105 protein-coding genes, 2 tRNA genes and 3 pseudogenes (2 of these 110 only partly in view) are annotated in these 113137 nt (G+C 61.9%); 56 read left to right on the plus strand and 54 right to left on the minus strand.

From position 1 onward, the window contains the following. The 5 genes from J9893_RS03120 to proX all read left to right on the plus strand — a co-directional run. A protein-coding gene (locus J9893_RS03120) for a threonine/serine exporter family protein (protein WP_010675437.1) crosses the window boundary here: on the plus strand, nucleotides 1-41 show its end. Its footprint begins 427 nt before the window's first position; the window shows 41 of its 468 coding nt (coding positions 428-468); its start codon lies beyond the left edge, outside the window; the stop codon is at nucleotides 39-41. 23 nt (nucleotides 42-64) lie between these two features. Next, nucleotides 65-556 carry a type 3 dihydrofolate reductase gene (gene folA / locus J9893_RS03125; protein ID WP_139738054.1) on the plus strand — a complete coding sequence of 164 codons (492 nt, stop codon included), beginning with the start codon at nucleotides 65-67 and terminating at the stop codon, nucleotides 554-556. Nucleotides 557-1029: 473 nt separating this feature from the next. After that, nucleotides 1030-2226 (plus strand): glycine betaine/L-proline ABC transporter ATP-binding protein ProV, encoded by a 1197-nt coding sequence (gene proV / locus J9893_RS03130; protein WP_210600874.1) that lies wholly within the window; start codon nucleotides 1030-1032, stop codon nucleotides 2224-2226. Beyond that, complete coding sequence (gene proW / locus J9893_RS03135; protein ID WP_042014434.1) at nucleotides 2223-3371, plus strand: glycine betaine/L-proline ABC transporter permease ProW; 1149 nt, start codon at nucleotides 2223-2225, stop codon at nucleotides 3369-3371. Before proV ends, proW begins: the two co-directional genes overlap by 4 nt. After that, complete coding sequence (gene proX / locus J9893_RS03140) at nucleotides 3368-4369, plus strand: glycine betaine/L-proline ABC transporter substrate-binding protein ProX (protein WP_210600875.1); 1002 nt, start codon at nucleotides 3368-3370, stop codon at nucleotides 4367-4369. The genes proW and proX overlap by 4 nt, the downstream gene beginning before the upstream one ends. A gap of 98 nt (nucleotides 4370-4467) precedes the next feature. Here the strand turns inward: proX and J9893_RS03145 are convergent, their stop codons facing one another. From J9893_RS03145 to J9893_RS03155, 3 genes are read right to left on the minus strand one after another with little or no spacing between them, the layout of a single operon-like run. Next, nucleotides 4468-5274 (minus strand): phosphoadenylyl-sulfate reductase, encoded by an 807-nt coding sequence (locus J9893_RS03145; RefSeq protein WP_045525747.1) that lies wholly within the window; start codon nucleotides 5272-5274, stop codon nucleotides 4468-4470. Then, on the minus strand, nucleotides 5264-6976 hold the full coding sequence (gene cysI, locus J9893_RS03150) for an assimilatory sulfite reductase (NADPH) hemoprotein subunit (protein ID WP_143237144.1): 1713 nt from the start codon (nucleotides 6974-6976) through the stop codon (nucleotides 5264-5266). Before cysI ends, J9893_RS03145 begins: the two co-directional genes overlap by 11 nt. Further along, nucleotides 6976-8763, minus strand: a complete 1788-nt coding sequence (locus J9893_RS03155) for an assimilatory sulfite reductase (NADPH) flavoprotein subunit (protein WP_210600903.1) — start codon at nucleotides 8761-8763, stop codon at nucleotides 6976-6978. The genes cysI and J9893_RS03155 overlap by 1 nt, the downstream gene beginning before the upstream one ends. Before the next feature lie 198 nt (nucleotides 8764-8961). Between J9893_RS03155 and J9893_RS03160 the strand changes: the two genes are divergently transcribed. Then, entirely contained in the window at nucleotides 8962-9774 is an 813-nt protein-coding gene (locus J9893_RS03160) for a PhzF family phenazine biosynthesis protein (protein ID WP_210600876.1), read from the plus strand. A gap of 106 nt (nucleotides 9775-9880) precedes the next feature. On the opposite strand, the gene lysS is transcribed toward J9893_RS03160, so the two are convergent. Together lysS and prfB are read right to left on the minus strand one after the other, a co-directional pair. Beyond that, nucleotides 9881-11359, minus strand: coding sequence for a lysine--tRNA ligase (lysS, locus tag J9893_RS03165; RefSeq protein WP_223302609.1), 1479 nt, complete (start codon nucleotides 11357-11359; stop codon nucleotides 9881-9883). Between the two features lie 77 nt (nucleotides 11360-11436). Then, a protein-coding gene (gene prfB / locus J9893_RS03170; protein ID WP_102948437.1) for a peptide chain release factor 2 occupies nucleotides 11437-12535 on the minus strand; the annotation gives its coding sequence in 2 pieces (ribosomal slippage) (nucleotides 11437-12459 and nucleotides 12461-12535; 1098 coding nt in all). Nucleotides 12536-12787: 252 nt separating this feature from the next. On the opposite strand from prfB, the gene J9893_RS03175 reads away from it, so the two are divergent. After that, on the plus strand, nucleotides 12788-14659 hold the full coding sequence (locus J9893_RS03175; RefSeq protein ID WP_210600877.1) for a methyl-accepting chemotaxis protein: 1872 nt from the start codon (nucleotides 12788-12790) through the stop codon (nucleotides 14657-14659). Nucleotides 14660-14943: 284 nt separating this feature from the next. Here J9893_RS03175 and gltS read toward each other — a convergent pair whose 3' ends face one another. Beyond that, nucleotides 14944-16143 (minus strand): sodium/glutamate symporter, encoded by a 1200-nt coding sequence (gene gltS, locus J9893_RS03180; RefSeq protein WP_041215692.1) that lies wholly within the window; start codon nucleotides 16141-16143, stop codon nucleotides 14944-14946. A gap of 485 nt (nucleotides 16144-16628) precedes the next feature. Between gltS and ansA the strand changes: the two genes are divergently transcribed. Continuing rightward, nucleotides 16629-17636: an asparaginase gene (ansA, locus tag J9893_RS03185; RefSeq protein WP_210600878.1), complete on the plus strand. Its 1008-nt coding sequence runs from the start codon at nucleotides 16629-16631 to the stop codon at nucleotides 17634-17636. A gap of 227 nt (nucleotides 17637-17863) precedes the next feature. Here ansA and J9893_RS03190 read toward each other — a convergent pair whose 3' ends face one another. Further along, nucleotides 17864-18157 carry a DUF1315 family protein gene (locus J9893_RS03190; RefSeq protein ID WP_010675423.1) on the minus strand — a complete coding sequence of 98 codons (294 nt, stop codon included), beginning with the start codon at nucleotides 18155-18157 and terminating at the stop codon, nucleotides 17864-17866. A 60-nt stretch (nucleotides 18158-18217) separates the two neighbouring features. Continuing rightward, nucleotides 18218-19651, minus strand: a complete 1434-nt coding sequence (locus J9893_RS03195) for a glyceraldehyde-3-phosphate dehydrogenase (RefSeq protein WP_161469833.1) — start codon at nucleotides 19649-19651, stop codon at nucleotides 18218-18220. 211 nt (nucleotides 19652-19862) lie between these two features. On the opposite strand from J9893_RS03195, the gene J9893_RS03200 reads away from it, so the two are divergent. Next, the gene (locus J9893_RS03200; protein WP_042014444.1) at nucleotides 19863-20666 is read left to right on the plus strand and encodes a DUF2989 domain-containing protein; all 804 of its coding nucleotides are present in this window, start codon (nucleotides 19863-19865) and stop codon (nucleotides 20664-20666) included. Next, nucleotides 20663-21220, plus strand: a complete 558-nt coding sequence (locus tag J9893_RS03205) for an NUDIX domain-containing protein (RefSeq protein WP_048207040.1) — start codon at nucleotides 20663-20665, stop codon at nucleotides 21218-21220. The genes J9893_RS03200 and J9893_RS03205 overlap by 4 nt, the downstream gene beginning before the upstream one ends. Before the next feature lie 62 nt (nucleotides 21221-21282). Here the strand turns inward: J9893_RS03205 and sppA are convergent, their stop codons facing one another. After that, nucleotides 21283-23127, minus strand: a complete 1845-nt coding sequence (gene sppA, locus J9893_RS03210) for a signal peptide peptidase SppA (protein WP_045525758.1) — start codon at nucleotides 23125-23127, stop codon at nucleotides 21283-21285. A gap of 320 nt (nucleotides 23128-23447) precedes the next feature. On the opposite strand from sppA, the gene J9893_RS03215 reads away from it, so the two are divergent. The 3 genes from J9893_RS03215 to J9893_RS21895 all read left to right on the plus strand — a co-directional run bounded on the left by J9893_RS03215 (nucleotide 23448) and on the right by J9893_RS21895 (nucleotide 27749). Then, nucleotides 23448-25475, plus strand: a complete 2028-nt coding sequence (locus J9893_RS03215; protein ID WP_161469836.1) for an NADPH-dependent 2,4-dienoyl-CoA reductase — start codon at nucleotides 23448-23450, stop codon at nucleotides 25473-25475. A gap of 107 nt (nucleotides 25476-25582) precedes the next feature. Continuing rightward, nucleotides 25583-26131, plus strand: coding sequence for an NAD(P)H nitroreductase (locus J9893_RS03220; protein WP_010675416.1), 549 nt, complete (start codon nucleotides 25583-25585; stop codon nucleotides 26129-26131). Nucleotides 26132-26669: 538 nt separating this feature from the next. Beyond that, entirely contained in the window at nucleotides 26670-27749 is a 1080-nt protein-coding gene (locus J9893_RS21895; RefSeq protein ID WP_210600879.1) for a methyl-accepting chemotaxis protein, read from the plus strand. Between the two features lie 20 nt (nucleotides 27750-27769). On the opposite strand, the gene J9893_RS03230 is transcribed toward J9893_RS21895, so the two are convergent. The 3 genes from J9893_RS03230 to J9893_RS03240 all read right to left on the minus strand — a co-directional run bounded on the left by J9893_RS03230 (nucleotide 27770) and on the right by J9893_RS03240 (nucleotide 31224). Then, nucleotides 27770-28318: a sugar O-acetyltransferase gene (locus tag J9893_RS03230; protein WP_161469838.1), complete on the minus strand. Its 549-nt coding sequence runs from the start codon at nucleotides 28316-28318 to the stop codon at nucleotides 27770-27772. 479 nt (nucleotides 28319-28797) lie between these two features. After that, nucleotides 28798-29676: a 50S ribosomal protein L11 methyltransferase gene (gene prmA, locus J9893_RS03235; protein ID WP_128273909.1), complete on the minus strand. Its 879-nt coding sequence runs from the start codon at nucleotides 29674-29676 to the stop codon at nucleotides 28798-28800. 531 nt (nucleotides 29677-30207) lie between these two features. Next, nucleotides 30208-31224: a zinc-binding alcohol dehydrogenase family protein gene (locus J9893_RS03240; RefSeq protein ID WP_010675411.1), complete on the minus strand. Its 1017-nt coding sequence runs from the start codon at nucleotides 31222-31224 to the stop codon at nucleotides 30208-30210. Nucleotides 31225-31324: 100 nt separating this feature from the next. Between J9893_RS03240 and J9893_RS03245 the strand changes: the two genes are divergently transcribed. Continuing rightward, nucleotides 31325-32197 carry a LysR family transcriptional regulator gene (locus J9893_RS03245; RefSeq protein ID WP_185975510.1) on the plus strand — a complete coding sequence of 291 codons (873 nt, stop codon included), beginning with the start codon at nucleotides 31325-31327 and terminating at the stop codon, nucleotides 32195-32197. Here J9893_RS03245 and J9893_RS03250 read toward each other — a convergent pair whose 3' ends face one another. The 11 genes from J9893_RS03250 to J9893_RS03300 all read right to left on the minus strand — a co-directional run bounded on the left by J9893_RS03250 (nucleotide 32198) and on the right by J9893_RS03300 (nucleotide 43759). Beyond that, nucleotides 32198-33622, minus strand: coding sequence for a PTS transporter subunit EIIC (locus tag J9893_RS03250; RefSeq protein ID WP_143237153.1), 1425 nt, complete (start codon nucleotides 33620-33622; stop codon nucleotides 32198-32200). A gap of 87 nt (nucleotides 33623-33709) precedes the next feature. Continuing rightward, entirely contained in the window at nucleotides 33710-35167 is a 1458-nt protein-coding gene (panF, locus tag J9893_RS03255) for a sodium/pantothenate symporter (RefSeq protein WP_043153258.1), read from the minus strand. Continuing rightward, nucleotides 35157-35405 carry a YhdT family protein gene (locus J9893_RS03260; RefSeq protein ID WP_039040309.1) on the minus strand — a complete coding sequence of 83 codons (249 nt, stop codon included), beginning with the start codon at nucleotides 35403-35405 and terminating at the stop codon, nucleotides 35157-35159. Before J9893_RS03260 ends, panF begins: the two co-directional genes overlap by 11 nt. A gap of 268 nt (nucleotides 35406-35673) precedes the next feature. Next, on the minus strand, nucleotides 35674-37014 hold the full coding sequence (gene accC / locus J9893_RS03265; protein WP_143237154.1) for an acetyl-CoA carboxylase biotin carboxylase subunit: 1341 nt from the start codon (nucleotides 37012-37014) through the stop codon (nucleotides 35674-35676). A gap of 15 nt (nucleotides 37015-37029) precedes the next feature. Next, nucleotides 37030-37491 carry an acetyl-CoA carboxylase biotin carboxyl carrier protein gene (accB, locus tag J9893_RS03270; protein WP_010675405.1) on the minus strand — a complete coding sequence of 154 codons (462 nt, stop codon included), beginning with the start codon at nucleotides 37489-37491 and terminating at the stop codon, nucleotides 37030-37032. Nucleotides 37492-37527: 36 nt separating this feature from the next. Next, the gene (gene aroQ / locus J9893_RS03275) at nucleotides 37528-37977 is read right to left on the minus strand and encodes a type II 3-dehydroquinate dehydratase (RefSeq protein WP_039040307.1); all 450 of its coding nucleotides are present in this window, start codon (nucleotides 37975-37977) and stop codon (nucleotides 37528-37530) included. A 283-nt stretch (nucleotides 37978-38260) separates the two neighbouring features. Beyond that, nucleotides 38261-40207 (minus strand): acetate--CoA ligase, encoded by a 1947-nt coding sequence (gene acs, locus J9893_RS03280; RefSeq protein ID WP_039040306.1) that lies wholly within the window; start codon nucleotides 40205-40207, stop codon nucleotides 38261-38263. A gap of 175 nt (nucleotides 40208-40382) precedes the next feature. Beyond that, on the minus strand, nucleotides 40383-42170 hold the full coding sequence (locus J9893_RS03285; RefSeq protein WP_210600880.1) for a GGDEF and EAL domain-containing protein: 1788 nt from the start codon (nucleotides 42168-42170) through the stop codon (nucleotides 40383-40385). 106 nt (nucleotides 42171-42276) lie between these two features. After that, nucleotides 42277-42645: a hypothetical protein gene (locus J9893_RS03290; protein ID WP_143237155.1), complete on the minus strand. Its 369-nt coding sequence runs from the start codon at nucleotides 42643-42645 to the stop codon at nucleotides 42277-42279. Nucleotides 42646-42652: 7 nt separating this feature from the next. Further along, nucleotides 42653-43321 (minus strand): molecular chaperone TorD, encoded by a 669-nt coding sequence (gene torD, locus J9893_RS03295; RefSeq protein ID WP_039040303.1) that lies wholly within the window; start codon nucleotides 43319-43321, stop codon nucleotides 42653-42655. Nucleotides 43322-43471: 150 nt separating this feature from the next. Further along, nucleotides 43472-43759 carry a hypothetical protein gene (locus tag J9893_RS03300; RefSeq protein ID WP_143237156.1) on the minus strand — a complete coding sequence of 96 codons (288 nt, stop codon included), beginning with the start codon at nucleotides 43757-43759 and terminating at the stop codon, nucleotides 43472-43474. 341 nt (nucleotides 43760-44100) lie between these two features. Here J9893_RS03300 and glyA point away from each other — a divergent pair, with 341 nt between their 5' ends. The 14 genes from glyA to J9893_RS03370 all read left to right on the plus strand — a co-directional run bounded on the left by glyA (nucleotide 44101) and on the right by J9893_RS03370 (nucleotide 58340). Further along, on the plus strand, nucleotides 44101-45354 hold the full coding sequence (gene glyA / locus J9893_RS03305; protein WP_010675397.1) for a serine hydroxymethyltransferase: 1254 nt from the start codon (nucleotides 44101-44103) through the stop codon (nucleotides 45352-45354). Nucleotides 45355-45441: 87 nt separating this feature from the next. Next, nucleotides 45442-45876, plus strand: coding sequence for a hypothetical protein (locus J9893_RS03310; RefSeq protein WP_185975534.1), 435 nt, complete (start codon nucleotides 45442-45444; stop codon nucleotides 45874-45876). 134 nt (nucleotides 45877-46010) lie between these two features. Beyond that, the gene (nrdR, locus tag J9893_RS03315; RefSeq protein WP_010675395.1) at nucleotides 46011-46460 is read left to right on the plus strand and encodes a transcriptional regulator NrdR; all 450 of its coding nucleotides are present in this window, start codon (nucleotides 46011-46013) and stop codon (nucleotides 46458-46460) included. A 277-nt stretch (nucleotides 46461-46737) separates the two neighbouring features. Then, nucleotides 46738-47847 carry a bifunctional diaminohydroxyphosphoribosylaminopyrimidine deaminase/5-amino-6-(5-phosphoribosylamino)uracil reductase RibD gene (ribD, locus tag J9893_RS03320; RefSeq protein ID WP_143237158.1) on the plus strand — a complete coding sequence of 370 codons (1110 nt, stop codon included), beginning with the start codon at nucleotides 46738-46740 and terminating at the stop codon, nucleotides 47845-47847. Between the two features lie 55 nt (nucleotides 47848-47902). Further along, the gene (locus J9893_RS03325; RefSeq protein ID WP_041212973.1) at nucleotides 47903-48556 is read left to right on the plus strand and encodes a riboflavin synthase; all 654 of its coding nucleotides are present in this window, start codon (nucleotides 47903-47905) and stop codon (nucleotides 48554-48556) included. 137 nt (nucleotides 48557-48693) lie between these two features. Further along, nucleotides 48694-49803 carry a bifunctional 3,4-dihydroxy-2-butanone-4-phosphate synthase/GTP cyclohydrolase II gene (gene ribBA, locus J9893_RS03330; protein ID WP_143237159.1) on the plus strand — a complete coding sequence of 370 codons (1110 nt, stop codon included), beginning with the start codon at nucleotides 48694-48696 and terminating at the stop codon, nucleotides 49801-49803. A 133-nt stretch (nucleotides 49804-49936) separates the two neighbouring features. Beyond that, a complete protein-coding gene (gene ribE / locus J9893_RS03335; protein WP_010675391.1) occupies nucleotides 49937-50407 on the plus strand; it encodes a 6,7-dimethyl-8-ribityllumazine synthase in 471 nt (156 codons plus the stop codon). A gap of 14 nt (nucleotides 50408-50421) precedes the next feature. Beyond that, nucleotides 50422-50835, plus strand: a complete 414-nt coding sequence (gene nusB, locus J9893_RS03340; protein ID WP_210600881.1) for a transcription antitermination factor NusB — start codon at nucleotides 50422-50424, stop codon at nucleotides 50833-50835. 57 nt (nucleotides 50836-50892) lie between these two features. Next, complete coding sequence (thiL, locus tag J9893_RS03345) at nucleotides 50893-51852, plus strand: thiamine-phosphate kinase (protein WP_143237160.1); 960 nt, start codon at nucleotides 50893-50895, stop codon at nucleotides 51850-51852. Continuing rightward, the gene (locus J9893_RS03350; RefSeq protein WP_143237161.1) at nucleotides 51849-52337 is read left to right on the plus strand and encodes a phosphatidylglycerophosphatase A; all 489 of its coding nucleotides are present in this window, start codon (nucleotides 51849-51851) and stop codon (nucleotides 52335-52337) included. The genes thiL and J9893_RS03350 overlap by 4 nt, the downstream gene beginning before the upstream one ends. 646 nt (nucleotides 52338-52983) lie before the next feature. Continuing rightward, a complete protein-coding gene (locus J9893_RS03355) occupies nucleotides 52984-54708 on the plus strand; it encodes an ABC transporter ATP-binding protein (RefSeq protein WP_010675387.1) in 1725 nt (574 codons plus the stop codon). Nucleotides 54709-54766: 58 nt separating this feature from the next. Continuing rightward, nucleotides 54767-56323, plus strand: coding sequence for an ABC transporter substrate-binding protein (locus J9893_RS03360; RefSeq protein ID WP_010675386.1), 1557 nt, complete (start codon nucleotides 54767-54769; stop codon nucleotides 56321-56323). Between the two features lie 96 nt (nucleotides 56324-56419). Next, nucleotides 56420-57394, plus strand: coding sequence for an ABC transporter permease (locus J9893_RS03365; RefSeq protein ID WP_039040297.1), 975 nt, complete (start codon nucleotides 56420-56422; stop codon nucleotides 57392-57394). 4 nt (nucleotides 57395-57398) lie between these two features. Beyond that, nucleotides 57399-58340 carry an ABC transporter permease gene (locus J9893_RS03370; RefSeq protein ID WP_043153239.1) on the plus strand — a complete coding sequence of 314 codons (942 nt, stop codon included), beginning with the start codon at nucleotides 57399-57401 and terminating at the stop codon, nucleotides 58338-58340. Between the two features lie 221 nt (nucleotides 58341-58561). On the opposite strand, the gene dxs is transcribed toward J9893_RS03370, so the two are convergent. Genes dxs through xseB form a run of 3 tightly spaced genes read right to left on the minus strand, consistent with a single transcriptional unit; the run spans nucleotide 58562 to nucleotide 61591 of the window. Next, the gene (gene dxs, locus J9893_RS03375; RefSeq protein WP_143237162.1) at nucleotides 58562-60427 is read right to left on the minus strand and encodes a 1-deoxy-D-xylulose-5-phosphate synthase; all 1866 of its coding nucleotides are present in this window, start codon (nucleotides 60425-60427) and stop codon (nucleotides 58562-58564) included. Between the two features lie 21 nt (nucleotides 60428-60448). Further along, complete coding sequence (gene ispA, locus J9893_RS03380) at nucleotides 60449-61339, minus strand: (2E,6E)-farnesyl diphosphate synthase (RefSeq protein ID WP_143237163.1); 891 nt, start codon at nucleotides 61337-61339, stop codon at nucleotides 60449-60451. Then, nucleotides 61340-61591, minus strand: a complete 252-nt coding sequence (xseB, locus tag J9893_RS03385; protein ID WP_010675381.1) for an exodeoxyribonuclease VII small subunit — start codon at nucleotides 61589-61591, stop codon at nucleotides 61340-61342. Nucleotides 61592-61825: 234 nt separating this feature from the next. On the opposite strand from xseB, the gene pomA reads away from it, so the two are divergent. The 3 genes from pomA (at nucleotide 61826) to greA (ending at nucleotide 64110) form a co-directional block, all read left to right on the plus strand. Further along, on the plus strand, nucleotides 61826-62584 hold the full coding sequence (pomA, locus tag J9893_RS03390; protein WP_029314770.1) for a flagellar motor protein PomA: 759 nt from the start codon (nucleotides 61826-61828) through the stop codon (nucleotides 62582-62584). A 10-nt stretch (nucleotides 62585-62594) separates the two neighbouring features. Continuing rightward, nucleotides 62595-63488 carry a flagellar motor protein MotB gene (locus tag J9893_RS03395; protein ID WP_042878323.1) on the plus strand — a complete coding sequence of 298 codons (894 nt, stop codon included), beginning with the start codon at nucleotides 62595-62597 and terminating at the stop codon, nucleotides 63486-63488. A 145-nt stretch (nucleotides 63489-63633) separates the two neighbouring features. Then, the gene (gene greA, locus J9893_RS03400; RefSeq protein WP_010675378.1) at nucleotides 63634-64110 is read left to right on the plus strand and encodes a transcription elongation factor GreA; all 477 of its coding nucleotides are present in this window, start codon (nucleotides 63634-63636) and stop codon (nucleotides 64108-64110) included. Between the two features lie 47 nt (nucleotides 64111-64157). Here the strand turns inward: greA and J9893_RS03405 are convergent, their stop codons facing one another. Both J9893_RS03405 and yhbY read right to left on the minus strand, forming a co-directional pair. Next, entirely contained in the window at nucleotides 64158-64751 is a 594-nt protein-coding gene (locus J9893_RS03405) for a PilZ domain-containing protein (protein ID WP_143237164.1), read from the minus strand. Nucleotides 64752-64856: 105 nt separating this feature from the next. After that, a complete protein-coding gene (gene yhbY, locus J9893_RS03410; RefSeq protein ID WP_010675376.1) occupies nucleotides 64857-65153 on the minus strand; it encodes a ribosome assembly RNA-binding protein YhbY in 297 nt (98 codons plus the stop codon). Nucleotides 65154-65250: 97 nt separating this feature from the next. Here yhbY and rlmE point away from each other — a divergent pair, with 97 nt between their 5' ends. From rlmE to J9893_RS03490, 16 genes are all read left to right on the plus strand, one after another. Next, a complete protein-coding gene (gene rlmE / locus J9893_RS03415; RefSeq protein WP_010675375.1) occupies nucleotides 65251-65880 on the plus strand; it encodes a 23S rRNA (uridine(2552)-2'-O)-methyltransferase RlmE in 630 nt (209 codons plus the stop codon). A 45-nt stretch (nucleotides 65881-65925) separates the two neighbouring features. Further along, complete coding sequence (gene ftsH / locus J9893_RS03420; RefSeq protein WP_041212504.1) at nucleotides 65926-67878, plus strand: ATP-dependent zinc metalloprotease FtsH; 1953 nt, start codon at nucleotides 65926-65928, stop codon at nucleotides 67876-67878. Between the two features lie 84 nt (nucleotides 67879-67962). Beyond that, nucleotides 67963-68808 carry a dihydropteroate synthase gene (gene folP, locus J9893_RS03425; protein WP_128313236.1) on the plus strand — a complete coding sequence of 282 codons (846 nt, stop codon included), beginning with the start codon at nucleotides 67963-67965 and terminating at the stop codon, nucleotides 68806-68808. Nucleotides 68809-68826: 18 nt separating this feature from the next. Beyond that, nucleotides 68827-70161 (plus strand): phosphoglucosamine mutase, encoded by a 1335-nt coding sequence (gene glmM, locus J9893_RS03430; protein WP_201984951.1) that lies wholly within the window; start codon nucleotides 68827-68829, stop codon nucleotides 70159-70161. 131 nt (nucleotides 70162-70292) lie between these two features. Beyond that, a complete protein-coding gene (gene tpiA, locus J9893_RS03435) occupies nucleotides 70293-71057 on the plus strand; it encodes a triose-phosphate isomerase (protein WP_143237166.1) in 765 nt (254 codons plus the stop codon). After that, nucleotides 71058-71384 carry a preprotein translocase subunit SecG gene (gene secG, locus J9893_RS03440; protein WP_010633113.1) on the plus strand — a complete coding sequence of 109 codons (327 nt, stop codon included), beginning with the start codon at nucleotides 71058-71060 and terminating at the stop codon, nucleotides 71382-71384. A gap of 7 nt (nucleotides 71385-71391) precedes the next feature. After that, nucleotides 71392-71476 (plus strand) — tRNA-Leu (locus J9893_RS03445). A gap of 91 nt (nucleotides 71477-71567) precedes the next feature. After that, a tRNA-Met gene (locus J9893_RS03450) sits at nucleotides 71568-71644 on the plus strand. 166 nt (nucleotides 71645-71810) lie between these two features. Then, the gene (rimP, locus tag J9893_RS03455) at nucleotides 71811-72269 is read left to right on the plus strand and encodes a ribosome maturation factor RimP (RefSeq protein ID WP_010675370.1); all 459 of its coding nucleotides are present in this window, start codon (nucleotides 71811-71813) and stop codon (nucleotides 72267-72269) included. 14 nt (nucleotides 72270-72283) lie between these two features. After that, nucleotides 72284-73786 (plus strand): transcription termination factor NusA, encoded by a 1503-nt coding sequence (nusA, locus tag J9893_RS03460; protein ID WP_039040286.1) that lies wholly within the window; start codon nucleotides 72284-72286, stop codon nucleotides 73784-73786. Between the two features lie 20 nt (nucleotides 73787-73806). Further along, nucleotides 73807-76509 carry a translation initiation factor IF-2 gene (infB, locus tag J9893_RS03465; RefSeq protein WP_043153231.1) on the plus strand — a complete coding sequence of 901 codons (2703 nt, stop codon included), beginning with the start codon at nucleotides 73807-73809 and terminating at the stop codon, nucleotides 76507-76509. Between the two features lie 55 nt (nucleotides 76510-76564). Continuing rightward, a complete protein-coding gene (gene rbfA, locus J9893_RS03470) occupies nucleotides 76565-76999 on the plus strand; it encodes a 30S ribosome-binding factor RbfA (protein WP_010675366.1) in 435 nt (144 codons plus the stop codon). Between the two features lies 1 nt (nucleotide 77000). Next, nucleotides 77001-77951 (plus strand): tRNA pseudouridine(55) synthase TruB, encoded by a 951-nt coding sequence (truB, locus tag J9893_RS03475; RefSeq protein ID WP_010675365.1) that lies wholly within the window; start codon nucleotides 77001-77003, stop codon nucleotides 77949-77951. 135 nt (nucleotides 77952-78086) lie between these two features. Next, a complete protein-coding gene (gene rpsO, locus J9893_RS03480) occupies nucleotides 78087-78356 on the plus strand; it encodes a 30S ribosomal protein S15 (RefSeq protein ID WP_010675364.1) in 270 nt (89 codons plus the stop codon). Nucleotides 78357-78536: 180 nt separating this feature from the next. Then, the gene (gene pnp, locus J9893_RS03485) at nucleotides 78537-80675 is read left to right on the plus strand and encodes a polyribonucleotide nucleotidyltransferase (protein WP_029314766.1); all 2139 of its coding nucleotides are present in this window, start codon (nucleotides 78537-78539) and stop codon (nucleotides 80673-80675) included. A gap of 142 nt (nucleotides 80676-80817) precedes the next feature. After that, nucleotides 80818-82029: an MFS transporter gene (locus J9893_RS03490; protein WP_010675362.1), complete on the plus strand. Its 1212-nt coding sequence runs from the start codon at nucleotides 80818-80820 to the stop codon at nucleotides 82027-82029. A 3-nt stretch (nucleotides 82030-82032) separates the two neighbouring features. On the opposite strand, the gene J9893_RS03495 is transcribed toward J9893_RS03490, so the two are convergent. Then, nucleotides 82033-82386 carry a DsrE/DsrF/TusD sulfur relay family protein gene (locus J9893_RS03495; protein WP_010675361.1) on the minus strand — a complete coding sequence of 118 codons (354 nt, stop codon included), beginning with the start codon at nucleotides 82384-82386 and terminating at the stop codon, nucleotides 82033-82035. A 160-nt stretch (nucleotides 82387-82546) separates the two neighbouring features. Between J9893_RS03495 and J9893_RS03500 the strand changes: the two genes are divergently transcribed. Beyond that, entirely contained in the window at nucleotides 82547-82939 is a 393-nt protein-coding gene (locus J9893_RS03500) for a DUF1090 domain-containing protein (protein WP_029314765.1), read from the plus strand. Nucleotides 82940-83132: 193 nt separating this feature from the next. Here the strand turns inward: J9893_RS03500 and J9893_RS21565 are convergent. The 3 genes and pseudogenes from J9893_RS21565 to yegQ form a co-directional block, all read right to left on the minus strand. Next, nucleotides 83133-83216, minus strand: a pseudogene (locus J9893_RS21565) (ferredoxin); the annotation flags it as partial. Between the two features lie 33 nt (nucleotides 83217-83249). Next, complete coding sequence (locus J9893_RS03505) at nucleotides 83250-83498, minus strand: YfhL family 4Fe-4S dicluster ferredoxin (protein WP_041212510.1); 249 nt, start codon at nucleotides 83496-83498, stop codon at nucleotides 83250-83252. Between the two features lies 1 nt (nucleotide 83499). Further along, on the minus strand, nucleotides 83500-84864 hold the full coding sequence (yegQ, locus tag J9893_RS03510) for a tRNA 5-hydroxyuridine modification protein YegQ (protein ID WP_010675357.1): 1365 nt from the start codon (nucleotides 84862-84864) through the stop codon (nucleotides 83500-83502). A gap of 443 nt (nucleotides 84865-85307) precedes the next feature. Between yegQ and J9893_RS03515 the strand changes: the two genes are divergently transcribed. Then, on the plus strand, nucleotides 85308-86234 hold the full coding sequence (locus tag J9893_RS03515; protein WP_041212511.1) for a L,D-transpeptidase family protein: 927 nt from the start codon (nucleotides 85308-85310) through the stop codon (nucleotides 86232-86234). Nucleotides 86235-86306: 72 nt separating this feature from the next. Here the strand turns inward: J9893_RS03515 and J9893_RS03520 are convergent, their stop codons facing one another. The 6 genes and pseudogenes from J9893_RS03520 to fldB form a co-directional block, all read right to left on the minus strand. Beyond that, the gene (locus tag J9893_RS03520) at nucleotides 86307-86612 is read right to left on the minus strand and encodes a hypothetical protein (RefSeq protein WP_041212512.1); all 306 of its coding nucleotides are present in this window, start codon (nucleotides 86610-86612) and stop codon (nucleotides 86307-86309) included. 224 nt (nucleotides 86613-86836) lie between these two features. Further along, nucleotides 86837-87214 carry a VOC family protein gene (locus tag J9893_RS03525; protein WP_041212513.1) on the minus strand — a complete coding sequence of 126 codons (378 nt, stop codon included), beginning with the start codon at nucleotides 87212-87214 and terminating at the stop codon, nucleotides 86837-86839. A 141-nt stretch (nucleotides 87215-87355) separates the two neighbouring features. Continuing rightward, on the minus strand, nucleotides 87356-88696 hold the full coding sequence (locus J9893_RS03530; protein ID WP_210600882.1) for a metallopeptidase TldD-related protein: 1341 nt from the start codon (nucleotides 88694-88696) through the stop codon (nucleotides 87356-87358). Further along, nucleotides 88696-90096 carry a TldD/PmbA family protein gene (locus J9893_RS03535; protein ID WP_210600883.1) on the minus strand — a complete coding sequence of 467 codons (1401 nt, stop codon included), beginning with the start codon at nucleotides 90094-90096 and terminating at the stop codon, nucleotides 88696-88698. The genes J9893_RS03530 and J9893_RS03535 overlap by 1 nt, the downstream gene beginning before the upstream one ends. Before the next feature lie 402 nt (nucleotides 90097-90498). Then, nucleotides 90499-90587: pseudogene (locus J9893_RS21570) on the minus strand (flavodoxin FldB); the annotation flags it as partial. Between the two features lie 128 nt (nucleotides 90588-90715). Next, nucleotides 90716-91234 (minus strand): flavodoxin FldB, encoded by a 519-nt coding sequence (gene fldB, locus J9893_RS03540; RefSeq protein ID WP_041212516.1) that lies wholly within the window; start codon nucleotides 91232-91234, stop codon nucleotides 90716-90718. Between the two features lie 183 nt (nucleotides 91235-91417). Here fldB and xerD point away from each other — a divergent pair, with 183 nt between their 5' ends. Further along, the gene (gene xerD / locus J9893_RS03545) at nucleotides 91418-92317 is read left to right on the plus strand and encodes a site-specific tyrosine recombinase XerD (protein ID WP_042014490.1); all 900 of its coding nucleotides are present in this window, start codon (nucleotides 91418-91420) and stop codon (nucleotides 92315-92317) included. 72 nt (nucleotides 92318-92389) lie between these two features. Here the strand turns inward: xerD and mscL are convergent, their stop codons facing one another. Further along, nucleotides 92390-92800: a large-conductance mechanosensitive channel protein MscL gene (gene mscL / locus J9893_RS03550; RefSeq protein WP_010673746.1), complete on the minus strand. Its 411-nt coding sequence runs from the start codon at nucleotides 92798-92800 to the stop codon at nucleotides 92390-92392. Between the two features lie 259 nt (nucleotides 92801-93059). Between mscL and J9893_RS03555 the strand changes: the two genes are divergently transcribed. From J9893_RS03555 to nqrE, 6 genes and pseudogenes are all read left to right on the plus strand, one after another. Next, nucleotides 93060-93764 (plus strand): disulfide isomerase DsbC N-terminal domain-containing protein, encoded by a 705-nt coding sequence (locus J9893_RS03555; RefSeq protein ID WP_039041117.1) that lies wholly within the window; start codon nucleotides 93060-93062, stop codon nucleotides 93762-93764. Next, the gene (gene recJ, locus J9893_RS03560) at nucleotides 93730-95460 is read left to right on the plus strand and encodes a single-stranded-DNA-specific exonuclease RecJ (RefSeq protein WP_143237175.1); all 1731 of its coding nucleotides are present in this window, start codon (nucleotides 93730-93732) and stop codon (nucleotides 95458-95460) included. Before J9893_RS03555 ends, recJ begins: the two co-directional genes overlap by 35 nt. 150 nt (nucleotides 95461-95610) lie before the next feature. After that, nucleotides 95611-96792: a MerR family transcriptional regulator gene (locus J9893_RS03565; protein ID WP_143237176.1), complete on the plus strand. Its 1182-nt coding sequence runs from the start codon at nucleotides 95611-95613 to the stop codon at nucleotides 96790-96792. A gap of 40 nt (nucleotides 96793-96832) precedes the next feature. Next, nucleotides 96833-97335, plus strand: a pseudogene (locus tag J9893_RS03570) (N-acetyltransferase). A gap of 305 nt (nucleotides 97336-97640) precedes the next feature. After that, nucleotides 97641-97934 carry a hypothetical protein gene (locus tag J9893_RS03575; protein ID WP_010673751.1) on the plus strand — a complete coding sequence of 98 codons (294 nt, stop codon included), beginning with the start codon at nucleotides 97641-97643 and terminating at the stop codon, nucleotides 97932-97934. Nucleotides 97935-98137: 203 nt separating this feature from the next. Next, nucleotides 98138-98737, plus strand: a complete 600-nt coding sequence (nqrE, locus tag J9893_RS03580) for an NADH:ubiquinone reductase (Na(+)-transporting) subunit E (protein WP_010673752.1) — start codon at nucleotides 98138-98140, stop codon at nucleotides 98735-98737. Between the two features lie 33 nt (nucleotides 98738-98770). Here nqrE and J9893_RS03585 read toward each other — a convergent pair whose 3' ends face one another. The 15 genes from J9893_RS03585 to leuS form a co-directional block, all read right to left on the minus strand. Continuing rightward, nucleotides 98771-99259 (minus strand): GNAT family N-acetyltransferase, encoded by a 489-nt coding sequence (locus J9893_RS03585; protein WP_143237177.1) that lies wholly within the window; start codon nucleotides 99257-99259, stop codon nucleotides 98771-98773. Nucleotides 99260-99403: 144 nt separating this feature from the next. After that, nucleotides 99404-100369 (minus strand): lipoyl synthase, encoded by a 966-nt coding sequence (lipA, locus tag J9893_RS03590; protein ID WP_039041111.1) that lies wholly within the window; start codon nucleotides 100367-100369, stop codon nucleotides 99404-99406. Between the two features lie 85 nt (nucleotides 100370-100454). Beyond that, nucleotides 100455-101147: a lipoyl(octanoyl) transferase LipB gene (lipB, locus tag J9893_RS03595; RefSeq protein ID WP_143237178.1), complete on the minus strand. Its 693-nt coding sequence runs from the start codon at nucleotides 101145-101147 to the stop codon at nucleotides 100455-100457. A 94-nt stretch (nucleotides 101148-101241) separates the two neighbouring features. Further along, entirely contained in the window at nucleotides 101242-101505 is a 264-nt protein-coding gene (gene ybeD, locus J9893_RS03600) for a DUF493 family protein YbeD (RefSeq protein ID WP_042078900.1), read from the minus strand. A gap of 277 nt (nucleotides 101506-101782) precedes the next feature. Next, a complete protein-coding gene (locus J9893_RS03605) occupies nucleotides 101783-103012 on the minus strand; it encodes a D-alanyl-D-alanine carboxypeptidase family protein (RefSeq protein ID WP_039041110.1) in 1230 nt (409 codons plus the stop codon). 165 nt (nucleotides 103013-103177) lie between these two features. After that, nucleotides 103178-104107 (minus strand): septal ring lytic transglycosylase RlpA family protein, encoded by a 930-nt coding sequence (locus J9893_RS03610; protein WP_143237179.1) that lies wholly within the window; start codon nucleotides 104105-104107, stop codon nucleotides 103178-103180. Then, on the minus strand, nucleotides 104049-105047 hold the full coding sequence (gene mltB / locus J9893_RS03615; protein ID WP_010673759.1) for a lytic murein transglycosylase B: 999 nt from the start codon (nucleotides 105045-105047) through the stop codon (nucleotides 104049-104051). The genes J9893_RS03610 and mltB overlap by 59 nt, the downstream gene beginning before the upstream one ends. Then, nucleotides 105047-106150, minus strand: coding sequence for a rod shape-determining protein RodA (gene rodA, locus J9893_RS03620; RefSeq protein WP_010673760.1), 1104 nt, complete (start codon nucleotides 106148-106150; stop codon nucleotides 105047-105049). The genes mltB and rodA overlap by 1 nt, the downstream gene beginning before the upstream one ends. Further along, a complete protein-coding gene (gene mrdA / locus J9893_RS03625) occupies nucleotides 106147-108060 on the minus strand; it encodes a penicillin-binding protein 2 (RefSeq protein WP_010673761.1) in 1914 nt (637 codons plus the stop codon). The genes rodA and mrdA overlap by 4 nt, the downstream gene beginning before the upstream one ends. A 64-nt stretch (nucleotides 108061-108124) precedes the next feature. Further along, entirely contained in the window at nucleotides 108125-108592 is a 468-nt protein-coding gene (rlmH, locus tag J9893_RS03630) for a 23S rRNA (pseudouridine(1915)-N(3))-methyltransferase RlmH (RefSeq protein WP_005298242.1), read from the minus strand. Between the two features lie 21 nt (nucleotides 108593-108613). After that, a complete protein-coding gene (gene rsfS, locus J9893_RS03635; RefSeq protein ID WP_010673762.1) occupies nucleotides 108614-108955 on the minus strand; it encodes a ribosome silencing factor in 342 nt (113 codons plus the stop codon). A gap of 212 nt (nucleotides 108956-109167) precedes the next feature. Next, nucleotides 109168-109821 (minus strand): nicotinate-nucleotide adenylyltransferase, encoded by a 654-nt coding sequence (gene nadD / locus J9893_RS03640; protein ID WP_113977482.1) that lies wholly within the window; start codon nucleotides 109819-109821, stop codon nucleotides 109168-109170. Further along, on the minus strand, nucleotides 109815-110849 hold the full coding sequence (gene holA, locus J9893_RS03645; RefSeq protein ID WP_113977484.1) for a DNA polymerase III subunit delta: 1035 nt from the start codon (nucleotides 110847-110849) through the stop codon (nucleotides 109815-109817). Before holA ends, nadD begins: the two co-directional genes overlap by 7 nt. Nucleotides 110850-110876: 27 nt before the next feature. Then, complete coding sequence (gene lptE / locus J9893_RS03650) at nucleotides 110877-111359, minus strand: LPS assembly lipoprotein LptE (RefSeq protein WP_010673765.1); 483 nt, start codon at nucleotides 111357-111359, stop codon at nucleotides 110877-110879. Nucleotides 111360-111471: 112 nt separating this feature from the next. Beyond that, on the minus strand, nucleotides 111472-113137 hold the 3' portion of the coding sequence (gene leuS, locus J9893_RS03655) for a leucine--tRNA ligase (protein ID WP_113977485.1). Its footprint extends 911 nt past the window's final position; 1666 of the gene's 2577 nt are visible here — the last part of the coding sequence; the start codon falls outside the window, past its right edge; its stop codon occupies nucleotides 111472-111474.

The raw sequence follows: 113137 nt of genomic DNA on the forward strand, positions 1-113137 counted from the left end.
TCCCCTCTCTGGTCGTGTACCGTAACCGCCCCATTATCTGACGACGGTGCGAGAGGTTGACCCCATGATGATTTCCATGATTGCCGCCATGGCCCACGATCGGGTGATAGGGCTGGACAACCAGATGCCCTGGCACCTGCCGGCGGATCTGGCCCACTTCAAGCGGGTCACTCTGGGCAAGCCGGTGCTGATGGGGCGCAAGACCTTTGAATCCATCGGACGACCGCTGCCCGGGCGCCGCAATCTGGTGATCAGCCGCAACCCCGACTACCGGGCCGACGGCGTGGAGGTTATCGACTCGGTGGAGGCCGCACTGGCCCTGCTGGCGGATAGTGACGTCGCGGAGCTGATGGTGATCGGGGGGGGGCATCTCTACGGCCAGCTGCTGCCACGGGCCGACAGGCTCTATCTGACCCGCATCGATCTGGCGGTGGAGGGGGATACCCGCTTCCCGGCCTTTGACGAGGGCGACTGGTCCTGCATCGAGCGCGAGTCCCATCAGCCTGACGAGAAGAATCCCCACCCCTACTGTTTCGAGACCTGGCAGCGGCGCTGAGCCCTCTGATGCCATGAAGAGCCCCTTGCGACAGCCGGGGGCTTTTTTGTGCCCTGTTACTGCAAAGAGAAGGGGGCTGAACCGGCATGGCTGAAGGTGCCTGAAGCAATATCCGGAATGCGTGACATCAAAATCATTAGTTGTGTAATTAATAAGCCATTTATCGCCCCGATGGGCGCCGTCGTCCCCACCCTCTCTTTTCGCCTGCTGCTAACGCCCTTTAATCATTAATGAAATGTGCTGAAAGTGCATCATTACTGTGGCGACCCTGTCTGTTATAGGCGTTTTTATCGTGATTTAATGGTTTTTTATGAATAAAAATAACTAATAAAAATCAATGAGTTAAATTCAAGTTCTCTAGATTGGCTTCAATTGGTTCTTTTGTTTGGGTGTGAGATTGCTTAGTGTTGAAAGTAATTGGCTCACGTTCGACGGTTTGCCAGGCAAGGCGTCGGCCAAGAAAAAAGGACAATATGACAGTCAAACTCGAGGTCAAATCCCTCTACAAAATCTTCGGCGATCAGCCGGATAAAGCGTTCAAACTGCTGGCGAAAGGGCATGATCGCGCCAGTATCCTGAAAAAGACCGGACAGACCCTGGGGGTCCAGGATGTCAATCTGGCCATCAACGAAGGGGAGATCTTCGTGGTGATGGGCCTCTCCGGTTCGGGCAAATCCACCCTGGTGCGTCTTTTCAACCGGCTGATCGAGCCGACCCGCGGCCAGGTGCTGATCGATGGCGAGGACATCGCCGCCATCTCGGAGCGCGAACTGCGCCGGGTGCGCCGCAAGAAGATCAGCATGGTATTCCAGTCCTTCGCCCTGATGCCGCACCTGAGTGTGCTGGAAAATACCGCCTTCGGGCTGGAGCTGGCCGGTGTACCGCTGGCGGAGCGCCAGCAGAGCGCCCGTCAGGCGCTCCATCAGGTGGGGCTGGGACAGTGGATAGAGGCTTATCCGGATGCCCTCTCCGGCGGCATGAAGCAGCGGGTCGGGCTGGCCCGGGCCCTTGCCAATGACCCCGACATCCTGCTGATGGACGAAGCTTTCTCCGCGCTGGATCCCCTGATCCGCACCGAGATGCAGGATGAGCTGCTCAAGCTGCAGGCCAGCCAGCAGCGCACCATCGTCTTCATCTCCCACGATCTGGACGAGGCGATGCGCATCGGCGATCGCATCGCCATCATGCAGGATGGCCAGCTGGTGCAGGTGGGCACCCCGGACGAGATCCTGAACCAGCCCGCCAACGACTATGTGCGCGCCTTCTTTCGCGGTGTGGATCTGGCCCATGTGTTCAGCGCCCGCGATGTGGCCAGCCGCAAGCAGGTGCCCCTCATCAAGAAACACACCACCGACGGGCCGGGCAACGCCCTGCGCCAGCTCAAGGAGCTTGAGCGGGAGTTCGGGTACGTGGTGGATCGCAGCCGCCGCTTCCTCGGGGTCGTCTCGGTGGAGTCGCTCGGTCAGGCGGTCAGGGCCAAAGGCAGCCTGGAGCAGGCGCTGCTGGGGGACATTCAGCCCATTCTGGCGGACACCGCCCTCAATGAACTGATCAGCCAGGTGGCGGCCGCCCCCTGTCAGGTGCCCGTGGTCGAGGAGGATGGCACTTACCTCGGCCTCATCTCCAAGGCCAATCTGCTCAATACCCTGGACAGGAGTACCCCGGCATGAAGCTGATGAATCCCCATTTCTTGCTGAGCGGGCTGCTGGCCCTGGTGCTGCTGGCGAGCCCTTCCCTGCGGGCCGATGAGGTGGCGGCAGACCCCTGGAGCGCGCCTGCGTCCACCGAGGTGTCCGATCCCTGGGGCAGTACCGACACCCAGGCCACCGACTGGCAGAACCAGATCGAAGCCGCCGACACCACAACCGCCATCGACTGGCTGGATCCTTTCCAGCAGGCGCTGGTGCCGCTGGATACCTGGGTGGAAGGGGGCATCGGTTGGCTGGTGGAGAACCTGCGGCCGCTGTTCCAGCTGATCCGCGCACCGGTGGAGCTGACCCTGAACGCCATGACCCATCTGCTGCAGACGGTGCCCTCCACCCTGATGATGGGGCTCCTGGCCCTGCTTGCCTGGCAACTGGTGAACGGCCGCATGGCGCTCGGCACGCTCGTATCTCTTGTGGGGATCGGGCTCATCGGGGCCTGGTCCGATGCCATGGTGACCCTGTCCCTGGTGCTGACCTCGCTGTTCTTCTGCGTGCTGCTGGGGTTGCCCACCGGCATCCTGCTGGCCCGCAGCGAGCGGCTCTCCACCTGGACCCGGCCGCTGCTGGATGCCATGCAGACCACCCCGGCATTCGTCTACCTCATCCCCATCGTGATGCTGTTTGGCATCGGCAACGTGCCCGGGGTGGTGGTGACCGTCATCTTCGCCCTGCCGCCCATGATCCGGCTCACCATGCTGGGCATTCGCCAGGTGCCCACGGATCTGGTGGAGGCGGCCCACTCGTTCGGTGCCAGCCCCTCCCAGTTGCTGTTCAAGGTACAGCTGCCACTCGCCATGCCCACCATCATGGCCGGGGTCAACCAGACCCTGATGCTGGCGCTCTCCATGGTGGTGATCGCCTCCATGATCGCGGTGGGGGGCCTCGGCCAGATGGTGCTGCGCGGCATCGGCCGGCTCGACATGGGGCTCGCCTCCATCGGCGGCCTCGGCATCGTGCTGCTGGCCATCGTGCTCGACCGCCTCACCCAGGCGATGGGGCAACCGGATCGCACCCGTACCGGCCGCTGGTATCAGCACGGCCCCGCCGCCCTGCTGCTGCGCCTGGCCGGTCGTGACAAGAAAATCGATTACAAAGGAGTAAACGCATGAGACAGACCACCAAAGGATTGACCCTGGGCACATTGCTGCTGAGTACCCAACTGCTGAGCCCGCTCGCCATGGCCAGCGCCGAGTTGCCGGGGGAGGGGGTTCGCGTTCAGCCCCTGCAGAGCTCCTTGCCGGAAGAGGCCTTCCAGAGCCTGCTGGTGAGCAAGCTGATGGCGCGTCTGGGTTACGATGTCCAGCCCGCCCAGGAGGTGGACTACAACGTGGCTTATGCCTCGGTGGCCCAGGGAGACGGCACCTTCCTCGCGTTCAACTGGGTGCCGCTGCAGGACAACAAGTACGAGCAGGCGGGGGGCGACAAGGTGTTCTTCCGTGAGGGCACCTATGTGGCCGGTGCCGCCCAGGGGTACCTCATCGACAAGAAGACCGCGACTCAATACGGCATCACCAACCTGGGCCAGCTCAAGGATCCCGAGGTGGCGGCGCTGTTTGACGGGGATGGCGACGGCAAGGCCGACCTCATCGGTTGCAACCCCGGCTGGGGCTGCGAGGGGGCGATCAACCATCACCTCGACGCCTTTGGTCTGACCCCCACGGTGGCGCACAAGCAGGGCAACTACGCGGCGCTGATCGCCGATACCCTGGCTCGCTACCAGGCCGGCAAGCCGGTGCTCTATTACACCTGGACCCCCTACTGGCTCAGCAGTGAACTGGTGCCGGGCAAGGATGTGGTGTGGCTGGAAGTTCCCGCCGATGCCCCGGATGCGGCCAAGACCCGTTTGCCGAACGGCAAGAACTACGGCTTTGCGGTGAACACCATGCACATTGTTGCCAACAAGCGGTTTGCCGAAGCCAATCCGGCCGCCGCCAGGCTCTTCTCCATCGTCAAGCTGCCGCTCAATGACATCAACGTGCAGAACGGCCTGATGAACAAGGGGCAGAACAAGCCGGCGGACGTGGAACGTCATGCCGATGCCTGGCTCAAGGGCCACGAGGCGCTGGTGAACGACTGGCTGAATCAGGCGCGCGCCGCCGCCATGTAATGAAGGGCGGTACATCACCCTTTTGCGCAAAGAAAAACGCCCGGCAGTTGCCGGGCGTTTTTTTGTGGGCGGGCGCAGCACATGGCCGGGCCGGGGGATCAGATGCCGGAGCCGTCGCTCTCGCCACCTTCCTCATGCAGGCCGCACTCGCGCTTGAGGCCGAAGAAGCGGGTCTGCTCCTCGCTCATGCCGGGCTCCCACTTGGCGGTGGTGTGCACGTCGCCGACCGAGAGGTAGCCCTGCTCCCACAAGGGGTGGTAGGGGAGGTCGAACTCCTTGAAGTAGTAGAAGACGTCCTTGTTGCTCCAGTCGATCACCGGCAGGAACTTGAAGCGACCGCGCTGAATGGCCAGCACCGGCAGCTTGCCCCGGCTGCCGGACTGCTCACGGCGCAGGCCCGAGAACCAGGTGCGGGCACCCAGCTCGTTCAGGGCGCGGTCCATGGGCTCCACCTTGTTGAGCTGGTTGTAGCGGGTGATCCCCTCCACCCCCTGCTCCCACAGGAGGCCGAAGCGGGCCTCCTGCCAGGCCGGACTGAGCTCGGCCCGGTAGATCTTGAGGTTGAGCGCGAGACGCTCGGTCAGCTCGTCGATGAAACGGTAGGTCTCGGGGAAGAGGTAACCGGTGTCGGTCAGCACCACGGGCACGTCGGCCCGCTCGCGGCTCACCAGGTGCAGCATGAGCGCCGCCTGGATGCCGAAACTCGATGACAGCACATGCTCCCCCGGCAGGTTGGCCAGGGCCCAGCGCACCCGCTCGGGGGCGCTCATGGCGTCCAGCGCCCGGTTGAGGGGGGCCAGCGCCTCGACCTGCTCCTCCCGGCCCAGGGCCAGGAGGGCGTCGAGGTCGAGCCGGCCGTCGGCGGTGCGCGCCAGCCGGGCTGTATCAGTCTGTTCAGGCTGCATAGAAGTCCCTCGCGGAGTCGATAACCGGGGCGATGATCCCGGCGCGAATGACAAAATCGCCGAAGCACTCACCCGGGTTGCGATCCTTGGCCCAGCGGCCGATCAGGGCGTCCAGTTCGGCCAGGATCTGCGGCTCGGTGATGTTCTCCAGGTGCAGGCGCGGGATGCGGGTCCCCTCGAGGTTGCCCCCCAGGTGCAGGTTGTAGCGACCCGGCGCCTTGCCCACCAGACCCACTTCCGCCAGCATGGCGCGGCCGCAGCCGTTGGGGCAGCCGGTGACCCGGAAGATGATGGCGTCATCCGCCAGGCCGTGCTTGGCCAGCAGCCCCTCGATGTCGGTGACGAAGGCAGGCAGCATGCGCTCGGCCTCGGCCATCGCCAGGGGGCAGGTGGGCAGGGCCACACAGGCCATGGACTGCTTGCGCTGCTCGCTCACGCCGTCATCCAGCAGACCGTACTGGCGCGCCAGGGCTTCGATGCGTGCCTTCTCGCCGGCAGGCACGCCCGCGATGATGAGGTTCTGGTTGGCGGTGAGGCGGAAGTCCCCCTGATGCACCTTGGCGATCTCCAGCATGCCGGTCTTGAGGGGCTTGCCCGGGAAGTCCAGCAGGCGGCCGTTCTCGATAAACAGGGTCAGGTGGTGCTTGCCGTCGATCCCCTCCACCCAGCCGAAGCGATCGCCACGGCTGGTGAATTCATAGGGGTGAACCGGCCCGAACTGGATGCCGGCGCGGTTCTCCACCTCGGCCTTGAAGGCCTCGACCCCCACCCGTTCAAGGGTGTACTTGGTCTTGGCGTTCTTGCGGTTGACCCGGTTGCCCCAGTCGCGCTGGGTGCTGACCACGGCGGCCGCCACCTCCAGCACGTGGGAGAGCGGAATGAAGCCAAAGTCGCTCGCCTTGCGCGGGTAGGTGGTGGTGTCGCCGTGGGTCATGGCCAGACCGCCCCCCACCAGCACGTTGAAGCCCACCAGCTTGCCGTGTTCGGCAATGGCCACGAAGTTGAGATCGTTGGCGTGGATGTCCACATCGTTGTGGGGCGGGATGACCACGGTCGTTTTGAATTTGCGCGGCAGGTAGTTGGAGCCCAGGATCGGCTCCTCGTCACCCCCCAGCTTCTCGCCATCCAGCCAGATCTCCACGTAGGCGCGGGTCTTGGGCAGCAGGTGCTCGGAGATCTTCTTGGCCCACTCGTAGGCCTCCTGGTGCAACTCGGACTCCACCGGGTTGCTCGTGCAGAGCACGTTGCGGTTCACGTCCCCCGCGGTGGCGATGGAGTCGATACCGGTGCTGTTGAGGGTCTGGTGCATCAGCTTGATGTCGCGCTTCAGTACCCCGTGGAACTGGAAGGTCTGGCGGGTGGTCAGGCGGATGCTGCCGTACATGCTGTGTTCTTCGGCGAACTTGTCGATCACCTGCCACTGGGCCGGGGTGATGATGCCGCCGGGCAGGCGTGCGCGCAGCATGACGTTGTGCAGGGGCTCCAGCTTCTGGGCGGCGCGCTCCGGGCGGATGTCGCGGTCATCCTGCTGATACATGCCGTGGAAGCGGATCAGCTGGAAGTTGTCGCCGTTGAAGCCGCCGGTGAGCGGGTCCTGCAGATCTTCGGCGATGGTGCCGCGCAGGAAGTTGCTCTCGCGCTTGAGGCGTTCGTTGTCAGCCAGCGGCCCTTCGACCGGTCCCGGAATAAGTTGTTTGCTCATCAATAGACATCCCTTTGATAACGTTTGGCACGACGCAATTCGCTCAGATACTCTTCTGCTTCCTCACGGCTCTTGTGGCCGTGTTCCGCAATCACTTCCAGCAGGGCTTCCTGCACATCCTTCGCCATGTGGTTGGCGTCGCCACACACATAGAAGTGAGCGCCTGCTTCCAGCCACTGGTAGAGCTCAAGCCCTGCCTCGCGCAGGCGGTCCTGCACATAAATCTTGTTGGCCTGATCCCGGCTGAAGGCCAGGGAGATTTTGGACAGCAGTCCCGATTTCACATAACGCTGCCACTCCACCTGATAGAGGAAGTCCTGAGTGAAGTGGGGGTTGCCGAAGAAGAGCCAGTTCTTGCCCTCTGCCCCCTGTGCTTCCCGCTCCTGCAGGAAGGCGCGGAACGGGGCAATGCCGGTGCCCGGCCCCACCATGATGACGGGGGTGTCGGGATTGGCGGGCAGGCGGAAGTTGTCGTTGTGCTCCACGAACACCCGGACCTCGGCATCTTCCGGCAGACGGTCCGCCAGATAGGAGGAGGCGCCGCCGCTTCGCACTGTGCCATCTTCTTGGCGGTAGCGCACCACGCCGACGGTCAGGTGCACCTCTTCTTCCACCTCGCTCTGGGCGGAGGCGATGGAGTAGAGGCGGGGGGTGAGGGGGCGCAGCAGTGCGATCAGTTGATCGGCACTCAAGGAAGCCGGGAAGCGTTTCAGTACGTCCACCACCTGGGCGCTGGCCACCAGGGCGTTGACCTGGGCCTTGTCACCGGCCAGATCTTTGAGCGCCGCGTTGTTCGTGATCTCGGCGAGGCCAGTGATCAGGCCCCCGTGCAGCCGGGTCAGTTCGTAGTGACGGGTCAGCGCCTCGCGCAGGCTGCCATGGGGGGTGGCCTCGTCACCGGTCAGACCGGTCAGGGCCAGCACTTCCCCCACGAGATCGGCGTCGTTGTCGAACCAGATGCCGAGCGCATCCCCCGGTTGATAGGTGATGCCGGACTCTTCCAGGTTGATCTCGATGTGACGGATGTCCTTGGTGGAGTCGCGGCCGGTGATCTTCTGGTTCACCGAGAGTCTGGCCGGGAAGGGGTTCTCCTTGTTGTACTGGCTGTGGCCGACGGCGGCCTGCACCGAGCCCGCCACGCTGGCGGTCGCGGCGCCGGCTGAGAGGGTGGCGGCGACCGCCGCAACGGCCTGCTCGCCCCAGGCCTTGGCGGCATCCTGATAATCCACATCGAGGCTAGCTAGCTCATGGATGCGCTCGGCCCCCGCTTTGGCGAGGAAACCATCGAAATCCTTGCCGGTCTGGCAGAAGAACTCATAGGAGCTGTCACCCAGCCCCAGCACGGCAAACTTGAGCCCTTCCAGCTTGCCGACCTTGCCCTTTTTGAGCTGCTCGAACAGATCGACGGCGCTCTCGGGGGGCTCCCCCTCCCCGTAAGTGCTCACTACCACCAGCAGGTGGCTCTCTTTCTTGAGCTGCTTGGGTTTGTAGTCCGCCATGGAGGTGAGGGTCACCGGCAGGCCGCGGGCCTCGGCCTGGGCCTTGATGGCGCTGGCCACGCCCTTGGCATTCCCGGTCTGGGAGCCGTAGAGAATGGTCAGGCTGCCGCCGGGAGCCGCGACTTCTGCACCTGCGCTCGCCACGGGCTGGACGCCCGCCTGGGAGAGGCCGTAGAGATAACCGCTGACCCAGGCCAGTTGCTGGGTATTGAGGGTGGTGAGAACTTGGTTGAGCTGGCGCTGCTGTTCGTCAGAGAGCGGGCTCAGGGTGGGGGCTGTCAATGGCATCACACATGTCTTCCATGGTCTGATTTTTGGTCAGGGTAAGGGGTGTAATGAATAACAACAAAGAATAAAAATATCTTCTTTATGCGATTTATGAATTTATAAAGCCAAAATCCATCTCAGCCCCGGGGCGCCCGTGATATAAAAATGGCCTTGCCGAGCCCCCTGTCCCGGGGATCTCTCATGCCCCAAGGAGCAACCATGTCCCGTCTCTATCATGTCAACGCCTTCAGCCATCACCCCTTCGCAGGCAACCCCGCCGTGGTGGTGCTGGGGGAAGCGCGGCCCGACGCCGAGCTGCAGGCCATGGCGGCGGAGTTCAACCTCTCTGAGAGCGCCTTTCTGACCCAACTGGGGGAGGGGCATTACGGGTTGCGCTGGTTCACCACGCAAGTGGAGGTGGACTTGTGCGGCCATGGCACCCTGGCGGCGGCCCATGTGCTGTGGCAGACGGGGAAGGTGTCAGGGGATCTCCCCATCCGCTTCGCGACCCGCAGCGGTGAGTTGGTGGCCCGGCGGGAAGGGGAGTGGATCTGGCTCGACTTTCCGCGTATCTCTCTGGCTCCTCTTGAGCTGGATCCTGCCTATGGGGCTGCCCTCGGCTGCCAGCCGCTGCAAACCCTGGCGGCCGGGGCCAAGTTCCTGCTTGAGCTCGCCAGCGAGGAAGAGGTCCGCGCGCTCACCCCCGATTTTCACGCCCTGCGGGCGCTGCCGGGCCGGGGGATCATGGTGACGGCACTATCGAGCCGGGGAGAGGACGACTTCGTCTCCCGCTATTTCGCCCCCTGGGTCGGAGTAGACGAGGATCCGGTGACCGGCTCCAACCACTGCGCCCTGGTGCCCTTCTGGGCCGAGCGGCTCGGCAAGCAGCAGCTGCGGGCCCGCCAGATCTCGGCCCGGGGCGGGGATCTCAGGCTGGAATTGCAGGAGGAACGGGTGCTGATGGCGGGCCGGGCACTGACCCTGTGGCAGGGGGAGTGGCTGCTGCCGCCTGGCGTACCAGCGGACCGATGACCGCTCGTCACGGTGTGACTTCTGCATAAAAAAACGCCCCGCAATTGCGGGGCGTTTTGATTGCCATGGACGGCAGCGTTTTGCTGCGACCCTGTTTCTGCGGCGCTTACTTTTGTGGACGCAAGGCCGGGAACAGGATGACGTCGCGGATGGTGTGGCTGTTGGTGAACAGCATCACCAGACGGTCGATACCGATACCTTGACCGGCGGTCGGCGGCAGACCGTGTTCCAGTGCGGTCACGAAGTCGGCGTCGTAGAACATGGCTTCGTCATCGCCTGCGGCTTTCTGGTCAACCTGGGCCTGGAAGCGCTCGGCCTGATCTTCTGCATCGTTCAGCTCGGAGAAGCCGTTGGCCAGCTCGCGGCCGCCGATGAAGAATTCGAAGCGGTCGGTGACGTCCGGGTTCTGGTCGTTGCGACGGGCCAGCGGGGAGACGGCGGCCGGGTACTCGGTGATGAAGGTCGGTTGCAGCAGCATGTGTTCCACGGTCTCTTCGAAGATCGCGGTGATCACGTGGCCCAGCTCCCAGCTCTTCATCAGCTCGATCTTCAGACCCTTGGCGACGGCGGTGGCCTTCTCAAGAGTGGCCAGATCGTCACGGGTCACACCCGGGTTGTACTTCAGGATGGAGTCGACCATGGAGAGGCGCTGGAACGGCTGACCGAAATCGATGGTCAGGCCCTCTTCGCCCTCTTTGGCGTAACGGATCCTGGTATCGCCCAGGATGTCCTGTGCCAAGGTGCGCAGCATCTCTTCGGTGAGATCCATCAGATCGATGTAATCGGCGTAGGCCATATAGAACTCGAGCATGGTGAACTCGGGGTTATGGCGAACGGAGATGCCTTCGTTGCGGAAGTTGCGGTTGATTTCGTAGACACGTTCGAAACCACCGACCACCAGACGCTTCAGGTAGAGTTCCGGAGCGATACGCAGGTACATGTCGATGTCCAGCGCATTGTGGTGGGTGATGAAGGGACGTGCGGAAGCGCCACCCGGGATGACTTGCATCATGGGGGTTTCCACTTCCATGAAGCGCTTGTCGTTCAGGAACTTGCGAATGCCAGCCACCACCTTGGTGCGGGTCACGAAGGTCTTGCGGGACTCTTCGTTGGCGATCAGGTCCAGGTAACGCTGGCGGCAGCGGGCTTCCTGGTCGGTCAGACCCTTGTGCTTCTCGGGCAGCGGGCGCAGGGCCTTGGTCAGCAGGCGGATGGTGGAGACGTGTACGGAGAGCTCACCGGCGTTGGTGCGGAACAGGGTACCCTCGACACCGACGATGTCACCCAGATCCCACTTCTTGAACTGCTCGTTGTAGAAGCCTTCCGGCAGATCGTCACGGGTCACGTAGATCTGGATCTTGCCAGCCATGTCCTGCAGGGTCGCGAAAGACGCCTTGCCCATGATCCGGCGGGTCATGATGCGACCGGCAATCTTCACCTGTTTACCCAGGGCGACCAGTTCGTCATTGCTCTTGTCGCCGAATTCGGCGTGCAGATCGCCGGAGAGGCTGTCACGACGGAAATCGTTGGGGAAGGGGTTGCCCTGGGCGCGCAAGGCGGCCAGCTTGGAGCGACGCTCAAGCATCTCGTTGTTCAGTTCGAGAGTCTGGTCGACTTCCGGGGTGGTGATTTGTTCAGACATGGTGATTCCTGCTGCTCTGTTTACAGGCCTGATTTCAGGCTGGCTTCGATAAACTTGTCCAAGTCGCCGTCGAGTACCGATTGGGTATTGCGGGTTTCGACGCCGGTGCGCAGATCCTTGATACGGGAATCATCCAGTACGTAGGAGCGGATCTGGCTGCCCCAGCCGATGTCGGACTTGGTCTCTTCGAGGGCTTGCTTCTCAGCGTTCTGCTTTTGAATTTCCAGCTCGTAGAGCTTGGCCTTCAACTGCTTCATACACTGATCTTTGTTCTTGTGCTGGGAACGGTCGTTCTGGCACTGCACCACCACGCCGGTCGGCACGTGGGTGATACGCACCGCGGACTCGGTCCGGTTGACGTGCTGACCACCCGCACCGGAGGCGCGGTAGACGTCGATGCGAAGATCAGCCGGGTTGATCTCGATCTCGATGTCATCGTCGATCTCGGGGTAGACGAACACGGAGCAGAACGAGGTGTGACGACGGCCGCCGGAATCGAACGGCGACTTGCGTACCAGACGGTGCACGCCGGTCTCGGTGCGCAGCCAGCCGAAGGCATACTCGCCGGTGAACTTGATGGTGGCGGACTTGATGCCGGCCACGTCGCCTTCGGAGCATTCGATGAGCTCGGGCTTGTAGCCGTGGGCATCACCCCAGCGCAGGTACATGCGCAGCACCATGTTGGCCCAGTCCTGGGCCTCGGTGCCACCGGAACCGGACTGGATGTCGATGTAGCAGTCGGAACCGTCATGCTGACCGGAGAACATGCGACGGAACTCGAGATCCACCAGCTTGGCCTCCAGTTCGTCCGCTTCGACAACGGCTTCGTTGAAGGTCTCTTCGTCTTCGCCTTCGACGGCCAGGCTGACCAGCATCTCGACGTCATCGACGCCCTGGGTCAGGGTATCGATGGTGCTGACGACGTTCTCCAGGGAGACGCGCTCCTTGCCCAGCGCCTGTGCGCGCTCGGGTTCGTTCCAGACATCCGGCTGTTCCAGCTCGGCATTGACCTCTTCTAGACGCTCTTTCTTGGCGTCATAGTCAAAGGTACCCCCTAAGCAGCTCGGTCCTCTCAGACAGCTCCTTAAGCTTGTTTAATACAGGATTGACTTCAAACATCGTGAAAACTCTCGGGGTCGATGTGATTTAAAAACGGGATATTCTAGCCAATTGCAGAAGGAATAAACAGGGTTGGCTGGCCCCGCTCTTTTTCCTGCTCCAATTTTCCGCAGCATTTTTAAAATTTCCGCGTAAAATATCGTCACTCACGCCATTCTCCGCTTCAGTTTTGCGCGGATTGGCCACTAACAACACACAGTGCCACGCACTCCCGATTGATCCTGTTCCCGACTCCCACAAGAAGAAAACACGATGAAAAACCTATCACTCAAGCTGAAGATACTGTTGTCTGTGGTCATCGCCTTGTCACTGGTGATCCTGCTGCTCTCCTGGCAGAGCTACAGCAGCCAGAAGTCCATGCTGCTGCAAGACAGTCAGGAACAGGTGCAACGCCTTGGCAGCCAGCAGGCCGCCAGCGTCAGCGACTGGCTCGCGGCCCGTCGTGACGTCATCCAGGCCCTTGGCAACAAGGCCGGTGCCGAGCCCCTCAACGCCCTGCAACAGGCCCAGGTGTCCGGCCGTTTCCAGCTCACCTATTTTGGTGAGGGCAGCGGCAAGATGAACGACTCCGACCCCTCCATCAACCGCGACGGTTACGATCCCCGCTCCCGTGGCTGGTATCAGGAAGCCATGGCCAAGGGCGGCATGATCGTCACCAAACCCTACCTCGACGTGGCCTACAACATTCTGGTGGTGACCCTGGCCCAGCCTGCCCAGGGCGGCGTGGTGGGGGGGGATCTCTCCATTGCCTCCCTGGTGGATGACATCACCAAGATGAAGCTGCCGGCGGACGGCTTCGCCATCCTGATGCACAAGGATGGCACCGTCATCGCCTACAAGGATGCGGCCAAGGCGATGAAGCCGGCCAGCGAGATCGACAACGATCTGACCAATGCCCTGATCGAGCAGAGCAAGGCGAGCAACAGCCTGGTGCCTGCTTTCTTCGACAACGAGGGGCGTGACAAGCTGCTGTGGGCGACGGACATTCCGGACACCGATTGGGAGCTGGTGCTGGTACTGGACAAGAGCACCCTGGAGGCGCCGCTCTCCTCCCTGCTGATAACCCAGCTCGGCCTGGCCCTGCTGGTGCTGGTGGGCAGCATCCTGGCCATCTCCTGGCTGGTCAGCCTGCTGCTCGGCCCCCTCACCAAGGTGTCCCAGGCCCTGGCCCGCATCGCAGACGGTAACGGCGATCTGACCCAGCGCATCAAGATCGACGCCAATGACGAAGTGGGCCAGCTCGCCGGCAGCTTCAATCGCTTCGTAGGCAGCCAGCATCAGCTCATCGCCAACATCCGTCAGCTTGCCAACGAGCTGAACGCCGATGCCGAACGCAGTCTGGTGACCAACCAGGCCGCGGTGGAAGAGCTGCAGCGCCAGCAACAGGAGGTGACCATGGTCGCCACCGCCGTCACCGAGATGGCGAGTGCCACCATGGAGATCGCGGGCAACGCCGAGAACACCGCTGCGGCCGCCCAGCAATCCGCCCAGAGCAGTGAACAGGGCAAGATCCTGGTGAACCAGACTCGCCAGTCCATCAACAACCTGGCCGAGGAAGTGGGGCAGGCGACCGGCGTCATCGGTGAGCTGAGCCGTCACGCTCAGGCCATCTCCGGCATCCTCTCCACCATCCAGGGCATTGCCGAGCAGACCAACCTGCTGGCGCTGAACGCGGCCATCGAAGCGGCCCGTGCCGGCGAACAGGGTCGCGGTTTCGCCGTGGTGGCGGACGAGGTGCGGGTGTTGTCGCGCCGTACCCAGGATTCCACTCAGGAGATCCAGTCCACCATCGAAACCCTGCAACAGACCACGGCCCGCGCGGTGAGCCTGATGCAGACCAGCCAGGGGTTGGCGGACAACAGCGTGAAGGATGCCGACGCTGCCGCTGCGGCTCTGGAGGAGATCACCCAGGCCGTCAGCCTCATCTCCGACATGGCGGGCCAGATCGCCACCGCCGCCGAGGAGCAGACCCAGGTGACCGGTGAAATCACCCAGAACACCACTGCCATCAAGGATGTGAGCGACGAGATCACCGCTTCCGCCATGCGCGACCTGGATCAGGCGCACAACCTCAAGGGGCGTGCCACCAACCTGAACCAGCAGGTGTCGACCTTTATTTTGTAAGGAAGGTCAGGCCGCAATCTGAACCAGCAGGTGTCGACCTTTATTTTGTAAGGAAGGTCAGGCCACAATTTGAACCAGCAGGTATCGACCATCTTCCTGTAAGTTCTGACACGCGGCGATCAAGGCCGCCATGACAAAGCCCCGCACTCTGCCGAGTGCGGGGCTTTTTGTTTAGATGTTTCCCAGCGGGCACCCATGAAGGATGGGATTCAGTGCTGCTGGCGAGCAGAAATGACAGAGCCCACCGCAAGGTGGGCTCTGTCATACGGGGCCTGCGTCCGGGATCACAGGAAGGGCAGGGCCAGGAACAGCTTGATCACCACGGCGTTGATGATGTCGATGAAGAAGGCACCGACCATGGGCACCACCAGGAAGGCCAGGTGGGAGGGGCCAAAGCGCTGGGTGATGGCCTGCATGTTGGCAATGGCAGTGGGGGTGGCGCCGAGGCCGAAGCCGCAGTGACCCGCCGCCAGCACGGCCGCATCATAGTTGCGCCCCATGACCCGGAAGGTGACGAAGATGGCGTAGAGCGCCATCGCTACCGTCTGCACGGCCAGCAGTATGAAGATGGGCAGGGCCAGGCTTGCCAGCTCCCACAGCTTGAGGCTCATCAGCGCCATGGCGAGGAAGAGCGACAGGCTGACGTTGCCAAGCAGGGAGACCTCGCGGTCGCTCACTTCGTGCCAGTTGAGCAGGGTGAGCAGGTTGCGCAGCAGCACGCCGACGAACAGCACGCAGACGAAGATCGGCAACTCGAAGACGCCGCCCTTGAGGTAGAGGGCCAGCATTTCGCCCCCTTTCAGGCTGATGGCGATGAGTGCCAGGGTCTCGATCAGGCTGAAGGTGGTGAGCGGGCGCTCCATGTCCGGCATCTCGAAGCCCTGGGGGGCGCCGTCACGGTTGTGCTCCTCACCGGGCACCTGCACCTTCTTCACCAGATAACGGGCCACCGGGCCGCCGATGAGGCCCCCCAGCACCAGGCCGAAGGTGGCACAGGCAATCGCCAGCTCGGCGGCGGATTGCACGCCGTATTTCTCGGTGAAGATGGAGCCCCAGGCCGCCCCGGTGCCGTGGCCGCCGGAGAGGGTGATGGAGCCGGCCAGCAGCCCCATGTGGGGATCCAGCCCCAGCAGGGTGGCCAGACCCACCCCCAGGGTGTTCTGCACCAGCAGCAGGCCGGTGACCACCAGCAGGAAGGTGGCCACCGCCTTGCCGCCGCGCTTGAGGCTGCCCAGATCGGCGGAGAGGCCGATGGAGGCGAAGAAGGTCAGCATCAGGGCCGTCTGCAGGCTGGTATCAAATTGCAGTTCGATCTGCAGGGTGGAACGCAGCACCAGCAGCACCAGGGCAACCACCAGGCCACCGGCCACGGGTTTGGGGATGTTGAAAGTGCGCAGGGGTCCTATCTTGTTGACCAGCAGGCGGCCAAGCAGCAGCACCAGGGTCGCGGCGACCAGGGTGGCGTAGGCATCAAGTTGTAGCATTCAGTGCTCCCATGTTGATCGGCTGTGTCTTTGGCGAGAAAGACTCACGGATCCAGCCGGGATGAAACAGAGTGGCGAACGCGCCAGTGACAGAGGGGCCGCAGCCCCGTCCCTCTGCAAAAGAGGGGGTCGACACGAGCCCGTGTTCGTCGGGCGTCCAGATGAGATTTGTGAAAAACCCGCCGGATACTAGCAAAAAACACCAAGTACATCCACATATGTCACATTAATGATTAAAACATGGTGTTAACATGGCATTTAAAACTGCCTCGCCGAGTGTGCTCCGGATCGCAACAATGCTGCTGCGGCTGTCATTTGCAGCGGCACTCTTTATAATTCGCCCGGTTCCGCCCCCACGGGAGGACACAGACCCTCAAGAGGTCTGCTGATGACCGATATTGAGCCCGCACCATCTGAAGGACGGGGGCTGTATCGGTTGAGCCCTGTTTGATTTGCCGGTTTCCAGTCCAGAGAGAGGAGAGGGTGTGAAGAAGTCCATCTACATTGCCTACACAGGCGGCACCATAGGGATGCAGCGTTCCGACCACGGTTATGTACCGATGGCGGGCTTCATGAAGGACTGTCTGGCACGGATGCCCGAGTTCCATCGACCGGAAATGCCCGATTACCATATCCACGAATATGCCCCCCTCATCGACTCTTCCGACATGACGCCGGCAGACTGGCAGCGCATCGCCGAGGATATCAAGGGCAACTACGACAAGTACGACGGTTTCGTCATTCTGCACGGCACCGACACCATGTCGTTCACCGCGTCTGCGCTCTCCTTCATGCTCGAAGATCTGCACAAGCCGGTCATCATCACCGGCTCCCAGATCCCCCTGGCCGAGCTGCGCTCGGACGGTCAGCAGAACCTGCTCAACGCCCTCTATATCGCGGCCAACTACCCGATCCACGAGGTGACGCTCTTCTTCAACAACCAGCTCTATCGCGGCAACCGCAGCAAGAAGGTGCATGCCGACGGCTTCCACGCCTTCGACTCGCCCAACTACCCGCCCCTGCTCAATGCCGGTATCGCCATCTCCCTGGAGGCAGGTGAGCTGGGAGTGCCGTGCGATCGCCCCCTGGTGCTGCACGACATCACCCCCCAGCCCATCGGGGTGGTGACCCTCTACCCGGGGATCTCGGCTGAGGTGATAGCGAACATCCTGCAACAGCCGGTGCGTGCGCTGATCCTGCTCTCCTTCGGGGTGGGCAATGCGCCCCAGAACCCGGCCATGCTGGCGCTGCTCTCAGAGGCATCTGCCCGGGGCGTCATCATCGTCAACCTGAGCCAGTGCCTGCACGGCAAGGTCAACATGGGGGGCTATGCCACCGGCAACGCCCTCTCCCGTGCGGGAGTCATCTCGGGCTTTGACATGACCGCCGAGGCGGCGCTCACCAAGCTGCACTTCCTGCTGAGCCAGGATCTGCCGGCGCCGCGCATCCGCGAGCTGATGCAGCAGTCCCTGCGGGGTGAACTGACCCCCTGACTTTCCCTCCCACCCTAACCCTCTCCCAGCGGGAGAGGGGATAGATCGAGGTGGCGAGGTTTGCCATGAAGATCGCCGGCAGGTGGCCCGCTGATTGCTCGCAGGTGCGTGCCAGCTCCCTTCTCCCCTGGTGGGAGAAGGGCCGGGGATGAGGGGGAAAAAAGAGGGGAGCCATAATGGCTCCCCTCTTTCATTTCGTTACCGCGATAGGTGACGTGCGGCCTGCCTCAGTGGCTAAGGTCGACCCGTACTATCTCTTCCTCATCGCGATACTGGCGCTTGAGCTCGCTCTTGCTCTTCATCACGATCTCGCCGTCACGGCCGATGTTCATGTGCTCGGGGTTCTCAAGGTGCATCGCCTGCCAGGCCATCACGGCCTGCAGGGAAGTGGCCTTCTGCTCCTCGGTGAGGGGCTTGCCATCCGGCCATTTGCCGAGCTCGACCGCAGTCTTGAGCCGCTCGTACACCTCTTTGGGCATCTGCGCTATCGCTTGTTGAAACGTCACTTGCTGAGACGACATCCGGCCTCTCCTTGAAAATTGAGCCATGAACGCGGGTTCAGGCGGGCAGATCCTGTCGGACTATGCCGGTAGATCCTGGCGGACTACGCCAGCCATCTGCTCCATCACCCGTACTACCTGACAACTGTACCCGAACTCGTTGTCATACCACACGTAGAGCACGCAGTGATCCCCCTCGGCGATGGTGGCCTGGGAGTCGACGATGCCCGCAAAACGGGAGCCCACCATGTCGGAGGAGACCAGCTCGGTGCTGGCGCTGAAGTCGATCTGGCGATGCAGGGCCGAGCTCAGCGCCATCTGCTGCAGATAGGCGTTGAGGCTCTCCCGATCGGTGGTCTGTTCCAGCGACAGGTTGATGATGGCCAGGGACACGTTGGGTGTGGGCACCCGGATGGCGTTGCCGGTCAACTTGCCCTTGAGCTCCGGCAGCGCCTTGGCCACCGCCTTGGCGGCACCGGTGCTGGTCATCACCATGTTGAGGGCTGCGCTGCGACCGCGGCGCTCGCCTTTGTGATAGTTGTCGATGAGGTTCTGATCGTTGGTATAGGAGTGGACCGTCTCCACGTGGCCGTGGCGGATGCCGTACTTGTCCTGCATCACCTTGAGCACCGGGGTGATGGCGTTGGTGGTGCAAGAGGCGGCGGAGACTATCTTGTCATCCGGGCCTATCACCTCGTGGTTGACCCCGAACACCACGTTCTTCATCTCCCCCTTGCCGGGGGCGGTCAGCAGCACCCGGGCGGCGCCGCGGGCCTTGAGGTGCTCGGACAGCCCCGCCTCGTCACGCCAGACGCCGGTGTTGTCAACGATCAGCGCATTGTCGATGCCGTAGGCGGTGTAGTCGATGTCGGCCGGGCTGTTCGCATAGATCACCTGGATGAAGGTGCCGTTGGCGATGATGGCACTGCGTTCTGCATCCACCTCGATGGAGCCGTTGAAGGGGCCGTGCACCGAATCGCGGCGCAGCAGGCTGGCACGCTTCTCCAGATCCCCGTCGCGACCGCCGCGCACCACGATGGCGCGCAGGCGCAGGGAGTTGGCGGCGCCGGTGCGCTCGATGAGCAGACGGGCCAGCAGGCGGCCGATGCGGCCGAAGCCGTAGAGCACCACGTCGGTCGGGGCGGGCACGGCACTGCGGTTCAGGGCCGGTGCCAGCTTGGCGCGCAGATAGTCCTCGATGCCGGCTTCATCCTGGTGATCCTGCCAGTAGCCCACGGCCAGTTTGCCGAGATCGACTTCGGCGGCGGTGGGGTTCAGGGCGACGATGGCGCGCAGGAGAGGGAAGCTTTGCTGGATGGGCAGCGGGGTGCCCTGGTGGCGGCGAACGACCCGGTGGGCCTTGAGGATATCGATGGTGGAGGCGTTTTGCAGCGGGCGTCCGTAGAGGGTGATCTCTATCCCTTGCTGTCGGTAGAGGCGACCTATCAAGGGTTGCATGGCTTCGGCGAGCTCCTGGCTCTCCTGCCACGCCTGCAAGTAGTGCTCGTGGGTCATTAACCAGATCCTTTTATTTCACGTTGTTGAAGCAAGTTGCCTGGGCAAATTGAAATTCGTCGAAGGCAGATCAGTGTAGGGCTGATGGTTTCGTTATATTATTCTGCAATCGCGGCCTTATACGGCGCGCGCATTGTAATGGATATGTAGCCTGTTTGCTAGTTGGCGGTGGCCGGTGCGGGTTGCGATTGTTATCAACCAGATGTGAACCATGACCCTATTCTCACAGCGTCCGTTACTGCTTTCCCTCGCTTGTTGCCTGACGTTGACGGCCTGCGACGACGACAGGATCCACAACATCTGCTCCCAATATCCCGCCCTGTGCGCGGACCTGGTGGACGACGGCTGGTGTCGCTATGAGCGCAGCGACGTCATTCGCGGTCGTTACTATCTCCAGGAAGAGGGGACGGACAGGCGCAAGTACGATCTGATGCGCGGCCTGGAGCGTTATCTGCAGTGCGCCGAGCACTCCACCAACATCGAGTACAAGCGGGCCAGGGAGCAGAAGAGCCCCAGAGTGGAAGGGATGCTGGCCGCCGGCCGTCAACTGGAGCAACTGGATGCGCAGACCCGGGGTTCCCAGGATCCCTACCTGCTGCTCTGGCACTGGACCAACAACACCAGTCCCGAGGCCCGCGCCAGCTTCCTCGCGCAGGAGGGGACGCCGAGCCTCGAGGAGCCCGAGCTGCAACTGGCGCTCGGCGGCATTTATGCCAAGAGCGAGCCCGAGAAGGCCATCAGGCTGATGCACCATGCGCTCTCCCTCTATCGGGAGGGGGACAAGGTCAACAGCCGGATCCTCACCGCCCTCAGCACCCTCTACATGGGGCAGAAGCGATTTGATCAGGCCTATCTGTGGGGCAAGGTGAGCGAGTCATTCCAGGAGAGCCCCGAGGTCTCCGCCACCCGGCTCGGCATTTACCATGCCATCGGCAAGGAGGAGCAGGAGACGCTGGACGACCAGGCGGCCACCATCGTCGACGCACTCAGGCAGGGGAGCTACCGCACACCATGAATCCGACCCTGTCAGAAGCCCGGGAGTGGGCCCATCCCTTCGATATCCGTCTCGTCCACGGCCAGATCCGCGGCGAGGACAGGGTGCTTGAACGGGCCACGGTGAGGGCCGTGGTGATGCGTGGTGATCGACTGCTGCTGGTGCACTCCCGCGTCAACGGGGATCTCATGTTCCCCGGTGGCGGCATCGAGCACGGGGAGGCGCACGATGCGGCCCTGGCCCGGGAGCTGCGGGAAGAGTGTGGCGCCGAGCTGGTGGCCGTGGGCCCCCTGCTGGGAGAGACCCGGGAGTATCGTGCCGCGCGCGAGCCGGATTACGATGCCTACTGCATTCGATCGTCCTATTACCTCTGCCGGGTCGGGGAGGACTGGAGTGCACCGCGCCCCCAGCCCTACGAGATCCGCCTCGGCTTCACGCCGGGCTGGTTCCCCCTGGCCGAGGCCCTGCAGACCAACAAGACCCAGCTGGCGGGTCCCTGTCCCCAGTGGACGGCGCGAGAGACCCGGGTGCTGGCTGAGTTGCACCGCTGGCAAGCGTCCGGCTTGCTGACCTGACAAGGCCGCTTGCCCCATAAAAAAACCGCCTGTCGGCGGTTTTTTTATGGCTGTCCCCGGCGTCAGGGGAGACAGACCGGGCAGAAGGCGTAGGTGCCCTGGGGATCGTTGAAGCGGGTCAGCGGGTCCAGAGTGCGGTTCATCTCCAGCAGCGCCTTGCCAAGCCCGGCGGGCAGCCAGCTTTGCAGGTGCGGGGCCAGCGCCTGGGCGCTGCTGTCAAACAGCTCGCGCAGGAACTTGTCCCTGGCCGACTCTTCCGGTGCGATGGGGGTGACCTGCCAACTTTTGAGGTTGGCGAGATCGGCGGCCGCCTTGAGGGCGTCATCCAGATTGCCGAACTCGTCCACCAGCCCCAGTGCCTTGGCATCCTGCCCGGTCCAGACCCGGCCTTCGGCGGCTTTTTCCGCCTCTTCCGGGCTAAGGCCCCGGCCCTTGCCCACCAGGCCGACAAAGCGCTGATAGGTGTCTTCCACGCTCAGTTGAATGGCTTCACCCACGTGATCCGGCAGGGCACGGGTCAGCCCGACCCCCACGAAGTCGGTGGTGCCGACGCCGTCGGTGTGTACCCCGTACTGGGAGAGCGCCTTGTCGATGGTGGCGAACATGCCGAACACCCCGATGGAGCCGGTGAGGGTGGTGGGGGAGGCGAAGATCTTGTCCGCATCGGCGGAGATCCAGTAGCCACCGGAGGCGGCGTAGCTGCCCATGGATATGACCACCGGCTTGCCCGCCTGTTTCAGGGCCAGCAATTCGGCGCGGATCTGCTCGGCCGCAAAGGCGCTGCCGCCGGGGCTGTCCACTCGCAGCACCACGGCTTTCACCTGATCGTCACGGCGGGCCTCGGCCAGCAGATCGGCAAGGCTGTCGCCGCCGATGGTGCCGGCAGGCTGGACGCCATCCATGATGGCGCCGCTGGCAGTGATGAGGCCTACCTCATCCTTGCCGCTCTGGGGGTACTGCTCCGGGATGGCGGCCAGATACTCTTTCAGGCCCACGCCCTTCCAGCCGTGATCATCGGCCTCGCCCACTTCCTTGATCACCGCCTGGGTCATTTCGTCGCGGGTGGCGAGCTGATCCACCAGACCGTTGTCGAGGGCGTAGCTGGCCGCATTGCCACCGGCCTTGCGCAGCAGTTCGAGGAAGTGATCCTTGTTCGGTGCGACGGCATCCGGTTCGATCTCCCGCTGCTCCGCCACGTCGGCCACATAGGATTGCCACAGCTGATCCAGCCAGCGCTGGTTCGCCTCCTTGCTCTCGGGGGACATCTCGTCCCGGGTGTAGGGCTCGACGAAGGACTTGTAGGTGCCGACCTTGAAGACGTGTGGGGTGATGTTGAGCTTCTCCAGTGCCGACTTGAAGTAGGTCTGGTAGACACCCAGCCCCTCGATCAGCACGGCACCACTCTGGTTGAGCAGCACGTGGTCGGCGTGGGCGGCGAGCAGATAGGCCCCCTGGCTGTAGTAGTCCGCCATGGCGATGACCGGCTTGCCGCTCTCCTTGAAGGCGTCGATGGCGGCCGTCACCTCCTGCAGTTTGGAGAGGCTGGCCCCTTGCAGACCCTGGGGCTTGATCACCAGCGCCTTGATGCGATCGTCATTCCCCGCGCTCTTGATGGCCCACAGCAGATCGGAGAGGACGATTTCGCTTGGCTGCTCGTCCCCCTTGTCCATCTGCCTGAGCAGTTGCACCGTGGGATCGGTCTGGGTGCGCTGTTCTACCAGCACACCGGAGAGATTGAGGGTGAGCGCCCCCTCGATGGGGGTGCTTGGGGTCTCGCTCTGGCTGACGCTGAAGACGATGACCAGCACGACGAGAAGAAACAGCAGGTTGACCAGCATCAAGCGGGTAAAGTTGAGCAGGCGCCAGAGGCTGCGAAAGAGCCATCCCAGACCTTTGAAAATAGACATAGCTGCGTTGTCGCCCTGTTAATGGGTTGAGAGCAGCCATTATTAACCAGTTGCGCAGCCAATTGCCATTTCCCCTTGAGTCGACTGCCCCCCGCCACTTCGGAACACGGCTGTTCGCTGAAAAAATGTCCAAACATTTGTTTGAAAAAGAGTTTTCGATTCTTTACTCTAGCTCCAGTTTGATAACAAAAAATTAACTGAAAGGCCCGATGAGCCGGCCCCACCTCCACCTACCCCTTCTTTTTACTGCCCGTCACCCGAGGCAGCCAGGAAGGCTGGAGCATGACCCCGTGCACATCGACCTCGACAAGGAGTGCATCATGAGCCGTTATCCCACGCTGCTGACCCCCCTCGATCTGGGTTTTACCCAGTTGCGCAACCGCGTACTGATGGGGTCCATGCACACCGGCCTCGAGGAGGAAAAGGGGGGCTTTGACAAGCTGGCCGCCTTCTATGGTGAGCGGGCCCGTGGCGGGGTCGGTCTCATCGTGACCGGCGGCATCGCCCCCAATTTGCGGGGGCGGCTGGTGCCCCACGGCTCCCAGCTGAGCTTTCCCTGGCAGGTAGCCAAACACCGCAAGGTGACCGAGGCAGTGCACCGGGAAGGGGGCAAGATAGCGCTGCAGATCCTTCATGCGGGCCGCTACGCCTACCATCCGTTCAGCCTGGCGCCGAGCGCCCTCAAGGCTCCCATCTCCCCGTTCAAGCCGCGGACCATGAGCGAGCGGCAGATCCGCGGCACCATTCGCGACTTCGCCGCCACTGCGGCGCTGGCCAAGGCGGCCGGTTATGACGGGGTCGAGGTGATGGGCTCGGAAGGCTATCTCATCAACCAGTTCATCTGCGAGCGCACCAACAAGCGCACCGATGGCTGGGGCGGCAGCAGCGAAAACCGCATGCGCTTCCCGGTGGAGATTGTCCGCGCCATCCGTGAGCGGGTGGGCACGGATTTCATCATCATCTTCCGCCTCTCCATGCTGGATCTGGTGGAGCAGGGCTCCTCCCTTGAGGAAGTGATCGCCCTTGGCCGGGCACTGGAGCAGGTGGGGGTGACCCTCATCAACACCGGTATCGGCTGGCACGAGGCGCGCATTCCCACCATCGCCACCAGCGTGCCGCGCGGTGCCTTCAGCTGGGTGACCGCCGAGCTGAAAAAGCACCTCAAGGTGCCCCTCATCACCACCAACCGCATCAACACCCCTGAGGTGGCGGAGCGCATCCTGGCGGGGGGGGAGGCGGACATGGTCTCCATGGCGCGACCCTTCCTGGCGGACCCCGAATTCGTCATCAAGGCGGCTGAAGACAGGGCGGACGAGATCAACACCTGCATCGCCTGCAACCAGGCCTGCCTCGACCACGTGTTCAAGCAAAAGCGTGCCTCCTGCCTGGTCAATCCCCGTGCCTGCTTCGAGACCGAGTTGACGTTTGGCCGGGTGCCCCAGCCCAAGAAGCTGGCGGTGGTGGGGGCGGGTCCTGCCGGGCTGGCGTTTGCCTGCTATGCCGCCGAGCGGGGCCATCAGGTGAGCCTGTTCGATCAGGCGAGCGAAATCGGCGGCCAGTTCAACTTTGCCAAGCAGATCCCGGGCAAGGAGGAGTTTCACGAGACCCTGCGCTACTTCGCCAAACGGCTGGAGAAATGTGGCGTCGAGCTCTATCTGGGCCAGCGCCAGAGTGCCGAGAGCCTGCTGGGCGGCGGTTTTGACGAGGTGATCCTCGCCACCGGCATCCGCCCGCGCACTCCCAACATTCCGGGCATCGAGCATGCCAAGGTGATGAGCTACCTCGATGTCTTGCGGGATCACAAGCCGGTGGGCGAGAAGGTGGCGGTGATCGGCGCCGGCGGCATCGGCTTTGACGTGGCCGAATACCTGGTGGAGAAGAGAGGAGCGCCGGATGCTGAAAGCCATCGCGATCACTGGCTCAAGGAGTGGGGCATCGACAAGCAGCTCGGCGAGCGCGGCGGCCTGACTACCCCCGAAATCGATGCCCCCGAGCGCCAGATCTGGTTGCTCCAGCGCAAGGAGAGCAAGGTGGGCGACGGCCTTGGCAAGACCACCGGCTGGATCCATCGCACCGTGCTCAAGAATCGCAAGGTGCAGATGCTCTCCGGCGTCCAGTACCTGCGTATCGACGATGCCGGGCTTCACATCCAGGTGGGCGACCAGCAGCAGTGCCTGCCGGTGGATCAGGTGATCATCTGTGCCGGACAGGAGCCCCTCAAGGAGTTGCAGGCCGGTCTGCAGGCCGCTGGCAAGCCTGTGCACATCATCGGCGGTGCCGACGTGGCCGCCGAGCTGGATGCCAAACGCGCCATCCGGCAAGGGGCGGAGCTGGCTGCCGTCATCTAGCCTCCCGGCCCTTTCGTATCCTGACAAACCCCTGAACCTCAGGGGTTTTCTTCATCCGGTGCTGTGCTAAGGTAGCGCCATCATCGCCTTTGACAAGGAACTGCCCCATGGATGCCCTCCATCTGTTACTCAATCGCCACTCCTGTGGTCGTCTGGCCGAGCCTGCCCCGAGTGGCGAAGTGCTCGACAATATCCTCAAGGCCGGGCTGCGGGCGCCGGATCACGGCACTCTGACCCCCTGGCAGTTCATCCTGTTTGAAGGGGAGGGGCGTGAGCGTCTGGGGACATTGCTGGCCGATGCCGCCCATGCCCGTGGCGAGGATGCGGACAGTGTCGAGAAGTGCCGCGCCGCGCCACTGCGTGCTCCCCTGGTGATCGCGGTGGCGACCCGTTATCAGGCGCACCCCAAGGTACCGAAACTGGAGCAGGAGCTCTCTGCCGGTTGTGCCCTGATGGCGATGCAGATGGCGGCCCAGGCCCAGGGCTTCAACGGCATCTGGCGCTCCGGCTGGTTCATCTTCGACGAGCAGATCCATGGTGCACTGGGGCTGGCACCGGAGGATCAACTGGTGGGCTTCCTCTACCTTGGCACCCCCATGCTGGAGGCCCGAAAGCTGCGCGAGTTGCCCATTCAGGACTTCGTGCGCAGCTTCTGAAGCACAGAACGCCAAAAGCCCTGATTATTCAGGGCTTTTTTGTTTTCTGACAAAGCCCTCAGGCTGTACTGATAAATGCGCACTTGCCAAGAGGGGAGAAGGGGGTTGGCCGGACATTTTTTGAATTGTGAGAGATTCTTCTCACTCCTGGTTTATTACGCTATGTAAAACGTTTGCGCCACGTTATTATCCCACTGCCAGTTTAGAAGGTGACCCCTTCTAATTTTCTGCGATGAGAGTCGCAATTCCGTAGCACCTTTTTAGAGCCCAACGTCTTGATGACATTGGGCTTCATTTTTTGCGGGATCGGCACGTCAGCGTTCTTTCTCCTCTGCCTCTTCTCTACCTCACCCGGCCTCTTTTCGGCGATCTTTTGCACAGTCATTGATGTGGCCTCGATTGGAATCAGGATCAGGGTCAAATATCCTGCATTTGCAGGTGAAATCCGGCCCGGGATCCGCCAGCATCGGCAGAGACAAGAGAGCCAGAGGCTTCCCTTTGACGTCGACTGCCCGCACCTTTGCCATCCGGAGGCCATATGTGGTTCAACCGCAAGCTTGAAAAAGAGAATCAACAGCTCAGGGAGGCGATGCTTCTCAAAGAGCAGCAGCACCAGAGCGAGCTGGCCGAATTGCGTGCCACCATCGGTGAATACGAGCACATGCAGCGCACCAGCCGGGAGCGTGGCGATCTCTTCAATCAGGTGATCTCCTGCCAGAACCAGGGAGGCGAGATGCTGCAGAGCGTGCGGGAAGCGCTGGCTGGCAGTGCCGAGCACCTGATGGCGGAAAAGGGAGCGCTCTGCGAGCTGGATCAGCTCTTTGCCCAGACCCGGGGCGCCATCACCCGTCTTTCCAATCGTGCCCATGCCATCACGGATGAGGCGGCTCGCAGCCTCGCAGCCGTCCATCAGCTCGATGCCAGCACATCCGCCATCAACCAGTTCGTGACCGCCATCCAGGGCATTTCGGATCAGACCAACCTGCTGGCACTCAATGCGGCCATCGAGGCGGCCAGGGCCGGTGAAGCTGGTCGAGGATTCGCCGTGGTCGCCGATGAGGTGCGTCAGCTGGCGAGCAAGGCTCATGAAGCCAGCAGCCAGATCGAGGTGCTGGTCAGGCAGATAGTGGCACAGGCGCAGGAGATCAAGTCCATCATCGATGACAACCAGGCCAGTGCCGCCGAGGTGGCGACCTCCTCCTCCCAGATCGATGTGGTGGTGACCCAGGTGCTGGCACAATCAGGCCGGATGCAGCAGGTGATCCACAGTGCGGCCTCCACCTCCTTCCTCAATACCACCAAGCTGGATCACGCCGTCTGGAAGAACACCATCTATCGGCTCATCGATCAGCAGCATTTTCACGAGCCGGTGAGCGACCACGCTCAGTGTAGGCTGGGCAAATGGTATTTAGAGGGGCAGGGTGCCGAGCTCTTCGCCCACAAGCCGGGCTTTCGTGAACTGGACGGGCCCCACAAGCGGGTCCACGAGAGCGGCAAGGCCGCCCTGCACGCGCGCGAGCAGGGCGATATCAAAGGGATGGTCGAGCAGCTCAAGACCATGGAAAACGCCAGCATGCAGGTGGTGCACTGTATCGACCGCTTGCTGGAAAGCGCCTGAGCGAGCCTCGGGCCTTCCGCTCAACTTTTGACTGGCAGCAGCCGTGCCGGGTTGCCTGCCACCCTGGCACCGGCCGGTACATCTCTGGTCACGACCGAGCCCGCACCCACGACAGCTTCCCGCCCTATGGTGACGCCGGGAAGCAGGATGGCGCCGCCGCCAATCCAGACCCTGTCTTCGATGGTGACCGGCAGCGCCGTCTCAACCCCCTGAATACGCTCATCGGCGTCCAGCGCATGGGCGGCGGTGTAGATCTGCACGTTCGGCCCAATCATCACCTCGGCACCGATGTGAATGGGGGCATTGTCCAGCAGGGTGGCCCCCATGTTGATGTAGCTACCCTTGCCAAGGTGGATGTGGCGGCCATAGGTGCAGTAGAGGGGCGGGCAGATGAAGGCACCCTGTGCCAGCTCGCCGACGATCTGCTGCAGCAGCGCCAGCTGTTCATCCTCCTCGTCGCTGCGATTGAAGCGGCGGTACAGGCGGGCCGTCTCCCGGCGCAACAGATCCAGCTCTGGCGCCATGCAGTTGTAGGGCTGGCTGGCGATCATCTTCTCGTATTCGGTCATGACTGGGCCTCGATGGGGTGGAGGAAGAGAGGATAAGCCATCGGGGGGCAGAGAAGCGTGAGGCTCTCCCCAGAGTGGGCAGAAGGAGAATGGGCGTCCGGAAACGACAAGGGCACCCTGGGGTGCCCTTGTCGTTCAGCGACCTAAGTGTTGCCGCTGTGGCCTGTTGCTTGTCAGCCGAGTGTGCGGCTGATGGGTTGGCAACTGCCGTGGCTTGTTGTTTATCAGCCGAGTGTGCGGCTGATGGGTTGGCAGCCACCGTGGCTTGTTGTTTATCAGCCGAGTTTGCGGCTGATGGGTTGGCAACTGCCGTGGCTTGTTGCTTATCAGCCGAGTTTACGGCCGATGGGTTGGCAACTGCCGTGGCTTGTTGTTTATCAGCCGAGTGTGCGGCTGATGGGTTGGCAACTGCCGTGGCTTGTTGTTTATCAGCCGAGTGTGCGGCTGATGGGTTGGCAACTGCCGTGGCTTGTTGTTTATCAGCCCAGTTTGCGGCCGGAGAGGCGGCACCACTCCTCTTTCACGGCGGTCGGGTCCATCTCGAACCACTGGCCATAGATGGTCTCCAGCTCTGGCGCCTGGCTTTCCAGCACGCCGGAGAGGGCCATCAGGCTGCCCGCCTTGCCGTGGCCGGCGATAAGCGGCGCCAGTTCCCGCAGCGGGCCGGCCAGGATGTTGGCGACCACCACGTCCGCTTCGACGTCTTGAGGCTGATCCGCCGGCAGGTAGAGTTCGATCTGGTCGGCAACGCCATTTCGCTCGGCGTTGTCACGGCTGGCCTGGATGGCCTGAGGATCGATGTCGATGCCGATGACCCGGGCGGCCCCCAGTTTCAGGGCGGCGATGCCGAGGATGCCTGAGCCGCAACCAAAGTCGACCACGGTTTTGCCGGCCAGATCCAGCCCGTCCAGCCACTGCAGGCAGAGTGCCGTGGTGGGGTGGGTACCGGTGCCAAAGGCCAGGCCCGGGTCCAGCATGACGTTGACCGCATCGGGGTTCGGCACGTCGCGCCAGCTCGGGCAGATCCAGAGCCGCTCGCCGAACTGCATGGGGTGGAAGTGATCCATCCACTCGCGCACCCAGTCCTTGTCTTCCAGCAGCTCCACCTTGTAGCCCACGTCTTCACCGAAGATCTGCTGGAAGAAGGCGATGGTGGGAGCCGGATCGGTTTCGGCGTCGAACAGTCCCATTACTTCGGTCTCGCCCCAGAGCGGGGTTTCACCGGGCATGGGCTCATAGACGGGCACATCCTTGGCATCCATAAAGGTCACCGCCTGGGCCCCACGCCCCAGCAGCATGTTGCTCACCTTGTCTGCGGTCTTGGCAGTGGCGTTGATTCGAATTTGTATCCAGGGCATGGCGTCGGCTCTTCATAAATGTGAAACCGCGGGATTCTATCATCATGGGCCCGTGCTGTCGTGGTTTGACCATGGCCTCATGGGGAAGGGAGGTAACTCTGCCAAGTTGGCACGGTTAATGTATTCCTTCATGGGTGACGGGAAGCAACTTGTTCCCGCTGAATGCTTTGCTCTATGAAGTTCCGTCATCTTTTTTCAGCCACCTTCGGGTGGCTTTTTTTATGCCGGTGCGCTGAAAAGCGGTTAATTGGGAGGGAAAAGCAGAGATTGGCACGTTATCTGCAAAGTTATAGATGTCCTGCATAAGGATATGTGTGTGATTGTTACCCCAACGTTCAGGTTTTTTGGGCCATCCCGACGGGATGGCCTCTTTTTTATGGTTTTTTCGGGGGAGATACCCCGTCAGGGACAAAGGTTACCTGCGGGGCTGTGCACTCTTGGGGCTTGTCACTGGTGATTTCACCCCATGATGGTGCATTTATTTACCTACAAGGGAATAGTCAGGATGACGATCCCCGCTCTGGCGGCGCCTCAGCGATGGAAGCCGCTCATGTCGATCACCAGCTTGCCCACCATGCGACCCGCTTCCAGCTCGGCATGAGCCCGGGCCAGGGTGAGGGGCGTCAGTTCGGGCACCACCTTGCTGAGGGTGGTCTTGAGCACCCCTTCATCGATCAGGGCCGCGACCCGGCCGAGCAGGTTGTGCTGCTCGATCATGTCCGGGGTCTGGAACAGGGAGCGGGTAAACATGAACTCCTGGCTGAAGGTGACGCTCTTGGGTTTGAGCAGACCCAGATCCCAGGGGTCACTGGACTCGGCGATGGTGCAGATATGACCAAACGGACGGATGAGGCTGGCCATGGTGTTCCAGTGCTGCTCGGTGGCGTTGGTGCAGAAGATGGCATCCACCTCGCTGATGCCGAGTGCCTTGAGCTCCGCCTGCAGATGGTGATGGCTCACCACCTGGTGGGCCCCCATGTCCAGGCACCATTCCCGGGTTTCGGGGCGCGATGCGGTGGCGATCACCTCCATGCCGGTGAGCTGGCGGGCGAGCTGGATGGCGATGGAACCAACTCCGCCGGCGCCCCCGATGATCAGCAGTCGCCCGGTGCTTTCGCGGGTGAGGCTCATGCGCTCGAACAGGGTTTCCCAGGCGGTGATGGCGGTGAGCGGCAGGGCGGCGGCTTCCAGATCGGTCAGGGTGACTGGGGCGATGGCGGCGATGCGCTCGTCCACCAGTTGCAGGGCGCTGTTGCTGCCCGGGCGGCTGATGTCGCCGGCATACCAGACCCTGTCACCGGCCTTGAACAGGGTGACGTCGCTACCGACGGCGATCACCTCGCCCACGGCGTCCCAGCCCAGTACGCGGGGGCTGCTTTCGACCTTGTCCTTGGGGGCGCGTACCTTGGTGTCGACCGGATTGATGGAGGTGGCGTTGACCCGTACCAGCAGATCCCGCGGGCCCGGTGTCGGATCGGGCAGATCGCTCTCGATGAAGCAGTGGGGGTGGTTGCTTGGCAGATAGTGAGTCAGGGCGATGGCTTTCATGGCTTTTCCTTTCAAATAGCAGTGTTCGGGATTGCCACTCACTCTAGTCTGGGTGATTATCAAGATTAAGATGGGTAATTGGTAAAGACTGTTTGAATATATGAACAATGTCGAACTGGAGTTGATGGGGCTGTTCGCCACCGTGGTGGAGCAGGGGAGCTTCACCGGGGCGGCCGAGGTGCTCGGCATGCCCAAGTCCTCGGTGAGCCAGAAGATCTCGCGCCTCGAATCCCGGCTCGGGGTGAGGTTGCTGCAACGCACCACCCGCAGGCTCAGCCTGACGCCCCAGGGGGAGGTCTATGTGGCCCATTGTCAGGAGCTGCTGGCACTGGCGCGCAACGCCAATCTGGCGATGGCGCGGTTGCGCGCGGCTCCTGGAGGGCGGGTGCGGATCACTGCTCCCGAAGCCACGGGAACCTTGCTGCTTGGCCGGATACTGGCCGAGTTTCGCGCCCTCTACCCCGAGGTGGTGCTGGAGCTGACCCTTTGCGATGAACAGCTGGATCTGGTGGGGGAAGGTTACGATCTGGCGCTGCGGGCAGCGCCGCTGAAAGATTCCAGCCTCATCTGCCGGCGCATCGGCCAGGTGGCGCGCCATCTGGTGGCATCTCCCGGTTACCTGGCGGCCAACGGGACGCCGCTCCAGCTCTCGGAGCTGGCCGGACACGCCTGCCTGGTACATGGCTCCTTGCCGGTGTGGCCATTGCAGGAAGGGGGCTGGCGCCCTCGCGGGGCCTGCCAGAGCAACAGCCTGCTGGCGCTGCGGGAGCTGGCACTCCATGACGGGGGGATTGCCCTGCTGCCGGCCCATGTCTGCGGCGACGATCTGGCGGCGGGGCGACTGCTCAAGGTGCTGCCGGATCTCCTAGTTCCGGTGAACCCCTTCTATCTCATCTACCCGAGCCGGGAACACCTGGCACCCGCCCTTCGCAGCCTGATGGACTTCGTGGCCGAACGTCTTCCCTTCGCCTGATCACTGGTGCTGGCCAAGGGGAGCCTGAGCCGGTTCGAGACCGAGCGGGACCGACTGGCGTTCCGCCAGCATGCGGATCTGCCCTTCGATGAGGCCGGCATGGGGGCCGAGCACCAGCACCAGCTGATATTCGTTGAGCACGACCCAGGAGAGGCAGCCCAGTCTGGCCAGGCAGGATTGATCCACCAGGGCCATGTCGCGAACCCGCAGGCTGAGGCGGGTCAGGCAGACGCTCATGGCCTGCAGGTTGTCCATGCCCCCCAGCATCTTGAGGTACTGGATAGCCAGCATCTGGGGATCGGTGGGGGCCACGGTCGCGAGCCGGGAGAGATCCTCGGCGATGGGTTTGCCCGGCAGACTGAGGGGGGCGTGTTCCAGCAGCCGGGAGAAGAGCAGGGCATAGACGACGAAGAAGAGGATGCCCAGGGGGATGAGCCAGAAGCTGTGCAGACCGGCGTGGTAGCTCAGCACCAGATCCAGCAATCCGGCAGAAAAGTAGCTGCCCACCTGGATGTCGAGCCCGCTGCAGATGGCCAGCGACAGCCCGGTCAGCAGGGCATGGGCCAGAAACAGCCAGGGAGCGGTGAAGGCAAACAGGAACTCGATGGGCTCCGTGATGCCCACCAGTGCCGAGGTGAGCGCCAGGGTGAGCAGCAGCCCTCCCTGGGGCAGTTGTTGCATCCGCTGGCGATGGATCCAGATGGCAAAACAGGCACCGGGCAGGCCGAACATGATGACCGGATAGAGCCCGGCCACATAGCCTTCATGCAGCGGCTGGGCGGTCGAGAGGGCTTGCAGGTTGCTCTCCCCGAGCCCGATGAGGCTGCCCAGCACCTGGTGCAGGCCGAGGGGGATCAGCAGCCGGTTCAGCACGCCATAGCAGAAGGCGCCAAATGGCGTGGTGAGCAGATCGGAGGCGAGCAGGGTGAGCCCCTGTTCCAGCAGCGGCCAGAGGATGGAGAGGGGGAGCACCAGCAGCAGGCAGGCCAGCGCCGAGAGCAACATGCCCGGCAGATCTTCCTGCAGGGGGCGCAACCAGCCCGGCAGCCGCAGAGTGCGGGCCCGGGAGCAGACCATGGCGGTGACGAGCCCGGCCAGCAGGCCGCAGATCATGTCCGCATGCAGCCCGGGCACCAGGGTGCCCAGCGCCGAGCTCAGCAGCAGGAAGTTGACCGCACCGGCGAGCGCCTGGGCTCCTTGCCCCTGGCGACTCAACCCGAAGGCGATGGCCACCGCATAGATGAGCGGCATCTGGCTGAAGAGGGCGCGACCGGCGAGGGAGAGCACGGCGAGATCCAGCACGTCCGGTTGGCCGAGCCGGTGGAGCAGGGCGGCCAGGGGCAGGATGGAGACGGGCAGCAACAGGGCATAGCCGAGGCGCTGCAAGGACTGGGTCAGGATCTTTCTGGCGTTCTGGACTGGCATGGGGGCACGGTATTTGTGACGTGGCGCACATTTTACCCGTGAGCCCCCATTTGGGAATAGGCGAGCCTTCCTTTATTGATCCTTTTCTTAATTTTGATCAAACAATCGACGGACACGCTGATCCGGGGCAGGAGTGAGCAGGCTGACAAGAACAAAGGCCGCCAGGCCAAGGGCCAGGCTCGGGACGATGGCGTGCAGACCGGCCAGCTTGATCCCCCACTGGCTCAAGGTACCGTAACAGAGGATGCCGCAGACCATGCTGGCCAGGGCTCCCGGGCCGTTGGCCCTGGACCAGTAGAGGCCGAGCACCAGGGGCCAGAGGAAGACCGCCTGCAGGCCGCCGAAGGCGAGCAGGTTGAGCCAGATGATCATCTCGGGGGGCTGGAGCGCCGCCAGCAGCACCAGGGTACCCAGGATCAGGGTGCAGAGCAGGGAGAGGCGCGGCACCCGGACCTCCAGCTTCTCCTGCCTGGGGTTGAGGTAATTGAGGTAGAGATCTTTCACCAGGGTGGCGGAGGCCTGGATCAGCTGGGAGTCGATAGTAGACATGATGGCCGCCATGGGGGCCGCCAGGAAGACCCCGGCCAGCCAGGGGGGGAGCACCTCCATCATCAGGGAGGGCATGATCTTGTCCGGGCTGTCCATGCCGGGCAGGATGGCGCGGCCCAGTGCCCCGGCCAGGTGCATGCCGAACATCAGCAGGGCGCAGACGATGGTGCCGATGAGGATGCCCCGGTGCAGCGCCTTGCTGTCCCGGTAGCCAAAGCAGCGCAGCGCCGAGTGGGGCAAGCCCACCACCCCGATGCAGACCAGCACCCAGAAGCTCAGCATGAAGGGCTGGGTCAGCATGTCGCCGGCCCCCTGGGGGCTCACCAGCTTGGGATCTATCTCCTTGAGCTGGTGGACAAGATTCGGCAACCCGTCACCGGCGATGAGGATGCCCGCCAGCAGGGCGCCAGTGCCGATGAGCATGACGATGCCCTGCAGGGCATCCGTCATCACCACGGCGCGAAAGCCGCCGATCACCGTGTAGAGCAGCACGCAACTGGCAAACAGGAAGAGCCCCTGCTGATAGCTGAGGCCGGTCGCCGTTTCCAGCAGGCGGGCGCCGCCGATGAACTGCACCACCATGGTGGCGATGAAGGCGAGGATGATGGTGACCGAACCCAGCACGACCACCGCCCTGCTCTGGTAGCGGGCCCACAGCATGTCGTTGATGGTCACCGCGTTGACCCGGCGGGCGATGATGGCGAACTTCTTGCCAAGCACCCCCAGGGTGAGCCAGACGGTGGGCAGCTGGATCATCGCCAGTAGCACCCAGCCGAGGCCGACCTTGTAGGCGGCACCCGGCCCGCCGATGAAGGACGATGCAGAGGTATAAGTGGCCACCAGGGTCATGGCGAGCACCAGCCCCCCCATGCTGCGGTTGCCGATGAAGTACTCCTGCATGAAGTTGCCGCCGGTCCGGTGGCGACTGGCCCAGAAACCGACCCCCAGTACCAGCACCAGGTAGATGCAGAGCGGCAGCATCAGCTCAAGATTCATGGGGTGGTACCTCGCTATCCAGGGGAATATCGACGAACAGGCGATCCACCATGAGGGCGCAGAGGCCGATGAACAGCAGGGGCATCAGGATGCAACTGAGCAGGAACCAGAGGGGCAGGTCCCACAGCTCGAGATCCTCGGGGATGAAATAAGCCGAGCCATACCAGGCGACAAAATAGAGCAGGGTCAGCAGCAGGCAGAAGGCTGCTTCCCGACGGGCGAGTGCGAAACGGTTCACTGTGGCCTCCGACGAGTGAGCGGGGCGCAAGAATAACAAAAAAGGGCCATGTCGCCATGGCCCTTTTTTACGTTGGCGATCCGGGTGGATCGCGCAATTTCCCGATGAAAGGGGTCTTTGCAGACCCGACTTCTTGTGCAGGTGGTGGCTGCTCGTGCTGCCACCGTGCTCAATGGGTCGGGCCTCAAGCCATTACAGACCCGACTTCTTGTGCAGGTGGTGGCTGTTCTGTGCTGCCACCGTGCTCAATGGGTCGGGCCTCAAGCCATTACAGACCCAACTTCTTGTGCAGGTAGTGGATGTTGGTGCCACCGTGCTGGAAGTTTTCGTCCTTCATGATCTCTTTTTGCAGGGCGATGTTGGTCTTGATCCCTTCCACCACCAGCTCGTCGAGGGAGTGACGCATGCGGGCGATGGCCACGTCACGGTTCTCCCCATAGCAGATCAGCTTGCCGATCATGGAGTCGTAGTAGGGGGGGACCTTGTAACCTGCATAGATGTGGGATTCCCAGCGCACGCCCAGGCCGCCCGGCGCGTGGAAGCGCTGGATGAGACCGGGAGAGGGCAGGAAGGTGGCCGGATCTTCGGCATTGATCCGGCACTCGATGGCGTGGCCACGGATGCGGATGTCCTGTTGGGTGATCGACAGGGGCTGACCGGCGGCAATGCGCAGCTGCTCCTTGATGAGGTCGACGCCGGTGACCATCTCGGTGACCGGATGCTCCACCTGGATACGGGTGTTCATCTCGATGAAATAGAACTCGCCGTTCTCGTACAGGAACTCGAAGGTACCCGCACCGCGGTAGCCGATCTCGAGACAGGCGCGCACGCAGCGCTCACCGATGAACTTGCGCATCTCGTCGGTGATGCCGGGGGCCGGCGCCTCTTCCACGACCTTCTGGTGACGGCGCTGCATGGAGCAGTCCCGCTCACCCAGATAGAGGGCGGTACCCTGACCGTCAGCCAGCACCTGGATCTCGATGTGGCGCGGGTTCTCCAGGTACTTCTCCATGTAGACCATGTCGTTCTTGAAGAACTGGCCCGCTTCGGATTTGGTCAGCGCGATGGCGGAGGCCAGTTCGGGCTCGTTGCGCACCACGCGCATGCCGCGACCACCACCGCCACCGGCGGCCTTGATGATCACCGGATACCCGATCCGCTTGGCGATGGCGGCGTTGCGCTTGGCATCGTTGTCCACCGGGCCGTCGGAGCCGGGTACGCAGGGCACGCCCGCCTTCTTCATCGCCTCGATGGCGGAGACCTTGTCACCCATCAGGCGAATGGTCTCGGCGCGCGGGCCGATGAAGATGAAGCCGGATTTCTCGACCACTTCGGCGAAGTCGGCATTCTCGGAGAGGAAGCCGTAGCCCGGGTGGATGGCGACGGCACCGGTCACCTCGGCGGCGGCGATGATGGCCGGCACATTGAGGTAGGACTCACCGCTGGCAGGTTTGCCGATGCAGATGGTTTCGTCCGCCAGGAGCACATGCTTGAGCTCCCGATCGGCAGTGGAGTGAACGGCCACTGTCTTGATCCCGAGCTCTTTGCAGGCGCGCAGGATCCGCAGGGCAATTTCACCGCGGTTGGCGATGACTACTTTGTCCAACATGGGTGGCATTTTCCCTTATTCGATGATGAACAGCGGCTCGTCAAACTCGACGGCCTGACCATTTTCAACCAGGATCGCTTTGATCACGCCGGCCTTGTCAGACTCGATTTGGTTCATCATTTTCATGGCTTCGACGATGCACAGGGTGTCGCCGACATTGACGTGCTGACCGACTTCCACGAACGGCTTGGCTTCCGGGCTGGAGGAGCGGTAGAAGGAGCCCACCATGGGGGAGCGCATCAGATGACCGCTCGGGGCGGCATCGGCAGCAGGTGCAGCGGCTGCTGCCGGAGCAGCGGCAACCGGTGCGGCAACCTGAGCTGCGGCCTGGGGCATGATCATCTGCGGGGCAACGCTAACCTGGCCGGAGAAATTACGGCTGATGCGAACGGACTCTTCCCCTTCGGAGATTTCCAGCTCGGCGATGCCGGACTCTTCAACCAGTTCAATCAGCTTCTTGATTTTGCGGATATCCATTAGCATTCTCTTTCTTCTTTATCTGATCAGTGATTATCAAGCCGCGCGCAACTGATGCACGGCCGCGGTTAAAGCGAATTGGTAACCATCGGCACCCAACCCGCAGATCACCCCCTTGGCGACATCAGACAGATAGGAGTGATGACGGAAGGGCTCCCTGGCATGAACGTTTGACAGGTGAACCTCGATAAAGGGGATGGCCACACCCAGCAGGGCATCGCGCAGGGCAACGCTGGTATGGGTGAAGGCGGCGGGATTGATGATGATGAAATCCACCTGGCCCATGGCCTGATGGATGCGGCCGATCAGCTCGTGCTCGGCATTGGATTGCAGATGTTCCAGGGTGACACCGAGTTCGCTGGCGCTGCGCGTCAGATCGGCGACGATCTCATCGAGCGTCTTGCTGCCGTAGATTCCCGGTTCCCGCTTGCCCAGCAGATTCAGATTGGGGCCGTTAAGCAGGAGGATTCGGTGATGTTGCGACATATTGAGTACATCCTCGATGATTATGCTGCTATCTATCAGCTATCTTTGGACTACCAAAAATCTAGCCAATTTTTGCACAAATCGGTGTGCCCTGACACACAGATTTCGCAATTATATTGATTTCGTGAAAATTAGCAGCATTTTACTGGTCTAATCTCTACATCTGGCTGTTTATTGGCCTGGTTTGCCCGCAAGCCCTGCCTGCCACCGAACTCTGCCCTGTCCGGATCCCGAAGACAACAAAGCCGGCACGTGGCCGGCTCTGTTGACGTGGGGAAGAGACTCACGCCGCTTCCGACTTCTCGCGGATCAGCTTGTCCACGACCCCCGGATCCGCCAGGGTGGAGATATCCCCCAGGCTGTCGGTTTCGCCGGTGGCGATCTTGCGCAAGATACGCCGCATGATCTTGCCGGATCGGGTCTTGGGCAGCCCCTCGGCCCAGTGGATCACGTCCGGGGTCGCGATGGCGCCAATCTCCTTGCGCACCCACTCCTTCACTTCCTTGTGCAGCTCGCGGCTCGGCTCTTCCCCGGCGATCAGGGTGACATAGGCGTAGATGCCCTGTCCCTTGATCTCGTGGGGAACGCCCACCACCGCCGCTTCGGCGATTTTCGGATGGGCCACCAGAGCGGACTCGATTTCGGCGGTACCCATGCGGTGGCCGGAGACGTTGAGTACATCATCCACCCGGCCGGTGATCCAGTAGTAGCCGTCCTCGTCGCGACGGGCACCGTCGCCGGTGAAGTAGCGACCCGGGAAGGTGGAGAAGTAGGTCTGCTCGAAGCGCTCGTGATCGCCGAACACGGTACGCATCTGGCCGGGCCAGGAGTCGGTGATCACCAGGTTGCCCTCGGTGGCGCCTTCCAGCGGCTCACCCAGGTTGTCCACCAGAGCAGGCTGTACTCCGAAGAAGGGACGAGTGGCCGAGCCGGGCTTGAGCGCGGTGACGCCGGGCAGCGGAGTGATGAGGATGCCGCCGGTCTCGGTCTGCCACCAGGTGTCGACGATGGGGCAGCGCTCGTCGCCGATGGTGCGGTAGTACCACTCCCAGGCTTCCGGGTTGATGGGTTCACCCACCGACCCCATGATGCGCAGGCTGGTGCGGGAAGTGCCTTCGACAGCCTCCTTGCCCTTGGCCATCAGTGCGCGAATGGCGGTGGGGGCGGTATAGAGGATGGTGACCTGGTGTTTGTCCACCACCTGACTCATGCGGTTGGTGGCCGGGTAATTGGGCACCCCTTCGAACATGACGGTGGTGGCGCCGTTGGCCAGTGGCCCGTAGACCAGATAGGAGTGACCGGTGACCCAGCCCACGTCGGCGGTACACCAGTAGATGTCCTCTTCGTGGTAGTCGAACACGTATTTGAAGGTGAGGGCGGCATAGACCAGATAGCCGCCCGTGGTGTGCAGCACACCCTTGGGCTTGCCGGTGGAGCCGGAGGTGTAGAGCACGAACAGGGGATCTTCGGCGCCCATGGCTTCGGGCGGACAATCCGGGCTGGCGGCGTTGACCGCATCATGCCACCAGATGTCTCTGTGCTCGTGCCAGGCCACGTTGCCACCGGTGCGCTTGAGGACGATCACCTTGCTGACCTTGGTATCCGGGTGGGTAAGGGCCTCATCCACGTTCTTCTTGAGGGGGATGGGGCGACCGCCTCGCAACCCCTCATCGGCGGTGATGACGACGGAGGCGCCGGAGTCGATGATGCGGCCCGAGAGCGCCTCCGGCGAGAAGCCGCCGAAGACGATGCTGTGCACGGCCCCGATGCGGGTACAGGCCAGCATGGCGATGGCCGCCTCCGGCACCATGGGCATATAAAGGCAGACCATGTGGCCACGCTTGACCCCCTGGGCTTTGAGCACGTTGGCAAACTTGCACACTTCGGCGTGCAGTTCGCGATAGGTGATCTTGCGATCTTCAGCCGGGTTGTCCCCTTCCCAGATGATGGCGACCTTGTCGCCGCGCTCGCTCAGATGGCGATCCAGGCAGTTGGCCGAGACGTTGAGCAGGCCATCCTCATACCACTTGATGGAGACGTGGCCCGGATCGTAGGAGGTGTTCTTGACGCGGGTGTAGGGGGTCATCCAGTCGAGGATCTTGCCCTGCTCCCCCCAGAAGGCGTCCGGATCCTGCACCGACGCCTGATACATGGCTTCATAACCTTCCTTGTCCAGCAGGGCGCCGTTGCCGATGTGGGCCTTGACCGGGTAGACCTTGCTCTCGCTCATCTCTCACTCCTGTGAATACATTTTCTTAATGATTGAGTAACAACCTATACCTTTGGTTCCCGAGGGCAATTAGACTTTTGGATAGCGACGAAGATAGCGGGCGGGAAGCCATGATGATGAAGCAGAAGGGAGCCATGGGCTCCCTTCTTTGCTTGCGTGGTGGCGCGGCCAAGGCTCAATGGCGGAGGGGGAGCAGGGGAGGCAGGCTGGGTTCTGGCAGGGGATGGCTGAACAGGTTGCCCTGTCCCTCTTCGCAACGCAGGGATTGCAGGAACTTGCGCTGGGGCTGGGTTTCTATCCCTTCCGCCGTGACGGCCATGCCGAGGGAGCTGGCCAGCTGGACTATGGTCCGGCACAGCTTGCGGCTGTGCTTGTCGTCGGGCAACGCCTGGACGAAGGCCCTGTCTATCTTGATGCGATCGATGGGCAGGCTCCTGAGCAGGCTCAGGGAGGAGAAACCGGTGCCGAAGTCGTCGATGGCGATCTGTACCCCCAGCGCCTTGAGGCGGGTGAAGAGCCGCAGACTGTGATCCACGCTCTGGATGATGCTCTCGGTCACCTCGATCTCCAGCCGTTCGGCAGGAAAACCGGTCTCGGCCAGAATGGCTGTCACCCGCTCCACGTAGTCGTGGGAGCGCATCTCCCTGACCGACACATTGGCCGAGAGCCGGGGCACGGCGAGCCCTTCTGCCAGCCACTGCTGACCTTGCCGGCAGGCGGTGCGCATCACCCATTCGCCCAGTGGTTCGATGAGACCGCACTCCTCTGCCACCGGAATGAAACGGTCCGGGGATATCATGCCAAGGCTGGGATGCTGCCAGCGGATCAGGGCCTCCAGGCCGCTGAGATGACCATCCGCCAGATCCGTCATGGGTTGGTAGAGCAGGCGAAACTCTTGCTGCTCAATGGCCTTGAGCAGTCCCTGCTCCAGCAGCATCCGCTCCCTGGTCTGTGCCGTCATGTCGGGGGAGTGGAACAGATAGCCGTTGCGGCCATGGCGCTTGGCTTCATGCATGGCGTTGTCCGCCGCGCTGATAAGGCTGTCCGGGGTCTGGCCATGCTCCGGATAGAGGGAGACGCCGATGCTGGCGGAGAGCCTCACCCGCTCCTGGGCGATGTCGGCGGGATCGTGCAGCCTGCGTTGCAACCCCTCGATGAGACCCAGCAGATCCTGGGTGTCTCTGATGGCGGGCAGCAACACCAGAAATTCGTCTGCCCCCAGGCGGATGGCGATGTCTCCGGGGCGCAGGCAGTGGCGAATGCGGTCTGCCGACAGCTTGAGCAGCAGATCGCCGGCACTTTGCCCCAGGTTGTCGTTGATGAGCTTGAAGCCGTCGAGATCGATGAACAGCAGCGCCAGGACGTGGCGGTTCACCCTGGCCGTCTCTATCTCCAGGGTGAGGCGCTCTTGCAGCAGATGGCGATTGCCGAGATCGGTGAGGGGATCGTAATAGGAGAGGTGCTGCAAGCGGGCTTCGGCCTGATAGAGACGCAGTGCATGAAGGTGGGTCATCTCCTGCAGGCCGGGTGACACGGGCGCGTCGAGGTGGGGGCCTGTCTGTGCGGACTCCCTCATCACGAGGACGATGCCGCTGAAGGTGCCGTCCTCATCCAGCACGGAGCTGACGCTCACTTGCCAGCGTGCCGGGGAGGCCGCGCGGGAGAGACCGACCATTTCCACCTCAAATGTGCATCGGGGGGGACCTTGCCGCAGTTGCTGAAACAGCGGGAGCAGCTGGGGAGTCTGGGCAGGGACAATGTCGAACAGCGTCTTGCCCGGGTGCTCTGCCCGTGCGAGGCCGGTCAGTTCGGCAAAGCGTCCGTTGACGTCGCGACACCTGAATTCGTGATCGAAGACCCCAATCCCGACGGGCGCCTGGGCGAACAGCTGTTGCAACTCGTGGGGAGAGAGCGGGCCTGACAAATGCCGTGTCGGAACCGATTCGGGTAGCACTTTTTCCATGGAGGCTCCTGAATTGATTGCTTTGTCATTTGGACGACTGTGTCAGTATGGCAGGAAGTGTCAGGAGAGAAAGAAAGTGTGAGAAGGGTGTGAAATCAACGAGATGTCAGCCTTTCTGGCGGCCAAACGCCTGGATCCCGCGAACGAACACCAGCCAGCCCACCAGATGAAACGGCAACGCCATGGCGTAGAGCACCAGCCAGTGGCTCTCGGTGCCGCTGCTGTTGATGAAATCTGTCCAGGCGGCGAGCAGGGCCAGCATGCCCGCTATCTGGAAGCGGCGACGCAGCACCACTTCCACCCCGAGATTGGCGAGGTAGAGGGTCAGCAGGATGCCGGCAAAGCCGGTGAGCTGGGCGGTGCCATAGAGCGCGCGGTCCGGGTTGAACAGCAGCGTCACGAGGGGAGTGAGACCCTGATCCCGCGGGATCAGGGCAAGCAGCCAGCATGCGATAAGAAGCAGGGCTGTCTTCATGCCGGGCTCAGTCGGCGGACGGTGCCGGTTTGACCAGGGAGAGGTAGTTGGCGTCCATCTTGAGGAACACCCCCAGCAGGCGGGCACTGGCACCGTAGAAGCCAAACGTGTCGGCGGCCCTGCAGGCCTGCTCGAAGCGCTCGAACCAGCCCAGCAGGTGACCGTGCAGCAGGGACTCCTGCTCGCCAAGCCACGCCTCGCGCTGGTCGGCGGTGGTCGACTCGGCGGCGCGGATGATGAGGCTGCCCATCAGATCCAGCTCGATGGCCAGATGATCGGCAGGCTCATTGTACTTGTCGCTGACGTTGATGCCGAGGCGATCGAGGCGTGCCTGCATCTCGGTCATGGGGGCCTGCATCAGCTGCTTGCCTTCGCCCCGGTAGAGGGATTCGTAGGGCAGGGCACCCTGCCCGGGAGCGCTCAGGAACAGGCCGGCGAAGTCGGCGGCCAGGGCCGTCTGGCGCTCGGGGCGCACCAGCAGGCGGGCGATGGCATCGTTGAGCTCGGCCACGGCTTCGCGCATGGGGTCGAGAGTAGAGAGGCTCTTCAAGAAGCTGCGCACGTCATAGGTGTCGTATTCAGCGATCTGTGCATCACTGAGTTCGGCAGCAAACAGGGTGGAAAACCACCAGTAAAGCTCGGCCCGGCGTTCGCTGGTCGCCATGAATTCCTGCATTTTTCCTCCGTGGATGACAATCGGGAGCCTTGATGGCCCCCGATTCTAACGACTTTAAAAATAAAGGAAACTCATGGGGCCTTTTGACCGGATAGCGCCAGGAGAGGGGGTCGCATTCGCGGGATCACCGTGGGCGACGAGGAGGCCGACCTACTCCTCGACGCGATAGAGCACCTGCTTGCAACGGGGGCAGATGTGCTGGCGGCGGTAATCCATCTGGTGCACCAGGCCGACTTCCCGCTGCTGATGATGACCGCAATGGATGCAGAAAATGAGATCCCCGTCGGCGGTGCCGGGGTGGGCCGCCAGGTACTGCTCCCGGGTGGGAAGTGTCTCCCAGTTGGCGGTGCAGGCACCCTTGCGGCTGGCGGTGTAGTAGACCCAGTAGAAGAGAGCGAAGACCGCGACAATCACGAACAGCATCAGATGATCCATCATGGCGTTTCCCCTTGTGTTCCGGGATGGCAGGAAGCGACACCCGCTCGTGCAGATGTCCCATGGCCTAAAGATGTTATCTGTTAGTAAATGCTATATCCATGATCTGGCTCTGGTTTTCATCGCCTTGCCCGGGAAGCGGGGACGATGGCTGGAGCCGGATTGCTGGTGTGGGGAGGCCGGGGGGATGAGCGAAGCCAGGGGGCGGGATTCGAAATTTGCGACGTATTTTACATTTTATAAACAATTTTTTGGGTGGTTGGACTGTCTCTTTGATCCAGCTCACGTTACAATGCGCGGGCCCACTTCACCTATCGCGCAAACGATTTTCAGGAGATAAACGGATGTTGAAACGTGACATGACCATCGCCGGCTATGATCCAGAGCTGTGGCAGGCCATCACAGACGAGACCCGTCGTCAGGAAGAGCACATCGAGCTGATTGCGTCCGAGAACTACACCAGCCCCCGCGTCATGGAAGCCCAGGGCTCCCAGTTGACCAACAAGTACGCCGAAGGCTACCCGGCCAAGCGTTACTACGGCGGTTGCGAGTATGTGGATGTGGTTGAAACCCTGGCCATCGAGCGCGCCAAAGAGCTGTTCGGTGCCACCTACGCCAACGTGCAGCCGCACTCCGGCTCCCAGGCCAACAGCGCCGTCTACATGGCCCTGCTGCAACCGGGCGACACCGTGCTCGGCATGAACCTGGCCCACGGCGGTCACCTGACCCACGGCTCCCCCGTCAACTTCTCCGGCAAGCTGTACAACATCATCCCCTACGGCATCGACGAGTCCGGCAAGATCGACTACGACGAGATGGAGCGCCTGGCCGTTGAGCACAAGCCGAAGATGATGATCGGCGGCTTCTCCGCCTACTCCGGCATCGTCGACTGGGCCCGCATGCGCGAAATCGCCGACAAGATCGGTGCTTACCTGTTCGTGGACATGGCCCACGTGGCCGGTCTGATTGCCGCCGGCGTCTACCCGAACCCGGTGCCCCATGCTCACGTGGTCACCTCCACCACTCACAAGACCCTGGCCGGTCCGCGCGGTGGTCTGATCCTCTCCGCCGCCGACGACGAAGATCTGTACAAGAAGCTGAACTCCGCCGTCTTCCCAGGTGGTCAGGGCGGCCCGCTGATGCACGTCATCGCCGGCAAGGCCGTGGCCTTCAAGGAAGCGCTGGAGCCCGAGTTCAAGACCTACCAGGCCCAGGTCGTGAAGAACGCCAAGGCCATGGCGGCGACCTTTATCGAGCGCGGCTACAAGATCGTCTCCGGCGGTACCGACAACCATCTGATGCTGGTTGACCTGATCGGTCGCGAGCTGACCGGCAAAGATGCCGACGCAGCCCTCGGCAAGGCCAACATCACCGTCAACAAGAACTCCGTACCGAACGACCCGCGTTCTCCGTTCGTGACCTCCGGCGTGCGTATCGGCACCCCGGCCATCACCCGCCGCGGCTTCAAGGAAGCCGAGTCCATCCAGTTGGCCAACTGGATCTGCGACGTGCTGGACAGCCACGACAACGAAGAAGTGCTGGCGACCGTGCGCGAGAAGGTGCTGGACATCTGCCGCCGCTTCCCGGTCTACGCATAATCAGCCTGACCTTCAGGTTGAAGACCAATGCCACCCTCGGGTGGCATTGTTTTTTGCAGCGTCTGGCAAGATGAGACAGAGGTGACCATGTGCAATGACATGGAAGAGGACGCGCTGGAGGCGTCACTGCGGCAGACGGTTCGCGCCCAGTACCACTTTCGCACCAGCGAACAGGGGCTGCTGGCCTGGGATGTGCGCCGCTTGATTCGGCTGAGCCGCAACCTGCCGGTGCAGGCGGTGGCACTCGGCGAGATTGCCGAGCTTGACCGCGACCATTGGTACGGCCATGGCGACGCCACGCCCACGGTGCGCAGCGTGGTGGCGCATTGCCAGCTCATGATGGCGGCGGATCTCGCCTATCCCATCCTGCTGGACAGCGCCGGTCGGGTGATGGATGGCATGCACCGGGTAGGCAAGGCGCTGATGCTGGGCCACAGCCATATCGAGGCGCGTCGTTTTGCTGTGGATCCTGAGCCCGATTACCTGGATTGCGACCCCGAGGCGTTGCCCTATGACGACTGAGTCCTGCCCGAAGGCCTGGCAGGTTGTCCCTTGTTTTCATGGGCTTTTACCGGCTCTGGATGGCCGTGTTACACTGGCCGGCCTAGCGCCAGCCCCCGGGGCCTGCGCCCATTTTCATCCACGCCGGAGGTCAGATGCATTGCCCTTTCTGTAGTGCCGTTGATACCAAGGTGATCGATTCCCGTCTGGTGGCCGAGGGCCATCAGGTGCGCCGCCGTCGCGAATGCCTGCTCTGTCACGAGCGTTTTACCACCTTCGAAATGGCCGAACTGGTCATGCCCCGCGTCATCAAGTCCAACGGCTCCCGCGAGCCCTTCAACGAAGACAAGCTGCGGGCCGGCATTCTGCGGGCGCTGGAGAAGCGGCCGGTGAGCATGGAGGCCATCGAGAAGGCGGTCAACCACATCAAGTCCCGCCTGCGGGCCACCGGCGAGCGTGAAGTCGCCTCCCAATTGGTGGGCAATCTGGTGATGGATGAGCTCAAGAGCCTGGACAAGGTGGCCTACATCCGCTTTGCCTCCGTCTACCGCAGCTTTGAAGACATTCGCGAATTCGGGGAAGAGATCGCCAAGCTGGAGAAGTAACGCCGGCCTGTCGCTCCCTATGTGAATAAGAGAGGGCCTGCCGTTGCGGCAGCGCCAGTTGTTACACCAGTGAGACATCCAGATAGCGCATCGTTGCACTGGTGAAAAAGTATGAGGGCGTGCGGCCGCATCCTGCGATGTGTGTGCCCGTCGCCATGGCGTCAGATGCCATGGCCGATCTGCCCGAGAAGGCGTGCGGCAAGCGCGTACACCCTATTTTCTTGTCCCATCGGATGGCCGTGCCACGGGGGACAGGTTGCTGGACACAGGAGCCCGGATGTTTAGTCAAGACGATTACCAATGGATGAGCCGGGCCCTCGAACTGGCCCGGCGCGGCCGTTACACCACGGCTCCCAACCCCTGCGTGGGCGCCGTGCTGGTGAAGGCCGGCGTTGTGGTGGGGGGGGGCTGGCACAAGCGGGCCGGTGAGCCCCATGCCGAGGTCTATGCTCTGCACGCGGCAGGGGAAGAGGCCCGCGGTGCCACCGCCTATGTGACCCTGGAGCCCTGCTCCCATCATGGTCGCACGCCCCCCTGCGCCGAGGCGCTCATCAAGGCCGGGGTGACCCGGGTGGTCGCCGCCATGGTGGATCCCAATCCCCAGGTGGGCGGGCGTGGCCTGCGGATGCTCTCCGAGGCGGGGATCAAGACCGATTTCGGCCTGCTGGCCGCGGAAGCCGAGGCCCTCAACCCCGGTTTCTTCAAGCGGATGCGCACCGCGTTTCCGCTGGTGACGGTCAAGCTGGGGGCGAGCCTGGATGGTCGCACCGCCATGGCGAGTGGCGAGAGCCAGTGGATCACCTCTCCGGAGGCGCGCCGGGACGTGCAGCGGCTGCGGGCACGTCACGATGCGGTCCTCTCCAGCGCCGAAACCGTGCTGGCGGATGGTGCCTCCCTCACCGTGCGCTGGGACGAGCTGCCCCCCTCGGTCAAGGCGGGCTATCCCAAAGAGACCCTGCGCCAGCCGCTGCGGGTCATCGTGGATTCGCAAAACCGGCTCACCCCGGATCTGCCCCTGTTCCAGAGCGAGAGCCCGGTACTGCTGGCCCGCCACAAGGCATCCGGTGAGTGGCCCGCCTGGGTGCAGCAGCTGGAGGTGCCGCTGCTGGATGGCAAGCTGGATCTGGTCAGCCTCTTCATGCTGCTGGCCAAACAGAACGTCAACTCGGTACTGGTGGAGGCGGGGCCACGGCTGTGCGGCGCCCTGCTGGAGAAGGGGCTGGTGGACGAGCTGGTGCTCTATCAGGCGCCCAAACTGATGGGGGATGAGGGGCGCGGCCTGTTCCATCTGCCGGGGCTGACCCGGCTGTTCCAGGCCCCCAAACTCAACCTCAAGGATGTGCGCATGCTTGGCCAGGATATTCGCATCACTGCGAAAATAGCCTGATTTTTCAATGTTCACGGGGGCATCCGTCGCCCCCGTCATCAGCAAGGTGATCTGCATGTTTACCGGAATTATCGAAGCGGTGGGAACCCTGGCCGAGCTGCGTCGCCAGGGGGAGGACATGGCCCTCACCGTGCACGCGCCGACCCTGGACTTCAGTGACGTCAAGCTGGGCGACTCCATCGCCACCAACGGCGTCTGCCTCACCGTGGTGGCGCTCGGGGATCACAGCTATACCGCCGACGTCTCCTTGGAGACCCTCTCCCGCACCGGTTTTTCTGCCGCCAAGGTGGGGGATCCGGTCAACCTCGAGAAGGCGTTGATGCCCACTTCCCGCCTCGGCGGCCACCTGGTCTCCGGCCACGTGGACGGCATCGGCGAGGTGAAGAGCAAATCGTCCAGCGGCCGCGCCATCGAATACTGGATCAAGGCGCCGGGGGAGCTCTCCCGCTACATCGCCGAGAAGGGCTCCATTGCAGTGGATGGCATCAGCCTCACCGTCAATGCGGTTCAGGGGGATCTGTTCCGGCTGACCATAGTGCCCCACACCGCCCAGGAGACCACCATCGCCCGCTGGAAACCCGGCTACCGGGTCAACCTCGAGGTGGACCAGATAGCCCGCTATCTGGAACGGCTGATGACGGGCAAGCGCGAGCAGAGCAGTGCCTCTACCCTGACCCTGGAGAAGCTGGCCCAGTCCGGATTCTTGTGAGCCGTTTTGACGGGAAAACGCGGTTCTGTGATCCCGCGCGGATTGAAACGGGGCCGCGTGCCCCCATCTAGAGCACAATACGCAGTATCAAGTCGAGCCGACTGGCTCAATCCCCAAGCATGTTGATGGAGTAGCCCATGGCGCTGAGCACGACCCAGGAAATCATTGCCGATATCAAGGCTGGCAAGATGGTGATCCTGATGGATGACGAAGACAGGGAGAACGAAGGGGACCTGATCATGGCCGCCTCCTGTGTCCGCCCGGAAGACATCAACTTCATGGCGCGCTACGGTCGAGGCCTCATCTGCCTGACCCTGACCCGGGATCGCTGCAAGCAGCTGGCGCTGCCGCTGATGGTTGATCGCAACAATGCCCAGTTCTCCACCGCCTTCACCGTCTCCATCGAGGCGGCGGAAGGGGTGACCACCGGCATCTCCGCCGCCGACCGCGCCGTCACCGTGCAGGCCGCGGTGGCGCCCCATGCCAAGGCCGCCGATCTGGTGCAGCCCGGCCACATCTTCCCGCTGATGGCGCAGGATGGCGGTGTGCTGACCCGCGCCGGCCACACCGAAGCGGGCTGTGATCTGGCCCGGCTGGCCGGCTTCGAGCCAGCCTCCGTCATCGTCGAGATTCTCAACGAAGACGGCACCATGGCCCGACGCCCGGATCTCGAGATCTTCGCCGAGGAGCACGGCATCAAGCTCGGCACCATCGCCGACCTTATCGAATACCGCAACCAGCACGAGACCACGGTAGAGAAGGTGGCCGAGTGCAAGTTGCCCACCGAATACGGCGAGTTCGACCTCGTCACCTTCCGCGACACCATCGACAACCAGGTGCACTTCGCCCTGAAGAAAGGGGACGTGAAGGCCGACCAGCCGACCCTGGTACGGGTGCACCTGCACGACGTGCTGAGCGATCTGCTGCTCACCGACCGCCACAGCGCTCGCAGCTGGCCGCTGCCCAAATCCATGGCCCGCATCGCCGACGAGGGCGGGGTGCTGGTGATCCTGGGGGTGGAAGCCCATGGCGCCGAGCTGCTGGCCAGGGTCAAGGGTTTTGAAGCCGCCGACAAGGGGCTGGCACCGGAAGGGGCCAAGTGGCAGGGCACCTCGCGCCGGGTCGGCGTCGGCTCCCAGATCCTCAAGGCGCTGGGGGTCGGCAAGATGCGCCTGTTGAGCTCCCCCAAGAAGTACCATGCCCTCGGTGGCTTTGGTCTGGAAGTGGTGGAGTACGTCGGCGAGTAAGCGCTGCGTATGGTTGAATTCATCACCATGGCCGCCCGTTGCGGCCATGGTTTTTTGTCGCGGCTCTGTTGTGCTAGAATGCGTGCACTTTTGAGCCCGGCCCCTAATTGATTGCACAGAGACAGGATTTCCAATGAAGATTATCGAAGGAAATATCGCCGCTCCCGAGGCGCGTGTTGCTATTGTCGTTGCCCGTTTCAACAGCTTCATCAATGACAGCCTGGTGAACGGCGCGCTGGACGTGCTGAAGCGTCAAGGTCAGGTCCAGGAGAGCAATCTGACCCTGGTGCGCGTACCGGGGGCCGTCGAAATTCCCCTGGCGGCCAAGAAGCTGGCCAAGAGCGGTCAATACGACGCCATCGTCGCACTCGGCACCGTCATCCGCGGCGGTACCTACCACTTCGAACTGGTAGCGAGCGAGAACGGCAAGGGTCTGGCCCAGGTAATGATGGAATACGACATTCCCGTTGCCTTCGGCGTGCTGACCACCGAAAACATTGAACAAGCCATCGAACGCGCCGGTACCAAGGCGGGTAACAAGGGTGCAGAGGCTGCACTGAGCGCGCTCGAAATGATCAACGTCCTGAAACAACTGGACGTGTAACGAGGAGAAATGCATTGAAACCGTCCGAGCGCCGTAAGGCCCGCCATTGCGCCACCCAGGCCATCTACCAGTGGCAGATGACCCAGGCCAACGTGGGCGACATCGAAGAGCAGTTCAAGATCGATCAGGACACCAAGGGTGTGGACCTGAACTATTTCCGCGATATGCTGTTCGGGGTTGCGGTCCACTGCAACGAGCTGGACAAGGTGTTCGCGCCTTTCCTCTCCCGTCCGCTGGAAGAAGTGGACATGGTGGACAAGGCGATCCTGCGTCTGGCGACCTACGAGCTGACCCGTCGTGAAGATGTGCCGCCGCGCGTGGTGATCAACGAAGCGATCGAGCTGGCCAAAGCCTTCGCCGCCGATGACAGCCACAAGTTTGTCAACGGCGTCCTGGACAAGGTGATCAAGACGCTGCCCAAGCGCTGATCCTGCTGTCCGTCAGCAATTAAGAGAGGAGCCAGCTTATTGCTGGCTTTTTACTGTATGGGTGAATTTGAGCTGATTGAGAAGTACTTCAAGGTCCCCCACGCCCGCAAGGACGTGGTGATGGGCCCTGGAGATGACTGTGCCCTGCTGACCCTGCCCCCCGACGCCCAGTTGGCGGTGAGCACGGACACCCTGGTGAGCGGCGTGCACTTCTTCCCCGACATGGATCCGGTGGATCTGGGCTACAAGGCGCTGGCGGTCAATCTCTCCGATCTGGCCGCCATGGGTGCCGAGCCGCGCTGGGTCTCCCTGGCCCTGACCCTGCCCGCCATCAACGAGCGCTGGGTCGCCGGTTTCGCCGAAGGGTTCCTCGAGCTAGCCGAGTACTACAACGTGGCGCTGGTGGGGGGAGACATGACCCGCGGGCCCCTCTCCATCACCGTCTCGGTGAAAGGATCGGTCCCGGCAGGTCGCGCCCTGATGCGCAGCGGCGCCAAGGCCGGTGACGGGGTCTACGTGACCGGTACCCTGGGGGATGCCGCCCTGGCGCTCTCCCACCTGCTGGGCAAGCGCACCCTCAACGAGAACCAGCTGGCGGCCGTGCTGCCGCGCCTCGACCATCCCCATCCCCGCATCCTGGCCGGTCAGGCCCTGCGCGGGCTGGCCAGCAGCTCCCTGGATCTCTCCGACGGCCTGGCCTCGGATCTCGGCCACATCCTCAAGGCGTCCGGCGTGCGGGCCCAGATCGATCTCAATCTGCTGCCCCTCTCCCCCGTGTTGCAGGATGCGGTGCCGGCCATGGATGCCTGGCAGCTGGCCCTGGCCGGGGGCGACGACTACGAGCTCTGCTTCACCGTGCCCCAGGAGCATCACGGCGCCCTGGACACGGCGCTGGCCAATTGTGGCGTGAAGTTCACCCGCATCGGTCGCATCCTGGCCGGGGAGCCTGGCATCGACTACCTGCAGGACGAACAACCCGTCGAACTGCACCTCAAGGGCTGGGATCACTTCGCATGATGTCTTTCAAGATAAAGCCCGAGCTGACGCGGCTGAACCTTAAAAACCCGCTCCACTTTCTGGCGGTGGGGTTTGGCTCCGGCCTCTCCCCCAAGGCGCCGGGCACCATGGGGACCCTGGCAGCCATCCCGCTCTATCTGGTGGTGAGCGGGCTGCCGACCTCCTGGTTCATCGCCCTGCTGGTGGTGGGTTTCGTGGCGGGCATCCGCATCTGCCAGAGCGCCACCGACGCCATCGGGATGCCGGATCACGGGGCTATCGTCTGGGACGAGGTCATCGGATTCGGGGTCACCATGATTGCGGCCCCGGCCGGCTGGGAGTGGGTGCTGGCGGGCTTCGTGCTGTTTCGCCTGTTCGACGTGCTCAAGCCCTGGCCCATCTCCTGGTTCGATCGCCGCATTCACGGCGGGCTTGGCATCATGCTGGACGATCTCATCGCCGGCCTGTTCGCCCTGGCCTGCATGCAACTGCTTGCCCACTGGTGAGGGGAGGCGGCTCCCGAACGCCCTCTCGCTGTTTTTTCACTCATCTCCTCTTGCAAAGAGGTCGGATATACCGCACACGCAGGCCCTGAGGGGCCTGCGTTTTTTTGTATGCAATCCCTCCCGGCTTGCCGTGCCGGCGGGCCTGTGGCCCAGGTTGATCCTTCTGCATTGTCCCTATTTAGCTCTGCCTATTTTTCCTTACTCCGGATATGCTGCCGTCAAAAAATCATTTCACATAAATATTCACTACTCATTCGAAGCTCGCCAGCATAACGCTGATAGTGAATAAGATGGTTTGTTGCTATTTTGTTGAAACATAATTGGTTGATGGTCTCGCATTGCCAGCGTAATCTCTGGTAATGTGACTTTTATCGACATTTTAACCCCAGGGTGTCGGCATTCTCTGGGCAAAGTATTGCGAAATTGTATAACTGGATCATTTACACCCGCGGGCAAACCGACTAACTTACTCGCGGGTTATTCCAAAAAAATGCAAAAAACCCGCCCGGATCGCTGGTTTGGCTGCCTCATGGATTGAGCGTTAATTACACAACAACGGCTCTCGAGCAGTACCAAGGCACAACCAGCATCTGCGGCTGATTTACGGACGAATTATTTGGGACGGATGTCCCCCGCAGAGGTAACCATGTCCTTGCTTGAAGTCAAAAACTTGCGGATCGAGTACCCCTCCCGCTACGGGGTGCTTGCCGCGGTCAAGGATCTCTCTTTTTCTGTTGAAAAGGGCGAGATCGTCGGCGTCGTCGGTGAGTCCGGCGCTGGCAAATCCACTATCGGCAACGCCGTCATCGATCTGTTGAGCCCGCCCGGTCGCATCGCCCGTGGTGACATCTACCTCAACGGCGAGCTCATCTCCGGCAAGAGCCAGAATGAGATGCGGGCCATTCGCGGCTCGCGCATCGGTTTCATCTTCCAGGATCCCATGACCTCCCTCAACCCGCTGTTCACCGTGGAGCAGCAGCTGGTGGAGACCATCCTCGCCAACACCGACCTGTCCCGCGAGGCGGCCTTTGCCAAGGCCCTCGAGCTGATGGGGGCGGTGGGGATCCCGAACCCGGACGTGCGCATCAAGCAGTATCCTCACCAGTTCTCCGGTGGCATGCGCCAGCGGGTGGTGATCGCCATCGCCCTCTCCGGGGATCCCGAGCTCATCATCGCCGATGAGCCGACCACGGCGCTGGACGTCTCCATCCAGGATCAGATCCTCCAGCTCATCCGCAACCTGTGCAAAGAGCGCCAGGTAGGCTGTATGCTGGTGACCCATGACATGGGGGTGGTCTCCAACGTCACCGACAAGGTGGCGGTGATGTACCGCGGCGATCTGGTGGAGTTCGGCACCACGGAACAGGTGCTGGGCCGCCCCAATCACCCTTATACCCGCAGCCTCATCTCGGCGGTTCCCCGCTCGGATGTGAAGCTGGTGCGCTTCCCCCTGGTCTCCTATATCGAGGATGCCGGTGCGGCGGATACCAGCATCGATCTCAAGACCCACTGGCTCGGCCAGAGTCAGGACGAGCGCACCTATGAAGGCGCACTGCTGCGGGTGGAGAATGTGGATCTGAAGTTCGTCACCAAGGATTCCATCTTCCCGAGCCGCCGCCAGTACGTGCGCGCCTGCAACAACATCAGCTTCGAGATCTTCGAGGGTGAGACTTTCGGTCTGGTGGGGGAGTCGGGCTCCGGCAAATCCACCATCGCCCGTGCCATCACCGGGCTCTATCCGCCCGATACTGGCAAGATTGTCTTCGAGGGGATCGATCTCACCGCCCTGAAAGGGGAGCACGAGCGTCGCCCCCTGCGCCGCCAGATGCAGATGGTGTTCCAGAACCCGTACTCTTCGATGAACCCGCGCATGAAGGTGCGTGACATCATCGCCGAGCCGATCCGCTTCCACCGCCTCGCCGAGAGCGAGCGGCAGATAGAGCAGATCGTCGGGGACCTGCTGGATCACGTGGGCCTGGGCCGCGGCGCCGGGGTCAAGTATCCCCACGAGTTCTCCGGTGGCCAGCGCCAGCGCATCTCCATTGCCCGCGCCCTGGCGACTCGCCCGCGCTTCCTCATCTGCGACGAGCCCACCTCGGCGCTGGATGTCTCGGTGCAGGCCCAGATCCTCAACCTGCTCAAAGACTTGCAACAGGAGCTTGGGCTCACCATGCTGTTCATCAGTCACGATCTGCCGGTCATCCGCCAGATGTGCGACCGCATCGGTGTGATGCAGCACGGTCATCTGGTGGAAGTGGCCGAGACCGAGAAACTGTTCACCAATGCCGAGCATGAGTACAGCCGCAAGCTGATCTCCCTCATGCCGGAATTCAAGGGAATGTCCCGCGAGGGGCTGGAAATCGCAAGCTAGGAAAGCACCGGTTCGCCGGTTTGTCTGTCAATAAAAAGCCAAAAGCATGGAGAAAGACATGAAGAAAGGATTATCCAAGATCGCCATGGCGCTGTTCGCCGCTGGTCTCGCGTTCAACGTTTCTGCTGCCGACATCAAGGTCGCCGTCGCGTCCGACGCCACCTCTCTGGACCCGCAGGAGCAGCTCTCCGGTCAGACCCTGGAGATGTCTCACCTGGTGTTCGACCCCCTGATGCGTTACACCCAGGATCTGCAGTTCGAGCCGCGTCTGGCCGAGAAGTATGAGCGCATCGACGACAAGACCGTCCGTTTCCACCTGCGCAAGGGTGTGAAGTTCCACTCCGGCAACGACTTCACCGCCGATGACGTGGTATGGACCGTCAACCGTCTGAAGGCCTCCCCGGACTTCAAGGCGATCTTCGACCCCATCGCCGAAGCCAAGAAGGTGGATGATTTCACCGTGGATCTCGTCACCGCCAAGCCGTTCCCGCTGGTGCTGCAGACCGTCACCTACATCTTCCCGATGGACTCCAAGTTCTATAGCGGCAAGACCGAGGCGGGCAAGGACAAGGCCGAGATCGTGAAGAACGGTGACTCCTTCGCCTCCACCAATGTCTCCGGTACCGGTCCGTTCAGCGTCAAGTTCCGCGAGCAGGGCGTGAAGCTGGAATACGTGCGCAACGCCAACTACTGGGACAAGGCCTCCAAGGGCAACGTCGAGAACCTGACCGTAGTACCGATCAAGGAAGACGCCACCCGTGTTGCAGCCCTGCTGGGCGGCGACGTGGACATGATCTACCCGGTTGCCCCGAACGATCTGGAGCGCGTGAAGAACGGCAAGGATTCCCAGCTGGTCACCCTGTCCGGTACCCGTGCCATCATCATCGAGCTGAACCAGAACACCAACCCGGCGCTGAAAGACAAGCGCGTGCGTCAGGCGATCAACTACGCCATCAACCAGGTGGGCATCGTCGACAAGATCAACAAAGGCTTCGGTACCCCGGCCGGCCAGCTGAGCCCGAAAGGCTACGCAGGCTACAACGAGGCCCTCAAACCCCAGTATGATCTGGCCAAGGCCAAGGAGCTGATGAAGGAAGCCGGTTACGAGAAGGGCTTCAAGATGAGCTTTATCTCCCCGGCTGCCCGCTACGTCAACGACGTCAAGATTGCCCAGGCCGTCTCCGCCATGCTGTCCAAGATCAACATCAAGGTGGATCTGAAGACCATGCCGGTGGCCCAGTACTGGCCGGAGTTTGACAAGTGCGCCGCTGACATGCAGCTGATCGGCTGGCACTCCGACACCGAAGACAGTGCGAACTTCTTCGAGTTCCTGACCTTCACCAAGGATGCCAAGACCGGCATGGGTCAGTACAACTGCGGCGGTTATGCCAACGCGGAAGCTGACAAGATGGTGATGGAAGCCAACACCGAGACCGATCCTGCCAAGCGTGCCGCCATCCTGCAGAAGGTGGAAGCCATGCTGATCGACGACGCTGCCTATGTGCCGCTGCACTGGGAAGACCTGGCCTACGGTGCCAAGAAGAACGTCGACATCAAGCCGGTGGTCAACGTGATGAACTTCCCTTATCTGGGTGACCTGGTGGTCAACAAGTAAGCGAAGCGTTTAAGGAAGGACCCGGCGGGGCACCCATGGTTGCCCCGCCATTAACAGAAGCCTGTGCCAAGACACAGGCCACGTAGAAGGACAAGCATGTTTACATTCCTGCTGAAACGGTTCTATCAGGCCGTGATAGTGATGTTCGTCATCAGCCTGGTCGCCTTCTCCATCCAGGACAACCTGGGGGATCCGCTGCGCGAGCTGGTGGGACAATCCGTCTCCGAGTCCGTGCGCCAGGAGCTGCGCGACAAGATGGGACTCAATGATCCCTTCCTCGTGAAATACAGCCGCTTCTTGAAGAACGCGGTACACGGGGATCTGGGCACTTCCTATTTCTTCAAGCGACCAGCCCTCGAGGTTATCCTCGACAAGCTGGTGGCTACCCTTGAGCTGGTGTTTGCCGCCGCGCTCATCATCGTCGTGGTCTCCATTCCGCTGGGGGTTTATTCGGCGATAAGACCGCGCAGCATCCTCACCAAGGTCATCATGGCGGTGAGCAGCATCGGCATATCGATCCCGGTCTTCCTGACCGCCATCATGCTGATGTACCTCTTCTCCATCCAGCTGGGCTGGCTGCCGGCCTATGGCCGTGGCGAGACCTACAACCTGCTGGGCTGGGAGTCGGGCTTCTTCACCTGGGACGGTATCCTGCACCTGGTGCTGCCTGCGGTCTCCCTCTCCTCCATCATGCTGCCGCTGTTCATCCGGCTGGTGCGCTCGGAGATGCTGGAGCAGCTCTCCTCCGAGTACGTCAAGTTTGCCCGTGCCAAGGGGCTGGACAACAACAAGGTCTACTACCAGCACGCCCTGAAGAACACCATGCTGCCGGTCATCACGGTGGGCGGTGTGCAGATCGGGACCATGGTGGCCTACACCATCCTGACCGAGAGCGTGTTCCAGTGGCCGGGGACCGGCTTCCTCTTCCTTGAGGCGATCCACCGGGTCGATACGCCGCTGATCACCGCCTACGTCATCTTCGTCGGCCTCATTTTCGTGGTGACCAATACCCTGGTCGACCTGCTCTACGGGTTGATCAACCCGACCGTCAACCTGACCGCCAAGGGGTAAGCACATGAGTAACGCAGTGACTGCGAGCCCGAGTCGTTGGGCACGCTTCAAAAATTCCGACATCGTCTACTACTTCCTGCGGGACAAGGTAGCCATGTTCAGCTTTGCGGTGTTTGTGGTCTTCGTGCTGGCGGCTCTGCTGGCACCCTGGATCGCACCGCACAACGTCTATGACCAGACCAGCTTCGATCTGATGGATGCGGAGCTGCCCCCCTCCTGGCTGGAAGGGGGCGAGGCCCGCTTCTGGCTCGGGACCGACAACCAGGGACGCGACATCTGGAGCACCATCCTTTATGGCGCCCGCATCTCGCTGACCATTGGTCTGTTCGCGGTGGGGCTGCAGCTGGTGCTCGGTATCGTCATCGGTCTGATGGCCGGTTACTTTGGTGGTCGCATCGACAACCTGCTGATGCGCTTTGCCGATGTGCAGCTGTCGTTCTCCACCATGATGGTGGCGATCATCATCTCCGCCATCTTCCAGGCGACCTTTGGCTCCGAGTTCTACTCGAAGTTCGCCATCCTGATGCTGGTGGTGATCATCGGTATCGCCGAGTGGCCCCAGTATGCCCGGACGGTGCGCGCCTCCGTGCTAGCGGAGAAGAAGAAGGAGTATGTGGAAGCGGCTCAGGTGATGGGGTTCCGCGCCCCGCGCATCATGTTCCGCCACATTCTGCCGAACTGCCTGTCCCCCATCCTGGTCATCTCCACCGTGCAGGTGGCGAACGCCATCATGAGCGAGGCGGCCCTCTCCTTCCTGGGTCTGGGGATGCCCGTTGATCAACCGTCCCTGGGGTCGCTCATCAGCGTGGGCTTCAACTACATCTTCTCCGGATCCTGGTGGATCACCGCCTTCCCGGGCCTCTGCCTGGTGGTGCTGGTGCTGGTGATCAACCTGCTGGGTGACTGGCTGCGGGATGTGTTCAACCCGAAGATCTACAAGGGCTGATAAACCTCTCCACGAACTGGCTGCGAGGCCGTGATCAAGGTTCATGTGCTGCTCGCTTATGTGGAACCAAGGAGTGCTCACGTATGTCTCGGTTCCTGAGCGGCTTGTAACCTTGTTGACGGCCTTCTCGCGACAGTATGTGAACAGGGTTGGTCCGGCACAGTGAATAACAAAAAAGGGCGCCATCAGGCGCCCTTTTTTATTGCTTGCGATAACCCTTGTCAGGCCTGCAGCCAGCTCTCGATGCGGGTCTGAATGCCCACACTGTCCAGCCCCAGCAGGGCGTAGATCTCATCCTGGGTGCCCTGCTCGATGAAGCGATCCGGCAGGCCGAGGTTGAGCACCGGTTTGCACTGCTTGCTGCCCATCAGCAGTTCGTTCACCGCAGAGCCTGCACCGCCCATGATGGCGTTGTCCTCGAGGGTGACGAACTGATCGTGGGAGGCGGCCAGGGAGAGCACCAGCGCCTCGTCCATGGGTTTGACGAAGCGCATGTCCACCAGGGTGGCATCCAGCGCCTCGGCGGCTGCTCTGGCCTGTTGCAGCAGGGTGCCGAACGCCAGGATGGCGGTCCCCTTGCCCTCGCGAACGACACGTCCTTTGCCGAGGGGCAGGGCCTGCATCTCGCTCTCGGCCTGGATACCGGTGCCGCTGCCACGGGGGTAGCGCACCGCCGCTGGCCCGTTGCACAGATAGCCGGTGTAGAGCATCTGGCGGCACTCGTTCTCGTCGGACGGGGTCATCACCACCATGTTGGGCACGGTGCGCAGGAAGCTGATGTCGAACGCCCCCTGATGGGTCGGGCCGTCGGCCCCCACCAGACCGGCCCGGTCGATGGCGAAGAGCACCGGCAGGTTCTGCAGCGCCACGTCGTGGATAAGCTGGTCATAGGCCCGCTGCAGGAAGCTCGAATAGATGGCGACCACGGGTTTCTGGTCGGCGATGGCGAGACCGGCGGCGAAGGTGACCGCATGTTGCTCGGCGATGGCCACGTCGAAGTAGCGATCCGGATATTGCTGGCTGAATTTCACTAGACCGGAGCCTTCGCGCATGGCGGGGGTGATACCGACCACGCGCTCGTCCTTGGCGGCGATATCGCACAGCCACTGACCGAAGATGGCGGAGAAGGTGGGTTTGCCACCGGCGCTCTTGGGCAGGGCACAGTCATCCGGGTTGAATTTGGGGACGGCGTGATAGCCGATGGGATCTTTTTCCGCCGGCTCGTAGCCCTTGCCCTTCTTGGTCTTGACGTGCAGCAGCTGGGGACCCTTGAGATTGCGCATGTTGCGCAGGGTTTCGACCAGGGCGTGAATGTCGTGACCGTCGATGGGGCCGATGTAGTTGAAGCCGAACTCCTCGAACAGGGTGCCCGGTACCACCATGCCCTTGAGGTGCTCCTCGGCCCGCTTGGCGAGCTCCTTGACCGGCGGCAGCCCCGCCAGCACCTTCTTGCCCCCCTCGCGAATGGTGGTGTAGAGCTTGCCGGACATCAGCCTGGCGAGGTGATTGTTCAGGGCCCCCACGTTCTCGGAGATGGACATCTCGTTGTCGTTGAGCACCACCAGCATGTCCTTGTGGACATCGCCGGCGTGATTGAGGGCCTCGAAGGCCATGCCGGCGGTGATGGCGCCATCACCGATGACCGCGACCACCTTGCGGCCAAGCCCTTCGCTCTCGGCCGCCACCGCCATCCCGAGCGCCGCCCCGATGGAGGTACTGGAGTGGCCCACGCTGAGCACGTCGTACTCGCTCTCTTCCCGCCAGGGGAAGGGGTGCAGGCCATCTTTCTGGCGAATGGTGTGAATGCGCTCCCGTCGTCCGGTCAGGATCTTGTGGGGATAGGCCTGGTGGCCCACGTCCCACACCAGCCGATCGAAGGGGGTGTTGTAGACATAGTGCAGGGCAACCGTCAGCTCGACAGTGCCAAGGCCGGAGGCGAAGTGGCCGCTGGAGCGGCTCACCGAGCGCAGCAGATACTCGCGCAGCTCGTTGCACACCACGGGCAGCCGCTCGAAGGGGAGGGATCGCAAATCGACCGGCGTGTCCGCGAGGGCCAGGTTGGGGAAATCGCTAATATCAACGCTCATATTGTTACTGTTATCCAGCGTTTAGTGGGTTCGCTCGATGATGTAATCGGCAAACGCTTCCAGAATGTCGGTATTGTAGGGCAAGGATTGCAGGGCTGTTAAGGCCTTGTCATGCAGTTCGCGAGCCAGCTCACGGGCATTGTCGAGTCCAAGCAGGGCCGGATAGGTACTCTTTTCCAGCGCCAGATCCGAGCCTTGCGGCTTGCCCAGGGTGGTAGTATCGCCCGTGATGTCGAGGATGTCGTCCTGCACCTGGAAGGCGAGTCCGATGGCGGCGGCATAGGTTTGCAGGGCGGTGAGGGTGGCGGGTTCCACGTCAGCCTTGCACAGGGCGCCGAGGGTCACGGCGCACTCGATGAGGGCCCCGGTCTTGTGGCGGTGCACCTGCTCCAGCTCGGCGAGGCTGATCCGGCGCCCTTCGGCGTCCAGATCCAGCGCCTGACCGCCGCACATGCCGAGATAGCCGGACGCGCGGGCCAGGGCACTCAGCATCCGCACCCGGTTGGCCATCAATGTATCGGGCATGGGGTGGTCGGCCAGAATGGAAAACGCCAGGGTCTGCAGGGCATCGCCCGCTAGGACGGCTGTGCCTTCATCGAAGGCCTTGTGTACGGTGGGCTGACCACGACGCAGATCGTCGTCGTCCATGGCGGGCAGGTCGTCGTGCAGGAGGGAGTATGCGTGAATGCACTCCACGGCGGCGGCGGGGCCATCCAGCAGTTCGCTCTTGACGCCCAGCATCTCGCCGACGGCATAGACCAGGAAGGGGCGCACCCGTTTTCCACCGAGCAGCAGGCCGTATTTCATCGCGTCCCGCAGACGTGGCGCCATGGCGGGCAGGGCGTCAAGCTGTGCCGAGAGGCAGTCGTCGATGCGGCGCCGATGCAGGCGGGAGAAATCGTCCAGGGTCACTCACTCCTCTCCTTGTTCTGCTCGAAAGGGGACCGCTTGCTCGCTGCCATCGGCCTGGGTCAGGAGGATCTGGATCTTCTGTTCGGCCTGTTCCAGCTTCTGCTGGCCGGCACGCACCAGATGGATGCCCTGTTCGAATTGTTTGAGTGCCTCCTCGAGGGGGAGCGAGCCCTGTTCGAGTTGATGCACTATGGTTTCCAGCTCTTCCAGGGTGGCATCAAAACTCAGACGGTCGATTTTTTTACTGGCCATGTCCATCCTCGGGGATTGAAAAAAACGGCTCATCTTAACATCGACCGGCCACAGGGGGGAGGCAGAAAAACGCGGCGTCCTCAAACTATCCTGACCCTGGCCGATAAGAACGGGTATGCAACCACGCATTGCCGATCGGCGATTGCGGTGTACCGGGCTTGCTGCCGGGGACGCAATAGCAGAAAATTCAACGCAATATAATGAGACGGCACGTTCGGCGACAGGAGTAGGGATGTGGATTTAGGGAGTCTGATAGGCTTAGTGCTGGGGTTCGGGGTCGTGGTGTACGGCATGTTGCTGGGCGGCCCCATGAGCATGTATGTGGACATGCCATCGGTCTACATCACCATACTGGGGTCCGTGTTCATCTGCATGATGAAATTCAACCTCGGCCAGTTTCTGATGGCCTTCAAGGTCGCGGGCAAGGCCTTCATGTACAAGGGGGACAAGCTCGACGATCTCATCACCAAGGCGGTGGAACTGGCGGATGCGGCCCGCAAGGGGGGCTTTCTGGCCCTGGAGGCGGCGGAGATCCCCAATACCTTCATGAAGAAGGGCATCGACATGCTGGTGGACGGTCATGATGCCGACGTAGTGCGTGCGGTGATGGAGAAGGACATCGAACTGACGTCCGAGCGTCACGCCACAGCCATCAAGGTGTTCCGCTCCCTGGGGGATCTCGGCCCGGCCATGGGCATGATCGGTACCCTGGTGGGGTTGGTGGCCATGCTGGCCAACATGAGCGACCCCAAATCCATCGGGCCGGCCATGGCGGTGGCCTTGCTGACGACCCTGTATGGCGCCATCGAGGCCAACATGATTGCCATCCCCATCGCTGACAAGCTGGAACTGCGCAGTGGCGAGGAACAGTTGAGCCGCACCCTGATCCTCGACGCCATCATGGGGATCCAGGATGGACAGAACCCGAGGGTGATCCAGGCCATGTTGCAGAACTACCTGAATCAGTCCAAACGCAACAACGGGACCGAATAGGAGCGCACAGATGGCAAAGTGCAAGTGCCCGCCTCCCGGATTGCCCGGTTACATGGGAACCTTCGCGGATCTCATGTCTCTGCTGATGTGCTTCTTCGTGCTTTTGCTCTCCTTTGCCGAGATGGATGTGCAGAAGTTCAAGCAGATCGCCGGCTCCATGGAGAAGGCGTTCGGGGTACAGAACATCCTGGAGGTCAAGGATATCCCCAAGGGAACCTCGGTCATCGCCCAGGAGTTTCGTCCTGGTCGCCCCGAGCCGACGCCTATTGACACCATCATGCAGCAGACCATCGACATGACCCAGACCGAGCTGGATTTCCAGCCTGGGGATGCGGACAAGGCGGGTGGACATGACAAGACCGAAGGCCAGCAGAGCGGTGGCGATACCGCCCAGGAAGCCCAGAAGGCGCAGGAACAGTCCAACACTCTAGCCAAGGCTCTGGCGGAGCAGATGCAGGCCCAAATCCAGGATGGGGCCATCGAGATAGAGGCGCTGGGTCAGCAGATCATCATTCGCATTCGCGAGAAAGCGGCGTTCCCGGCGGGATCCGCCTTCCTGCAACCCCAGTTCTGGCCGGTGATCCGCAAGGTGGCTGCGCTGCTCAAGGATGTGCCGGGGGAGATCACCGTCTCCGGCCACACCGACAATGTGGCCACCGAGGACGAGTTGTTCCAGTCCAACTGGGAGCTTTCATCCCAGCGGGCGGTGGCGGTTGCCCACCAGATGATCAAGGTGCCCGGTTTTGACGGCAATCGTCTGGTGGTGCAAGGGATGGCGGATTCCCAGCCGCTGGTGCCCAACAACAGCCCAGAGAATCGGCGCATGAACCGACGTGTCGAGATCGCCATCATGCAGGGCAAACCGACGGTGTCGGCCCCGCTTGGCGTCTCGGAATCCAAGTAACGCTGGCCCAAAGCAGGATCCCGCTCGCAGGGGCTGACATGGATTTTGTGGCGGCTTCATATTAAGATGCCCCATCCGAACCGACAGCTGCGGCTCTCTTTTGATTGCCGCAGCTTCTCTTTATAAAGCAACCCAGGTTTCGACTATGAATCATACTCCGATGACTGTTCGCGGCGCTGAAAAGCTGCGTCAAGAGCTCGATTATCTCAAGACCGAGCTGCGTCCCCAGATTATCGAAGCGATTGCTGATGCCCGTGAACATGGCGATCTGAAAGAAAATGCCGAATACCATGCCGCCCGCGAGCAGCAGGGTTTCTGTGAAGGCCGCATTCAGGAAATCGAAGGCAAGCTCTCCAATGCCCAGATTATCGATGTCACCAAGATTGCCAACAATGGCCGTGTCATCTTCGGCGCAACCGTGACCCTGCTCAAAAGTGAAACGGAAGAGGAAGTGGTCTACCGCATCGTGGGAGACGACGAGGCGGACATCAAGCAGAACATGATTTCCGTGAACTCCCCCATTGCCCGCGCCCTGATCGGCAAGGAAGTGGATGACGTTGCCATCGTCAAGACGCCGGGTGGCGATGTGGAGTACGAGATCCTGGAAGTTGCCTATCTCTGATTGAACGTCGGGGAAAGAGACAGGGGAGCCGGGCTCCCCTGTTGTCTTTAGTCACCCTGATAGGCCTGGACGAAGGCGTCCTGGTGGCGCTGGAAGAGCCAGTCCCGCAATTGTTCCTGATCCTCCTTGCCCAGCCGGAACTGGACGGCCCAGTCATGGCGATGTGGATTGGCATCCACGTGCCTGACGAGGGTGCCTGTCATGGCCAAGGGAGGGAGATCCTCGATGCGAAGGTATCCGCCAAGTGGATCTCCCTTGGCAAAGGCGTCCGGCAAGCCGGCCACGATGAGACCTCCAAGGGAGAGGCTGTATACCTCGTACTCCGCGTCTTCGGTGCAAAGCACGGCCTTTTCGTCGAGTCGCCAGGCGCGCAGATGGGGCGAACCCAGCTCGGTAATGGTCGGCGCGGCGATGCGCAGCTCGGCGTGGCCCTCCTCTGCCTGGGTGCAGTGGAGCGGGAAACGCAATTGGTAGCCGGCGATGCGGGCTTCGAGTGTCAGGGGCTTGGCTCGCGGCAACAGGCTTTGGAGAGGAAGGGGCAGGGTGCCGCGCAGGTATTGGCTGGTGGCAATGTCTTCATCGTTTCCCAGGTCCCGCAGCATGGCCAGTTCTTCATCGGTGAGGAGCTGATGCTTGTCCATAGTGGGTGTCCACGGCTATTCATCGCAGGTTAAGGGCCTGGCAACTATTTTGGCAAGCGACTTGGGAAGAAGGGAAATGAAGGAAAGAGCGAATGCTCTTTCCTGTTACTTGCGCGGCAACTGGATCTTGGGCTCTTTGGCCTGACGGTAGATGGTCAGTACATGGCCCATGCTCTGTACCTTGATGGCGCCGGTCTCGCGAACGATGGCATCCATCACCAGCTGTTTCATCTCACGATCTTCAGACGCAACCTTAACCTTGATCAGCTCGTGGTGGTTCAGCGCCAGATCGATCTCGGCCAGCACCCCTTCGGTCAGACCGTGTTGTCCCAGCAGGACGACCGGCTTCAGACTGTGGGCCAGGCCCTTGAGATACTGTTTCTGTTTATTGTTGAGAATCATGGCAATTTCTTCATAAGTCAGGGTTGAAAGGGGCGTATTCTACCCCCACTTAGCCCTTAATACTAATAACCCTTGTGGTTTTTTAAAGTCGACAATCATGACCCAGAAAAAACGTTCCCCCAGTTCAACCCGCTGGTTAAAAGAACATTTCGACGACCAATACGTCAAGAAAGCCCAGAAGTTGGGACTGCGCTCTCGCGCCGTTTTCAAGATCGATGAGATCCAGGGCAAAGACCGGCTGCTCAAGCCGGGGATGACGGTAGTGGACCTGGGGGCTGCTCCCGGTGGCTGGTCCCAATTTGCCATCGACCAGGTTGGTGACAAGGGGCGCGTCATTGCGTGCGATATTTTGCCGATGGATTCCATTGCCGGTGTCGATTTCCTGCAAGGGGACTTTCGGGAGGAAACTGTACTCGGCGCCTTGCTGGAGCGAGTCGGCCCCGACAAGGTGGACGTCGTCATGTCCGACATGGCGCCCAACATGAGCGGCACCCAGCAGGTGGATCAGGCCCGTGCCATGTACCTGGTGGAACTGGCGCTGGACATGTGCAATCAGGTCCTGAGCAGTAATGGCAGTTTTGTAGTCAAGGTGTTCCAGGGGGAGGGGTTTGATGCCTATCTCAATGAAATACGTAGACTTTTCTCTGTCGTCAAGATTCGAAAACCAGACTCGTCCCGTGCCCGTTCACGAGAAGTCTACATTGTGGCTACCGGTTTTAAACTGTAGTACCCTAACCCTCATCGTTAACTGTCAGTCTGCGAGGTCATTGATTTGAGTGACATGGCGAAAAACCTAATCCTGTGGCTGGTCATCGCCGTCGTGCTGATGTCGGTGTTCAATAGCTTCAGCCCCAGCGATACCACCAGTCGCCAGCTGGACTATTCCAGCTTCGTGAAAGAAGTGACCCAGGAGCAGATCCGTGAAGTGCGGATGGATGGCAAGGTCATCAATGGCGTCAAGCGCACCGGTGAACGTTTCACCACCATCATTCCTGCGCCGGATCCCCAACTGCTCAACGACATGCTCAACCATAACGTCAAGGTGATGGGTGAGAAGCCGGAAGAACCGTCCCTGATCACGTCCATCTTCATCTCCTGGTTCCCGATGCTGTTGCTGATCGGTGTCTGGGTCTTCTTCATGCGTCAGATGCAGGGCGGTGGCGGCAAGGGCGCCATGTCGTTCGGCAAGAGCAAGGCTCGCCTGATGAGCGAAGATCAGATCAAGACTACCTTTGCCGACGTAGCAGGTTGTGACGAGGCAAAGGAAGAGGTCAAGGAGCTGGTCGACTATCTGCGTGACCCGACCAAATTCCAGAAGCTGGGTGGCAAGATCCCGACCGGCGTCCTGCTGGTAGGTCCTCCCGGTACCGGTAAGACCCTGCTGGCCAAAGCCATTGCAGGCGAGGCCAAGGTGCCGTTCTTTACCATTTCAGGTTCGGATTTCGTGGAAATGTTCGTGGGTGTCGGTGCCTCCCGGGTGCGTGACATGTTCGAACAGGCCAAGAAATCCTCCCCCTGCATCATCTTCATTGATGAGATCGATGCGGTCGGTCGCCAGCGTGGCGCCGGTCTGGGTGGTGGTCACGACGAACGTGAGCAGACCCTGAACCAGATGCTGGTTGAAATGGATGGTTTTGAAGGTAATGAGGGCATCATCGTCATCGCCGCCACCAACCGTCCCGACGTACTGGATCCTGCGCTGCTGCGTCCAGGTCGTTTCGACCGCCAGGTCGTGGTCGGCTTGCCGGATGTTCGCGGTCGTGAGCAGATCCTGAAAGTGCACATGCGCAAGGTACCGCTGGCGGATGACGTCAATCCGGCGCTGATTGCCCGTGGTACCCCTGGTTTCTCCGGTGCCGATCTGGCCAACCTGGTGAACGAGGCTGCCCTCTTCTCTGCTCGCGAGAGCCGCCGAGTGGTCTCCATGCTGGAGTTCGAAAAGGCGAAGGACAAGATCATGATGGGGGCGGAACGTCGCTCCATGGTGATGAAAGAGTCCGAGAAGGAGATGACGGCCTATCACGAAGCGGGTCACGCCATCATTGGTCGCGTGGTGCCGGATCATGACCCTGTCTACAAGGTCTCCATCATTCCGCGCGGCCGTGCGCTGGGTGTGACCATGTACTTGCCGGAGCAGGACCGCTGGAGCCACTCCAAGCAGCATCTGGAGTCCATGATCTCCAGCCTGTATGGCGGTCGTCTGGCGGAAGAGTTGATCTACGGTGCCGAGAAGGTATCGACCGGTGCATCCAACGACATCGAACGTGCCACCGACATCGCTCGCAAGATGGTCACCCAGTGGGGCATGTCCGAGCGTCTCGGCCCCATGCTTTACGCAGAAGAGGATGGTGAAGTCTTCCTCGGCCGCAGCATGGCCAAGGCCAAGCACATGTCTGACGATACCGCCCGCATCATCGATGCAGAGGTCAAGCAGGTCATCGATCGCAACTACGATCGTGCCAAGCAGATCCTGCTGGACAACATGGATGTGCTGCACACCATGAAAGATGCATTGATGAAGTACGAGACCATCGATGCCAAGCAGATCGATGATCTGATGGCGCGTCGCGAGGTCCGTGCTCCCAGCAACTGGCATGATGAGCATGGTGACACCCCGCAAGGTGGTGCCAGCGTGAACAACGGGCCGGAGGCCAAGGCGCCGGCTGAAGAGGGCAGTGCACCTCTGAGTGACATCGACAAGGCGAACGATGTCCCGGCCAAATAAGTTACTATGATACAAACCCCGGGCTTGCCCGGGGTTTTTCTTTGCACGAAGAGTTTGCCGCTCTTGTTGGAGGTAGTTAAAGCAATGCAGTTAATCAGCAAGGGACGTTCCCTTTCTCTCGACCGTCCCCATGTCATGGGCATTCTCAATGTGACGCCGGACTCCTTTTCAGATGGTGGCCGCTTCAAGCAGATCGATCTGGCGTTGGGTCATGCCCGCGACATGGTGGCCGATGGGGCCACCCTTATCGATATAGGCGGCGAGTCGACCCGCCCGGGCGCCCCCGACGTGAGCGAGCAGGAGGAGCTGGACAGGGTCATCCCCGTGGTGGAGCGCATGGTCTCCGAGCTGGATGTGATGATCTCCCTCGATACCTCCAAGGCGATTGTCATGCGGGAGGGTTGTGCTGCAGGTGGTCACCTCATCAATGATGTCCGCGCTCTGCAAGAGCCGGGAGCGCTGGGCGCGGCGGCCGAGGCTGGCGTACCGGTATGCCTCATGCACATGCAGGGGCAGCCCCGTACCATGCAGGTGGAGCCGCACTATGACGATTTGCTGGGGGAGGTGAGAGCCTTCTTTGACGAGCGGATTGCCGCTTGTCTGGGGGCTGGTATCCCGCGTGAGCATCTGGTACTGGATCCAGGCTATGGCTTTGGCAAGACGCTGGCGCACAACTATCAGCTGCTGGCACAGCAGGCGTCACTGCTCGATTACCAACTTCCGCTCTTGGTGGGCATGTCACGAAAGTCTATGATAGGCAACCTGCTTGACCGCCCGGTAGCCGAGCGGTTGGCTGGTAGTCTGGCCTGTGCCCTGATCGGGTTGCAACATGGCGCCAGGATCATCCGGGTGCACGACGTGCGGGCCACCATGGATGTCTTGCGTACAGGCTGGATGACCATGACGGGACAAGATTTCATATCCAAATAGAAAAACGAGAAACAGACAATGACCAGAAAGTACTTCGGCACCGACGGCGTGCGCGGCAAGGTGGGTGAATACCCGATCACCCCGGATTTCGTCATGAAACTCGGCTGGGCCGCCGGCAAGGTGCTCTCCAAGAAAGGGACCAAGAAGGTGCTGATCGGCAAGGATACCCGTATCTCCGGTTATATGCTGGAGTCGGCACTGGAGGCGGGGCTCTCCGCCGCCGGTCTCAAAGCCATACTGATGGGACCCATGCCCACCCCGGCGGTTGCCTACCTGACTCGCACCTTCCGTGCCGAAGCCGGCATCGTCATCAGTGCATCCCACAACCCCTATTACGACAACGGCATCAAGTTCTTCTCCGCCGACGGCACCAAGCTGCCCGATGATGTCGAGCTGGCCATCGAAGCCGAGCTCGACAACGAACTCAAGTGCGTGGAGTCCGCGGAGCTTGGCAAGGCGCAGCGCATCGATGATGCGGCTGGTCGCTACATCGAATTCTGCAAGAGCACCTTCCCCTCCAATCTGAGCCTGGAAGGGCTGAAAATGGTGGTGGATTGCGGTCATGGTGCCACCTACCACATCGCCCCTTCCGTCTTCCGCGAGCTGGGTGCCGAAGTCATCGCCATCGGCTGCAGCCCGGATGGGCTCAACATCAATGACGGCGTCGGTTCCACCGCACCGGAGGCGCTGGCCGCCAAGGTCCAGGAATGCAAGGCAGATCTCGGCGTCGCCTTCGACGGTGATGGCGACCGTCTGGTGATGGTGGACAGCACTGGTTACATCATCGACGGGGATGAGATCCTCTACATCATCGCCCGGGATGCCCTGCGCCATGGCCGCCTCAAGGGGGGTGTGGTGGGCACCCTGATGGCTAACATGGGGTTGGAGCTGGCACTTCAGACCCTGGGCATCCCCTTTGCCCGTGCCAAGGTGGGTGACCGCTACGTGCTTGAGATGATGAACGAGAAGGGCTGGCGCATCGGGGGCGAAAACTCCGGTCACATCATCTGCCTGGATCAGACCACCACGGGGGATGGTATCGTCGCCGCTCTGCAGGTGCTGACGGCCATGCGCAGTGCCGAGATGCCGCTGGCCACACTGCGTTCGGGCATGAGCAAGTTCCCGCAAGTGCTGGTCAATGTGCGCTTCGCCGAAGGCAAGGATCCGCTCACATCGGACGCCGTTCAGCAGGAAGTGGCGACAGTGGAGCAGGAACTGGCCGGCCGTGGCCGGGTGCTGCTGCGCAAATCCGGCACCGAGCCCCTGATCCGGGTCATGGTCGAAGGTGAACACGAACAGCAGGTGCGCGATATGGCAGAGCGCATCGCCAAACAGGTCGAATCGGCGTTTTAATGAACAACCAAGGCGGCTTTTTAGTCGCCTTGGTTGTATCTTGTTCAAACGATTCGAAAATTTGAAAATAGCACTTGTCAGCTGAGCATCCTCTGGATATTATCAGCCCCGCTTTCGCAAGGGAGTTGCCGATGGGACATCGCAAGCCGTTTGTAGCAGCCAACTGGAAGTTACACGGTAGTAGGTCGCAGTTAGAGCAGTTTACGAGTCAGTGCACAGAACGCATTGATGAAGACGTAGATGTGGTCTTGTGTCCATCCCATGTGCATCTCGGTTTCACGGCCGAACTGCTCGGTGAGCAGGGAAGAGTGAAGCTGGGGGCTCAGAACGTGAGTCAGCACAGACAGGGCGCTTATACGGGTGAAATCTCGTGTGAGATGCTGGTCGAGGCAGGTTGCCGATATGTACTTGTTGGCCACTCCGAGCGCAGGCGTCTCTTTGGTGAGACCAGTTTTATCGTCGCAGAGAAGTTTGCGGCAGTCAGAGCAGCAGGTCTGATACCCATACTTTGTTTGGGTGAGTCAGGAGCAGCGAGGCAGGCAAGAAGAACCTTCGAGGTGATTGCCGAGGAACTGGACATCGTCATAGAGAAAAATGGCGCGATGGCTTTGGATAATGCTATCATCGCCTACGAGCCAATCTGGGCTGTAGGTACAGGTAAATGCGCCACACCCGAGCAGGCACAAGAGGTTCATTCCTTTATTCGCGGTCGCTTGGCGGAGGATACTCCGGTAATAGGTGAGAAAGTCAGAATCATCTATGGTGGGAGCGTGACACCGGCCAATGCACAAGATTTGTTTGCGCAGCCCGATATTGATGGCGGTCTGATAGGCAGGGCAAGTCTTGATGGCGAGGCGTTTTTAGGAATAGTTGAAGCGGCAAAGGGTGCAAGTTAAATGTACGAGATTCTTTTGGTCGTTTATCTGCTGGTATCGCTGGCTCTGATTGGTCTGGTGATGATTCAGCAAGGTAAAGGGGCTGATATGGGCGCCTCATTCGGCGCAGGGGCATCGAACACAGTGTTCGGCTCCGGTGGTTCAGGCAGCTTCCTGACCCGCACAACAGCGATTTTGGCTACTCTGTTTTTCTTGATTAGTCTGGTTCTGGGTTCCATGTCCAGCAACAAGGTCAAGCAGGGTAGTGAATGGGAAAATCTGCAACAGACTCAACAAGTTGAGCAGAGCAAAGCGCCAGTGAAGAAAGATACTGACGTTCCCGAATAAGAGTTTTGCCGTGGTGGTGGAATTGGTAGACACGCTATCTTGAGGGGGTAGTGCTCTAGGGTGTGCGGGTTCGAGTCCCGCCCACGGCACCAATTAAGCAGTGAACCCGGGTAACCGGGATGTTATAGCCGCTGAGTCTTGTCTCACGAGAGTGAAGTGGCTATAATCTCGCACGATTTAGGACGCGGGGTGGAGCAGCATGGTAGCTCGTCGGGCTCATAACCCGAAGGTCGTCGGTTCAAATCCGGCCCCCGCAACCAAATTTCACGCATTTCCTACGCTCAGGAAGGCGGTCGCTGCGAGGCGACAATCAGGGTAAAGCGCCAAGCCCCGATTTGACATCGGGGCTTTTTTTTATGTGCAATTTACTCTGAATCTATTTCTATCTGGGCTATATGCCCTTTTTTCGTTTTTCGGAGGGTGACTTTGGCTACGTTGGAACAACGTTTGACCGATCTGCTCGAGGCTCCGGTCGTTGCCTTGGGTTTTGAACTGTGGGGTATCGAGTTTATCCGTGCGGGTAAGCACTCGACCTTGCGCGTTTTCATCGACTCGGAGCAAGGCGTGACGGTGGAAGACTGTGCCGAGGTGAGCCGCCAGGTCGGCGCCATCATGGATGTCGAAGATCCCATCACCGAGGAGTACTACCTTGAGGTGTCTTCCCCGGGTCTGGATCGTCCACTGTTCAAGGTCGCCCAGTTCGAAAAATACGTTGGCCAGGAGGCGGCGGTAACGCTTCGGATGGCAACAAACAACCGCCGCAAGTTCAAAGGCGTAATCAAAGCCGTGCAGGGGGACATGATCACTCTGACGGTAGATGGTAAGGACGAGGTGTTGGCTTTCACCAATATCCAAAAAGCGAACATAGTGCCGAACTTTGGTTAACGAGGCTATCGGATATGAATAAAGAGATTTTGCTGGTCGTTGACGCTGTGTCCAACGAGAAGGCTGTCCCCCGCGAGAAGATTTTCCAGGCTCTGGAGACTGCGCTGGCGACTGCGACCAAGAAAAAATACGAAGGCGAGATTGAAGTGCGTGTCGAGATCGATCGCAAGACCGGTGACTACGACACCTATCGCCGTTGGGTCGTGGTGGCCGATCAGGCTTCCATGGAGAACCCGTACGGGGAAATCACCCTCGAAGCCGCTCAGATCGAGCAGCCGGATATCCAGATCGGCGACTATGTTGAAGACCAGATTGACTCTGTGACCTTCGACCGTATCACCACCCAGACCGCCAAGCAGGTCATCGTGCAGAAAGTGCGCGAGGCTGAGCGTTCCCAAGTCGTTGACCAGTTCAAGGACAAGGAAGGCACCATCATCAGCGGCGTGGTCAAGAAGAGCAACCGCGACAACGTGATCCTGGATCTGGGCAGCAATGCCGAAGCCGTGATCTTCCGTGACGACATGCTGCCCCGTGAGACCTTCCGTCCCGGCGACCGTATCCGTGGCCTGCTCTACGCCGTGCGTCCGGAAGCCCGTGGTTCCCAGCTGTTCGTCAGCCGCTCCAGCCCGGACTTCCTGAAAGAGCTGTTCCGCATCGAAGTGCCGGAAATCGGCGAAGAGATGATCGAAATCATGGGCGCCGCCCGTGATCCGGGTTCCCGCGCCAAGATCGCGGTGAAGACCAACGATCGTCGTATTGACCCGATCGGTGCCTGTATCGGCATGCGTGGTGCCCGCGTTCAGGCCGTCTCCGCCGAGCTGAGCGGTGAGCGTGCCGACATCGTGCTGTACGATGACAACCCGGCCCAATACGTGATCAACGCCATGGCGCCAGCCGATGTGGCCTCCATCATTGTCGATGAAGACAACCACACCATGGACATCGCCGTGGAAGCAGCCAACCTGGCCCAGGCCATCGGCCGCAACGGTCAGAACGTACGTCTGGCCTCCCAGCTGACCGGTTGGGAACTGAACGTGATGACCGTCGAGGACATGCGTGCCAAGCACCAGGCCGAGAACGACCGCATCCTGACGCTGTTCACCAGCACCCTCGACATCGACGACGATTTCGCCGGCCTGCTGATGGAAGAGGGCTTCTCCACCCTGGAAGAGATCGCCTTCGTCCCGGTCAACGAGCTGCTGGCCATCGACGGTCTGGATGAAGACATGGTCGAAGAGCTGCGCAAGCGTGCCAAGGATGCCCTGACCACCAAGGCCTTGGCCAAAGAAGAATCCTTTGAAGGCGTCGAGCCTTCCGAAGAACTGCTCAATCTCTCCGGCCTCGGTCGTGAAATGGCCTATGCCCTGGCCGCTCGCGGCGTCGGCACCCTGGAAGATTTGGCAGAGCAAGGTATCGATGACCTTGCCGACATCGAAGAGTTGACCGCCGAGAAGGCAGGTGAGCTCATTATGGCTGCTCGCAATATCTGTTGGTTCGGAGAAGAGCAGTCTGAATAAGGTCAAACGGAGGAAAATGAATGGCAGAAGTATCAGTTAAGCAACTTGCCACTGACATCGACACGCCGGTTGATCGTCTTCTCCAGCAGTTTGTCGATGCCGGCATCGTGAAGAGCAAGGCCGACGACATGGTCAGCGAGTCTGAGAAACAGACTCTGCTGGCACATCTGAAGAAACAGCATGGAGGTGACGAGGTCACCGCACCTGCTCGCATGACCTTGCAGCGCAAGACCAAGAGCACTCTGAGTGTTCAGGGGACTGGTGGCAAGAACAAGGAAGTGCAGGTAGAAGTGCGCAAGTCTCGCACCTATGTAAGACGCTCGGCGCTGGAAGATGAACAGCGCCAGGCGGAAGCCGAGGAAACAGCGCGTTTGGAAGCAGAAGAAAAAGCTCGTCGCGAGGCCGAAGAGAAGGCCCGCCTCGACGCTGAAGAGAAGGCTCGCCGTGAGGCTGAGCAGGCTCGTCGTGAAGCTGAGGAAAAGGCGCGGATCGAGGCACAACAGAAGGCTCGACAGGCTCAACAGCCCGCCAAAGCAGCCGGTAGCACAGCTCAGCAAGAGGCAGAAAAGATGGCCAAGCGCGAAGCAGAAGAACTGAAGCGCCAACAGGAACAGACAGCTTTGCAAAAAGCTGAAGAACTCGCCGCGAAGAAAGCCGAAGAGGCTCGCATCATGGCGGAACAGAATGCGGCCCGCTGGGCTGAAGAAGAAGCGGCTCGCGCCAAAGAGAGCAGCGATTACCATCTGACCACCAACAAGCACGCGCAAGCGGCCGAAGATGAGTTGGATCGTAAGGAAGAGACCAGCCGTCGCACGGCTGCCGCTGCCAAGGCGCCGAAGAAAGTCGGCCGTCGCGAAGACGACCGCAATGACCGCAACTCCCGCGATCCCCGTGCCCGCAAAGGCAAGCGTGGCAAGATGGCCATGCCGAACGCCATGAAACACGGCTTCAACAAGCCGGCTGCCGTGGTCAACCGTGACGTCGTCATCGGCGAGACCATCACAGTGGCGGAGCTTGCCAACAAGATGGCCGTCAAGGGCGTTGAAGTCATCAAGGTGATGATGAAGATGGGTGCCATGGCTACCATCAACCAGGTGATCGACCAGGAGACCGCTCAGCTGGTCGCCGAGGAGATGGGTCACAAGGTAGTGCTGCGTCGTGAGAACGAGCTGGAAGAGGCGGTACTGTCCGATCGTGACGAAACCTCCGAAGCCAAGCCGCGCGCGCCGGTCGTGACCATCATGGGTCACGTCGATCACGGCAAGACCTCGCTGCTGGACTATATCCGTAAAGCCAAGGTCGCCGCAGGCGAAGCCGGTGGCATTACCCAGCACATCGGTGCGTACCACGTACAGACCGACAGCGGGATGATCACCTTCCTGGATACCCCGGGTCACGCGGCGTTTACCTCCATGCGTGCTCGCGGTGCCAAGGCGACCGACATCGTTGTTCTGGTTGTTGCAGCTGACGACGGCGTGATGCCGCAAACCATCGAAGCTATCCAGCACGCCAAGGCGGCCGGTGTGCCGCTGGTTGTTGCGGTGAACAAGATCGACAAGCCTGAAGCGGATCCGGATCGCGTCAAGACCGAGCTGGCCCGTTACAACGTCATGTCCGAAGACTGGGGTGGCGATTGCCAGTTCGTGCACGTCTCCGCCAAGTCTGGCGAAGGCATCGACGACCTGCTGGAAGCCATCCTGATCCAGGCCGAAGTCCTGGAGCTGAAAGCCGTGGTTGACGGCATGGCCAACGGCGTCGTGATCGAATCCTTCCTGGATAAAGGTCGTGGTCCGGTTGCCACCGTGCTGGTACAGGAAGGTACTCTGCGTCAGGGCGACATCGTGCTGTGCGGTCTCGAATACGGCCGGGTGCGCGCCATGCGTGACGAACTGGGTCGCGAGATCAAAGAAGCAGGTCCCTCTCTGCCAGTGGAAATTCTGGGTCTGTCCGGCGTTCCCTCTGCCGGTGACGAAGCCACGGTCGTGCGTGACGAGAAGAAAGCCCGTGAAGTGGCGCTCTACCGTCAGGGCAAGTTCCGCGAAGTCAAGCTGGCTCGCCAGCAGAAGGCCAAGCTGGAAAACATGTTCGCCAACATGACCGAGGGCGAAGTGTCCGAAGTGAACGTGGTGATCAAGGCCGATGTACAAGGCTCTGTGGAAGCGATCTGCGATGCGCTGGTCAAACTCTCCACCGACGAAGTGAAGGTGAAGATCGTGGGTTCCGGCGTAGGTGGCATCACCGAAACCGACGCGACCCTGGCCGCGGCTTCCAGCGCCATTCTGGTGGGCTTCAACGTCCGTGCCGACGCTTCTGCGCGCAAGGTCATCGAATCCGAGAGCCTGGATCTGCGTTACTACTCCGTCATCTATGACCTGATCGACGAAGTGAAGCAGGCCATGAGCGGCAAGCTGGCTCCTGAGTATCGTCAGGAGATCATCGGTCTGGCTGAAGTGCGTAGCGTCTTCAAGTCGCCGAAGTTCGGCGCTGTTGCCGGCTGTATGGTTACCGAAGGTGTGGTCAAGCGTTCCAACCGCATTCGCGTTCTGCGTGACAACGTGGTTATCTATGAAGGCGAGCTGGAATCCCTGCGCCGCTTCAAGGATGACGTCAACGAAGTTCGCAACGGCTACGAGTGTGGTATCGCGGTCAAGAACTACAACGACGTGCGCGAAGGCGACCAGATCGAGGTGTACGAGACTGTTGAAATTCAACGGACTCTGTAAGCCGAGCGTTAGACAAAATAGGGGGCCGCGGCCCCCTTTTATCGCAGGATAGAATATGGCCAGAGAATTCAGCCGGACCCGTCGGGTCGGACAGCAGATCCAGCGTGAAATCGCGCTGATCCTGCAGCGCGAGGTGAAAGACCCGCGCATCGGCATGGTGACCGTCTCCGACGTGGAGGTCTCCAAGGACCTCAACTATGCCAAGGTTTATGTCACCTTCTTGCAACTGGAGAATGACGCCGAACGCATCAAGGAAGGGCTCAAGGGCCTGACCGAGGCTGCCGGTTACATCCGCAGCCTGCTGGGCAGCGCCATGCGTCTGCGGGTGGTGCCCGAGCTGCGTTTCTACTACGACCAGACCCTGGTCGAGGGGATGCGCCTCTCCAACCTGGTGACCAACACTGTGCGTGAAGACAAGCGTCGCATGACTGAAGCCGGTCGTGACGAAGAGCAATCCGCACCGGATGACACGACTGAGGATAACGCCTGAGATGTCTCGTAGACGTCGTTTCAAAGGCCGTGACGTACACGGCATCCTGCTGCTGGACAAACCGACCGGCCTGACTTCCAACGATGTGTTGCAGAAGGTCAAGCGGATCTACAACGCCGCCAAGGCTGGCCATACCGGCGCCCTGGACCCCCTGGCCACCGGCATGTTGCCGATCTGCCTCGGGGAGGCCACCAAGTTCTCCCAGTATCTGCTGGAAGCGGACAAGCGCTATGAGGTGACCGCCAAGCTGGGCGAGCGCACCAATACCAGCGACTCCGACGGCGAGGTGGTCTCCACCCGTCCGGTGAACGTGGCCGTGGGTACCCTGATCGAGGCGCTTGACCAGTTCCGCGGCCCCATCATGCAGGTGCCGTCCATGTACTCCGCCCTCAAGCACAACGGCCGCCCGCTCTACGAATATGCCCGTGAAGGGATCGAGATCGAGCGGGAAGCCCGTCCCATCACCATCTTCGAACTCAAACTGCTCGGCTTCGAGGGGGACGAGGTGAAGCTGGAAGTGCATTGCAGCAAGGGTACCTATATCCGCTCCCTGGTGGACGATCTGGGGGAAGTGCTGGGCTGTGGCGCTCACGTCACCCAGCTGCGTCGCACCCAGGTGGCGAGCTACCCCTACGAGCGGATGCTGACCCTGGAGCAGCTCGAGTGTATCTTCGAGCAGGCCAAGGCCGAAAGCATTCCGCCACGGGAGCAGCTGGATCCCCTGCTGCTGCCGATGGACACCGCCGTGGCCTCTCTGCCCGAGGTAAACATGCTGGTCGCCGTGGCCGCCTATGTGAACCAGGGTCAGGCCGTGCAGGTGGCAGGTAGCCCCCAAAGCGGCCAGGTCCGCATGACGGTTGGCCCGGAGCGCGAATTCATCGGGGTTGGCGAGATCGATGACGAGGGGCGCGTGGCACCCAAGCGTCTGGTTCGCTACCACGACGAGGAGTGATCCTCAGGCGGTATCGGTCTGTCACGCGTCTTTCCCGTTGCGAAAAGGGGCGGGGACGATTATGATACCGCCCTCATTTCACGGCTGAATTAGAGATTGGCTGTGAACCTTTAAACACTCTACTGGAGTAATACCATGTCTCTAAATGCTGAGATCAAAGCTCAAATCGTTGCCGACAACGCTCGTGGCGCCAACGACACCGGTTCCCCCGAAGTGCAAGTTGCCCTGCTGACTGCCCAGATCAACCATCTGCAAGGTCACTTCAAGGAGCACGCCAAGGATCACCACGGTCGTCGCGGTCTGCTGCGCATGGTTTCCCAGCGTCGTAAGCTGCTGGACTACCTGAAGCGTAAAGACGTTCAGCGTTACGCTGCTCTGATCGCCAAGCTGGGTCTGCGTCGTTAATCGACCATCAGATTTCGCAAAAAAGGGGAACCGCGAGGTTCCCCTTTTTTATTGCCCGTTTCAAACAGGATGCAGGCCGTTGCCTGCCTCACAGAATTGACGTCCGCGCTTACCTTTTGATGCGAATCAAGTATACTTGCACGCGAATTTAAAGCGCCAAATTGTTAAAAGGAAATTCACGTGAATCCTATTGTAAAGTCATTCCAGTACGGTCAACACACCGTCACACTGGAAACCGGTGTGATGGCCCGTCAAGCCACTGCGGCCGTCATGGTCAGCATGGACGATACCTGTGTCTTCGTGACCGTCGTTGGCAAGAAAGAGGCCGATCACGGCCGTGATTTCTTCCCGCTGACCGTCAACTATCAGGAGCGTACCTATGCTGCTGGTCGTATCCCGGGTGGTTTCTTCCGTCGTGAAGGCCGTCCGAGCGAGGGTGAGACCCTCATCTCCCGTCTGATCGACCGTCCCATCCGTCCGCTGTTCCCGGAAGGCTTCCTCAATGAGGTTCAGGTGGTTGCCACCGTCATGTCCGTGAACCCGGCCGTTTCTCCCGACATCGTTGCCATGATCGGTGCCTCCGCAGCTCTGGCCATCTCCGGCATCCCGTTCGGCGGCCCGATCGGTGCAGCCCGCGTGGGTTACATGAACGGCCAGTACGTGCTGAACCCGACCACCACCGAACTGCCCCAGAGCGATCTGGATCTGGTGGTTGCCGGTACTGCCAATGCGGTGCTGATGGTGGAATCCGAAGCGGCCATCCTCTCCGAGGAGGTGATGCTGGGCGCCGTGGTCTACGGTCACGAGCAGATGCAGACCGTGATCAACGCCATCAATGAATTCGCTGCCGACGTCGGTACCAAGCCCTGGGACTGGACCCCGCCTGCCGTCAACGAAGCGTTGAAAGCCAAAGTTGCCGAACTGGCCACAGCTGAGCTGGGTGAAGCCTACCGCATCACCGAGAAGGCTGTTCGCTACGAAACCATCGCTGCCATCAAGGGTCGCGTGGTCGAGCAAGTCATCGCATCCGGCGTGGAAGAAGATGCCAAGAAGATCGGCGAAGAGTTCCACAGCCTGGAGAGCCGCATCGTCCGTGGTCGCGTAGTACGTGGTGAGCCGCGTATCGACGGTCGCGATCCGGAAATGATCCGCGCCCTCTCCGTCGGTACCGGCATCCTGCCCCGTGCCCACGGTTCTGCCCTGTTCACCCGTGGTGAAACCCAGGCCATCGTGGTGGCCACTCTGGGTACCGAGCGTGACGCCCAGAACATCGACGAGCTGACCGGCAACCGCGCCGATCGCTTCATGCTGCACTACAACTTCCCGCCCTACTGCGTCGGCGAGACCGGCATGATGGGCAGCCCGAAGCGTCGTGAAATCGGTCACGGCCGTCTGGCCAAGCGTGGCGTTGCTGCCGTGATGCCGAGCGCCGCCGAGTTCCCGTACGTGGTGCGCGTGGTCTCTGAAATCACCGAATCCAACGGCTCCTCCTCCATGGCGTCTGTCTGTGGTTCCTCCCTGGCGCTGATGGATGCCGGTGTGCCGATCAAGGCCTCCGTTGCCGGTATCGCCATGGGTCTGGTGAAGGAAGAGGAAGGTTTCGTCGTGCTGTCCGACATCCTGGGTGACGAAGATCACCTGGGCGACATGGACTTCAAGGTAGCCGGTACCAGCGAAGGCGTGACCGCGCTGCAAATGGACATCAAGATCGAAGGCATCACCAAAGAGATCATGGAGATTGCCCTGAAGCAAGCTCGTGGCGCTCGTCTGCACATCCTGAAAGTGATGGACGAAGCTATCCAGGCTCCCCGTGCTCAGATCTCCGATTTCGCACCGCGCATCCACACCATCAAGATCAATCCTGAGAAGATCAAGGACGTGATCGGCAAGGGTGGTTCCGTGATCCGTGCACTGACCGAAGAGACCGGCACCAACATCGAGCTGGATGATGACGGTACCGTTCGCATCTCCGCCGTGGCCAACGAAGCCGCCATGGAAGCGATCCGCCGCATCGAGGCCATCACCGCCGAGATCGAAGTGAACCGCATCTACGAAGGCAAGGTCGTGCGCCTGGCTGACTTCGGCGCCTTCGTCAACATCCTGCCGGGTAAAGACGGTCTGGTGCACATCTCCCAGATCACCGATGCCCGCGTGCAGAACGTGGCCGACTTCCTGAAAATCGGTGACGTGGTGAAGGTGAAGGTACTGGAAGTGGACCGTCAGGGCCGTGTGCGTCTCTCCATCAAGGAAGCGAACGCACCGACCGAAGCGGCTGCTGCTCCTGCTGCCGTTGCCGTCGAAGAGCCGGCTGCCGAATAAGGCTGCCGTATGTGAAAGAGCCGACCCTTGGGTCGGCTTTTTTGTGCCTGTCGCCCGGCATGGCGCAGATTGTCTCCTTGTTCCTTTTGGCGCCCCTTGATATAAGGGACGACCCCGCTTCGTTGGCAAAAGGAATTGCAGCATGTCATGGGCCTACCTCAGACAGTTTCCTTCCCTGGTCTGGATCGTCATCCTGGGCACTTTCATGGTGCGTACCACCTTCTTCATGGTCTGGCCCTTTCTCTCGATCCTGCTCTACCGTGACTACGGACTTTCGGCGACCCTGATAGGCGCCATCCTGGGGGCCACGGCGGCGCTTTCCACTCTCGTCAGCTTCTATGGCGGCTGGCTCTCGGACAAATGGGGGCGGCGCAACATCCTGCTGTTCGGCTGCCTGGTTTCCGCCGCAAGCGTGGCCCTGCTCGGCCTCTCCCCCAAGGTGGGCTGGCTGGCACTCGGGGTGATCGGCAGCGGACTCTCCTACGGTCTCATCGACGCACCGGGCAAGGCACTGATGGCCGACAATCTGGCCGAGCCCAAAGCCCGTGAGCTGGCGCTGCACCTGCGTTATTTCCTGCTCAACCTGGGGGCGGCCATCGGTCCTCTGCTCGGCGTCACCTATGGCCTGAGCGCGCGTCAGGAGACCTTCCTGTTGCTCAGTGCCAGCTATCTGCTGCTTGGCATGGTCTTTGTCATCGGGTTCAGGCTGGCGGGTTGCCACACCAGCCAGGCGGCCGGGCCCGGCATGCGTGCCGTGCTGCGGGTGCTCTGGCAGGACAGGGGGTTTCTGCTGCTGATCATGGCCAATCTGCTGCTGATGCTGGTCTACGCCCAGTTCGAGTCGCCCCTCATCCAGTATCTGACCCGCGCGGGGACGCCGGAGGTGGAGCGGCTCATCGGCTGGCTGGTGACGACCAATGCGCTGACCATAGTGATGCTGCAGTTCCCCCTGCTGCACCTGACTGCCCGCTGGTCCACGCGGCGCAAGCTGCAACTCGGGGTGGCGCTCTTTCTCGGCGCCCAGTTGCAGTTTGCGCTGGGGGATACCGCCATCTGGTGGCACTGGATAGTGGCGGTGATCCTCCTGAGCGTCGGGGAGTGCATCCTCTTCCCCTTGCTCAATGTGCTGATCGATCAGATGGCGCCTGGTCATTTGAAGGGGAGCTATTTCGGGGCGGCCTCCATCTCCGGACTCGGGGTGGCCATGGGGGCCTTGCTGGGAGGCTGGGTGCTGGCCCACTGGGGCGGGAGCTGGCTTTACGCCCTGATGGCGCTGCTCTGCCTGGTGATCCTGATGCTCTATGGTCTGAGTACCCGGACCTCGCGCCCAGCACTGGTCCGGGCCGGGCCCTGACGGCTAGAAGGTCAGCACCTTGTCGGCGGCCAGAGTCCATTGGGCCAGCAAGGGGAGGGTGCCTATCTCTATGCCCTCGACAAGGGGTAGCGGGGTGATGCCGCGCGCATCGGTGCAGCTCTTGCAAAGCCGGATCCGGGTGCCCTGAGCCAGCAGTATCTCCAGCATCTGGCGCAGGTTGTAGCCCTCGGCCGGAGCCTGCCCGGCGAGGGCAGCAGTGACGGCATCCGACATCAGGAAGAGGTTGAGGTCTACCTTTCCCTCCTCTTTGAGGGCGATGCCGAGGCGCAGGGCATTGAACAGGGACTCGCTGCCATAGGGGGCGCCGTTGGCAATGATGAGAATGTGTTGGGTCATGTGGCTCTCCTGATTGAAAGGGCCATTGTAGCCTCGGCGAAAGCGGCCCGGCATGATGCAGAGCACACTCTGTCGTAGCCCGGCCCCGTGTGTCTTGACCTCACACAGGGAGTCAGGTCTCATGGACGGCCATCCAGTATGACAGAACAAAGAGGTTGTTATGTGGAAGATCGCCGGAATAGGCTTATTGTTGTTGGCCGGACAAGCCTATGGTAGTGAAAACATCGGCTGCAAGGCCAGAGAGCAGGCCGTGACGGATCAGCTTGCGTTCGCCAGAGAGCACAACAACCAGGAGCAGGTAGCCGGCCTTGAGCGGGCACTGCGCAACCTGGAGGCCCATTGTACCGATGCCGGGCTCCTTGAGGAGCAGCAACGCAAGGTGGTCAAGCAGAGGGAAGAAGTGGAAGAGCGGCTGGCCGAGTTGCAGAGCGCACGGGTATCGGGCAAGCCGGACAAGATTGCCAAGAAGCAGTCCAAGCTGGAGGAGTCCCAGGCCGAGTTGCTGGAAGCCCAGCGCGAACTCGAGGCGCTGCAAAAACTGGTCAAACCCTGAGGGAAGGGCAGCGCAATAGAAAAAGCCGGGCATGCCCGGCTTTTTCTATTTTTGGATAATGCACTCCGCGCGTGTCAGACGCGGACTGCCTGTGCATCCGCACGAATTTCTCCATCAACTGATCTTCGGTTTCCACCCTATGGACGGACATCTCGAAGGATGCCGTCCATAGGGCGCAGACGCTGATACAGGCTTACTGCCTGTGCATCCGCACGAACTTTTCCATCAACTGATCTTCGGTTTCCACCCTATGGACGGGATCCCGGAGGATGCAGTCCCTGTAGAGCAGATGCTGATGCAGGTGTTACTGCTACTGCCTGTGCATCCGCACAAACTTTTCCATCAGCTGATCTTCGGTTTCCACATGGGCGGGATCCCAGATGATGCAGTCGATAGGGCAGACGCTGATGCAGGTGGGCTTCTCATAGTGGCCGACGCATTCGGTGCAGCGATCCGGGTCTATCTCGTAGATCTTGCTTCCCAGGGCGATGGCCTGGTTCGGACACTCCGGATCGCACATGTCACAGTTGATGCACTTGTCGGTGATGAGCAGTGCCATCTCAGGCCGCCGAGTGAGGTTGACGGGTATCCTCGCGCTCGCCAAGGTTGCGCAGCAGGATGCCGTAATTCACGTCGATCTCCTTGGGAACCGGCACGTAGACCACGTGGCCGTTGCCCGGCGCGGTGTCGATGAGCTCGCCCTTGCGGTTCTGCATCTGCTCCAGGTTGAAGCTGAGGTTGCCCTGGGGGGTCATCAGCTCCAGGCTATTGCCCAGCAGGAACTTGTTCTTCACCTCGACTTCGACCATGTCACCATTGCGACCGGTGATCTCGCCGACGAACTGCTGGGTGTCGGAGACGGAGTAACCGTAGTCGTAGTTCTGGTATTCGCTGTGGTTGTGACGGCGCAGGAAGCCCTCGGTGTAGCCGCGGTGGGCCAGGTTCTCGAGGGTGCCCATCAGGGTCGGATCGAACGGACGGCCAGCCACCGCATCGTCGATGGCCTTGCGATAGACCTGGGCGGTACGGGCGCAATAGTAGAAGGACTTGGTACGGCCTTCGATTTTCAGGGAATGAACGCCCATTTTGGTCAGGCGCTCGACGTGCTCGACAGCGCGCAGATCCTTGGAGTTCATGATGTAGGTACCGTGCTCGTCTTCAAACGCAGTCATGAACTCGCCCGGGCGGTTGGACTCCTCCAGCAGCACCAGGGCATCGGTCGGCTTGCCTGCGCCCAGGGTCGGATCCACCTTTTGCACGGCGATGGGCTCCTGGCGGTGGACGATCTGGCCCACGTCATCTTCCTTGCCCTCGTGCACCTTGTACTCCCAGCGGCAGGAGTTGGTGCAGGTACCCTGGTTGGGGTCACGCTTGTTGATGTAGCCGGAGAGCAGGCAGCGGCCGGAGTAGGCCATACACAGCGCCCCGTGGACGAAGACTTCCAGTTCCATCTCCGGCACCTGCATGCGGATCTCCTCGATCTCGTCGAGAGACAGCTCGCGGGAGAGGATGGCACGGGTCAGGCCCATCTGATGCCAGAACTTCACCGTGGCCCAGTTGACCGCGTTGGCCTGCACCGAGAGGTGGATAGGCATGTCGGGGAAGGCTTCGCGCATCATCATGATGAGGCCGGGATCGGACATGATGAGTGCATCCGGCTTCATATCCACCACGGGGCGCATGTCGCGGATGAAGGTCTTGAGCTTGGAGTTGTGGGGCTGGATGTTGGCCACCACATAGAACTGCTTGCCGAGGGCATGGGCCTCGTTGATGCCGAGCTGCAGATTCTCGTGATCGAATTCGTTGTTGCGTACCCGCAGGCTGTAGCGCGGCTGGCCCGCATAGACGGCGTCTGCGCCATAGGCATAGGCGTAGCGCATGTTCTTGAGGGTCCCGGCAGGGGAGAGCAATTCTGGTCTGAACATGTTGGACTCTTTTATCTGATTGCAAATCAGGACGGCGCCACCTGATGGCGTCGTGTGGGTTCATCGGTGGCGCGACCGTCTTCGACGCACGGCCATCCGATGGGGGTACATCGGAGCAGGAGGTGACTCGATACTCCGGATATACGGGGTGCGAGATTGTACTCGTGACCGCCTCGTCATGCAATTTGGGACGGCCTTGGCATGCCTGCGCCATGTTCATTTTACGCTCAGACTGGGGTTGCTAGAGTGCAAGGGGTGAAAGATGCCCCTGAGTTGGCGGTGAAATGGATCTTTTCGGCGAAAAAGACCATCTCCAAGTTGAAATTTTGCCCTGCTCGGGAAAGAATGCGCGCTCGGTTGTTGGTCCCCGGTGACGGGCCCACAAGAGACCGATGATGAGCAGGGCAAAGGCCCACAGGAACAGGAAACCATACAGGAATTTTATGAATCCCCTTCGCATTGCCGCTTCGGCTCTTTTATGTACGCTGGCGCTGGTCAGCCAGCAGGCCGCCGCCGTTGAATACCAGCTGCCTGCAGCCAACAGCCGCCTGATCGGTGAGAACCAGGAATACGTGGTGCCCGCAGACAACCGTCCGCTGGAGCAGATCGCCTCTGACTTCCAGCTGGGTCTGACCAACATCATGGAAGCCAACCCGGGCGTCGACCCCTACCTGCCCAAGGCGGGCAGCACGCTGATCATTCCCCATCAGCTGATCCTGCCCAACGCTCCCCGCGAAGGGATCGTCATCAACGTGGCGGAGATGCGTCTCTATTACTACCCGAAGGGCAAGAACGTGGTGCATGTGCTGCCCATCGGCATCGGCCAGCTCGGGGTCAACACCCCGGAGAACTGGATCACCAAGGTTGAGCGCAAGCGTGCCAACCCGACCTGGACCCCGACCGAGAATATCCGTCGCCGCTACGCCGCCCAGGGCAAGACCCTGCCCGCGGTCTGGCCGGCCGGCCCGGACAACCCCATGGGCCTGCACGCGCTCTACATCGGCAACCTGTACGCCATCCACGGCACCAACGCCACCTTTGGCATCGGTCTGCGGGTGAGCAGCGGCTGCGTGCGCCTGCGCGCCGACGACATCAAGTACCTGTTCGATCACGTGCCGGTCGGCACCCGCGTCCAGTTCGTCAACCAGCCGGTCAAGACCACGGTCGAGCCGGATGGCGGTCGCTACATGGAAGTGCACGAGCCGCTGTCGCGCACCGAGGAAGAGTTCAACTCCACCGCCTCCGTGCCGCTGCCCATGACCCCGGCTACCACCCGCTTCATCGCCCACGCTGACAGCGATTCCAACGTGGTCAAGCAGGTGCTGGAACAGCGTACCGGCATCCCGACCCGCCTCAATCCAGAGGCGTAATGGCCGGCAAGTGCAGTTAAACAACAACGGCGACCTGATGGTCGCCGTTGTTGTTTCCGGTATTGGCAAGGTTCATTCGTGGCTGATGGTGATGATTGCCATGGTTTGGCGCGAGTCAATCCATCGATAGGAAACCTGGCTGGTGGCGAGACGCTGTGACGACTGTTTTGCCAACTGTCTCAGATTGAGGGTATCTGTCGTTTGCTGTGGGCCCGATAGACAGGTGACCTGCACCTGATCCTGTTGCTGCTCGATGTGGCAGGCATCTTCAACGATTGCTCCGCTGACTGTGATGTGACCAGTACTGGTCGCCGGCCCCGCCTGTGCCACCGACATACCCAAACTGGCGAAGGTGAGTGCGACTACGATTGGCTTCATGCAGACCTCCTGATTGTCTTGCACGCAGGTAGAAAACCACTTTTCATTTCCTGCACTGCCAATATCGGCCCGGTCAGAGGGAGTGTGAGTGCTATTTGAGTGGTTGCTATGGAGACCGACTCTGGCGGGTTAAATGAAAAAACAGGGCAACCCGAGGGTTGCCCTTGCCATGGCCGGCTGCGAGTGACTCGGCGGAGGGTATCCCGATGAGGCTTCCATCTTCCTCAGGCGGTCGGCGGGGCATAGAGGGCAAGCCAGTTGCCTTCGGTATCCTCGATGATGACCCGGGATCCATGACCACTGCCGATGCTGTGCAGGGGTTCGAGCACCCGCCCGCCGAGCCGGGGGACCAGCAGCTCCGCCTCCTGCAGCCTGTCACCGAGGGAGAGATAGATGAGGGGACCGGCACCGCCGGGCTGGTGATATTTGTCCATGGGGCCGAGACAGGCCGCCGCGTTGCTGCCGTCGTGGCGCAGCATGGCAAAGCGCATGGTCTCTTCCTGGATGGGGGTGACCTGCACATCGAGCAGGGCCGAGTAGAAGTCCATGGCGCGATCCAGATCCCGTGTCGGAATGTCGGCCCAGACCAGGGTGTTGTCCATCGTCGTATTCTCCAGAGTTCCCGGCCAACGCGGTCGGTGGCTCTTTGAGGTTAGAAGTGGCCGTCGGGGGGCGCCATGGATAAAAAAAGCGGCGCCTGATGGCGCCGCTTGAAGGGGGAAGAGCCGAGTAAGGCTCCCCTCTTATTTGCCGGCAATGCTGAGCCCGCCAAAGCGGATCAGCGGGGCATAGAAGTCCTTGCCATCGTCGTGGTGCAGCTGGTTGCCGACCGCTTCCAGCTCCCCGAGCAGACGATAGAAGTTGCCCGCCACCGTGATGCCGCGTACCGGCGCCACGCGCTCGCCATTTCGGCAGAGGAAGCCGGAGGCGCCGAACGAGAAGTCGCCGCTCACCGCATCGGCCCCGGAGTGCAGGCCGTCCAGCTTGACCAGCTCCAGGTACTCACCGCTTTGTACTTCGGCCTCGCCGTGGGGGCCGAGCCCGAACACCAGGTGACGAGGGGCCACGTCCAGGGCACTGCGGGCACTGCGGGCGGCTGCACCGTTGCTTGTCACGCCGAAGTGGCGGGCGGTGGCGCTGTTGTGCAGCAGGGTCTTGAGCTCCCCCTCGCCGATGAGCAGGAGATCCGAAGTGGCGGCCCCTTCGCCGTCAAACGCCTTGATCTTCATGCCCCCCGGCATATAGGCACGACTCTCCAGGGTGAGCCAGCGAGAAACCACGCTTTGGCCCAGCTTGTCGCGCCAGGGGTTGATCCCCTGCTGGGCCCACTTGCCAGACAGTGCGGACTGGAAGCAGCCAAACAGGCTGGCAAAGCAGTGGGTGCTGAAGATGACGCTGTAGCGACCGCTCGGCACCGCCTCACCCATCAGCAGGCCATCGGCCACGGCGTGGATCTGGCGGATGAGAGGCTGGCTCTCCAACTCGTCGAAGCGCCGTGCGTACTGTCCCTGGTAGTGCATGGACTGGCGGCCCTCTCGCTCGATGAGAGCGGAGCTGTGGCAGCCGACGCTGAATTCCTGATGTTCGCAGAGGCTGCCCTGGCTGTTGGCAAGCCAGAGGCGGCTCTCCCCCTCGAAGAAGCCGTTGTAGGGGGCGCCGGTCACGTCCGGCAGGGCCAGCATGTCGGACTCGAGGCGCAGGGTCAGGGCGATCTTCTCTTCCACCGCCGTGGTGTCGGCCTGATGTATCTCGGTGCAGTCGGTGATGAGCCTGCTCTGCTGCACTGTGATGCGCTGATCCGGGTCCACCTTGGCGAAGCGGCTCGCATCGAGCGCATCCTGCACCATGGCGTCCAGGGCCGACGCGTCGAGGGACTCGGAATAGGCGATGCCGACCCGGCCTTCCTTGATGAGGCGAATGCCGATCTGCTGGCTGCTGGTGACCTTGTATTCACTGAGTTCGCCCTTGTCGGCCTTGAGGGAGAAGGCCTTCTCCTGATTGGCGATGACGTCTGCCTCGGCACCCAGATCGGCGACCTGGTCCAGCAGACGGGCAAGCAGTTGGTTCATGTCGAGCTGGCTCATCAGGCGTTCCCTCCGACCAGAATGCTGTCAACCTTGAGCGGCGGCTGGCCGACCGAGGCGGGAATGGATCCGGAGACCGAGCCGCACATGCCGGCGGAGAGGGCCAGATCGCGCCCCACCATGGAGATCTCCTTCAATACCTGCGGGCCGGTGCCGATCAGGGTGGCCGACTTGAGGGGCCGGGTGATCCTGCCCCCCTCGATGAGGTAGGCCTCCTGCACGTTGAAGTTGAACTCGCCGGTACCGGGCTGCACAGAGCCACCCCCCATCCGCTTGGCATAGATGCCGTGCTCCACGGTTGCCAGCATGTCGTCAAGGCTGTAGTTGCCCGGTTCGATATAGGTGTTGCGCATGCGGGAGGCGGGGGCGAACTTGTAGGATTCCCGGCGCCCGGAACCGGTGCGGGCGTAGCCGGTGCGAAGGGCCCCCATTCTGTCCACCAGGAAGCCGGTCAGCACGCCGTCCTTGATGAGCTGGGTGTGCTGGGTCGCCATCCCCTCGTCATCGACGTTGATGGAGCCCCAGGCGTTGCCCTGCAAGCCCTCGTCCACCGCGCTGACCGCGGGGTTGGCAATGAGCTGGCCCATCTTGTCGTGGAACACGGATGCCTTCTTGGCCACCGAGGTGGTCTCCAGCAGGTGACCGCACGCCTCGTGGAAGATGACGCCGCCAAAGCCGCTCTCCATGATGACCGGCAGCTTGCCGCTCGGGCAGGGGGCGGCGCCCAGCTTCACCAGTGCCTGGCGGGTGGCGGTGAGAGCCAGCTCGCGGGGATCGATGCTCTCGGCATGCTCCCATCCCTTCATGGCACCGGGGGCTTCATAACCTACGCTCTGCTCGCCCCCGTCCAGGGCGATGGTCTGGGCCATGATGCGGTTGTAGTGGCGGCGATCGCTCACCTGCACCCCTTCGCTGTTGAAGATCTCCACCTCCTGCTCCCAGCCGAGCACGTTGCCCGAGAACTGGCTCACCTTGTCGCTCTCGGCGCGGGCCGCAGCGTCCATGGCATGCAGGTAGGCGATCTTCTGCTCCAGCAGCTTGTCGGCCGACAGCGGCAGAGCGATCGGGTTGCGGTCGGTCAGGCGGGTGAAGTCAAAGGCAGTGGAGGTGACCACGGGGTCACGCCTGTCCTTGGCCGCCAGCAGGGTAACGATACGCAAGAGCTCGTTGCGATCGGCCAGGTTGGTGTAGCCGTAGAGCACCTTGTGGCCGTAGCACAGGCGAACGCCGATACCGAAGTCGAGACCACCGCTGATGTTCTCTATCTGGCTGGAGAGCAGGCTGAGCTGGCTGCGGCGCTTGCGCTCCACAAACAGCTCGGCGAAGTCGGCACCCAGCGCCAGCGCGTGATCGAGCACGTCGCGGGCGATGGCGGGGGCCAACAGGGAGAATGAAGTCATAGAATATCCTTTTCTGGTCTGTCCGTTTGCTTCCGACACCCGGCGTTGTGTTGTTATGGGGTGTCGACCTCATTGTTGCAGACCAGAAGCAAAAAGTCGCTATAGCGTCAGCCGATGATACCGAACGAGAAAATCGGTGCGATTTATGCGCCCGGCAGCCCGAGCGCAGGCTACCGACAGGGGAGGTTGGCGCCGCTCATGGCGCTCGCTTGATATGAGGTCGCCCCACTGCTCGATACGGGGTCGGTCTGGTCGTCCATTGGCCGGCGTCGTCGAACATCCAGGCGATCAGGATCAGAGCAGTTCGTGGATCTCGCTCAGGATCTGGTCGACCCACTGCTCGATGCGGGGTCGGTCTGGTCGTCCATTGGCTGGCGTCGTCGAACATCCAGGCGATCAGGGTCAGAGCAGTTTGTGGATCTCGCTCAGGATCTGGTCGACCCACTGCTCGATACGGGACTCGGTCTGGTCGTCCATTGGCTGGCGTCGTCGAACATCCAGGCGATCAGGATCAGAGCAGTTCGTGGATCTCGTTCAGGATCTGGTCGACCCACTGCTCGATGCGGGGTCGGTCTGGTCGTCCATTGGCTGGCGTCGTCGAACATCCAGGCGGCCAGGGTCAGAGCAGTTCGTGGATCTCGCTCAGGATCTGGTCGACCCACTGCTCGATACGGGACTCGGTCTGGTCGTACTGGTTGGCGTCATCGAGGGCCAGCCCGACGAAGTGACGGCCATCGTCGATGAGCGCCTTGGAGGCGTCAAACTCGTATCCCTCGTTGGGCCAGTAGCCCACCAGCTTGACCCCCTTGGGGACCAGCTGATCGTGCAGCAGGCCGAGGGCATCCTGATACCACTCCCCATAGCCCAGCTGATCGCCCATGCCAAACAGGGCGATGATGCGTCCCTCCAGATGCAGGTCGGCGATGTCTTCCCAGCGAGATTCCCAGTCCTCCTGCAGCTCGCCGAAGTCCCAGGTGGAGATGCCCAGGATCAGGATGTCGTACTCCTGCATGCGGGCGAGGGGCACATCCTTGATGTTGTGGAGATCGACCAGCTCGGGGCCGATGAGGGCGCGGATCTTCTCGGCGGCCATCTCGGTGTAGCAGGTGGTGGAGCCATAAAACAAACCTATCTTCATCGCTCTTCTCTTGATCGCAGTCGGCAAGGGGCGTGACCGGCACAGCGGCGCCCGGGGGGAGGGCGCCAGTCTAGCAGATTGCGCCGGGCTCTTCACCGCCTGAGGGGATGTGCAGCCTTGCCTTGCGGCCCGGGTGGGTCGGCACGTTACAATGGCGACCTGTTTCCCTGAGCGCGGCGCACCATGAGCAAAGCAGAATCCCATCCCCTGATCGAGCCGTTTCTCGACGCCCTCTGGCTGGAGCGGGGGCTTTCCGACAACACGGTCAGCTCCTATCGCACCGACCTGGAAAAATTTGCCCTCTGGCTCGATGAGCAAGGCGGTTCCCTGCTGCTGGCGGGGCTGGACGACATCCAGCACTACCTCGCCTGGCGGGTGGACCATCAGTTCGCGGCCAGCAGCACGGCCCGTTTCCTCTCGGCCCTGCGCCGCTTCTACCAGTATCTCAATCGCGAGAAGCTGCGCAGCGACGATCCCACCGTGCTGCTGGAGGGGCCAAAGCTCCCCAAAAAGCTGCCATCGGATCTGAGCGAAGCCGAGGTGGAGGCGCTGCTGCAAGCGCCCTTGGTGGACGACCCGCTGGAGCTGCGGGACAAGGCAATGCTTGAGCTGCTCTACGCCACCGGGCTGCGGGTGTCCGAGCTGGTGGGGCTGACCGCCGAACACGTCAGCCTGCGCCAGGGGCTGGTGCGAGTGGTGGGCAAGGGCAACAAGGAGCGCCTGGTGCCCATGGGGGAGGAGGCGGTGCACTGGCTGGAGCGCTACTACCGGGAGGGGCGCACCCTGCTGCTGGGTGGCACCAGCTCGGACGTGGTGTTCCCCTCCAAGCGGGCCCGGATGATGACCCGCCAGACCTTCTGGCACCGCATCAAGCTCTATGCCCTGAGAGCCGGCATCAGGGGGGAACTCTCCCCCCACACCCTGCGTCACGCCTTCGCCACCCACTTGCTCAATCACGGCGCCGATCTGCGAGTGGTGCAGATGCTGCTGGGCCACGCGGATCTCTCCACCACCCAGATTTATACCCACGTGGCCAACGAGCGGCTCAAGGCACTGCACGGCCAGCACCACCCCAGAGCCTGATCGCCTCATCGGCCTTGCAACAAAAAACCGCCCGAAGGCGGTTTTTTTCAGCACACGACAGGGAGGAAACGGTTATTTCCCCTGCTGGGATTTCAGCAAGTCGCGGATCTCGGTCAGCAGCTCCTGATCCTTGGTGGGGCCGGCCGGGGCAGCGGCTTCCTCTTCCTGCTTCTTCTTCAGGGTGTTGATGGCCTTGAGCCCCATGAAGATGGCGAAGGAAATGATCAGGAAGTCGATACAGGTCTGGATGAACTTGCCGTAGGCGATGACCACGGCAGGGGCATCCCCTTCGGCGGCCTTCAGGGTCACGGCGAGATCGCTGAAATCCACGCCCCCCAGGATCAGCCCGATGGGGGGCATGATCACGTCTCCCACGAAGGAGGAGACAATCTTGCCAAAGGCGGCACCTATGATGATACCGACCGCCATGTCGATCACATTGCCCCTGGATGCAAAGGCCTTGAACTCTTGAATCAGACTCATTTTTCCCCCTAGAAATGGACAACGTGCCACCTGAGCGCACGTCGATTTGAATAATAAAACATCAGCAAAACAGAGGGATGACTAAAGATGTCTCCCGTCGTCCTGATTAGCTTGCGGGGCTCAAGCCCGATTGGCAACCTGTCATCCCGTGATTTTTTCTTGCGGACGTTATTAATCGATCACTAATTAAGGTCTTTGGGAGAGGGAATTGTCTGGGTTACCTTATGAGACCCTTCAATCATGCCAAGTGAATGAGCTGATGCGATATTTACTGCTGGGAATGATGCTGCTGTGCGCTTTTGCGGCCAGCGCGGGGATGGACCCCCATGTGTTGAAACAGACCATAGAGCAGCGCCTCGGTGTGCAGGTCTACCTGGTGGACGAGACCCCCATGCCGGGCCTCTATCTGCTGGGCACGGCCCAGGGACTGCTCTACAGCGATGCCAGGGGAGACTATGTGCTGCAGGGCTCCATGCTGGATCTGGCCCACGACATGAGAAACCTCACCCGGCTCAGCCAGCAGCAGCAACGCAGGTTGGCGCTCTCCCAGATAGGGGAGGCCCGGCTCTGGCTCAAGGCCACCCCTGAACGCCACCGCCTCACCCTGTTTACCGATCTCGCCTGCGGTCCTTGCCGCATCGCGCTGGAGGAATTGCCCCGCTTGCAGGCGAGGGGCGTGAGCGTGCAACTGCTGCCTGCGCCTGTCGCCGCCTCGGATCAGGCTAGCTGGTGCGATCCCGGGCTGCTGCGCGAACTCAACTTCAGCGATCGTTTGCCTGAGAGCGGCTGTAATGCGATCCTTGCCCATCATATCGGCCTGAGCCAATGGCTCGGGATCAAGGCGTCACCGAGCTGGGTCCTGCCCAATGGTGATCTGGTGCGTGGTTACCAGAGCCCCGAACAACTGCTCAAGATACTGGATCACATCAATGCCCCTGCAAATCCGTCGTCGTCCGCGAGTTGATGATTCCCATCTGCCCGCCACCCTGCACCCGCTGCTTCGCCAGATCTTCGCCAGCCGCGGGGTAGAAGACCCTGCCCTGCTGGAGCGCAGCGCCAACCAGCTGCTGCCGCCCCAGCGTCTGTTCGGCATGGCGCAGGCGGTGCCGCTGCTGGCCGAGGCGCTGACGGCGCAAAAACGCATTCTCATCGTCGGTGACTTCGACTGCGACGGCGCCACCAGCTCGGCCCTGTGCGTGCTGGCCTTGCGCGCCATGGGGGGGCACCACATCGATTTTCTGGTGCCCAATCGCTTCGAGTTCGGCTATGGCCTCACCCCGGAGATCGTCGAGCTGGCGGTGGCCCGCGGCGCCGAGTTCCTGATCACGGTGGACAACGGCATCTCCAGCATCGCCGGGGTGGCGGCGGCCAAGGCGGCCGGCATGCAGGTACTGGTTACCGATCACCATTTGCCGGGTCATGAGCTGCCTGACGCCGACGCGATAGTGAACCCCAACCAGCATGGCTGCGACTTCCCCTCCAAGTCCCTGGCCGGGGTCGGGGTCGCCTTCTATCTGATGGCGGCCCTCAACACCCATCTGCGCCAGAGCGGCTGGTATGAGCGCCAGGGGCTGCGCGCCCCCAACGTGGCGGATTATCTCGATCTGGTGGCCCTCGGCACCGTGGCCGACGTGGTGGCGCTGGATGGCAACAACCGCATCCTGGTTCATCAGGGGTTGCAGCGGATCCGGGCCGGCCGTTGTCGCCCCGGCATCCAGGCGCTGGTGGATGTGTCGGGCCGCGACGGGCGTCGCCTGTGCGCTGCCGATCTCGGCTTTGCGCTGGGGCCGCGCCTCAACGCGGTGGGCCGGCTCGATGACATGTCCCTCGGAGTCGCCTGTCTGCTCTGTGACGACATCAGCCTGGCGCGCCAGTTCGCCTCCGAAATGGACAGCCTCAACCAGGAGCGCAAGGAGATCGAGCAGGGGATGCAGCAGGAGGCGCTCGCCACCCTGGAGCAGATCCGTTTTCGTGACGGCGAGGTGCCCTCCGGCATCGTGCTGCACCGAAACGAGTGGCATCAGGGGGTGGTGGGGCTGGTGGCCTCCAAGGTGAAGGAGAAGTACTACCGCCCGGTCATCGCCTTTGCCGAGAGCAGCGAGACCGAGCTCAAGGGATCCGGGCGCTCCATCCCGGGGGTGCACCTGCGCGATGCGCTGGAACTGCTCGATACCCGCCACCCCGGCTTGATGGGCAAGTTTGGCGGCCACGCCATGGCGGCCGGGTTGACCCTGCCCAAGGCCAATATCGAGGCCTTCGGCCGTGCCTTCGAGGCGGTCATCGGCGAGCTGGTGACCCCTGAGCTCTTGACCGGGGTGCTGCTCACCGACGGCGAGCTGCTGCCGGACGAGCTCACCCTCGAGCTGGCGGAGCTGATCCGCGCCTCCGGCCCCTGGGGTCAGGCCTTTCCCGAGCCGCTGTTTGACGGGGAATTCGTGCTGGTGCAGCAGCGGCTGGTGGGGGAGAAGCACCTCAAGATGATGCTGACCACGGATTCCGGCCATGCGGTGGATGCCATCGCCTTTGGCGTCGACTTGCAGCGCTGGCCCGATGCCTCGGTGAAGCGGGTGCGGCTGGTCTACCGGCTTGACGTCAACGAGTGGCGCGGCAACCGCAGCGTGCAGCTGCTGGTGGAGCATCTGGAAGCCGCCGGCCTCTGATCCCGCGAGTCTCTCTTGCTGTCGATGACGGCCACCTCAGGGTGGCCGTTTTTTTATGGTGTGAACCCGGATGTTGTCGTTGACCCGTCTATTGCTTCACAGTTTAAGCTTCCCTTCATCGGGTCACGGACCCCTCAGCGAGTCGTTGTCATGAAAATATCCGAACTGGCCCGGCGCTGCGGCCTGGCCCGCTCCACCCTGCTCTATTACGAGAAGCTGGGGGTGATTGCGGGCACAAGGGGCGCCAACGGCTATCGCCACTACGACGATGACGATCTGCAGCGGCTGCGGATGGTACAGGCCCTGCAGGCCGGCGGGCTCAGCCTCAAGCAGTGCCTCGCCTGTCTGGCGGGCGAGCTGGAGCAGGCAACGCTGGAAACCCGGGTCAGGGAGCTGGATGAAGAGCTGGCGCGGATGCAACGCGCCCGGGATCTGCTGGCGGATCTCGCCGGTTTGCGTGCGCACTCCGACGACGAGTTCAAGGCCTGGCAGCGGCAACTGCAGCATCAAGCCCCGCAGGCTTACTTTGCCTGGGTGATGAAGCAGGGATTCAGTGAAAAAGCGCGTTACCACCTGCAGTGGCTCAGCAAAGACATGAATGAACATGAGCGCTACATCCGGGATTTCAAGCTGCTGCTGGATGGCATGAGCTATTGGGGGCCGGGCGATAGCCTCTTCACCCAGCAGCAATTTGCCGCGCTGCCCAGCCAGCCTCGCCGGATCTTCGACATGGGCTGCGGGCGCGGCGCCGCCACCCTGGCGCTGGCACAGGTGACGGACGCCCCCATCGTAGCCATCGATCTGGACGAGGAGGCGCTGGCCGCCGTGGCGAGATCGGCCAGTGCGGCGGGGCTGAGTCAGGTCACTACCCTGTGCGCCAACATGGCGGCGCTGCCGGCAGACCTGGCCCCCGCCGATCTCATCTGGGCCGAGGGGAGCGCCTACACCATAGGGGTGGCCAACGCCTTGCAGGCATGGCGGCCGTACCTTGCCGGTCCTGCTGCCAGCCTGGTGCTGAGCGACCTGGTGTGGCTGACGGACACGCCGCCAGAGGGGGCGCTGGCGTTCTGGCTGCGGGATTATCCCGCCATGCAGACCCTGGCGGGCCTGCTCAAAGCGGTGAAGGAGGCGGGTTATCGCTGCCTGTGGCACACCCCGTTGCCGCAAAGGGCCTGGGACAACTATCTGGATCCCATCGAGCGCAATCTGGCGCGCCACCGTGCCGAGCTGGGGGATAGCCCAGCCTGGCAGGATCTGAGCCGGGAAGTGGCCATCCACCGCCAATACCTGGATAGCTATGGCTATGTGATCTGCTGCCTGCAGGCAGTCTGATCAGGTCATCCATTGAAAGAGAGCAAACGGAGAAACCCTGATGAACATCCTCATCCGACCCGAAACGGGCGCCGATCATGACGCCATCGAAGCGGTGACCGTGGCCGCATTCCTCAAGGCCCCCATACCGATCACAACGAGCAGCTGATCGTGCGTGACCTGCGCCAGGCCGGGGCACTCAGCCTGTCGCTGGTGGCGGAGCAGGGGGGGCGGGTGGTCGGTCACCTCTGCTTCTCGCCGGTGACCATCAGCGATGGCAGCGAGCGCTGGTATGGCCTTGGCCCCATTTCTGTTGCTCCTGCGCTGCACGGCAAGGGGCTGGGGTCACGGCTGATGGAAGCGGGTCTGGCCGAGCTCAAGGGGATGGGGGCGGCCGGCTGCGTGGTGCTGGGGGATCCCGGCTTCTACGGCCGTTTCGGTTTCGTGCCCGAGCCGGGGTTGACGCTGCCCGGCGTGCCGCCCGAGTACTTCATGGCCCGCTCGTTCGGCGCTGCCATGCCCAGTGGCGAAGTATGTTACCACCCGGCCTTCGAGCAGGGGTGAGCCCTCACCTTGAGGAAGATGCAAGTCGCTTTCTCAAGGTGGTGCAACCTTGCCGGTTTTAGGGAATGGGGCGGTGTTTAATATCGCTCCTGTTAATATCTCATGGTGGAAAATGCAATAAGTGACGGTATTGTGATATATTCCACCTGTAATTTTTCTTGACGGAAAAACCCTTGTCATCCTCTCGCCGCCCCTCGTCATGGCCGATGGTGCTTGCCATCGCCTGCCTTCTCTGGCTTGCCGCTGCGGCGGCGGCAGGGGTCGTTGCAACTAAGGGAATGGAGACGCAAGGGCAGGAGCGGCCGATGCTGTTCCATGAGCCAGCGAACCCGGGGCTTGCCGACAACGTCAGCCTGCCGCCCGCCTCCCAGTGGCGGCTCGGTTTCGAGCAGGGACGGCGACTGGAAGGGGCTGCTCATGCCGAGCTCTACCAGATGCTGCTGGCCTGGTTCCAGCACGAGATCCTCGGCCTGCTCTGCGGCCTGCTGTTTTTCCTGCCTCTCATCTATCTCAGGCAGCGGCCCGACTACTTCGGCGCTCTGCACACACGGCGGCTTCGCTGCCACCACCTGCAATATCGCTTCTGCCAGGGCGACTAGGTTCACCAGCCGGGCGCCTGCCCGTTTGATCCCCGTCATTGAGTACCGCTGACCGGGCTGCTCGGCAGTCTGGCGGCTGCCGTGGTCATTACCGGGTGCTGCGCCAGCTCTCTCTGTAAACGTCATCCGTGACGTCATCTTCGCGACTGGCCGTTGGCCGGGCGCGGACGTGCTCTTATTGCAACCAAGTGGTGAACTCATTCATGGACTATTACGTCAATCTCTTCATCCAGTCGATTTTTGTGGAAAACCTGGCGCTGGCCTTCTTCCTTGGCATGTGCACCTTCCTGGCCGTTTCCAAGAACATCAACACCGCCTTCGGTTTGGGCATGACGGTGCTGGTGGTCATGGTGATCGCCATCCCCCTCAACAACCTGATCTACCGCCATATCCTGCGTCCCGAGAGTACCTTCCTCGGGGAGTTTGATCTGGGCTTTCTCGATTTCATCGTCTATATCGGGGTGCTGGCGGCGCTGGTGCAGGTGATGGAGATGGTGCTCGACAAACATTTCCCGGCGCTCCATCACGCGCTCGGCATCTATCTGCCGCTGCTGACGGTGCACTGCGCCATCTTCGGCGGGGTGATGTTCATGGCGCAGCGGGATTACGACTTCATCGAATCCGTGGTCTACGGGGCGGGCTCAGGGCTGGGCTGGCTGCTGGCCATCGTCGCCATTGCGGGGTTGCGCCAGAAGATGAAGTATTCGGATGTGCCCGAGGGGCTGCGGGGTATCGGCATTACCTTCATCGTGGCGGGGCTGATGTCCCTCGGCTTCATGTCTTTTTCCGGCATCTCGCTCTGAGCCATGGGCCGGGTGGTGGCCCAATGAAGGTGCTCAATCCAGACGCTTTGCCATGTTGTAGCCCGTGATGGTGAAGCCCAGCGCCTGATAGAGCGCCAGTGCCCTCGGGTTGTCATGGGCCACCCTCAGCTTGATCTGGTGGATGCCTAGGGGGGCGAGCTGCGCCTCCAGGGCGGCCATGGCTGCCTTGCCGAGGCCGCGACCACGATGGGGCGGTGTCACATAGAAGTCGTAGATGAAGGTGGTGCCGGCGGCGGCGTCGATGGTGTGCCAGAGATAGCCCAGAGGCTCGCCCGGCGCGTTCGAGGCTTCAGGTACCATGGCGAGCAGGTGATGACCCGGGGTGGCGACACCCAGTGGCAGGAGCTGCTGCAACGAGGCGTCGGCCTGACGGTGGGCGTCAGGCAGCGCCATCCCGTGGTTGCTGGCAAGATCCTGGGCGTATTCCTCGATGAAGTAGTCGCGATAGGCGGGAAAGTCTGCGTCACGCAGGGGGATCAGGCGAACGGTGAGAGTCGGCATCCGGCACAGCACTCCAGAGAAGGGGAGTGGCCACGTTACGCCAGAACGGCGCCAATCACAAAGGGACAACCGCTGCCTGTGAGGTGACGGCGATAAAAAAAGAGCGCCCAGGGACGCTCTTTTTCTGCCTGCAGGAAAAGAGGCTTATTTGACCTCTTCCCCCTTGGCTTGCAGGTCTGCGTGGTAGGAGGAACGCACGAAGGGACCGCAAGCGGCGTGGCTGAAGCCGAGATCCATGGCCACATCCTTGAGTTCGTCGAACTCTGCGGGCGGCACATAACGCTTCACCGGCAGGTGGTGGCGGCTCGGTTGCAGGTACTGGCCCAGGGTCAGCATGTTGACGCCGTGCTCGCGCAGATCCTTGAGCACCTCGACGATCTCCTCGTTGGTCTCGCCAAGGCCCATCATCAGGCCGGACTTGGTCGGCACGTGGGGGTGCATCTCCTTGATGCGGCGCAGCAGCTCCAGGGACCACTTGTAGTCGGCACCCGGACGGGCAACCCGGTACATGCGCGGGGCGGTTTCCAGGTTGTGGTTGAAGACGTCAGGCGGGGTCTCGCGGAACACCTCCAGCGCCTGCTCCATCCGGCCACGGAAGTCCGGGGTCAGGATCTCGATGCGGGTCTGGGGGCTGTGCTCGCGGATCTCGCGGATGCAGTCGGCGAAGTGCTGGGCACCGCCGTCCCGCAGATCATCGCGGTCCACCGAGGTGATCACCACGTACTTGAGGTTCATCTCCTTGATGGTGAGTGCCAGCTTCTTCGGCTCCTCCGGATCCAGCGGCAACGGACGGCCGTGGGCCACGTCGCAGAAGGGGCAGCGGCGGGTACAGATGGCGCCCATGATCATGAAGGTCGCGGTGCCGTGGTTGAAGCACTCCGCCAGGTTGGGGCAGGAAGCCTCTTCACACACAGAGTGCAGCTTGTTTTTGCGCAGGGTGCTCTTGATGTGCTCGATCTTCTGGCTCGACGGCGGCAGCTTGATCCGCATCCACTCCGGCTTGCGCAGCACTTCCTCGTTGGGATCCGGCATGAATTTCACCGGGATCAGGGCCATCTTGTCGCCATCGCGCAGCTTGACGCCCGGCTCCATACGAACGGGTTTGCTCATGATTCACTCTCGGTGTTTGTTATTGTCTGGTTGACGGTCACCAGGGGCCTTGCGGCTCCCTCGTGACCACGGGGCATGGGGTTGCTCATGCCGCCTCTTCGGTATTCGTGATCTCTTGGTAGCCAATCAGGCGAGCCAGCTCCGTCACCAGCAGGGACTGTGCCTCGGCGACGCTCTGCGGGCCGCCCAGGGCGCTGGTCTGGGTCATGGCCATGCCCGCATAGCCGCACGGATTGATGCGCAGGAAGGGGGTCATGTCCATGTTGACGTTGAGGGCCAACCCGTGGAACGAGCAGCCCTTGCGGATGCGCAGGCCGAGGGAGGCCAGCTTGGCCTCCATGCCGAGCTCGTTCTTCACGTAGACCCCGGGGGCATCGGCCTTGGCGTAGGCCTCGATATTGCTTTTGGCGAGCGTGTTGATGATGGCGGTTTCGAGGCAGGTCACCAGCTCCCGTACAGAGAGCTTGCTGCGGCGCACGTCCACCAGCACGTAGAGCACCAGCTGGCCCGGGCCGTGATAGGTCACCTGACCACCGCGATCGCTCTGCACCACAGGAATGTTGCCGGGGGCGAGCAGGTGTTCGGCCTTGCCGGCCTGACCCTGGGTGTAGACGGGGTCGTGCTCCACCACCCAGAACTCGTCCGGGGTGTCGCCGGTGCGGTTGTCGGTGAAGGCCTTCATGGCGTCCCATACCGGTTGGTAGGGGCGACGGCCCAGCTGTCTGACGATCAGCTGGCTGGGGGGCGATTGTGGCACGGCGGGCGTTTCGGGTGACATCTTTCCTCACTGACAGGCGCTGGGTCGGTACGATAGTCGGTGCAACCGGGTGGCAGATAATCAGTCGCCCCGGTGACGGGGCGAGAGAGGTGACTTACAGGACGTAGCGAACCAGCTCGATCTTGCCGAGGGCGGTGTACATGGCCTCGATGTGTTCCTTGCTGTGGGCGGTGACCGTCACTCGTACCGAGTGATAGTTACCCTTGGAGCTCGGCTGAACGGTCGGGCTGTAGGTGCCGGGGGCGTGCTGCTGCAGCACTTCCACCACCATGTCGGGCAGGGCGGGGTCGGCCACGCCGAGCACCTTGAACGGGAACTTGCAGGGGAACTCCAGCAGTTCATCAAACTTGGTATTCATCTACTTCACCTTTCTGCGTCGCCGGGAAGCGACTTCATCTTTCATCTTGCAGGGCTGACGGAGGCCGCCGACATGCGCCTCTAGGGGCATCACCCCAGTCTATATGGGCATTGTCCGCACCGGGATCAAGGTCCGGTGATTCGGCAAGACGTGGAAATGCTGCTTTTTACCACAAATCGTCAGTCGGCGGAACCTGCAGATTACAGGGTTATTGACTGGACAGACCGCAAAAGACAGCAGCGGCGCCTGTTGGCGCCGCTGCTTGAGGAAGGGTCTGTTACTTGAACCAGCTGGAGACCAGCATCACCAGGTAATCCCACAGGCGGCTCATCAGGCCACCTTCCTGCACCTCTTCCAGGGCAACCAGGGGAACCTGCTTGATCTCCTTGTCCCCTTGCTTGAGGTACACGGTGCCGACGCGCTGGCCCTTGGCCAGGGGCGCCTTCAGCTCGCTCTCCAGCTGGAAGTCCGCCTTGAGGTTGTTGCCCTGGCCACGGGTGACCAGCACGGAGACGTCCTTGTCGACCCCCAGCTTAACTTCAGACTTGTCGCCCATCCAGATCTTCTGGGTGACCAGTTCGGTGCCCGCCTTGTAGGGGGTCAGGCTCTGGAAGAAGCGGAAGCCGTAGGTGAGCAGCTTCTTGCTCTCGGCGGCGCGGGAGGCCTCGCTGTTGGCCCCCATGACCACGGCGATCAGGCGCATGCCTTCGTTGTTGGTGGCGGAAGAGACCAGGTTGTAGCCGACCTGGCTGACGTGGCCTGTCTTGATGCCGTCAACCTGCAGGGATTGGTCCCACAGCAGGCGGTTGCGGTTGTGCTGGGTGATGCCGTTGAACACGAAGGACTTCTGGGAGTAGATCTTGTACTCCTCCGGCTGATCGTGGATCAGAGCCTGACCCAGGCGGGCCATGTCGCGGGCGGTACTGTAGTGGCCCTCTTCATCCAGGCCGTGGGGGTTCTTGAACTGGGAGTCCTTCATGCCGAGCTTGGCGGCCCAGGCGTTCATCAGGCTGGCGAAGGAGTCGGTGCTGCCCGCCAGGTGCTCGGCCATGGCGACGCAGGCGTCGTTGCCGGACTGGATGATGATGCCCTTGTTGAGATCATCGACGGAGACCTGCTTGCCCACCTCGATGAACATCTTGGAGGAGTCGGAGTAGTTCTTGGACCAGGCGTTCTGGCTGATGGTCACCATGTCGGTGCCCTTGATGTTCCCCTTGTGCAGCTCGTCGCCGACGATGTAGGAGGTCATCATCTTGGTCAGGCTGGCGGGGGGCAGACGCTCGTCGGCGTTCTGCTCGGCCAGCACCTGTCCGGAGAAGTAGTCGATCAGAATATGGGCCTTGGCGGAGATCTCGGGCGCGGCAGGCACCACCATGGGGGCGCTGTTCAAAGTGGGGACCGGCTGGGCACTCGGCAGGGCCGAATCCGGGGTCGGAACAGGCTGGTTGGCCTGAGCGGTGGCGCTTAACAGGGAGGCCAGAATAACGGAGCGGGCAAATTTGGACATCTTGAAATTCCTGGTGCCTGGATGGGATGTACCCAAGTTGAAAAAAAGCGGGCCCCACTATACCAGATGTGCGTGTCGGTCATAGTCCGAGATGCGACCTGGACGGGATTTTATGGGATGGCCCCCGACCTCGCGTCGTATCCCGGCGCGAGGTCGGGGCGGGTATCAGGGCACGATGAAGGCCTGCTCCAACCCACCCTGGCGGATCTGCTCGAGCAGGGGGGCCTGCTTGTCGCTGGCCACGGGTCCGAGCAGGACGCGGAAGACGGCGCCGTGCGCCACCACCTGGTACGGCACGCCATAGCGCTGGGTCATCACCTTGCCCATGGCCTCGGCCCGCGCCTGCGAGCCGCTGGCGAGCACCTGGATCATCTTGCCCTGGGTCGCTCCGGCCTTGGGGGGGGAGACGGTGGTGGTTGCCGTGGCGGCAGGAGCAGGAGCAGGGGCGGCCTTGGCCGGTGCCGTGGGGGCCGGCGTCTCGTTCGCGAAGGAATTGGCTGCTGGCGCCGCAGGCTCCATGGGCGTCATCGGGGTCATGGGCACCATCTCTACCATCTGATCCGGCTGATCGGTGATGAGTTCGAGGCGCACCCGGGCCTCACCCCCTTCCACCATCTCCAGCTGCGCGGCGGCGGCGTGGGAGAGATCGATGAGGCGATCGCTGCCGAAGGGGCCGCGATCATTGACGCGAACTATGGTCTCCAGACCGTTGTCCAGATTGGTGACCCGCACGTAGCTTGGCAGGGGCAGGTTGCGGTGGGCGGCGCTGAACAGGGTGCTGTCCTGCACGTCACCGTTGGCAGTCTTGTTGCCGTCCAGATCCCGGGAGAGCCAACTGGCAGTGCCTTCCTCGCTGTAGTGCTTGACGTCGCGCCACACCTCAAACTTCTGCTTGCCGATCCAGTAGTCCCGGTTGCCGCTCTCGCTCATGGGTTCGGGGCGGGGAATGGCGCCGGTCGCCTGGGGGATCTCGATGACCTGGGGCTTCTCCTGGGGGATGGGCTCTGGCGGCAGCGGCTGGGGCTCGGGTTGGCTGCTACAGGCGGCCAGCAACAAGGTCAGGCTGAGGGGAAGAAGTTTGTGGCTGTAATGCATAAGCGTCCTGGATTGCTTGACTGAGTTGATGCACCGCCATCGCATAGAGAGGGCTGCGATTGTAGCGGGTGATCACGTAAAAATTGTGGCGCGCGACCCAGTATTCCGGTCCTTCGGCCTGCTCCATCGCCAGCAGTTTTACCGGCGTCTCGGGTGACGGCGGTGTGGCGACTTCAATGCCCGCTGCGGCCAGCTCTGCCCAGCGGTGTCTTAGCTCGGGCTCGGGTGCAAGCAGGGTACCTACTGGCGCCAATCCGATCAAGGCGGGCTCCACCACCGGCTCGCCCCAGCGCCAGTGGTGCAGGGCGAAGTAGTTGGCCACGCTGCCGATGGCATCTGCCGGGTTGGCGAAGAGATCCCGCTTGCCGTCTCCGTCGAAGTCGACCGCGTAGTGACGGTAGCTGGAGGGCATGAACTGGCCCATGCCCATGGCGCCGGCATAGGAGCCCTTGAGATTGGTGAGCGGCCACTTCTCTTCCCGGGCAAGCAGCACCAGCTGGGCAAACTCCTTGGCGAAGAAATCCGCCCGTTCGGGGTAGTGGAATCCCAGGGTGTAAAGGCTGTCGAGCACCGGATGGCGCCCCATCTGTCGACCGTAAAAGGTCTCGATGCCGATGATGGCGACGATGAGGGAGGCGGGGACCTGGTAGGTCTGCTCGGCCCGTGCCAGGGTGGCGGCATGGCGCTGCCAGAATCCCACTCCGTCCCGGATGCGCTCCGGGGTGACGAACAGCGGCCTGTAGCGGTGCCAGGGCTTGGCTTCCCAGGGGCGGCGGATGGTGTCCAGCACCTCCTGGCGCAGGCTGGCCTGGGCGGCGGCGGCCTGCAACTCTGCCAGCGGCACCTGCTGCTGCTCGGCCAGCAGGCTGAGCCGGGCCGGCGAGACGGCAGCACCCGCCGTCAGGGTGCACAGAGATAGAGCCAGCCAGCCGAGCCGCATCAGGCGAGCAGCCGCCTGTGGGTCTGGATGGACATCAGAACGCCGAAGCCCGCCATCAGGGTTACCATGGAGGTGCCGCCGTAGCTCACCAGTGGCAGGGGAACTCCTACCACCGGCAGGATGCCGCTTACCATGCCCATGTTGACGAACACATAGACGAAGAAGGTCAGGGTCAGGGCGCCCCCCAGCAGGCGTTCGAAGCTGTTCTGGGCCTGCATGGAGATAAACAGGCAGCGGCTGATGATGTAGAGGTAGATGACCAGCAAGAGGGCCACTCCCACCAGACCGAACTCCTCGCTGAAGACGGCGAAGATGAAGTCGGTGTGGCGCTCTGGCAGGAATTCGAGCTGGGACTGGGTGCCTTGCAGCCACCCCTTGCCGAACACGCCGCCGGAGCCGATCGCAATCTTGGACTGGATGATGTGATAGCCGCGACCGAGCGGGTCCTTCTCCGGGTCCAGCAGCATCAGCACCCGCTGGCGCTGGTAGTCGTGCATCAGGAAGAACCAGAGTACCGGCATGAAGGCGCAGATGAGCAAGACCGCGAGCCCGATGAGCCACCAGCTGATCCCCGCCAGGAAGATGACGAAGAAGCCGGAAGCGGCCACCAGGATGGAGGTGCCGAGATCGGGTTGGGCCGCGATAAGCAGGGTGGGCAGCAGCACCATCACCAGGGCGATCATCACATGGCTGAACTTTGGCGGCAGGGAGTGCCGGCTGAGCCAGGCGGCCACCATGATGGGCATGGAGAGTTTCATCACCTCGGAGGGCTGGAACTTCATGAAGCCGAGATCGAGCCAGCGCTGGGCCCCCTTGCCGATATGGCCGAACACGTCCACCGCGATGAGCAGCAGCACCACCACCGCAAACAGGGGCACCGACCAGCGGGCATAGAGGGAGGGCGGCAGCTGGGCCATGCCGATCATCAGACCGAAGGCCAGGGCGCCGCGCACCAGCTGGCGCACGATGGAGTCGAGATCCTGGCCCGAGGCGGAGTAGAGCACCACCATGGAGAGGGCCATCAGGGTCAGCAGGCCGAGCAGCAGCGGCAGGTCGATGTGCAGCTTGTACCAGATGCTCTGCTGGCGGGCAGAATTACTCATTGGGAAACGACCTCACTCGGTTGGGACGGCTTTTCCGGTGCCGGTGGCAACTGGGGTTCCGGCGGGAGCAGATAGGCATCCAGCATGTGGCGGGCGACCGGTGCCGCCATGGCGCTGCCGCCCCCGGCGTTCTCCAGCACCAGGGCGACCACCGCCTTGGGTGCCTCGAAGGGGGCGAAGGCGACGAACAGGGCGTTGTCGCGGTGCTCCACCTTGGTGGTGGCCGCGTTGTAGACCTGGTTCTCCTTGAGGCCCACCACCTGGGCGGTGCCGGACTTGCCCGCCGCCTTGTAGGGGGTATTGGCGAAGGCGCGGCGCCCCGTCCCTTCGTGGCCGTTGATGACGCGCCACATGCCGTCCTTGGCCACCTGCCAGTAGGTATCGCTCTTGGCGGCGATGGCCACGTTCGGGTTGATGGGGGCGTTGACCACGCCATCGGAGGAGGCGGTGCTCTTGAGCAGGTGCGGCGTCACGTCGTGACCGTTCTGGGTCAGGATGCTGATGGCCTTGGCGAGCTGGATAGGGGTGGCGCTCCAGTAGCCCTGGCCGATGCCGATGGAGATGGTGTCCCCCTGGTACCAGGGTTGACGCCAGCGGGCCATCTTCCAGTCCCGGGAGGGCATGACGCCCCGGGTCTCTTCATAGAGGTCCACGCCGCTGTACTGGCCGAAGCCGAACTTGGTCATGTAGCTGTTGATCTTGTCGATGCCGACCCGGTAGGCGAGATCGTAGAAATAGGTATCCGCCGAGACCTCGATGGCGCGATAGACGTCGAGCCAGCCGTGGCCCCAGCGGCGCCAGTCCCGGAACTTCTTGGTGGTGCCCGGGATGGAGAAGCTGGGCCCGCCGAAGTAGCGGTAATTGGGGGTGATCGCCCCCTCATTGAGCCCCATCACCGCCATCATGGGCTTGACGGTGGAGGCGGGGGCATAGATGCCCTGGGTGGTGCGGTTGACCAGCGGCCGGGCGGGATCGTTGAGCAGCGCCGAGTAGTTGGCGCTGGAGATGCCGGTCACGAACAGGTTGGGGTCGTAGCTCGGGCTCGACTCCATGGCCAGGATGGCGCCGGTGTTGGGCTCCATCATCACGATGGCGCCCCGGCGGCCGGCCAGCAGCTCCTGGGCTTTCAACTGCAGGCGGATGTCGATGTTGAGGTAGATGTCCTTGCCGGGCTCGGGGGGCTGGAATTTCAGGGTGCGCACCACCCGGCCGCGGTTGTTCACCTCGACCTCCTGATAACCCGCCACGCCGTGCAGCTGATCCTCGTAGTACTTCTCTACCCCCTGTTTGCCGATGTCCTTGGTGGCGGCATAGTTGGCGAGCTTCTCCTCCTTCTCGAGGCGCTCCACGTCACGGGTGTTGATCTTGGCCACGTAGCCCAGGGCATGGGTCAGGGTATCGCCGAACGGGTAGTAGCGCTTGAGGTAGGCCTCGATGCTGGCCCCCGGGTAGTTATGCTGGTTGACCGAGAAGAGGGCGACCTGGTATTCGGTCAGCTTCTCGAACAGGGGCACGGGCTTGAAGCGGCGCTGACGTTTGACCTCGGCCAGGAACTTCTCCTTGGTCCCCTCCGGCAGGGCCAGCAGGGTGATAAGGTCGTCCGCGGTCTTCTCCAGGTTCTCGGTCTCTTCGGGCACGATCTCCAGGCTGTAGACCGGGCGGTTTTCCGCCAGCAGGACACCGTTGGCGTCGTAGATGAGGCCACGGGGCGGCGCCACCGGTACCACACGGATGCGGTTGTCGTTGGATCGGGTCTGATAAGTTTCGTAAGACTCTACTTGCAGGTAGTAGAGGTTAGCCAGCAGCACCAGCATGAGGGTGACCATGCCGATGTAGGCGACCAGGGTGCGCCGGAAGAACAGACGTCCCTCGGCACTGTGATCGCGCATTTCAATGCGATTCTTCAGCATGCCGTTACCTTGTGGCTGACGTGCGGGTGAGAGAGGAGAAATGCATGCTCAGGGTCGGCATGGGTCACTCTCTGTGATAAGGGTGATTGGTGGTGATGCTCCAGGCGCGATAGAGGCTCTCGGCCACCAGTACCCGCACCAGGGGATGGGGCAGTGTCAGGGGCGAGAGCGACCAGCTCTGCTCCGCAGCAGCCTTGCACTCGGGGGAGAGCCCCTCCGGGCCACCCACCAGCAGCGCCACGTCCCGGCCATCCAGCTTCCAGGCTTCCAGTTGCACGGCGAGCTGCTCCGTGGTCCAGGGCTTGCCCGGAATGTCCAGGGTCACGATACGGGAGCGGCCGGCGGCGGCCAGCATGGCTTCCCCTTCCTTTTGCAGGATGCGGGGAATGTCGGCATTCTTGCCGCGCTTGCCTGCGCCGATCTCGACCAGCTCGAACGGCATGTCTTTGGGGAAGCGGCGACGGTACTCTTCGAAGCCATGCTCTACCCAGGCAGGCATCTTGGTGCCCACGGCAATCAACTGGATCTTCATCTTTGGTTACGCTGTCGCCCTTTATTGCGAATTGACCTGGGCGGCGCCGCTCCAGAGTTTTTCCAGCTGGTAGAAGTCGCGGTACTCATCCTGCATCACGTGGACGATGACCGACCCCATGTCCACCAGCACCCACTCACCGGTGAGTTCCCCTTCCACGCTCAGCAGGTCGAGCCCCGCATGACGGGCCTCGCTGGCGAGGTTGTGGGCGATGGCACTGACGTGACGATTGGAGTTGCCGGAGCAGATGATCATGGTGTCCGTGATGCTGGATTTGCCGCGCACATCGAGGGTGATGATGTCGCGGCCTTTCATGTCATCGATCTTGTCGACGATAAAGGCGAGCAATTCTTGGCCTTGCAATGTCTTCTCCTATCTTCCGGCGCCAGAGGGCGGCGGATTATATCATGGTCACTCCCGTTTCCCAGCCTGGCAAAGGGAGCATCGCCCGGGGAGCCGTCCCGTGGGGGAGGGGCCCCTTGACGATCACTATAGTGTGCAACCCGGCCTGGCAATAGTCAGGGCCGGGCCCGGTGCGCCCGGACGTGTCGGCTGAGCCGCCTGCGTGGCGCCGTTTACTGCGTTGCCGATGAGCTGTAGAGCCCGTGGCGCCGGATATAGTCGGCGACCGGGTTGGGCAGCAGGTATTTGGGATCCTGGCCTGCCGCGAGCAGGGCACGCAGGCGTGTGGCCGACAGCTCGACGGGCAGGTTGTCACAAAGCCAGACATGACCGTGGCGCTGGCGATGGAGATCCTGAATATCCCGGGTCTGGTGGCGGGCCAGCAGCTCGGCCACCTGGACGGGATAATCCGGTTGCCAGCCTGGGCGGCAGCTCACCACCAGATGGGCGTAATCGAGCAACTCCTGCCAGCGGTGCCAGCCCGGCAGGCCGAGCAGGGAATCCATCCCCATCAAAAAGCAGAGCGGGGTGTCCGGCAGCTCGCTCCTCAACTCGACAAGGGTGTCGATGGTCCAGGAGGGGGTGTCGCGCCTGAGCTCCCGCTCATCCACCACGAATCCCGGGTTGTCCGCCGCAGCGAGCCGGACCATAGCGAGCCGCTGCTCGCTGGAGCAGAGCGGATTGGCCCGGTGGGGCGGGATATGGTTCGGGAGCAGGCGCACCTCGGCCAGACCCAGGGCCTCCCGGGCCTCGATGGCGGGTCTCAGGTGGCCGATGTGAATGGGATCGAAGGTGCCGCCGAGGATCCCGATGGGCGGTGTCAGCATGATTCCGTCTCCAGCAGGGGGAGCGGGGTTCCGTCACGAAAGCCGAGGGCGATGGTTTGCAGCATCAGCCAGGCCTGTTCGGTGTCGAAATGGCGCTGGGCATGGTCCAACTGGGCCATCAGTTGCCAGAGCTGTCGGATCTTGGGGAAGGGAAGCCGGGTCAGCGCCTGCTGGATGAGCTGCTGGCGACTCTGCCAGATGCGCAGGCGGCTGAAATGCTCCACCAGGGGCTGTCCGGTGCGGGCGGCCAGCGCCAGCTCGGTGAGCTGCTCCAGTTCGCGGCACAGGGTCCAGGCCAGCATGCCGGGTTCGGTGCCCTCGGCGCGCAGGGCCAGCAGGATGCGCTGGGCCCGGTTCACCTTTCCTTCCAGCAGGGTATCGACGAGCTGGAAGGGAGTGAAGTGGGCGTGGCGGATGATGGTCTCCTGCAGATAGGCGACGCTGATGGGCTGGGGCGGCGAGAGCAGGGTCAGCTTCTCGATCTCCTGGCTCGCGGCCAGCAGGTTGCCCTCGTAGGCGTGGCACATGAAGTTGACCGCATCCGGCAGTGCCTTGAGGCCGAAGCGCTGAAAGCGGGCGCTCATCCAGCGCGGGAAGAAGCGGGGCTCGGGGTGGTTGACCGGCACATAGGTGCCGCTCTGGCTCAGCTTGTCGAACCAGGCCGCCTTCATCTGGGTCTGGTTGAGGCGGGGGCCCGAGAGCACCAGCAGCAGGTCGGGGTGGAGCTGTTTGCCAATGTCGCTGATGCGGGCGGCGAGATCCTTGTCGATCTTGGCGGGCAGCTCCAGCTCGATGATCTGGCGGGCCGAGAACAGGCTCATGGCCTGGCAGGCATCGTAGACCTGGTTCCAGTCCAGCCCCTGTTCCACCACGAAGCTGTGGCGTTCATCGAAGCCCTGTTTGCGTGCCACCTGACGCACGGCGTCGACAGCTTCCAGTTTGAGCAGGGGCTCGTCCCCAAAAATGAGATAGCAGGGCTTGAGCCCTGCCTTGAGATGATCCGCAAACTGCTCGGGATAGACTCTCATCAACACCCTCTCATCAAGATACGCGCATCAGAACTTGACCTGACTGAGCTGGCGAATAACCAGGTTGGCGGCCTGCTCCTGCATCTCCTTGCCGAGCTGCTCCTGCTCGCGGGAGGAGGCGAGTGCCGCATCCGGCTTGTTCAGGAAGCTGCGGTTGAAGGTGATGGGGAAGACCTGGGTCGGTTTGCCCGGCATGACCACGGTGAACTGGGTGCTGTAACTCAGCAGGTATTCGCGGTCCTGGCCGATGGAGTCGACGGAGGCGACCTGGCTGCGGCTACGAACCCCGGCCAGGGTCAGCACCGGGATGCCCTCCTTGTCGGCGAGCTGCACGCCAGCGGCCTTGAGACGAGTTGTGACCAGTCGGTAGAAGTCGCTCTTGTTGTCACCGACCACTTTCATGGTCATCAGCTCGGGGGGAATGGCGGTGCCCCGCATCTGAAAACCGCAGGCCTGCAGCAGCAGTCCTGCCAGCACGATGGCCATCCAGCGCGTGAAGATGGTGCCCATAAAAAATCCTCTTTGCATGAAGTGAAGAGCGGCGGGCGCAGGGCCCGCCGTCATCATCCGTGTGTCGTCAGCCCCTGGCCCGGACCGTCGACCGCCGCCAGGGGAGGCGTCATCAGTTGGCCACGATGTTGAGCAGTTTGCCCGGCACGTACACAACCTTGCGCACGGTCAGACCGTCGGTGAACTTCTGTACGGACGCATCGGCCATGGCCAGCTTCTCGACGTCGGCCTGGCTGATCTCGGCCGGGACGGTGAGCTTGCCACGCATCTTGCCGTTGATCTGCACCACCACCAGCTTCTCGGTCTCGACCATGGCCGCTTCGTCAGCCACCGGCCAGGCCGCGACATCGATGTCCCCTTCCTTGCCCAGCATCTTCCACAGCTCGAAGCCGATGTGCGGGGTGATGGGGTAGAGCATGACCACGACCGCTTCCAGCGCTTCCTGCATCAGGGCGCGATCCTGAGCGTCACTGCCCAGTTTGGCCAGGTTGTTCATCAGCTCCATGATGGCGGCGATGGCGGTGTTGAAGGTCTGACGGCGACCCACGTCGTCGCTCACCTTGGCGATGGTCTTGTGCAGCTCGCGGCGCACGGCTTTCTGGTCGCTGGTGAGGGCGGCGATGTCCAGTGCGGCAACGGCGCCACCGGATACGTGCTCGAAGGTGATGCGCCACAGGCGACGCAGGAAGCGCTGGGCACCTTCCACGCCGGAGTCGGACCACTCCAGGGTCATCTCGGCCGGAGAGGCGAACATCATGAACAGACGGACGGTATCGGCGCCGTAACGCTCCACCATCAGTTGCGGGTCGATGCCGTTGTTCTTGGACTTGGACATCTTGGTCATGCCGGAGTGCATCACTTCACGGCCTTCGAGGTCGACCGCCTTGGTGATGCGGCCCTTGTCATCACGTTCCACCTTGACGTCGAGGGGGCTGACCCAGACGTTGCCGCCCTTCTCATCCTTGTAGTAGAAGGCGTCAGCCAGCACCATGCCCTGGCAGAGCAGGCGCTTGAACGGCTCGTCGCTGTTCACGAGGCCCGCATCACGCAGCAGCTTGTGGAAGAAGCGGGCGTAGAGCAGGTGCATACAGGCGTGCTCGATGCCGCCGATGTATTGATCCACCGGCAGCCAGTGGTTGGCAGCCGCCGGATCCAGCATGCCCTTGTCGTAGTCCGGGGAGCAGTAGCGGGCGTAGTACCAGGAGGACTCCATGAAGGTGTCGAAGGTATCGGTCTCGCGGAACGCTTCCTGGCCGTTATACGTGGTCTTTGCCCACTCGGCATCGGCCTTGATCGGGCTCTGGATACCGTCCATCACCACGTCTTCCGGCAGCAGTACCGGCAGTTGATCTTCCGGGGTCGGCACCACGGTACCGTCCGCCAGGGTCAGCATGGGGATGGGAGCGCCCCAGTAGCGCTGACGGGAAACGCCCCAGTCGCGCAGACGGTAGTTGACGGTGCGCTTGCCCTTGCCGAGCCCTTCCAGCTTGTTGGCGATGGCATCGAAGGCACCCTGGAAGTCGAGACCGTCGAATTCGCCAGAGTTGAACAGCACGCCCTTCTCGGTATAAGCCGCTTCGCTCACATCGGCGTCGCCATCAACCGGCTTGATCACCGCCTTGATGTCGAGGCCGTATTTGGTGGCGAATTCGAAGTCACGCTGATCATGGGCCGGAACCGCCATCACGGCGCCGGTGCCGTAGTTCATCAGCACGAAGTTGGCGACCCAGACCGGCACCTTGCGGCCATCCAGCGGGTGAATGGCGTAGAGGCCGGTT

Origin of the sequence: Aeromonas sp. MaB10011B (genome assembly GCF_017939325.1) — a bacterium.
GTDB classification, from domain to species: domain Bacteria; phylum Pseudomonadota; class Gammaproteobacteria; order Enterobacterales; family Aeromonadaceae; genus Aeromonas; species Aeromonas caviae.

Bases quoted from the DNA above. Each gene is read 5' to 3' on its own strand.
- folA (WP_139738054.1), top strand. From the start codon at position 65: ATGATGATTTCCATGATTGCCGCCATGGCCCACGATCGGGTGATAGGG.
- proV (WP_210600874.1), top strand. From the start codon at position 1,030: ATGACAGTCAAACTCGAGGTCAAATCCCTCTACAAAATCTTCGGCGAT.
- proW (WP_042014434.1), top strand. From the start codon at position 2,223: ATGAAGCTGATGAATCCCCATTTCTTGCTGAGCGGGCTGCTGGCCCTG.
- proX (WP_210600875.1), top strand. From the start codon at position 3,368: ATGAGACAGACCACCAAAGGATTGACCCTGGGCACATTGCTGCTGAGT.
- J9893_RS03145 (WP_045525747.1), bottom strand. From the start codon at position 5,274: ATGCAGCCTGAACAGACTGATACAGCCCGGCTGGCGCGCACCGCCGAC.
- cysI (WP_143237144.1), bottom strand. From the start codon at position 6,976: ATGAGCAAACAACTTATTCCGGGACCGGTCGAAGGGCCGCTGGCTGAC.
- J9893_RS03155 (WP_210600903.1), bottom strand. From the start codon at position 8,763: ATGCCATTGACAGCCCCCACCCTGAGCCCGCTCTCTGACGAACAGCAG.
- J9893_RS03160 (WP_210600876.1), top strand. From the start codon at position 8,962: ATGTCCCGTCTCTATCATGTCAACGCCTTCAGCCATCACCCCTTCGCA.
- lysS (WP_223302609.1), bottom strand. From the start codon at position 11,359: ATGCTTGAGCGTCGCTCCAAGCTGGCCGCCTTGCGCGCCCAGGGCAAC.
- J9893_RS03175 (WP_210600877.1), top strand. From the start codon at position 12,788: ATGAAAAACCTATCACTCAAGCTGAAGATACTGTTGTCTGTGGTCATC.
- gltS (WP_041215692.1), bottom strand. From the start codon at position 16,143: ATGCTACAACTTGATGCCTACGCCACCCTGGTCGCCGCGACCCTGGTG.
- J9893_RS03190 (WP_010675423.1), bottom strand. From the start codon at position 18,157: ATGTCGTCTCAGCAAGTGACGTTTCAACAAGCGATAGCGCAGATGCCC.
- J9893_RS03195 (WP_161469833.1), bottom strand. From the start codon at position 19,651: ATGACCCACGAGCACTACTTGCAGGCGTGGCAGGAGAGCCAGGAGCTC.
- J9893_RS03200 (WP_042014444.1), top strand. From the start codon at position 19,863: ATGACCCTATTCTCACAGCGTCCGTTACTGCTTTCCCTCGCTTGTTGC.
- J9893_RS03205 (WP_048207040.1), top strand. From the start codon at position 20,663: ATGAATCCGACCCTGTCAGAAGCCCGGGAGTGGGCCCATCCCTTCGAT.
- sppA (WP_045525758.1), bottom strand. From the start codon at position 23,127: ATGTCTATTTTCAAAGGTCTGGGATGGCTCTTTCGCAGCCTCTGGCGC.
- J9893_RS03215 (WP_161469836.1), top strand. From the start codon at position 23,448: ATGAGCCGTTATCCCACGCTGCTGACCCCCCTCGATCTGGGTTTTACC.
- J9893_RS03220 (WP_010675416.1), top strand. From the start codon at position 25,583: ATGGATGCCCTCCATCTGTTACTCAATCGCCACTCCTGTGGTCGTCTG.
- J9893_RS21895 (WP_210600879.1), top strand. From the start codon at position 26,670: ATGTGGTTCAACCGCAAGCTTGAAAAAGAGAATCAACAGCTCAGGGAG.
- J9893_RS03230 (WP_161469838.1), bottom strand. From the start codon at position 28,318: ATGACCGAATACGAGAAGATGATCGCCAGCCAGCCCTACAACTGCATG.
- prmA (WP_128273909.1), bottom strand. From the start codon at position 29,676: ATGCCCTGGATACAAATTCGAATCAACGCCACTGCCAAGACCGCAGAC.
- J9893_RS03240 (WP_010675411.1), bottom strand. From the start codon at position 31,224: ATGAAAGCCATCGCCCTGACTCACTATCTGCCAAGCAACCACCCCCAC.
- J9893_RS03245 (WP_185975510.1), top strand. From the start codon at position 31,325: ATGAACAATGTCGAACTGGAGTTGATGGGGCTGTTCGCCACCGTGGTG.
- J9893_RS03250 (WP_143237153.1), bottom strand. From the start codon at position 33,622: ATGCCAGTCCAGAACGCCAGAAAGATCCTGACCCAGTCCTTGCAGCGC.
- panF (WP_043153258.1), bottom strand. From the start codon at position 35,167: ATGAATCTTGAGCTGATGCTGCCGCTCTGCATCTACCTGGTGCTGGTA.
- accC (WP_143237154.1), bottom strand. From the start codon at position 37,014: ATGTTGGACAAAGTAGTCATCGCCAACCGCGGTGAAATTGCCCTGCGG.
- accB (WP_010675405.1), bottom strand. From the start codon at position 37,491: ATGGATATCCGCAAAATCAAGAAGCTGATTGAACTGGTTGAAGAGTCC.
- aroQ (WP_039040307.1), bottom strand. From the start codon at position 37,977: ATGTCGCAACATCACCGAATCCTCCTGCTTAACGGCCCCAATCTGAAT.
- acs (WP_039040306.1), bottom strand. From the start codon at position 40,207: ATGAGCGAGAGCAAGGTCTACCCGGTCAAGGCCCACATCGGCAACGGC.
- J9893_RS03285 (WP_210600880.1), bottom strand. From the start codon at position 42,170: ATGGAAAAAGTGCTACCCGAATCGGTTCCGACACGGCATTTGTCAGGC.
- J9893_RS03290 (WP_143237155.1), bottom strand. From the start codon at position 42,645: ATGAAGACAGCCCTGCTTCTTATCGCATGCTGGCTGCTTGCCCTGATC.
- torD (WP_039040303.1), bottom strand. From the start codon at position 43,321: ATGCAGGAATTCATGGCGACCAGCGAACGCCGGGCCGAGCTTTACTGG.
- J9893_RS03300 (WP_143237156.1), bottom strand. From the start codon at position 43,759: ATGATGGATCATCTGATGCTGTTCGTGATTGTCGCGGTCTTCGCTCTC.
- glyA (WP_010675397.1), top strand. From the start codon at position 44,101: ATGTTGAAACGTGACATGACCATCGCCGGCTATGATCCAGAGCTGTGG.
- J9893_RS03310 (WP_185975534.1), top strand. From the start codon at position 45,442: ATGTGCAATGACATGGAAGAGGACGCGCTGGAGGCGTCACTGCGGCAG.
- nrdR (WP_010675395.1), top strand. From the start codon at position 46,011: ATGCATTGCCCTTTCTGTAGTGCCGTTGATACCAAGGTGATCGATTCC.
- ribD (WP_143237158.1), top strand. From the start codon at position 46,738: ATGTTTAGTCAAGACGATTACCAATGGATGAGCCGGGCCCTCGAACTG.
- J9893_RS03325 (WP_041212973.1), top strand. From the start codon at position 47,903: ATGTTTACCGGAATTATCGAAGCGGTGGGAACCCTGGCCGAGCTGCGT.
- ribBA (WP_143237159.1), top strand. From the start codon at position 48,694: ATGGCGCTGAGCACGACCCAGGAAATCATTGCCGATATCAAGGCTGGC.
- ribE (WP_010675391.1), top strand. From the start codon at position 49,937: ATGAAGATTATCGAAGGAAATATCGCCGCTCCCGAGGCGCGTGTTGCT.
- thiL (WP_143237160.1), top strand. From the start codon at position 50,893: ATGGGTGAATTTGAGCTGATTGAGAAGTACTTCAAGGTCCCCCACGCC.
- J9893_RS03350 (WP_143237161.1), top strand. From the start codon at position 51,849: ATGATGTCTTTCAAGATAAAGCCCGAGCTGACGCGGCTGAACCTTAAA.
- J9893_RS03355 (WP_010675387.1), top strand. From the start codon at position 52,984: ATGTCCTTGCTTGAAGTCAAAAACTTGCGGATCGAGTACCCCTCCCGC.
- J9893_RS03360 (WP_010675386.1), top strand. From the start codon at position 54,767: ATGAAGAAAGGATTATCCAAGATCGCCATGGCGCTGTTCGCCGCTGGT.
- J9893_RS03365 (WP_039040297.1), top strand. From the start codon at position 56,420: ATGTTTACATTCCTGCTGAAACGGTTCTATCAGGCCGTGATAGTGATG.
- J9893_RS03370 (WP_043153239.1), top strand. From the start codon at position 57,399: ATGAGTAACGCAGTGACTGCGAGCCCGAGTCGTTGGGCACGCTTCAAA.
- dxs (WP_143237162.1), bottom strand. From the start codon at position 60,427: ATGAGCGTTGATATTAGCGATTTCCCCAACCTGGCCCTCGCGGACACG.
- xseB (WP_010675381.1), bottom strand. From the start codon at position 61,591: ATGGCCAGTAAAAAAATCGACCGTCTGAGTTTTGATGCCACCCTGGAA.
- J9893_RS03395 (WP_042878323.1), top strand. From the start codon at position 62,595: ATGGCAAAGTGCAAGTGCCCGCCTCCCGGATTGCCCGGTTACATGGGA.
- greA (WP_010675378.1), top strand. From the start codon at position 63,634: ATGAATCATACTCCGATGACTGTTCGCGGCGCTGAAAAGCTGCGTCAA.
- J9893_RS03405 (WP_143237164.1), bottom strand. From the start codon at position 64,751: ATGGACAAGCATCAGCTCCTCACCGATGAAGAACTGGCCATGCTGCGG.
- yhbY (WP_010675376.1), bottom strand. From the start codon at position 65,153: ATGATTCTCAACAATAAACAGAAACAGTATCTCAAGGGCCTGGCCCAC.
- rlmE (WP_010675375.1), top strand. From the start codon at position 65,251: ATGACCCAGAAAAAACGTTCCCCCAGTTCAACCCGCTGGTTAAAAGAA.
- folP (WP_128313236.1), top strand. From the start codon at position 67,963: ATGCAGTTAATCAGCAAGGGACGTTCCCTTTCTCTCGACCGTCCCCAT.
- glmM (WP_201984951.1), top strand. From the start codon at position 68,827: ATGACCAGAAAGTACTTCGGCACCGACGGCGTGCGCGGCAAGGTGGGT.
- tpiA (WP_143237166.1), top strand. From the start codon at position 70,293: ATGGGACATCGCAAGCCGTTTGTAGCAGCCAACTGGAAGTTACACGGT.
- secG (WP_010633113.1), top strand. From the start codon at position 71,058: ATGTACGAGATTCTTTTGGTCGTTTATCTGCTGGTATCGCTGGCTCTG.
- nusA (WP_039040286.1), top strand. From the start codon at position 72,284: ATGAATAAAGAGATTTTGCTGGTCGTTGACGCTGTGTCCAACGAGAAG.
- infB (WP_043153231.1), top strand. From the start codon at position 73,807: ATGGCAGAAGTATCAGTTAAGCAACTTGCCACTGACATCGACACGCCG.
- rbfA (WP_010675366.1), top strand. From the start codon at position 76,565: ATGGCCAGAGAATTCAGCCGGACCCGTCGGGTCGGACAGCAGATCCAG.
- truB (WP_010675365.1), top strand. From the start codon at position 77,001: ATGTCTCGTAGACGTCGTTTCAAAGGCCGTGACGTACACGGCATCCTG.
- rpsO (WP_010675364.1), top strand. From the start codon at position 78,087: ATGTCTCTAAATGCTGAGATCAAAGCTCAAATCGTTGCCGACAACGCT.
- J9893_RS03490 (WP_010675362.1), top strand. From the start codon at position 80,818: ATGTCATGGGCCTACCTCAGACAGTTTCCTTCCCTGGTCTGGATCGTC.
- J9893_RS03495 (WP_010675361.1), bottom strand. From the start codon at position 82,386: ATGACCCAACACATTCTCATCATTGCCAACGGCGCCCCCTATGGCAGC.
- J9893_RS03500 (WP_029314765.1), top strand. From the start codon at position 82,547: ATGTGGAAGATCGCCGGAATAGGCTTATTGTTGTTGGCCGGACAAGCC.
- J9893_RS03505 (WP_041212510.1), bottom strand. From the start codon at position 83,498: ATGGCACTGCTCATCACCGACAAGTGCATCAACTGTGACATGTGCGAT.
- yegQ (WP_010675357.1), bottom strand. From the start codon at position 84,864: ATGTTCAGACCAGAATTGCTCTCCCCTGCCGGGACCCTCAAGAACATG.
- J9893_RS03515 (WP_041212511.1), top strand. From the start codon at position 85,308: ATGAATCCCCTTCGCATTGCCGCTTCGGCTCTTTTATGTACGCTGGCG.
- J9893_RS03520 (WP_041212512.1), bottom strand. From the start codon at position 86,612: ATGAAGCCAATCGTAGTCGCACTCACCTTCGCCAGTTTGGGTATGTCG.
- J9893_RS03525 (WP_041212513.1), bottom strand. From the start codon at position 87,214: ATGGACAACACCCTGGTCTGGGCCGACATTCCGACACGGGATCTGGAT.
- J9893_RS03530 (WP_210600882.1), bottom strand. From the start codon at position 88,696: ATGAGCCAGCTCGACATGAACCAACTGCTTGCCCGTCTGCTGGACCAG.
- J9893_RS03535 (WP_210600883.1), bottom strand. From the start codon at position 90,096: ATGACTTCATTCTCCCTGTTGGCCCCCGCCATCGCCCGCGACGTGCTC.
- fldB (WP_041212516.1), bottom strand. From the start codon at position 91,234: ATGAAGATAGGTTTGTTTTATGGCTCCACCACCTGCTACACCGAGATG.
- xerD (WP_042014490.1), top strand. From the start codon at position 91,418: ATGAGCAAAGCAGAATCCCATCCCCTGATCGAGCCGTTTCTCGACGCC.
- mscL (WP_010673746.1), bottom strand. From the start codon at position 92,800: ATGAGTCTGATTCAAGAGTTCAAGGCCTTTGCATCCAGGGGCAATGTG.
- J9893_RS03555 (WP_039041117.1), top strand. From the start codon at position 93,060: ATGCGATATTTACTGCTGGGAATGATGCTGCTGTGCGCTTTTGCGGCC.
- recJ (WP_143237175.1), top strand. From the start codon at position 93,730: ATGCCCCTGCAAATCCGTCGTCGTCCGCGAGTTGATGATTCCCATCTG.
- J9893_RS03565 (WP_143237176.1), top strand. From the start codon at position 95,611: ATGAAAATATCCGAACTGGCCCGGCGCTGCGGCCTGGCCCGCTCCACC.
- J9893_RS03575 (WP_010673751.1), top strand. From the start codon at position 97,641: ATGCTGTTCCATGAGCCAGCGAACCCGGGGCTTGCCGACAACGTCAGC.
- nqrE (WP_010673752.1), top strand. From the start codon at position 98,138: ATGGACTATTACGTCAATCTCTTCATCCAGTCGATTTTTGTGGAAAAC.
- J9893_RS03585 (WP_143237177.1), bottom strand. From the start codon at position 99,259: ATGCCGACTCTCACCGTTCGCCTGATCCCCCTGCGTGACGCAGACTTT.
- lipA (WP_039041111.1), bottom strand. From the start codon at position 100,369: ATGAGCAAACCCGTTCGTATGGAGCCGGGCGTCAAGCTGCGCGATGGC.
- lipB (WP_143237178.1), bottom strand. From the start codon at position 101,147: ATGTCACCCGAAACGCCCGCCGTGCCACAATCGCCCCCCAGCCAGCTG.
- ybeD (WP_042078900.1), bottom strand. From the start codon at position 101,505: ATGAATACCAAGTTTGATGAACTGCTGGAGTTCCCCTGCAAGTTCCCG.
- J9893_RS03605 (WP_039041110.1), bottom strand. From the start codon at position 103,012: ATGTCCAAATTTGCCCGCTCCGTTATTCTGGCCTCCCTGTTAAGCGCC.
- J9893_RS03610 (WP_143237179.1), bottom strand. From the start codon at position 104,107: ATGCATTACAGCCACAAACTTCTTCCCCTCAGCCTGACCTTGTTGCTG.
- mltB (WP_010673759.1), bottom strand. From the start codon at position 105,047: ATGCGGCTCGGCTGGCTGGCTCTATCTCTGTGCACCCTGACGGCGGGT.
- rodA (WP_010673760.1), bottom strand. From the start codon at position 106,150: ATGAGTAATTCTGCCCGCCAGCAGAGCATCTGGTACAAGCTGCACATC.
- mrdA (WP_010673761.1), bottom strand. From the start codon at position 108,060: ATGCTGAAGAATCGCATTGAAATGCGCGATCACAGTGCCGAGGGACGT.
- rlmH (WP_005298242.1), bottom strand. From the start codon at position 108,592: ATGAAGATCCAGTTGATTGCCGTGGGCACCAAGATGCCTGCCTGGGTA.
- nadD (WP_113977482.1), bottom strand. From the start codon at position 109,821: ATGCTGACACCGCCCATCGGGATCCTCGGCGGCACCTTCGATCCCATT.
- holA (WP_113977484.1), bottom strand. From the start codon at position 110,849: ATGAGAGTCTATCCCGAGCAGTTTGCGGATCATCTCAAGGCAGGGCTC.
- lptE (WP_010673765.1), bottom strand. From the start codon at position 111,359: ATGGGCACCATCTTCACGCGCTGGATGGCCATCGTGCTGGCAGGACTG.